Consider the following 112415-nt stretch of genomic DNA (forward strand, 5'->3'; position numbering starts at 1 on the left):
ACCCTCGCGACGCTCGCCGTGGTCGCGGCGATCACGATGCTGCTCGGCGCCCTGGCCGCCTGCGCGCAGGACGACATCAAGCGGGTACTGGCCTGGTCGACGGTCAGCCAGATCGGGTACATGACCGCGGCGCTTTCGGTCGGCGCGCCCCCCGCCGCGCTGTTCCACCTGCTCACCCATGCCGCGTTCAAGGCGCTGCTGTTCCTCGCCGCCGGTGCGGTCATCCACGCGGTCGGCACCAACGCGATGGCCGCCCTGGGCGGCCTGCGCCGCCGCCTGCCGGTCACGTTCTGGAGCATGACGATCGGCCTCGCGGCCCTGGTCGGCGTGCCGCCCTTCGCCGGCTTCTGGAGCAAGGACGAGATCATCGCGGTCACCTGGGCCGGGCACTCCGGCGGCCCGGCCCCGGCCTGGGCCGCCTGGCTGGTGTGGGCCTCCGCCGTGCTCACCGTCGGCGTCACCGGCTGGTACGCGACGCGGCTGTGGCTGCGTACCTTCTTCGGCGCGCCGCGCGGACCGGCGGCCGAGCATCCGCACGAGCCGCCGGCGGCGATGTCCCTACCGGTGCTCGTGCTGGCGGTGCCGAGCGCGCTCCTCGGTTTCGTGGGGCTGGTACCGGGCTTCGTGCACCGGCTCGGCTTCGACCGTCCGGTCCAGCTGACCGTCGCCATGCTCGTTCCGCTGCTGTTCGCCGCGGCCGGGGTGGTGACCGCGTGGCTGCTGTGGCGGCGCGATCCGAGCGCCGACCCGGTCGCCGCCCTCGGCCCGGTCCGGCCGGTGCTCGCCGCGGCGTTCTACGTCGACGCCGTGCAGGACGCGCTGGTCGTACGCCCGGCGATCGCGTTGAGCCGGGCCGTGCGTCGCACCGACGAGACCGTCGTGGACGGCGCCGTCGAGGCCACCGGACGGGGCGCCGAGGACCTCGGCGCGCTGCTGGGCCGCGCGCACCGCGCCGCGCTGCCCCGGGCGGCCACCGCCGTACTCGTCGCCGCCGTCCTGTTCGGACTGGCCGCCGCGATGATCTTCGGAGGTGCCCGGTGACCGTCGCAGCCGTCGTGGCCGGAGGTGCCCGGTGACCCTCGGACAGGCGGCGCTCGTCGCCACCCTCGCCCTCCCCGCCTTCGGCGTCGTGGCCGCGGTCGCCGCGCCGGCCCGGCTGGACCGGGCGGGCCGCCTCGCGGGCACCGTCGCCGCCGCGTTGACGTTCGTCGCGACCCTGGTACTGCTCGCCGGCCGGCAGCCGCACGGCCCGCGTACCGCTCCGATCCGGCCCTGGCACTCGGTCGACCTGCCCTGGGTGCCGGATCTCGACCTGCGCTTCCACCTGGGCGTCGACGGCGTGTCGTACCCGCTGGTGGTGCTCACCGCACTGCTGACGCTGCTGTGCTGCGGGTACACGCTCTGGCGGGTGCCGGAACCGGGCCGGGGCCGGCTGCTCGTCGCGCTGCTGCTCGCGATCGAAGTGGGCATCCTCGGCGTCTTCGAGTCGCTCGACCTCGTGCTCTTCTTCGTCTTCTTCGAGGTCGTGCTGCTGCCCATGTACGCGGTGATCGCGATCTGGGGCGGCGAACGCCGGCGACCCGCGGCGCGCAAGTTCGTGCTGTACACGCTGTTCGGCTCGGTCCTGCTGCTGGTCGGGGTCTTCGTGGTGGTGGCGAAGGCCGGCACCGCCGATCTGATCCACCTGACCGGTGGCGGCGGCCTCCCCCGGGGCACCCAGCTGGTCGCGTTCACCCTGCTCGCGCTCGCGTTCGCGGTGAAGAGCCCGCTGTGGCCGCTGCACACCTGGCTGCCCGACGCGCACACCGAGGCGCCGACCGTCGGGTCGGTGATCCTGGCCGGGGTGCTGCTGAAGATGGGCACGTACGGGCTGCTGCGCATCGGCGTGGGGGTCGCGCCGGCCGGCGCCCGCTGGGCCGCGCCGGTCCTCGGGGTGCTCGCCGTGGCGGCGATCGTCATCGGGTCGCTGGTCTGCCTGGCGCAGGCGGAGCTGAAGCGGCTCATCGCGTACTCATCGGTCGGGCACATGGGCTTCGTGCTGCTGGGCATCGCGACGCTGACGGCGACCGGCATCCAGGCCGCGCTCATCGGCAACGTCGCGCACGGCATCATCACCGGCCTGCTGTTCTTCCTCGCCGGTGCGATCAAGGACCGGGCGCACACCGGCCGGCTCGACGAGCTCGGCGGGCTGCGCGAGACCGCGCCGACGCTGGCCGGGCTGCTCGGGTACGCGTCGATCGCGTCGCTGGGACTGCCCGGGCTGGCCGGCTTCTGGGGCGAGGCGTTCGCCGTCGTCGCGACACTGCGCCGCGGCTGGCCGGTGCTCGCCGTGGTCGCGGCGCTCGGCGCGGCGCTCGCCGCGGCGTACTTCCTGCGGCTGCTGCGCCAGGTCACGCACGGCCCGGCCGTCGGCGAGGTGGCCCGGCCCCGCCTGGCCGGCGCCGAACTGCTGTCGTGGGGGCCGCTCGTCGTGCTCGCCCTCGCGCTCGGCCTGGTGCCGGCGGCCGTGTTGAGCCTGTCGGCCGACGCGGCGCGGGCGCTGGCGGAGGTGGTGACCCGGTGAGCGAGCGAACGAGATGGCTCAGTGCGATTGAGGCTAGTGGCGTCGGCGAGCGGAGCGAGGCGGCGACATGAGCATCGATCAGATTGCGTTGCTGCCCGTGTACGCGGTCGCGCTCACGGCGGTGGCGGCGCTGGTGACCGACCTGCTCGTACCGGGCCGGCGCGGCCCGGTGCTCGCCGTCACCGCGCTGGGCGCCGCCGCGACCGCGGCCGCCGCGTGGGTCGTCGGCGCGGCCGGGCCGGCGCGGCGGACCTTCTGCGCGCCGGCCGGCTGCTCGTACGTGTTCGACCACACGGCCGCCCTGGCCGCGGTCGTGTTCGCGCTCCTCACCCTCGGCGTGCTCGCGTTCTCGGTCCCGGCGCTGCGCGGCGACACCCCGCCGGGGGAGTACTGCTTCCTCCTCGCCTGTTCGCTGACCGGCGGTGTGGTGCTGGGCGCCGCCCGCGACCTGATCACGCTGATCATCGCGGTCGAGACGCTGACCCTGCCGCTGTTCGCGCTGGTCGGGCTGCGCCGGCGGGTCGTCGCATCGGCCGAGGCCGCGGTCACGTTCTTCGTCGTGAGCGTCGTGTCGACGGCGGTGACGCTGCTCGGTGCGGCCCTGTTGTACGCGTCGACCGGCGCGGTCCACTTCACGGCGCTGGCCGCCGCGCTCGCGCACCGGGACGCGCTGGTCTCGGTGCCGCTGGTGACCGTCGGGGTCGTCCTGGTGCTCGTCGGGCTCGGGTTCAAGGTCGCCGCCGTGCCGCTGCACGCGTGGGCGCCGGCCACGTATGACGGCGCGCCGCTGCCGGTGGCCGCCTACCTGTCGACGGTCTCCAAGCTCGGCGGCGTGGTGGCGATCCTGTTGGTCAGCGCCCAGGCGCTGCGTCCGTGGCTGGATGTCACCGGTCCGGCGCTCGCCGCCCTGGCGACCCTGACGATGACTGTGGGTAACCTTGTCGCCCTGCGGCAGCGCCGGATGGTCCGGCTGTTGGCGTGGTCCTCGGTGGCCCAGGCGGGCTACATCCTCGCGCCGCTGGGGGCGTTCGCGCTCGCGTCCGGGCGCTCCGACACCGCCCTCCGCGTCGTGGTCGCCGCGTCCATCGCGTACGCGATCTTCTTCGTCCTACTGGAGCTGGCGGCGTTCGGTGCGGTGATCGCGCTACGCGGTGACCGGGACGGCGGCGAGATCGCGGACTACCGTGGCGTCGGCCGGCGTACCCCCTGGGTGGCGGGTGCGTTGACGCTCGCGTTCGCCGGCCTCGCCGGCCTGCCGCCCGGCCTCGCGGGGCTGTTCGCGAAGGTCGCCGTCGTGCGCGCGCTGCTGGCCGGGGGCGCCGCCTGGCTCGCCGTGGTCGTCGCGCTCAACGCGGTGATCGGCCTGGCGTACTACGTGCGGGTCGTGACGACCCTGTTCGTCATCGCCCCGCTGGACACCATCACGCCGTCGGACATCATCCGGCCGTCGTCGGACATTTTCGCGCCAGGGTCGGACATCCGCGCGGTGCCGCGCGCCCCGCTGCCAGCGGTCCCGTGGCCGGTGGCGGTCGGACTCGTCGCGCTCACGGTGGCCGGTCTGGTGGCCGGGTTCGCGCCACAGCTCGTCCTGCACGCCGCCGGCCTCGCCGCCGGTCGCTGACCCCGCCATCGTCGGACATCCTCGGACGGTTTCGGACGGTTGCGGTTGTCGTCGGAGGCGGCTGCCAGCGGATTTGCAGGTGATTTGTAGCCGGCGCGGGGAATTGAACGATGTAATCCGGGCGTTGAATCGGTTGCATTCCTTACCGAAGGAGTCACCGTGCACCGGCATTACAACGGCTTGAAGACGGCGGCCCTGCTCGGGTTGCTCACCGCGCTGATCCTGCTCATCGGGTCCTGGCTGGGCGGCCGGAGCGGGTTCGTGATCGCGCTCATCCTCTCGCTGGTCATGAACGCCGTGTCGTACTTCTACTCGGACAAGCTGGCGCTGCGGGCGATGCGTGCCCGGCCGGTATCCGAGCGGGAGGCGCCCGAGCTGTACGCAATCGTCCGGGACCTGGCCGCGAGCGCCGGGCAGCCGATGCCCCGGCTGTACATGAGCCCCACCGCCCAGCCCAACGCCTTCGCCACGGGCCGCAGCCCGGAGCACGCGGCCGTCGCCGTGACCGAGGGCATCCTCGGCATGCTTACTCCGCGTGAGCTTCGCGGCGTCATCGGGCACGAGTTGTCGCACGTGTACAACCGCGACATTCTGATCTCCAGCGTCGCCGGGGCGCTCGCCGGGATCATCACCATGCTCGCCAACCTGGCCTGGTTCATCCCGCTCGGCCGGTCCGACGACGACGAGGGGCCGGGCATCCTCGGGTACCTCGCCATGTTGATCCTCGGCCCGCTCGCGGCGTCGATCATCCAGCTCGCGATCAGCCGTAGCCGCGAGTACCAGGCCGACGAGTCGGGGGCCCGGCTCACCGGCGATCCGCTCGCCCTGGCCAGCGCCCTCCGCAAGATTCACCGCGGCACGCAGGCGCTGCCGCTGCCGCCCGAGGGTCAGCTGACCAGCACCGCCCACCTGATGATCGACAACCCGTTCCGGGCTCAGGGCATCGCGAACCTGTTCTCCACCCACCCGCCGATGGAGAAGCGGGTGGCGCGGCTGGAGGCGATGGCCGGCTCGACCGGGCCGATCCAGTACATGCGCTGACCCCTTGCGGGTATCAGCGATTTATATCTGCTGGTTCGGGCTCCACGGTGAGTGGCGTGAGCGCCGTGGAGTCCACCTGCTCGACCCGTGCCCGGCACCGCCGGTCCGTCGGGCTGCGCCAGGCGCCGACGTACGTGCGGCTCGGTACGCTCTACGCCGCCTTCTCGGTGGTCCTGATCGCCGGTTACCCGGCGCTGCCCACGCTCGGGCGGACACCGACGGCCGTCCGCCTTTCATGATCGTGGAGAGTTTTCCGTGTTCCAACACGGAAAACTCTCCACGATCATGGTGGGTGGCGGTGAGGAATCGCAGTGCCGCCTTGCGCCGTGCTCACGCCTCGGGCCCGACCACCTGGTTGCGGCCGGAGCGCTTCGCCCGGTACATCAGCTCGTCGGCACGTCGGAGCAGGGTCGCCTGCGTGTCGCCGTGGACCAGCGAGGCGACGCCGATGCTGGCGGTCACCGCGAGGCCGTCGTTGATCGGGGACCACTGGTGGTTCTCGATAGCCAGGCGCGTGTGCTCGCTCAGTGCCACCGCGGCAGCGGCGGCCGTCCCGGGCAGCACGAGCAGGAACTCCTCCCCGCCGAGCCGGGCCGCGAAGCCGTCCCCGTCCATCGTCTGATCGAGCAGCCGGGCGATGGCGTGCAGGACGGCGTCGCCTACGTCGTGGGAGTACCGGTCGTTGATCCGCTTGAAGTGATCGACGTCGATGAGCGCAACGCTCAGCGCGGCGGGGGACCCGGCGGGCCCGGACGCGTGCGCCTCGTCGATGAGCTGGGGCAGGTGCTGGTCGAGGCGGCGGCGGTTCCACAGGCCGGTCAGGGAGTCACGTTCCGCCAGTTCCTGGTACTGGCGGCTCTGCTGCTGCGCCCGTTCGATGTCGAACAGCGTGTGCAGCGTCCAGGCGGCGACGTCGCTCTGCTCGGAGCGAAGCTGCTGCCAGGCCTCGTAGCATGCCGCCATGGCCTCGTAGGCCGCCCGGTACTCACCGCGCTCCGCGTGGATCTTGGCCGTCTCGTGCAGCGCCCTTGCCCGTGCGTCTGCCGGGCCCGCGGCCTCGGCGTGCTGGCGGCAGAGCGTGAGGATCCGCAGCGCCTCGGCGTCGTCTCCGGTGCGCCGCTTGATCTCGGCGAGGGTGAGCAGGCAGAACGCGAACCCATGCCCGTTCGTGTCCTGTACCCGGCCGGCGAAGACCGGCGCGAGCGCCGCCTCAGCCTCGGCCAGCTCACCACCCTCCATCAGCACCCGGCCGACCGTGTCGACCGCGGTGGCGCTCAGCTCGGCTCCGGACTCCTCGGCGAAGAGCCTGAGCCGGTCCACCGTGTGGCGGGCGCCGAACAGGTCGCCGGCCTCGTACTGGACCCAGGCCATATTGTTGAGGTTCACCAGGACCAGGCCCGGATCGCCGAGCTCCCGGGCGAGTTCGTCGGCCTGCCACAAGGCCGTCAGCGAACCTCCCGGGCGGAGGATGCTGGTTACCTCGGCGAAGACCACCGCGTGGTCGGCCCGCAGGTGCAGCGGTGCGGACCCGTCAAGCAGCTGCACCGCGCGGCCCGCGTGTGTCAGCGACTCCACCCGCTCGCCCATGCTGGCCAGGGCCCGCGCGAGGATCGCATGCGCCCGGGCCGCGACGATCCGATCGTCCGCCTCGGTCGCCCACTCGAGGACCTGTCGCGCGAGCCGAAGAGCCTGCGGAATCTTTCCGGTCCGTTTCAACACGTCGGCGCGCGCCAGCCGGCCGAGGGCAGCGATCCCTGCCAGGCCTTGCCCGGCGGCGGCCCTGACCAGGCGTTCCGAGCGGGCCATCAGTCCGTCGAGACCCGAGTACGGGGCCAGGACCAGGGCGAGGGCCTCCGCCTCGAGGTCCTCGGCGCCGCGCGCGCGGACGAGCAGTACCGACTGGTCCGGCTCGCGCACCCGGTGCTGCCGTCCGCAAGACGCGATCTCCTGAAACTCGGTCATGGCGTGGGTCCTGTTCTTCGGCTCCGTTTCCCGCGTGGGTGCGCCGGTGGGCCGCGGCACAGCCTCGCGCCGGGACCATCGGAAGTCCACCCCCCATCGGCAGCCGGGGGACCGACCTGAGGCGTCCCGAACCCCCGCGTCCGGGCGGGTAGCGTCCCGTTGGTGTGTGGGGCCTTCTCCGGGTCCCGCCACGCCTCATTGAGGATGGCTAGGGCTTCCTCGGCGCTCGGCGCTCGGCGCTCGGCGCTCGGCGCTCGGCGCTCGGCGCTCGGTACTCGGCGGTCCGGTCCGGCCCGGTCGGGTTGGGCGACGGCGCACCCGCCAGCGCCGCCTTGTTGACGGCGCCAGCTCGCGTCGCCGCCCGCGCCGTCGGCGGAGGTGAACTGGGGTGTCGCACACCGTCGAGTTGCGGCTGCATCGCTGCTGGCGCCTCCTGGTGACCCGGCGTACCGGTCACCGCGGCGACTACCTCGCGTCAGCAGCGATCGCGAAATGTCGTCCCGCCTCGGCGCCTTCATGGGCGATCCAACCGTGGTCGACATCCGGTGCCGGCGTTTCTCCGGCGTTTCTATGGACACGACCCATCGACGACCAGAGTCCACGCCGTTTCCCCAGGTCAGAGGTAACGGCCGGCCCCAGGACCAGGGCCGGCCAGACCGCGTTATCGGTAGTTGGTGAACTGCAGGGCGACCCCGAAGTCCGCCTGCTTGAGCATGGCGATGACGGCCTGCAGGTCGTCCTTCTTCTTGCCCGTCACCCGAAGCTGGTCGCCCTGGATCTGGGCCTGTACGCCCTTGGGTCCCTCCTCGCGGATCTTCTTGCTGATGGCCTTGGCCTTCTCCGAGTCGATACCTTGGATGATCTTGCACTCGATCCGGTAGGCCTTGCCGGACTGCTTCGGCTCGCCAGCGTCCAGCGACTTCAGCGAGATGTTGCGCTTGACCAGCTTCTCTTTGAAAACTTCCAGAGCCGCTCGGGCGCGCTCCTCGGTTTCGGCCTGCAACGTGACCGCGTTCTCGCCGGCCCATTTGATCTCGGCGCCGGTGCCCCGGAAGTCGAACCGGGTGCCAAGCTCCTTCTCGGCCTGGTTGAGCGCATTGTCGACCTCCTGGTGGTCGACCTTGCTGACAATGTCGAACGAGGGTGCCGCAGCCATTGGTGCTCCTGTTCGGGTGCCTTCGATGATGTTGCCGTACCCATTCTGGTCCTGCTCTCAGCCTGCCGGATCAGGCGGGCGGGCGGGGGGTCGGGGAGTCGTCGGGGACGACTTCCGCCCGCCGGGTGGTACCCGTTTGCAGAGACCCCGGGGGGTACCGCTATCCTTACCAGCGCTGCTCCGCACAGCGGACGTAGCACCCTGAGGCGGGTTGCCCGAGCGGCCAATGGGAGCGGACTGTAAATCCGTCGCGAAAGCTACCCAGGTTCGAATCCTGGACCCGCCACAGCAGGGAGCGAAGGTCCCCGACCAGCGGAAACATTGGTCGGGGGCCTTCGTCGTCGGTCCCGCTCGGTCTCACCGGCCCGCTCGGTCTCACCGGCCCGCTCGGGACAGCTCGTCACGGCAAATGGACGGCAACGTTTCCACCATGATTGCCTAGCTTGGTCGCTATCGCTTAGGCGAGCTGTTTAGCTCCTGCCCGGCTGTTTGGGTCCTGACCGGGTTCGTGGGGTTCCTTAGCCGAGGGCGCGCGAGGTCGTCGACCAGTCTTTCCACGCGGGCGCGGATCTCGTCGCGCACACTACGAACTACGTCAATGGGTTGGCCGGCGGGATCGGTTAGCCGCCAGTCTTCGTAGCGTTTTCCGGGAAAGACGGGGCAGGTGTCGCCGCAGCCCATCGTGATGATGACGTCGCTCGCCTGCGCGCTGGCGTAGTCAAGCTTCTTTGGCTGCTCGGCGGTGATGTCGATGCCGACCTCTCGCATCGCCTGGACAGCGACGGGGTTGATCTGGTCGGCGGGTTCAGAGCCGGCGGATCGGACCTCGATCGTGTCCCCGGCGAGGTGGCGCAGCCAGCCGGCGGCCATCTGGGACCGGCCGGCGTTGTGGACGCACACGAACAGGACACTGGGGCGGGTCATCGGGTGACCTCTTCTCCGTGAGGAACAACGACGGTATCGGCGGCACCGGCCGCATCGGGGTACCAGACGGCGAGCGCGGCAACGGCGACCAGGCCGCCAACGAGCTGCGCGACAACGAAGCCAGGCACTGAAGCTGGTGCGATGCCCGCGAAGGTGTCGGTGAACGCCCGGCCGATTGTGACCGCCGGGTTTGCGAACGAGGTGGACGAGGTGAACCAGTACGCGGCGCCGATGTAGGCGCCGACCGCCGCAGGGGCGACGCTGGCTCGGCCGCTGCGGGCGAGGGCGAAGACCAGGACGACCAAGCCGGCGGTGGCCACACCCTCGGCCAGCCACAGGTTCGGACCGGTCCGGCTGGTGTGTGACCAGGCTAGGGCCCGCAGCCCGAACATCAGATCGGCCAGAACTGCTCCGGCGATCGCGCCGCTGACCTGAGCGACGACGTAGCCGCCGAGATCGCGCACCGCCAGGCCAGCCCCGGAACGTCGACCGAGCCACCAGTCCACCGCAGAGACGACCGGGTTGAAGTGCGCGCCGGACACCGGTCCGAAGGTCAAGATCAGTGCGCCCAGCGCCAGCGCGGTGGCGATGGCGTTCTCCAGCAGTTGGAGCCCGACGTCGTCCGGGGACAGTCGGGCGGCGGCGATTCCGGACCCGACCACGGCGGTCACCAGCAGCGCGGTGCCGGTGAACTCGGCGGATGCGCGCCGTGCCAGGCCGAGGCTCACGCGCTGATCCCGGTGGTGGGCGTGGCGGCGGCCGACACGTCGAGCAGTTGGGAGAGCGCCGCGAGCTTGGCCGGCACGATCCAGTAGTAGACCCAGGTGCCGCGCCGCTGGCAGCCGATCAGGCCGGCCTCACGCAGCACCTTCAGGTGGTGGGAGATGGTCGGGCCGGACACGGTGAACGCGTCGGTCAGATCGCATACGCATACTTCGTCACCCGCGCGGGAGGCGATCAGGGACAGCAGGCGCAGCCGTACCGGGTCGCCCAGCGCCTTGAATCCACGGGCCAGGTCGGCGGCGGACTCCTCGGTCAACGCCTCGGTCACGAGCGGGGTACAGCACGCGTCGGCCGCGAGCACCGGAAGCTGGTTAGGCACCCGTCTAGTTTGACAATTATCTAAACAGCGTGCAACTGTCTGATTAGACAACCACCTAAACAAGGAGGTGCGGGATGTCCCGCGTCCAGCTCGCCCTACGCGTGTCCGACCTGGAAGGATCGATCGCGTTCTACTCCAAGCTGTTCGGCGTCGAGCCGGCCAAGCGTCGCCCCGGCTACGCAAACTTCGCCATCGAAGAGCCGCCGCTCAAGCTCGTCCTGCTCGAAGGGCAGTCCGACCAGCCCACCGTGATGGACCACCTCGGCGTGGAGGTATTCAGCGGCGACGAGGTCCAGGCCGCCACCACGCGCCTGACCGACGCCGGACTGATCGCATTGACCGAGAACGACACCTCCTGCTGCTACGCCCTCCAGGACAAGGTGTGGGTACGCGGCCCTGGCAACGAACCCTGGGAGGTCTACGTCGTCAAGGGCGACGCCGAGACCCTCACCAAGGAATCCGACGGCGAATGCCGCTGCGGCGAGACCACCGAAGCGGCCGAGCCGGCTACCGCCTTATCTGACCGTGCCGGTTGCTGCTGACCGCGGTCGACGGCAAGCCCGCGGCAATGCACCGTGCCCGGTCCGCATTCTGGCTGGTCGGCCGGCGCGTGCGCGGCGGGACGGAAGTCCAGAGCGCGCCGCGCCGGCACGGTCGCGACGCGCTCACGGGGCGATTCATCACGGGGCGATCGGCGGTGGGTATCAACTACCGGTGGTCGTCTGGAGGGCGAGGATGGCGACGTCGTCATTCGTGGTCTGGTCGCCGATGAGAGCGGACATGATGGTGGCGCACACCCGCTCGGCCGGTCCGGGGGTCAGTGCGGAAACGAGAAGCTCGAAACCCTGGTCGATGGGCCGGGTGCGCCGTTCGATGAGCCCGTCGGTATAGAAGAACATGAGGCTGTCGCGGGTCAGCGGCACCTCTACCGCGTGGCGGCGGGTGTCGGGATAGGCGCCGAGAGGTAGATCCGCTGGCACGTCGAGCAGCCGGGCGGGTCGGCCGGGTTCGGCGAGGGCGGGCGGGAGGTGCCCGGCGCTGGACAGGGTGGCCTGTTTGCGGGCCGGGTCGAGCACGGCATAGATGACGGTGGCCATGGCGTCGGGTTCGAAAAGTTGGATCTTGCGGTCGAGACGGGTCAGGACATCGGCCGGGTCGCTGGATTCCAGCGCGTACGCGCGCAGCGCGCTGCGCATACGTCCCATGATCACTGCGGCGTTCAGGCCGTTGCCGGCCACATCGCCGATAACGGCTCCGATATGGCCGGACGGTAGAGCAAACAGGTCATACCAGTCACCGCCGACTCCGACCTCGGCGCCGGGAACATACCGAGCGGCTGCGTCGATGCCCTCGATCGCGCCCAATCGACCGGGCAGCAGGCTACGTTGCAGGGCCACGGTGGTGGCCCGGTCGATGCTGGCCAACCGGGCCTGGGTGGCCAGGCTGATTCGGCCGGCAACCCGTTGCAGCAGGTCCGTGTCGTCATCGGAAAACCGGCGAGGGGCCAGCGTGCCGACGTGCAGAACACCGATGACACGTCCGGCGACGATCATCGGTACGCCGAGCATCGATGCGATGCCCTTGTCGAGCAGGATCGGGTTGATCACATTGGTGGGGTCGACGTGCTCGATGCGCACGGGTTGCCCGCCGGCCGCTACTCGGCCGGCGAAACCGCTGCCGACCGGTATCCGGACCCCCTGTCGGACCTCTTCTTCGAGGCCGCGGGCTGCCGTGGCGACGAGTTGCTGACCGGAAGGGTCCAGGAGAAGAACCGTAGCGGTGTCGACATCCAGAATTTCCCGCACCCGGTCCAGGAGTTCGACGAGTAGATCCTCGACGTCCAGGTGTGACAGGGCCGCGTCAGTCACCGCTTGTAAGCGGCGCAGCTTCTCACTGCTGTCTGAAGCGTTCTGCCCAGTGCTCACCGCCGAATCGTAGCGTTGCAGGGTTTGGGCAGGACCGACCGCCGGAGATGGCGCAGCGGCAGCCGCACCGAGAGGGTCGCGCAAAGGTCGCCGCGGGACGGGCCGCGCGGGGTCAGCGCTCGCCGGTGCCCTGGTAGGCGAGGTGTTCCCGCACACCCGAGATGTCCAGAATCCGGCCTGCCCCGCCGCGAGGCGCGTCGACCAGGTAGCTCTTGGCCTTTTCCTCGGCTGACCGGCGCCCCTTCAACAGGACCCTGATGCCGGACGAGTCGAGGAAGGTCACCTCGGTCAGGTCGACGACAATGCCTGGAACGTCCTGTGCATCCAGGCCGGAGACGATCTCTCGTTGCAGGACGCCCGCCGTAGAAAGATCGACTTCACCGGTCACGATCAGGTAAAGAATCCCTCCGTCGCGACGCTCCGTCGAGACTGTCAAGTCCATTGGTCGCTCCTCAGGCAGATCCTTCGCGGTGTCGGCAGGCACACCCGGTCCCTGGATTATGCGGGCGCGACCGGCAACCGGTTAAACCCCACCGGCAGCAGGCAGGCGCTGTGGCGACGACCCGGGCTGCTCGTCGGGCGGTCAGCAGGCCGCGGCCACCACCTCGTACCCGTACGGTCAGGCCGGGTCGGCGTTGACCCGGTTGCGCCCGCTGCGCTTGGCCGCGTACAGGTTGCGGTCGGCCCGGCTGAGCAGCTCCGACGGCGTGACATCGCCCGCGGTGTTCGCCGCGACGCCGATACTCGCGGTCACCGGCAGGTCGCCGGTCACCGGCCGCCACGGGTGGCCCGCGATCGCGCGTCGGAGCCGTTCGCAGCGGCGTACCGCGTCCCCGCCGTCCGTGCCGGGGAAGACCAGCAGGAATTCCTCGCCACCGAGCCGGGCGGCGAACCCGCCGTCGGTGACAGCCGTGGCCAGCAGTGCGGCGATCTGTTGCAGCACGGTGTCACCGGTGGCGTGCGAGAGCGTGTCGTTGATCGCCTTGAAGTGGTCGATGTCGACCAGCGCCACCGACAGCGGCGCGCCACCCGCGGCGGGCGCCTCCAGCAGGGCGGCGAGGTGCTCGTCGACGTAGCGGCGGTTGTACAGGCCGGTCAGCGCGTCGCGCTGGGCCATCTCGCGGAACCGTACGCTCAGCCGGCGAGCCTCCTCGGTCTCGAACACCGCCTGCAGCGTGCGGGCCCGGGCGTCCTGCTGGGCCGACTGCAGCGCCTGCCACTCGGTGTGGAAACGCAGGTACTCCGCGTAGGCCTCCCGGTACCGGCCCGCCGTCGCGTACAGCTCTGCCTGCTGCTCGCGCACCCTGGCCCGAACGGACCCCAGGCCGCGCTCCGTGCACACCGTCACGGCCCGGTCCAGCGCGGCCTGCGCCGCCGCGAGGTCGCCGCGTAGTCGACGGATCTCGGCCACCGTGAGCAGGCACTCAGCCAGCGTGTCGCGCTCGTTGACGGGGTGCCCCGCCGAACCTTCCAGGACCGGGAGCAGCACCGCCTCGGCTTCGGCGTACCGGCCACGGGCCAGGTGGATGCGCGCGGTCGTGTCGAGGACGTACGTGTCCACCGTGCTGCCGTGGCGGGCGGCGACGGCGTGGAGCTGCGCGATCAGGCGCTCGGCCCGCTCGTGGTCACCGGCCTCGGACGCCGAGTACGCCAGATTGTTGAGGATCTGCACGATCAGCTCGTCGTCGTCGATCGCGATGGCGAGCTCGAGGGCCTCCTCGTGGCGGCGGCGGCCGTCGTCGGCCGAGCCGGCCTCGTGGGACGCCCATGCGAGGGACATCAGGTACTTCGCGCGCAGCCGCGCCGGTACGTCGTCGGTGGTGTGTGCCACGCACTGGACCGCATGCGCCAGGGCGTCGGAGATTTCGCCGAGGAAGTAGAAGAACAGGCAGAGCTGCCGGTGGCTGCGCGCCAGCAGGTAGGTGTCGCCGTGCTCGGCGGCCCATGCCCGCGCCTCCTCGGCGATCCGACCCGACTCGACCGCGTCCCCGTCGCGCAGCAACGCCTCGGCGCGGATCAGCCGGGCGCGCAGCCGCAGGTCCGGCAGATCCCACTCGGTCGCCAACCGCTCGGCGCGCGCGGCCGGCGCCACGACCGCCCGGTAGTCGGCGGACCGCGCCAGCTCCATCGCCCGCAGCGCCGCTACCAGCCGGTACACGGCGTGCGGTGTCCGGTACGAAACGTCGGCGAGGTCGTCAAGCGTTCCGCCGGGCACGGCGCCGGCCGGCGCCAGCGAGCCGGCTTCGGCCCCTGCCGTCTGTGCGCGAACTGCCGACCCCATGCCCACCCGTATCCGTCGACCACTGCTGAGCAGGGAGTGACGCTACGGCGGCCGGGTTGCGGCGGTCCCTGCCCAGCGGTTGCCGTGCGGGTGCGCGTCCGGGCCTCGCCGGTGCACGACCGCCTGCTTCACGCGCTGGCCGCCCGGTCGCGTTCGGGACTGGAAACGGTTGCGCGCGGGATTGGCTGGAAACGGTTGCGCGCGGGATTGGCTGGAAACCTTGGGCGTCATCCGACGGGGGCAGCCGACGCGAAGTGGTATTTGTCCGATATGCACCCCTCGACATAGAGTGTTCTAAGCATCGCGGTGTGGCGTACCCGCCGGTGCCATGGGTTGTGCGGTGGGTGTACGCGGCATGCCGTTTCCCGCCTGCGGCAGCAGGCTGCGGGCGGGCCCGCCGGAAGGCCGTGTCGAATGAGGGGGACACGCGATGTGGCCAGGATCGGTCGACCGTCAGGACGGTCTCGCCGACGGTAGGAACGTTGGTTCCTCGTTCCCGGCTGGCTCGAGGTGCTCGAGGTGATGGCCGGTCGACCCGAGGGCGAGGTGATGGCCGGTCGACCCGAGGGCGAGGTGATGGCCGGTCGACCCGAGGGCGAGGTGATGGCCGGTCGACCCGAGGGCGAGGTGATCGCCGGTCGATCCGAGGGCGCGACCGTCGATCGGGATGGCACCGCCGGCGTACTCGAGACCGACCATGTCGACCCGGACAGACACGAGCGGATCCCGGGCGAGTACGGGCAGCCGCTGAACCTGGTAGGCCGGCACCGCGCGCCGGAGGTTCCCGCCGTCGTCGCGCAGGCCGCTCCGGCCGCCACGCCACGGAGAGTACGGGTCCGTTGGGTCCTTCTCGGCGTCCTGCTCGTCGTCGGCGTTCTCGCCGCGATCGCCCGGCTGCCGTGGGAGTGGTCGTTCATCGACGACAGTGCCCTGCTGGACGTGGTCAACCCCCAGGTGCGGGCGCACGGGCCGGTCGGTGGGTTCGTGACGGCCGCCTACGAGATGTACCGCATCGACCTCACCTGGGGGCTGTTCCGGCCGGCGTACTGGCTCTACGTCGCCGGCTTCTACCAGCTGCCGGTCGGTGTGGCACACGCGATCCGCGTCGCGATGCTCGTCACGGTGTTCGTGGGCGCGGTGTCGGCGGTGGTCGACCGCGCGTCCGGCCAGCGTCGGGCGGTACTCACGGCGTGGACCCTCCTCGCGGTCGCTGCCAACGGCGCGCTGTTCATGGGCATCTGGTACCCGTCGCTGCAGGAACTGAGCGCCCTGTGCTTCGTGGGGCTGGGCCTTGTCGCGCGGCGCCGGCCCTGGCTGCTGTTCGCGTGCTGGCTGGTCGCGGCGTGGTTCAAGAGTCCGTTCGCGTGGCTCCTGCTGGCCCACGGGCTGTTGCTGTGCCGGCGCCGCTCCGAGCGGGTGGTCGGCGTGGTGATGACGGTCTCCGCCGTCGCCACGCTCGGCGGCGCGGCGGTGCTGGCCCGCACGGGCCAGTACACCACCGCGGGCACTCAACTCTCACTGAAGGTGATGCACGCGCACGCCGACACCGCGCTCGGCCTGCTCGGAGCGCCCGCGCTGGTGGTGCTCGCCGGGGCGCTCGTGTTCGGGTCCCGGTTGGACCGCGGACGTGACCCGCTCGCCTGGTCGCTGCTCGCCGGCGGCGCCGGGTACCTGGTCAACCTGCTCCCGTGGCGTACCGACGCCCACTACGCCTCCCCGTACCTGTTTCTGGTGACCGTCGGGGCGCTCGTGGCGCTGCGCGACGTCGACGGGCTCGCGCCGCGGCGGGCGCTCGCCGGTCTCGTCGTTCCGCTGTTGCTGTCCGGCGCGGTCGTCAGTGACACGGCGCTCAACGGTTGGTCCACGCTGACCAACGTGACCGGATTGCGCGACTGCGTCCGTGGACTGCCGGCGCGGTCGGTGGTCGGTTTCAACCGCGCCGAGGCGTGGGCCCGGCTGGACGCGATCGTCCGCGCGCATGACCCCGGTTGGACCGGCCGGGTCGTCCTCGTCCCCGACGGCCAGACGGCGGGGCAGGTGGGTGCCGAGCGGGTGGACCGGATCGACTACTACATCCATCAGGCGAGTTACGGCCCTGGGACGCCGGCGCTGATGGCGGGGGCCGTGGTGTGCCGCACCAGGCAGTCGACCGTGTACCGGGTGCGGTGACGTCTGCCGGATCCCTCGTCCTGACGGCGCGATGTACCGTCCTTCCCGGCATGTCGGCATCCTGCATAGGATGAACCGATCTTGACCGTTCGGGGAGGTGGCCATCGTGCAGCTCGCCTGCTCCGTGGAGCGGACGGACGGCGAGGTGACGATCGTCCTCGCCGGCGAGGCGGATCTCGCCACGATCGACCAGCTCCGCGACGTTCTTTTCGACGCGGTGCAGTCGCGCCCGGCCCGTGTCGTCGTGGATCTGCGGGGGCTGGTCTTCATCGACTCGATGAGCATCGGCACCCTGGTCGCCGCCCGTCGGGCGGCGCTCGAACACGGCGCGGAGTTCACGGTCACCCATCCGCGCGGGCAGGTCTTCAAGGTCCTGAAGACCGCCGGCGTGCTGGGCGTCCTCACGGCGGGCGATCTCGCGGCGGGCGATCTCGCGGCGGGCGGTTACGCGGCGGGCGATCTCGCGGCGGGCGGTTACGTGGCGGGCGCCGGCGCCTAGGACGCCCGTCCACGGTCATTCGTTCTCGCGGACCCGGCGTCGGCCGACCAGCCCGCCGCCGAGAACGACGACGAATCCCGTGACCAGCAGACCGAAGGCGACGAGATCCCGGTGAACGCGGGCGGCCTGCTGCACCACCGGCCAGAGATCCCGCCAGATGGGGGCGGTGACCAGGAGTACGGCTGCAGCGATCAACGCGGTGCCGACGAGCCTCGCCGGTCTGCTCGCCGGAGCGGTCCGCGACGCCGACTCGAAGCCCGCCCGGTGCACGTCCTGACGGGCCCGCTCCTGAACCCGGTCCATGACGCCCTGCAGCCTGGCCCGGTCCTTCTCCAGTTGCGCGCGTACGGACGCGGTTTCGTCGGCGCTGGTGTTGGCGGGGTCGTCGAGCCACCGCCACCGCTCGAGCGTGCGCCGGGTCTGCTCGAACGCCTGCCACCATTCCCTGGCTGACTCGCGCAGGCCGTCGCTGCCGTGCACCTGCATGAGCGCGTCGAGTCTGGCGAGCCGGTCGGGGGTGGCCAGGCTTTCGTTCCAGGGCCGGTCTTCCAGGATGACGTCGTCGATCTCGTCGCGGATCTCGGAGCAGAAGGTCAGGATCTCGTCGTACGCGTTGACGCGTTCCCGGTACGACGCCAGCCGCCGCTCGTGCGCCTGCTGGGCCCGCCGGGCGACCGTTGCGCGGTGCGCCTGCACTGCTCCGCCGGTGAACGTGAGCAGGCCACCCGCCACGACGCCGACGCCCCCCACGATGACCAGGTCCAAGGCGCTCGTCTCCACGTCGCACCATCCCCTCGCCAGGGCAGTGGCAGGTACTCGCGGCGCCGGGCGTCCAGGCCGTCGGCACGCCCGCCGGCGGTCACGGGAGCCGTTCGGTCTCTACCCGTCACAGGTGGGGCAAACGGACCCGGGACGGGCGCGGGGCGACGATTTGCCGGCCTGTACGACCGGTGGAAGAGTCGCACCATGCGTAAGTACGTCATCACCGGCGTACCGGGCAGCGGAAAGAGCACGCAGGCCACGATGCTGGCCCGCGACCTCGATCTGGTCCAGATCTCGGTGGGTGACATCTTCCGCTGGCATGTGCGGCAGCACACCAAGATCGGCGCGCACGTCCGGCGCACGATGGCCGCCGGCAAGCTGGTCGACGACGACCTGGTCGAGTCGATCGTGCGGGAGCGGCTGCAACTGCACGACTGGAACTACGGATTCATCATCGACGGCTTCCCGCGTAGCCGTGACCAGGCGGAGTTCTTCCTGGAGAGCTACGACATCGACGCGGTGATCGACCTGCGACTGCCCGAAGAGGAGGTCCGCCGGCGGGTGCTCGCACGCCGGATCTGCACCGGCTGCGGCCGCGACTACAACCTCGTCACCGAGCCGCCGGCCACGGAGAACAGCTGTGACGCGTGCGGTGGCGAGCTGGTCACCCGGGCGGATGACACCGAAGCGGCGCTGACGACACGGCTGCGCGAGTACCACGAGAAGACCGCCCCGGTACTGGAGATCTTCCGTCGCAAGACGCCCGTCGTCGCCATCGACACCCGGCCGGATGAGATCACCGTCCAGCAGGAGATCCGGGCGCGGCTTGGGCTGCCCGACTACCCCGACCGGGCCGGCTCGGTCAGACGCAACCGTGCGTGACCGCGAGCGCGCAGACGGCGGTCAGTCGGAGCTGGAACCAGTGGGCACGCGACCAGTCGGTGCGCGACGGTTCGGGTGGCTGCCAGCCCATGCGGGTGGCCGCGGCGACGACCGAGGATCCGTACCCGGCGAGCGGGACGGCGGCCAGCGCGAGGTCCTCGGCGGCGAGGCTCTCCCGTACCGCTGCGGCGTGCTGGTCGACGGCGGCCATCACGCCGGGTATCCGCTGCGCGGCGTCGAGCCCTTCGGCGCCGACCTGATTCAGGATCGAATTTAGTACGGCACCGGGGGCGGCGGCCGCCGCGAGCAGGAGCGTCGCCGAGAGTTCGCGCGTCATGCGCCCAATGTAGGCAGCGGTGTGGCAGTAGGACGGTGCGACAACCGACCCGCACCCCGATCGCACTGCCGGCTCCTCACCGCGCCCGGTGGCGGGCGGGCGGGAGCGCGGCGGCGTCATCGGTCACCTGTGGACCGCGACCCGGCGAACCGGTGCGAACCGCTCGCGTCCCGGCCGGGTGAACCGGTGACGACGAAGCTGGCCAGTCGTTCGAACGTATGTTCTAATTCCGCTATGGAGCGACGCAAGCACTGGTGGAACGGGCGGTTCGCCAACCCCGCCCGTCGGGACGTCTTTCTGTGGAGCGATGATGGTCGCTGGCGGGTGGAGGCGAGCCGCGGCAGCCTGACGAGGCGGTGTCGACAGTTCTCCTTCGACGATGAGTGGGCAGCTCTGCTTATGGTCGATGTGTTGACGGGGAGTCAGGGTGACGGCTGGCGCGAGGTATCGGTCTGAACTGTCCACCTGACACTGTCCTCACAATCGTCCGGTCGGCTGACTTACCACGCATCCGGCGCTGTTCGTACGATCGGAAATGACCGAAAGGACGAAACCCATGCCCTCTCGGTTCGTCTATTGCGGGCGTGGTTTCACGGCGTTGGCGGGTGTGGCAGCATCGGCCGTACCCCTACCGCCGATGGACTCGCATGTGAGGACAGGAGCACGATCAAATGAGTAAGAAGACTCTTGGTCGGTGGGCGGTTCGACTTACTTTGGCGCTCGCGGTCGGTCTCGGCGTGGCCGCCGGCGGTGCCGCGCTCGGCGCTGCGGGTCACACGCGCTCGGCCGCTGAGGTGCAATGGCAGATGGTGCCTTCACAGTGGGCGAGCGTGGACGCCGCCCGTTAGGGGAGTCTCGATGGCCCGTCCGCGGGCGGTACCACGGTCGCCACAACTCGCGTGGCTCATCACGGTGGCACTGTCCGCGATGGCCCTGTCCTTGTCTGTCGTAACCGTCGCAGCCGTCCCCCGACCCTTCGGTGAGTGGTCGCTCGCGCTGCTCTACCTGGTCCTGTACTGGGCCGCCGACGTCACCGTCCTCCGCATAGAGGTGCGGCGGCAGGTCTTTGCCGTGTCGTTGGCGGAAGTCCCGCTCCTGCTCGGCCTGTTCTTCCTGCCGCCGCTCACCGTCGTCCTCGTCCGGCTCGTGGCCGCCGCGCTGGGCCAGGCGTGGCAGCGGGTGTCGCCGGTCAAGGCCTGTTTCAACGTCGCCGCGTGCGCGGCCGGCACCGCGCTGGCCGGCCTCGTGGTCCGCGCCCAGGACCCGAACCCGGTCGCCGTCGAGCCGGCGTCGTGGCTGCTGCTCGCCGCCGCGGTCACGCTGAAGGAGCTCACCGTGCTGGCGGCGGTGATCGGGGTCGTCAACCTGGTGCAGGGGCGGATGTCCCGGGGTGACCTCATCCGGACCGTCGTCTCGTGCCTCCTGGTCGCCGAGATCAACGTCGTGATCGGACTGATCGTCGTCCTGGTGCTGCACGCGACGCCATGGGGACTCACGCTGCTGGCCGGCCTGGGCGTGGTCTTCGTCATGGCCTACCGGGCCTACGCGATGTTCCTCCGCCAGCACAAGAGCCTGAGCGAGCTGTACGACCTCACCCAGGCCGTCAGCGAGGGCGGTCGGGACGGCACCGTCATGGACGTGCTGCTGTCCCGCACGCGCAAGCTGCTCCGGGCCGAGTACGCCACCCTGTGGCTGCCCGCCTCCGGCCGGTACCCGGAGGTGCTGCTGTCGGCTCGCACCGATTACCGGGGACTGCTCGACGCGCCCGGCACCCCGGACCTGCTGCGGGCCAAGGCGATGGAGACCGGCCAGACGGTCGCGGTGGGCCCGAAGCTGCCCGACGAGCACCTGCTCCCGACGCTCCGCGAAAAGCGGACGAAGGGCGCCGTGGTGGTGCCGCTGCGCTCCGGCGACGTCATCATCGGAACCCTCGAGGTCGCCGGACGCCTGGGGGACCGCGCCCACTTCGGCCCGGACGACGTCCGGCTGCTGGAGACGGTGGCCGCCCACGCCAGTGTCGCCGTCGAGAACTCCCGTCTGGTCGACCGGCTGCGGTTCGACGCGCAGCACGACGCGCTCACCGGCCTGCCCAACCGGCGCCGCATCCTCAACGCCCTCGACGAGGCCATCAAGGTCCAGACCCCCGAGGACGTGGTCGCGGTACTGCTGTTCGACGTCGCCCGGCTGCGTCAGGTCAACGAGTCGCTCGGCCACGGGGCCGGTGACAAACTGCTCGCCGAGTTCGCCCGCCGGCTGCGCGAACTGGCCCCGCCCGCCGCGCTCGTCGGCCGGATCGGCGGCAACGAGTTCGCGGTCACCGTGCGTACCGCCGGCGCGGAGGAGGCGGTCGGACTGGCCGCGAAGATCCGCGAGTCGGTGCAGGGCCGGAAGGCCTTCGGCGCGCTGAGTATCGACGTCGACTGCGTGGTGGGGGTGGCCGTCCACCCCGACCATGGCGCCGACTCGGCGACCCTGCTGCAGCACGCCGACGTCGCCACGTACGCCGCGAAGATCCGGCACTCCTCGGTCCAACTGTTCTCCGCCACGCTGGAGTCCCGCTCCGCTCGCCGGGTCGGGCTCGCCGGCGACCTGCGGCGCGCTCTCGACGAGGGCCAGTTGCAGGTGTACTTCCAGCCCAAGGTCAATCTGCGCGACCGCCGGCTGGTCGGGGTGGAGTGCCTCTCCCGCTGGAACCACCCCGTACACGGACCGGTCGCTCCCCAGGATTTCGTCGCGGTCGCCGAGCACACGGGTCAGCTCGGCCGGCTGACCGAGGTGGTGCTGCGCGAGGGGTTGCGGCGGGCCCGTGAGTGGGAGGACGCGGGCCGGGAGTTCCCCGTGTCGGTCAACCTGTCGCCGCGCACGCTCGTCGACCCGGCGTTCCCGTCGCGGGTGGCGGCCGTGCTCGGTGAGTACGCGGTCGACCCGGGCCTGCTGACCCTCGAGATCACCGAGGGTGGTGTGGTCGGTGACCCGGATCGGGCGCTGGCCACCCTGCGCGCCCTGCGTGATCTCGGGGTGCGGCTGTCCGTAGACGACTTCGGCACCGGGTTCTCGTCGCTCGGATACCTGCGTCGGTTGCCGGTACAGGAAGTCAAGATCGACCGTACGTTCGTGGAGGGCATGGCCACCGACCCCGGTGATCTCGCCATCGTCCGGACGATCGTCGACATGTCGCGCCACTTCGGGCTCAGCGTCGTCGCCGAAGGCGTGGAGAGCGAACTCACGCTCGGGCTGCTGGAGGAGATCGGCTGCGACGTCGGTCAGGGATTCCTGTTCAGCCGGCCGTTGCCCTACGAGCGGTTGGACGCCTGGTACGCCGCGCAGATGCAGGCCGAGCCGACTCCGGCGGGCGAAGTGCGCTGGTTGCGCGCGGTTCCGTGACGCGCGGCGCGCCGATGTCGGTACTCGATTTCGTCGCTGCGCGGGTGGCGTGTACTCTTAGCCGGTGCGCGAGCGCGGTATGCGTGCGCGCTGGGTGAAAGCCCGCCCCCTTAGCTCAGTCGGCAGAGCGTCTCCATGGTAAGGAGAAGGTCTACGGTTCGATTCCGTAAGGGGGCTCCACGGGTTCAGCCGTAGGCAGAGCCCGACGCGGCGGTGTAGCTCAGTTGGCAGAGCAAGCGGCTCATAATCGCTGTGTCGCCGGTTCAAGTCCGGCCACCGCTACGGTGAACCCGAGGTTTGCGGAGCACCCGCTTTGCAGATCTCCCTAGGCGCGCGCTACTGTCGTACGCCGGTAGTTGACCCATTTTCGAGGAAGGCACTCCGCCGTGGCCAAGGCGACCGACGTACGTCCGAAGATCACTATGGCGTGTGTGGAGTGCAAGGAGCGCAACTACATCACGCGGAAGAACCGTCGTAACGACCCCGACCGCATCGAGCTGAAGAAGTTCTGCCCGCGCTGCGGCAAGCACACGGCGCACCGCGAGACGCGCTGACCTCACGCACACAGGCTCTGGTGGCGGCCCCCGGCTTCGGGTGTCGCCACTTCTGTTGTCCGGCCTCGTCCAGCCCTGATCGCCGGTCCGGCGCGTATCCCGGCCCGCCGGACGCTGCGAACCGGTAGGTTCAGCGCATGTCTTTGGACCCCTCCTTCGTCGGCCGTACGTACCCGCCGACGCCGAGCTACGAGGTCGGCCGCGAGAAGATCCGGGAGTTCGCGGCGGCCGTCGGCGCCGTTCATGCCGCGCACACCGATCCGGCGGCCGCCCGTGCGCTCGGCCATCCGGACCTCGTCGCGCCGCCGACGTTTCCGTTCGTGGTGACCATGAAGGCCAGCGAGCAGATCATCGCCGATCCGGCGCTGGGTATCGACTACAGCCGGGTGGTGCACGGCGACCAGCGCTTCCGCTACACCCGTCCGGTGTACGCGGGGGACCGGCTGACCTGCGTGTGCGCCGTCGAGGACATCACCTCCCGGGGTGGGCACGACTTCGTCACCACCCGTACCGAGGTGTCGACCGAGGACGGCGAGCCCGTCGTGACGGTCTGGTCCAAGCTCGTCGTCCGTGGGGAGGGCTGACATGGAGATCGGTGACAAGCTCACGCCGCACACCTTTCGGGTGACCCGGGCCGATCTCGTCCGGTACGCCGGTGCGTCGGGCGACTTCAACCCGATCCACTGGAGTGACCGGATCGCGACGAAGGTCGGCCTTCCCGGGGTGATCGCGCACGGGATGTACACGATGGCGCTGGCCGGCCAGGCGGTGCTCGCCTGGGCCGGGGATCCGGCGGCCGTCGTCGAGTACGGGGTGCGCTTCACCAAGCCCGTCGTCGTCCCCGACGACGACGAGGGCACCGAGGTGGTCGTCGGCGCCGTGGTCAAGGGCTTCACGGAGCAGGGGCACGCGCAGTTGGAGATCACCGCTACCTGCGGCGGTGAGAAGGTGCTGGGCCAGGCGCGAGCGGTTATCCGGGTCGGTTGACCGGGGCGGTTGGGAAAGCGGGGAAGTTACCCGTACACTGGTCGCCCGTGGGGTGTGTACCCCTGTCTCGGCGCGCGCCCGAGCCAGGGGAGCGGTCCCGCAGAGGGGTGTGGCGCAATTGGCAGCGCAGCGGTCTCCAAAACCGCAGGTTGCAGGTTCGAGTCCTGTCGCCCCTGCGCCGAAGGGCCTGGCAGCCGGCTGAGACCGACCGAGGTGCTCGGTGGTGGGCATTGCCACGCGGCGATGTCGCGACCGTGACGGCCAGTCGTCGGAGCAGACCCCGGCCTGAGTCGGGCCAAGACCGTAGACCTGGGAAGACCATCGCGACATCACGGAAGAGGGCGGAAGTGGCCGAGAGCAAGCGCCGCGGCGAGGACGCCGTGGACGAGCGCCTCGACGAGGGGCTCGACGGAGACGCCCTCCGCGACGACGATGTCGATGAGCGCCTCGACAAGCCGGCGTCCCGGTCCAAGCGGGCGACCGCGGTCGACAAGTCGACCCGGGCCCCGGCCAAGCGCAAGGCCGCCGCGCGGCCCGGTGTGTTCGCCCGGATCCGCAACTTCATCCGTGAGATCATCAGCGAGCTGAGCAAGGTCATCTGGCCGACCCGCAAGGAGCTGCTGACCTACACCGCCGTCGTGGTCGTGTTTGTCGCGGTCATCATGACGATCGTCGGACTGCTGGACTACGGCTTCGCACAGGCCGTTCTCCACGTGTTCGGCACCGGCAAGGGTAAGTGACGAGTCGGGCCGGACAACAGGCCGACACCCGTGCGGCGGTAGCCGCGAAAAGCAATGGAAGTGAGCAACGTGCCTGAGTACGACGAGGTCGAGGCCGCTGAGTTCGGCGACGACGCCACCGTCGCGACGGCGGCCCACGAGGTCGGCGGGGCCGCGGGCGCCGAGACCGCTCCGGCGGAGACCGACGCCACGCCCGCCGAGACCGAGGCCACGGCCGACGAGACCGCTCCTGCCGGCGCCGGGTCCGTCGAGCTGGCTCCCGCTGAGGGGATGCCCGGCGGGGACGCTGACGTCACCGACCCGGTCGCCGAGCTGCGCGCCGCGCTGCGGTTCGCGCCCGGTGACTGGTACGTGGTGCACTCGTACGCCGGCTACGAGAACAAGGTCAAGACCAACCTCGAGACCCGGATCACGAGCCTCGACATGGAGGACTTCATCTACCAGGTCGAGGTGCCGACCCGGGAAGAGGTCGAGGTCAAGAACGGCAAGCGGCTGCAGGTGCAGAACAAGGTCTTCCCGGGCTACATCCTGGTCCGCATGGAGCTGACCCCGGAGTCCTACTCCTGCGTGCGTAACACGCCGGGCGTGACCGGCTTCGTCGGCGCCACCGACCGGGCCGACCGGCCCGCGCCGCTGTCGCTCGACGAGGTCGTCAAGTGGCTGGCCCCGGCCGTCCAGCAGGAGGAGAAGAAGGCGGGCAAGCCCGAGATCAAGGTCCTCGACTTCGAGGTCGGCGACTCGGTCACCGTCACCGACGGTGCCTTCGCCTCGCTGCCCGCGACGATCAGCGAGATCAACGCCGACCAGCAGAAGCTGAAGGTGCTGGTTTCGATCTTCGGTCGGGAGACGCCGGTCGAGCTCAACTTCAACCAGGTGGCGAAGCTCTAGCCCGGCTGGGGTAACCTAGACCGTCCGGCCCGATCGCCGGCGCGTCAGCGTGCGCGCGTTCCGGCATCGAGTGTCAAGCAGACCCGTCTCGCCCGGCAGTGCGCCGGGCGAGCAACACGCCCAGGAAGACAGACATGCCTCCGAAGAAGAAGCTCGTCAAGACGTTCACGCTTCAGCTGCCGGCTGGCCAGGCCACCCCGGCGCCGCCGGTCGGCCCCGCGCTCGGCCAGCACGGTGTGAACATCATGGAGTTCGTCAAGGCGTACAACGCCGCCACTGAAGGCTCGCGTGGTGACATCGTCCCGGCGCAGATCAGCGTCTACGAGGACCGCTCCTTCACGTTCGTGCTGAAGACCCCGCCCGCCGCGCGCCTGCTGATCAAGGCCGCCGGTATCCAGAAGGGCTCGGGCGTCCCGCACAAGGAGAAGGTCGGCTCGATCAGCCGCGCCCAGCTGCGTGAGATCGCCGAGAAGAAGATGGCCGACCTCAACGCCAACGACGTCGAGCAGGCCGAGAAGATCATCGCCGGCACCGCCCGGTCGATGGGCATCACGGTCGCCGAGTAGACCTCAGACAACCACGTGGGAGGACCGCGAGCGGTCCGCCAACGACCACAGGAGCTAAGACTCATGCAGCACGGCAAGAACTACCGCAAGGCGGCCGAGCAGATCGACCGCGACGCGCTCTACAGCCCGGCGCAGGCCGTCAAGCTGGCCAAGCAGACCAGCCCGACGAAGTTCGACGCCACCGTCGAGGTGGCCATGCGGCTGGGCGTCGACCCGCGCAAGGCCGACCAGATGGTGCGCGGCGTCGTCAACCTGCCGCACGGCACCGGCAAGACCGCCCGTGTGATCGTTTTCGCCGCCGGCGAGAAGGCCGCCGAGGCGGAGGCGGCCGGCGCGGACGCGGTCGGCTCGGACGACCTCGTCGCCCGCATTCAGGAGGGCTGGCTCGACTTCGACGCGGCCATCGCCACTCCGGACCAGATGGCCAAGATCGGTCGGATCGCGCGGATCCTGGGCCCGCGCGGTCTCATGCCGAACCCGAAGACCGGCACCGTGACGATGGACGTCACCAAGGCGGTCTCCGACATCAAGGGCGGAAAGATCACCTTCCGCGTCGACAAGCACGCCAACCTCCACCTGATCATCGGGAAGGCGAGCTTCGACGAGACCAAGCTGATCGAGAACTACGCCGCCGTTCTCGACGAGGTGCTGCGCGCGAAGCCGTCCGCGGCCAAGGGCAAGTACCTCAAGAAGATCTCGATGAGCACCACCATGGGGCCGGGCATCCCGGTCGACCCCAACCGCACGCGCAACCTGACCGAGGAAGAGTCGGCCGAGTAAGGTCGCTGGACCCGGGGCCGCCGGGCGCACCCGCGTAGCGGGGCGCCCGGCGGCTTTTTGTTGGTTAGGCTCGCCCGGTGCGCATCGAGGATCTTTGGCTGCGGTACGGGCCCCGGGCGCCATGGGTGCTGCGTGAGGTGTCGCTGTCGCTGCCGGCCGGCGCCACCGCGGTCCTGCTGGGCCGCAACGGTGCGGGCAAGTCGACCCTTCTCCGCGCGATCGTGGGGACCCTCACCCCGGCGCGGGGGCGCATCACCGACCGGCCGGAACCGGTCGCGTGGGTGCCCGAACGATTCCCGCCGGACCAGCCGTTCACCGTCGCCGACTACCTCACCCACATGGGCGCGATCCGGGGCCGGCGGCCCGCGACGGCGCGGTCGGCCGCCCGGGACTGGGCGGAGCGGTTCCAGCTCACGCCGTACCTCGACGTGCGGCTGCCGGCGCTGTCCAAGGGCACCGTACAGAAGGTCGGTCTGATCCAGGCTCTCCTTGTCCCGCCCGGCCTGCTCGTGTTGGACGAGCCGACGGAGGGGCTGGACGGCGCCGTGCTCGCCGAACTGCCCCGGGTCATCGCCGAGGTGACCGCCACCGGTGGCTCCGTGATCGTCAGCGACCATTCGGGGGCGCTGGTCGACCTGCCCGGGGCGCGTACGTGGCAGGTCGACGGCGGGCACGTGACCGAGGTACTGCCGGCCGCCGGCGGTGGCCGCCGCGTCATCGAGGTGGCGGTGAGCGCCGACCGCGCCACCGACACCGTCGCGCAGTTGCGCGCCGCCGGGCACGAGGTCCTGCGGGTACGCGACGAGCCCGCCGCCCGGTGGAGCGCCCGGTGACCGCGCTGATCCGGATGCGCCTGGCCGGCTACGTGCGGACCGGCCGGTTCCTCGCGCCGCTCCTCACGTGCCTGCTCGTGCTCGGCGGGTTCTACGGGGGCGGCCAGGCCCCGGCCGGCGAGGCGTACGGGGTGTCGGCCCTGCTGCTGTTCCCGGTGTTCGCCTGGCAGACGAAGCTGCTGCTGGATGCCGAGCCCGACGTGCAGCGGCGGCTGGCTGTCGTGGCGCTCGGCTCGGCGCGCCGGGAGCGGGCGGCCGGTCTGCTCGCCGCGGTGGTGGCGGCGCTGCCGCTCGTGGTGCTCGCCCTCGTGCTGCCCTGGGTGCTCGCCGGCATCCAGGTGCACCCGCACCCGGGAGACCCGACGCTCGGGTCCGGGATCGCGGTGGGGTTGTGGGCCCATCTGGTCGTCGTCGCGCCGGCCGTCGCGCTGGGCGGGCTCGCGAGTCGCGCCGTCACCCGGGCGTTCGGCACCGGCGCCGTCGTCCTGGTGTGCGGCGTGGTCGTCACCCTCGTACTCGGCCTGCGCGGGTCACCGGTCTGGTGGCTGGCGCCGCCCGCGCTCCCGGTCACGCGGCTGGCCGTGCGCGGGTTCGTGCTCGCGGAGGTGGCGAAGCTCACCGCGCACGCCGCGGTGTGGACCGCCGCGGCGGTCGTCGGCTACTCCCGGGTCCGCCGGTGGCGGATCTGACCCGACCCGATTTGGCGACGGCCGGGCGTTCGCGTACCCTAGCCTGCGTAGTTCCACCCATAGACCGCTGGTCGCCGTGCTCGCACGGCAGAAGGTCCCGCATCCGCGGGCGACCCGCGCAGGGCGGATGTTCCGCTCGGCTGCAGACGCCGCCGGGTCGGAAGATTCGATGGACGGCAAGCGTGACGGTCCGTGTGACCGGTTCCCGCCCCGTGCGCCCTGCGCCGGGGCGTCTCTCGTTTTCCGGGCCGACCAGCCTGAAGTAACGAGAGAGGAGGGACATGGCGGACAAGCCGGTTCGGGCCGACAAGGCCACCGCGGTCGCTGAGCTGACCGAGCAGTTCCGTAGCTCGTCGGCGACGCTGCTCACCGAGTACCGCGGCCTCACGGTCGCGCAGCTCAAGGAGCTTCGGCGCGCGCTCGGTCGCGAAACCACGTACTCCGTGGCGAAGAACACGCTGGCGAAGCGCGCGGCGACCGACGCGGGCATCAGCGGCCTCGACGATTTGTTCACCGGTCCTACCGCGCTCGCCTTCGTCGGCGGTGACCCCGTCGAGGCGGCGAAGGGCCTGCGTGATTTCGCGAAGGCCCACCCGCTCCTCGTCGTCAAGGGCGGTGTCTTCGAGGGTCGTCCCATGTCTGCGGACGACGTCAAGAAGCTCGCCGACCTTGAGACCCGCGAGGTGCTGCTGGCCAAGCTGGCCGGCGCCATGAAGGCAAGCATGAGCAAGGCCGCCGCGACCTTCCAGGCTCCGCTTGCCCAGGCCGCGCGCCTGGCTGCGGCCCTGCAGGACAAGCGTTCCGCCGAAGGTGGCGCTGAAGCCGCTTCGGTCGAGGCCGAGGCCTCGACCGAAGCCTGATCTTGATTTTTCGTAGCTAGGAAAGGAAAGCCACCTCATGGCTAAGCTCAGCACCGACGAGCTGCTCGACGCGTTCAAGGAGATGACGCTGATCGAGCTGTCCGAGTTCGTCAAGCAGTTCGAGGAGACCTTCGACGTCAAGGCCGCCGCGCCGGTCGCCGTCGCCGCTGCCGGTGCCCCGGCCGCCGCCGGCGCTGCCGCCCCGGCTGAGGAGGAGAAGGACGAGTTCGACGTCATCCTCGAGGCTGACGGCGGCAAGAAGATCCAGGTCATCAAGGTCGTGCGTGAGCTGACCGGCCTGGGCCTCAAGGAGGCCAAGGACCTGGTCGAGGCCGCTCCGAAGCCGGTCCTGGAGAAGGCCAACAAGGAGGCCGCCGACAAGGCCAAGGCCAAGCTCGAGGCCGAAGGCGCCAAGGTCACCCTTAAGTGATCTTGCGGCGCCTCGTGCGCCGCGTGTCGCGACGGCGGCCGTCCGGGTACACCCCGGGCGGCCGCCTCGTATTTGGGGCCTCTCGCTGGCGTTTCAGCAGGCCAAGCCGGGGGGCGGGTCGGGCACGGTGGCACCGGCCCGCTGTCGCCGCGGCGGCCGTCCGATCCGACACGCGGCGCGCCGATGCGACAGCCCTTGACTCGACGACCACGATCCAGGCAGGCTGAAGCAGCACGACCTTCCGTGGACGCCGCGGCCAACTCGTCCGCCTCCGGCGGGCAGCTGGCAACCGGCGCGTCCGCCTGGGAAGCGGCCTGTCGGCCGAAGCCCGGGGAGTGGCCAGGTCGGTGCCGAGACGCCTCCGGTCTCTGGATTTCCAGAGGTCAGAGGGCATTTTTCCGGCACTCACCGATGGCGACTCGACAGCGGTTAGCCTTTCGGCTACACTGCTAGTTTGCGCTGTCTGCCGACTACCCCTCAGTTGTCAACGGCCCATCCGTGGGCGTTTTCGACGGGGGGCCCTCAGGCTGCGCGCGAAACGGCCGCCGCACCACCGGTCCTCGGAAGGACGCATCTTGGCAGCTTCCCGCCCTGCGAAGACCATTAACTCGTCGAGCGCATTTGCTCCCCGCCGGATCTCCTTCGGCAGGATCACCGAACACCTGGAGGTTCCCAACCTCCTCGCCCTCCAGACCGAGTCGTTTGACTGGCTGGTTGGCAATGAGGCTTGGCAGGCTCGGTCGGCTGGTGATCAGCACTCACGCTCCGGTCTCGCGGAGATTCTCGACGAGATCAGCCCTATTGAGGACTTCTCCGGCACCATGTCGCTGTCGTTCTCCGCGCCACGCTTCGACGAGGTCAAGGCCTCGATCGAGGAGTGCAAGGAGAAGGACCTGACCTACTGCGCACCGCTGTTCGTGACCGCGGAGTTCACCAACCACACCACCGGCGAGATCAAGAGCCAGACGGTGTTCATGGGTGACTTCCCGATGATGACGCCCAAGGGCACGTTCATCATCAACGGCACCGAGCGCGTCGTGGTGAGCCAGCTCGTCCGGTCTCCGGGCGTGTACTTCGACAAGCAGCCGGACAAGACCTCTGACCGTGATCTCTCCAGCGTGAAGGTCATCCCGAGCCGGGGTGCCTGGCTGGAGTTCGACATCGACAAGCGCGACACCGTGGGCGTGCGGATCGACCGCAAGCGCCGCCAGGCGGTGACCGTGCTCCTGAAGGCCATCGGCTGGTCCGCCGAGCGCATCCGTGAGCGCTTCGGCTGGTCCGAGCTCATGATGACCACGCTGGAAAAGGACCACATCGCCGGCCAGGACGAAGCGCTGTTGGACATCTACCGCAAGCTGCGGCCGGGCGAGCCGCCGACGCGGGAGAACGCGCAGACCCTGCTCGACAACCTCTTCTTCAACCCCAAGCGGTACGACGTCGCCAAAGTCGGCCGGTACAAGTTCAACAAGAAGCTCAACCTGGACATCCCGATCACCACGGGTGTCCTGTCCGAAGACGACATCGTGGCCACGGTCGAGTACCTCTGCAAGCTCCACACGGGCGAAGAGGGCTACGAGGCCGACGACATCGACCACTTCGGTAACCGCCGGCTGCGGACGGTGGGTGAGCTCATCCAGAACCAGGTCCGGGTCGGCCTGTCCCGCATGGAGCGGGTCGTCCGCGAGCGGATGACCACCCAGGACGTCGAGGCGATCACGCCGCAGACCCTGATCAACATCCGTCCCGTCGTGGCGGCGATCAAGGAGTTCTTCGGTACGTCGCAGCTGTCCCAGTTCATGGACCAGACCAACCCGCTCGCGGGTCTGACCCACCGCCGGCGCCTCTCCGCGCTCGGCCCGGGTGGTCTGTCCCGGGAGCGGGCCGGCTTCGAGGTCCGTGACGTGCACCCGTCCCACTACGGCCGGATGTGCCCGATCGAGACGCCCGAAGGCCCGAACATCGGTCTGATCGGCGCCCTGTCCACGTTCGCGCGGGTCAACCCGTTCGGCTTCATCGAGACGCCGTACCGGAAGGTCGTCGGCGGTCGGGTCACCGACCAGATCGACTACCTGACCGCCGACGAGGAGGACCGGCACGTCATCGCGCAGGCGAACGCGCCGCTGCAGTCCGACGGCAGGTTCGCCGAGGAACGGGTCCTGGTCCGACGCAAGGGCGGCGAGCTCGACAACGTCGCTCCCGAGTCCGTCGACTACATGGACGTCTCGCCGCGCCAGATGGTGTCGGTCGCGACGGCCATGATCCCGTTCCTCGAGCACGACGACGCCAACCGGGCCCTGATGGGTGCGAACATGCAGCGTCAGGCCGTGCCGCTGGTCAAGGCCGAGTCGCCGCTGGTCGGCACCGGCATGGAGTACCGCGCGGCCACGGACGCCGGTGACGTCGTGCTGGCCGAGGAGCCGGGTGTGGTCGAGGACATGTGTGCCGACTACATCACGATCCACCAGGACGACGGCCACCGCCGCACGTACCTGCTGCACAAGTTCCGCCGCTCCAACGCCGGCTCCTGCATCAACCAGAAGCCGACCGTCTTCGAGGGCGACCGCGTCGAGGCCGGCCAGGTCATCGCCGACGGTCCGTGCACCGACGAGGGCGAGATGGCGCTCGGGCGCAACCTGCTGGTGGCGTTCATGCCGTGGGAGGGCCACAACTACGAGGACGCGATCATCCTGTCGCAGCGCCTCGTGCAGGAGGACGTGCTCACCTCGATCCACATCGAGGAGCACGAGGTGGACGCCCGCGACACCAAGCTGGGTCCGGAGGAGATCACCCGCGACATCCCCAACGTCAGCGAGGAGATGCTCGCCGACCTGGACGAGCGCGGCATCATCCGCATCGGTGCCGAGGTCGTGCCGGGTGACATCCTGGTCGGCAAGGTCACGCCGAAGGGCGAGACCGAGCTGACGCCGGAGGAGCGCCTGCTCCGGGCGATCTTCGGCGAGAAGGCCCGTGAGGTCCGCGACACCAGCCTCAAGGTGCCGCACGGTGAGAACGGCACGGTCATCGGCGTGCGTACGTTCAGCCGCGAGGACGGCGACGAGCTGTCCCCGGGTGTGAACGAGCTGGTCCGGGTGTACGTCGCCCAGAAGCGCAAGATCCAGGACGGTGACAAGCTCGCGGGCCGGCACGGCAACAAGGGCGTCATCTCCAAGATCCTGCCGGTCGAGGACATGCCGTTCCTGGCTGACGGCACCCCGGTCGACATCGTTCTCAACCCGCTCGGTGTGCCGAGCCGGATGAACGTCGGCCAGGTGCTCGAGACACACCTCGGCTGGGTGGCCAAGACCGGTTGGAAGGTCGACGGCGACGACGCCGAGTGGAAGAAGGCGCTCCGGGCGATCAACGCCCACGAGTCCGAGCCGGACACCAACGTGGCGACGCCGGTCTTCGACGGCGCCCGGGAGGAGGAGATCACCGGCCTACTCGCGGCGACCCTGCCCAACCGGGACGGTCAGCAGTTGGTGGGTGCTTCCGGTAAGACGCAGCTGTTCGACGGCCGGTCCGGTGAACCGCTGCCCGATCCGATCGCGGTCGGCTACATCTACATCCTGAAGCTCAACCACCTGGTTGACGACAAGATCCACGCTCGGTCCACCGGTCCGTACTCCATGATCACGCAGCAGCCGCTGGGTGGTAAGGCGCAGTTCGGTGGACAGCGCTTCGGTGAGATGGAGTGCTGGGCGATGCAGGCCTACGGCGCGGCGTACGCGCTGCAGGAGCTGCTGACGATCAAGTCTGACGACGTTCTCGGCCGGGTCAAGGTCTACGAGGCCATTGTCAAGGGCGAGAACATCCCCGAGCCGGGCATCCCGGAGTCGTTCAAGGTGCTGCTCAAGGAGCTGCAGTCGCTGTGCCTCAACGTCGAGGTGCTCTCCAGTGACGGCGTGGCCCTCGAGATGCGCGAGACCGACGACGAGGTGTTCCGGGCCGCCGAGGAGCTGGGCATCGACCTGTCCCGGCGGGAGCCGAGCAGCGTCGAGGAAGTCTGATCTATCCGTGTGGGGGTCGCCACCCGGCGACCCCCGCCCGACCCCTGGCAACCACCCGAGCAACTGATTCGAGGGACATAGAAGAGTGCTCGACGTCAACTTCTTCGACGAGCTTCGCATCGGGCTGGCTACTGCCGACGACATCCGGCAGTGGTCGCACGGTGAGGTCAAGAAGCCTGAGACGATCAACTACCGCACCCTCAAGCCCGAAAAGGACGGACTCTTCTGCGAGAAGATCTTCGGTCCGACCCGGGACTGGGAGTGCTACTGCGGCAAGTACAAGCGGGTCCGGTTCAAGGGCATCATCTGTGAGCGCTGCGGCGTCGAGGTGACCCGGGCCAAGGTCCGCCGTGAGCGCATGGGCCACATCGAGCTTGCCGCTTCCGTCACCCACATCTGGTACTTCAAGGGTGTCCCCAGCCGTCTGGGCTACCTGCTGGACCTGGCGCCGAAGGATCTCGAGAAGATCATCTACTTCGCGTCGTACGTCGTCACCAGCGTGGACGCCGAGGCGCGTCACCGCGACATGTCGACGATCGAGAGCGAGATCGGCGCCGAGAAGCGGCAGGCCGAGAACGCCCGCGACGCGGAGATCGAGAAGCGCGCCGCCAAGCTCGAGCAGGACCTTGCCGAGCTGGAGGCCGAGGGTGCCAAGGCCGACGTGCGGCGCAAGGTCAAGGAGGCTGGCGAGCGCGAGATGCGCCAGATCCGCGACCGGGCGCAGCGCGAGATCGACCGCCTCGACGAGGTGCTCGACACCTTCCGCAAGCTGGAGCCGAAGCAGCTGGTGACCGACGAGCTGCTCTACCGCGAGCTGCGGGACCGGTTCGGTGAGTACTTCGCCGGCGGCATGGGTGCCGAGGCGATCAAGTCCCTGCTGCAGAACCTCGACCTCGACGCCGAGGCCGAGAACCTGCGCGAGACGATTCGCAGCGGCAAGGGCCAGCGCAAGATCCGTGCGCTCAAGCGGCTGAAGGTCGTCGCCGCCTTCCTCAACACCAGCAACTCGCCGCTGGGGATGGTGCTCGACTGCGTCCCGGTGATCCCGCCGGACCTGCGCCCGATGGTGCAGCTCGACGGTGGCCGGTTCGCGACCAGCGACCTCAACGACCTGTACCGCCGGGTCATCAACCGCAACAACCGCCTCAAGCGCCTGATCGACCTGGGTGCTCCCGAGATCATCGTCAACAACGAGAAGCGGATGCTCCAGGAGGCCGTCGACGCGCTGTTCGACAACGGCCGCCGGGGTCGCCCGGTCACCGGTCCCGGTAACCGGCCGCTGAAGTCGCTGTCGGACATGCTCAAGGGCAAGCAGGGTCGGTTCCGGCAGAACCTGCTGGGTAAGCGCGTCGACTACTCCGGCCGTTCGGTCATCGTGGTCGGCCCGCGGCTCAAGCTGCACCAGTGCGGCCTGCCCAAGCAGATGGCGCTGGAGCTGTTCAAGCCGTTCGTGATGAAGCGGCTGGTGGACCTCAACCACGCGCAGAACATCAAGTCCGCCAAGCGGATGGTCGAGCGGCAGCGGCCGGTCGTGTGGGACGTGCTGGAAGAGGTCATCACCGAGCACCCCGTGCTGCTCAACCGGGCACCCACCCTGCACCGGCTGGGTATCCAGGCGTTCGAGCCGCAGCTCGTCGAGGGCAAGGCCATCCAGATCCACCCGCTGGTCTGCACGGCGTTCAACGCCGACTTCGACGGTGACCAGATGGCGGTCCACGTGCCGCTGTCGGCGGAGGCGCAGGCCGAGGCCCGCATCCTCATGCTGTCGAGCAACAACATCCTCAAGCCCGCCGACGGCAAGCCGGTCACCATGCCGACCCAGGACATGGTCATCGGCCTGTACCACCTGACCCACAAGCGGGCGGGGATGCTGGGCGAGGGTCGGTCGTTCGCGTCCGACGCCGAGGCCCGCATGGCGTACGACAACGGCGAACTGCACCTGCAGGCGCCGGTGAAGATCCGGCTGCGGGACATCATCGGGATCGAGAACGGTGCCGGCGCGGCGCCGTGGGAGGCGCCCGAGGACTGGCAGCCGGGCGACCCGGTGATCGTCGAGACCACGCTCGGCCGGGTGCTGTTCAATGAGGCCCTGCCGCGCGGGTACCGCTTCGTCAACTACGAGATCCGCAAGAGCCAGCTCTCGGCGATCGTCAACGACCTCGCCGAGCGGTTCCCGAAGGTCACGCTGGCCGCGACGCTGGACGCGCTCAAGGAGGCCGGTTTCCACTGGGCCACCTGGTCGGGCGTGACGATCGGCATCGAGGACGTGGTCGCTCCTCCGCGCAAGTGGGAGATCCTGGAGCGCTACGAGAAGGAGGCCGAGCGGATCGACAAGCAGTACCAGCGTGGTCTGATGACCGCCGAGGAGCGTCGCGGCGAGCTCATCGAGATCTGGACCAAGGCGACCAACGAGGTCGCCAAGGAGATGGAGACCGCGCTGCCGCAGGAGAGCCCGCTGTGGAAGATGATCCACTCGGGTGCCCGCGGTAACCTGCTCCAGCTCCGCCAGATCTCGGCGATCCGTGGCCTGGTGGCCAACCCCAAGGGTGAGATCATCCCGCGGCCGATCAAGTCCTCGTTCCGCGAGGGCCTGACCGTGCTGGAGTACTTCATCTCCACGCACGGTGCCCGTAAGGGTCTGGCCGACACCGCGCTGCGTACCGCTGACTCGGGTTACCTGACCCGTCGTCTGGTGGACGTGTCGCAGGACGTCATCATCCGCGAGGAGGACTGCGGCACCGACCGCGCGATCCCGATGCAGATCGGACAGCGGGCCGACGGTCGGGTCGTCGCGCACGAGCACGTCGAGACCGGCGCGCACGCCCGGACCCTGGCCGACGACGTCCGTGACGCCGACGGCAACCTGGTCGCCGAGCGGGGCATGGACATCAACACGGTCCTGGTCGAGAAGCTCGTGGCCGCCGGGGTCGAGCAGGTGCGGGTCCGCAGCGTCCTCACCTGCGAGTCGAAGCTGGGCGTCTGCGGTGCGTGCTACGGCCGCTCGCTGCCGACCGGCAAGACGGTGGACGTCGGTGAGGCGGTCGGCATCATCGCCGCCCAGTCGATCGGTGAGCCCGGTACCCAGCTGACCATGCGTACGTTCCACACCGGTGGTGTCGCCGGTGAGGACATCACGCAGGGTCTGCCTCGTGTGCAGGAGATCTTCGAGGCCCGGGTGCCGAAGGGCAAGGCGCCGATCGCCGAGACCCCCGGCCGGGTGCGGATCGAGGACGGCGAGCGGATGCGGAAGATCGTCATCGTGCCGGACGACGGCAGCGACGAGATCGTCCACGACAAGTTGTCCAAGCGGGTTCGCCTGCGCGTGCAGGACGGTGGCCACGTCGAGGTCGGCGAGAAGCTGACCGAGGGCACCATCGACCCGCACGAGCTGCTGCGCATCCTTGGCCCCCGGGCGGTGCAGGTGCACCTCACCCAGGAGGTCCAGGAGGTCTACCGTTCGCAGGGCGTGCTCATCCACGACAAGCACATCGAGATCATCATCCGCCAGATGCTCAAGCGGGTCATGATCATCGACTCCGGCTCGACCGAGTTCCTGCCGGGCGTGCTCGTGGACCGGGCGCAGTTCGAGGCGGAAAACCGCCGGATCGTCGCCGAGGGTGGCGAGCCGGCCGCCGGTCGACCGGTGTTGATGGGTATCACCAAGGCGTCGCTGGCAACGGACTCGTGGCTGTCCGCGGCTTCGTTCCAGGAGACGACCCGGGTGCTCACCGACGCCGCGATCCACGCCCGCAGCGACTCGCTGATCGGCCTCAAGGAGAACGTCATCATCGGTAAGCTCATCCCGGCCGGTACGGGCATCGCCAAGTACCGCAACATCCGGGTGGAGCCGACCGACGAGGCGAAGGCCAAGGTGTACTCGATGACCGGGTACCCGGAGTCCGACTACGGGTTCGGTCCGGCCAGCGGCCAGGCCGTTCCGCTGGACGACTTCGACCTGGGCTCGTTCCGGTAGGTCCGAAAGCTCTCGCAACGACAGTGGGCCCCGAGGCATCGCCTCGGGGCCCACTGTCATGTCAGGGGTGCCGGAACCCAGCGGGCCGGATACAAAGCCGGATACAAAAAGGCCAGGCCTGCTACCACGGGGGAAGCAGCAGGCCTGGTGCTGACAACGGTACAACCTCGGAGCGCGTCGTGGGGACCGGACTGTTGCTTCAACAGGTTTTTCTCGGCTCTGGTACGGGACGGATCGATGCGAATCGTCATGGAACACGCACCCTCCGTCAGGCACCGTCGACCGGACCGGTCGGTCCGGCGAGTCGCCGCGGAGCCGGCGCGGGACCCCGCCCGCGGCTGTGGTCTGCTTGGACTATGAGCAGCGTCGCGCCGACGGCGGGGCAGCCCAGCCGGCACCCGCTCGACCCCGAACCCGTGTCGTCCACCAAAGCGGGCGCCGTTCTGGCGCTCGGCATCGTGGCGGCTTTCACCGGTGTACTGATCGGTGGTCTCGTACCGGCAACGATCGCTCTCGTTCTGGCCAGGCAGGCGCGGGTCGATATGCGAGGGGCGGCCGGGTTCCTGGTGGGCCAGCGGCGGGTGCGTACGGGCGTGGCGCTGGCCTGGGTAGGAATCGTCCTCGCGGCCGCGACGCTCGTCGTGGCGAGCATCGCCGGCCTACTGCACCTGGCTGGGGCCGGCCGGGACTACGGACCCACGGTGAACTGAGCAACTGTCCGGCGGGTACGTGCGGCCGGGTCGGGTGCGGCAAGATTCGCGGGGACGGCAGGGGACGGAGCAAGGAGCAGCGGTGGGAAAGCGGGCAGCATCGACCGGACTGACCGGCCAGGCGGCGGGTTGCCCCGGTGAGCGGGGAGCGTGGTGAGCGAGGAGCCGTCGGCCGGAGCGGAGGGTCCGCGGGAGCCGGCCCAGGCACCTCAGCCGCCGTCGACCCCTGAGCCGCCGTCGGGCCCGGAGTCGCCGTCGACCCCTCAGCCGCCGTCACCGCCTCAGCCGCCGTCGGCGACTGAGCCTTGGGCGCAGGCGCCGGCACACGGCTGGGCCCCGCCGGACCGGCCGGCGCCACAGCCGCAGAGCCGCCCTGGTCAGCCGTTCTCCGGCCCGCCGGCCGGTCCGGTACCCGGGTCACCGCCGTACCCGCCGGCCGGTCCGGCCTCCGGGTCACCGCCGTACCCGCCGCCGGGGCAGCCGTGGCACCGACCCGCCCCGCCGCCGATGCCTGCACCCGCATCGCCAGCCACCCGCACACCGCCCCACATCGAGCCGGTGCCGGGTACCGGTTTCGGCCTGGCCTACTTCAGCGTTCCCCCGGTCGTGTCGGGACAGGCCGTGGGCGGCATGGTTGCCGGAATCCTCGCCATCCTGGTGTCCCTGGTCGTCGGCTGTTTCGGCCTGGCCGGGGCGCAGCAGGGCTGGGGACCGATCGTCGGAGGGGCGTTCGCCGTGCTGAGCGCGGCGCTGGCCATGGGTGCGATCGGCCTGGGCTGGTTCAGTGTGCGGCAGATCACGCGGTCCGTCGGCCGGTTGGCCGGGCGCGGCATGGCGATCTCCGGCATCGCTTGCGGTGGTGTCGGCCTCGTTCTGACCGTCATCGCTCTGGTGCTTGCACTATTGATCTGAATCCGACGGGACGATGGGGGAATCAGCGGGTACCCTTAACTGACTGAGTCACTCGCCACCGCATACGGGACCCCGTTTTGACCTGCGTGCACCGGGTGGGTACTCTTTCCCCTCGTGCCCGGTCTCCGCCGGGCAACTCGTGCGTGCCCACGCCGGCTTCAACCGCTGTGGTGGCGCGCCACCGGTAAATCCGGCTTGAAGCTTGAGCCGGAGCCCGTGTGCGGACGACACGCCCGACCGCGGGGGCCGGCAGGGGCCCGAAAGGGCCTGATGCCGGCGCACCGACCGGGCGAGGGCCGCGACGAAGACGACAGCACCAATAAGGCACGGCCAGGAGGCCGAAGGGAGACAGGAACCCGGTGCCCACAATCCAGCAGCTGGTCCGTAAGGGCCGCCAGGCGAAGACGACTAAGACGAAGACGCCGGCGCTGAAGGGAAGCCCTCAGCGGCGCGGCGTGTGCACGCGCGTGTACACGACCACGCCCAAGAAGCCGAACTCCGCGCTGCGCAAGGTGGCGCGTGTCCGGCTGACCAGCCAGATCGAGGTCACCGCGTACATCCCCGGCGTCGGTCACAACCTGCAGGAGCACTCGATCGTGCTCGTGCGTGGCGGCCGTGTGAAGGACCTTCCGGGCGTCCGCTACAAGATCATCCGTGGTTCGTTGGACACCCAGGGCGTCCGCAACCGCAAGCAGGCCCGCAGCCGCTACGGCGCGAAGAAGGAGAAGAGCTGACATGCCGCGTAAGGGCCCTGCGCCGCGCAAGCCGCTTGTCGCTGATCCGGTGTACAACTCGCCGTTGGTCACCCAGCTCATCAGCAAGATCCTGATGGATGGCAAGCGCCAGCTGTCCGAGCGCATCGTGTACGAGGCTCTCGAGGGCTGCCGCGAGAAGACCGGCACCGACCCGGTTGTGACGCTCAAGCGGGCGATGGACAACGTGAAGCCGGCCATCGAGGTGAAGAGCCGCCGTGTCGGTGGCGCCACCTACCAGGTGCCGGTCGAGGTGCGTCCTCAGCGCGCCACCACCCTGGGGCTGCGCTGGCTGGTCACGTACTCGCGGGCCCGCCGCGAGAAGACGATGGTCGAGCGCCTTACCAATGAGCTGCTCGACGCCAGCAACGGCCTCGGTGCCGCCGTGAAGCGGCGCGAGGACACGCACAAGATGGCGGAGTCCAACAAGGCCTTCGCGCACTACCGCTGGTAACACAGACCTTCGAGACGAAGTAGGGATCATCGTGGCTGCCGCAGACGCCGCCCTCGCCAAGCTCCGCAATATCGGCATCATGGCTCACATCGATGCCGGTAAGACCACCACCACCGAGCGCATCCTCTTCTACACCGGTATCACCTACAAGATCGGTGAGGTCCACGAGGGCGCTGCCGTCATGGACTGGATGGAGCAGGAGCAGGAGCGCGGCATCACCATCACCTCCGCCGCCACCAAGTGCGAGTGGAAGGGCCACACGATCCAGATCATCGACACGCCCGGCCACGTCGACTTCACGGTCGAGGTGGAGCGCTCGCTGCGGGTGCTCGACGGCGCGGTCGCGGTCTACGACGGTGTGGCCGGTGTCGAGCCGCAGACCGAGAACGTCTGGCGCCAGGCCGACAAGTACCACGTGCCGCGGATGTGCTTCGTCAACAAGCTCGACCGTACGGGCGCGGACTTCTTCCGCTGCGTGCAGATGATGGTCGACCGGCTCAACGCCACCCCGCTGGTGCTCCAGATCCCGATCGGGCTCGAGGGTGACCACATCGGCGTCGTCGACCTGGTCGGCATGCGCGCGCTGACCTGGCGTGGCGAGACCCAGAAGGGCGAGGACTACGCGGTCGAGGAGATCCCGGCCGACCTCGTTGACCAGGCCAACGAATACCGGGAGAAGCTCCTGGAGACGCTCGCCGAGGTCGACGACGACATCATGGTCAAGTACCTCGAGGGCGAGGAGCTGTCGGTCGAGGAGATCAAGGCCGGCATCCGTCGCGCCACGATCGCCAGCAAGGCCAACCCGGTGCTGTGCGGCTCGGCGTTCAAGAACAAGGGCGTGCAGCCCATGCTCGACGCTGTGGTCGACTTCCTGCCGTCGCCGCTGGACATTCCGGCGATCGAGGGCACCGCGACCGACGGCGAGACGCCGATGCAGCGTAAGGCCTCGGTGGAGGAGCCGTTCTCGGCGCTGGCGTTCAAGATTCAGACCGACAAGCACCTGGGCAAGCTCACCTACGTCCGCATCTACTCCGGCAAGCTGGAGTCGGGTTCGCAGATCGTGAACTCGACGAAGGACCGCAAGGAGCGGATCGGCAAGATCTACCAGATGCACGCCAACAAGCGTGAGGAGCGGTCGTCCGCTCTTGCGGGCGACATCATCGCCGTGCAGGGTCTCAAGCAGACCACCACCGGCGACACGCTCTGCGACCCGGCCAACCCGGTCATCCTCGAGTCGATGACCTTCCCGGAGCCGGTCATCGACGTGGCGATCGAGCCGAAGAGCAAGGCCGACCAGGAGAAGCTGAGCACCGCGATCCAGCGCCTCGCCGAGGAGGACCCGACCTTCCGGGTCAAGAACGACGAGGAGACCGGCCAGACGGTCATCTCCGGCATGGGTGAGCTTCACCTGGACATCCTGGTCGACCGGATGCGGCGGGAGTTCAACGTCGAGGCCAACGTCGGCAAGCCGCAGGTGGCCTACCGCGAGACGATCCGCAGCACGGTCGACAAGGCCGAGTACGTCCACAAGAAGCAGACCGGCGGCTCCGGCCAGTACGCGAAGGTCATTGTCAAGCTCGAGCCCATCCCGATGGAGGCCGACGCTCCGACGTACGAGTTCGTCAACGCGGTCACCGGTGGTCGTATCCCGAAGGAGTTCATCCCCTCGGTCGACGCCGGTGCCCAGGACGCGATGCAGTACGGCGTGCTCGCCGGCTACCCGCTGGTCGGTGTCAAGCTGACCCTGCTCGACGGCCAGTACCACGAGGTCGACTCGTCGGAAATGGCGTTCAAGATTGCCGGCTCGATGGTGCTCAAGGAGGCGGCCCGCAAGGCCAACCCCACGATCCTCGAGCCGATGATGTCCGTCGAGGTCACCACCCCTGAAGAGAACATGGGTGATGTCATCGGCGACCTCAACTCCCGGCGTGGCATCATCCAGGCCATGGAGGAGCGCGGCGGCGCCCGCGTCGTCCGTGCGCTGGTGCCGCTCTCGGAGATGTTCGGCTACGTCGGCGACCTGCGGTCGAAGACCCAGGGCCGGGCGAGCTACTCGATGCAGTTTGACTCCTACAACGAGGTTCCTGCGAGCGTCGCCAAGGAGATCATCGCGAAGGCAACCGGGGAGTGAGTCGGTCCCACCCCGGTCACGCGGGGTGGGGGAGACTAGTGCTCGTCGGGGTCGGAGCGGCCTGCATCACCGGGCCTGAGGCTTCCGGCCGCAAGACCCAAGTCGACAAGTCCGTCGGGGCCACAAGTGCCGCGCGGAACGAACCAAGAAGTCCACAGGAGGACACCAGTGGCGAAGGCGAAGTTCGAGCGGACTAAGCCGCACGTCAACATCGGCACCATTGGTCACATCGACCACGGGAAGACGACGCTGACCGCGGCGATCACGAAGGTCCTGCACGACCGGTACCCGGACGTCAACCCCTACACGCCGTTCGACGAGATCGACAAGGCGCCGGAGGAGAAGGCCCGCGGTATCACGATCTCGATCGCTCACGTCGAGTACCAGACCGAGGCCCGGCACTACGCCCACGTTGACTGCCCCGGTCACGCCGACTACATCAAGAACATGATCACCGGTGCCGCCCAGATGGACGGCGCGATCCTGGTGGTCGCGGCGACCGACGGCCCGATGCCGCAGACCCGCGAGCACGTTCTGCTGGCCCGCCAGGTCGGCGTCCCCTACATCGTCGTGGCGCTCAACAAGAGCGACATGGTCGATGACGAGGAGCTGCTTGAGCTGGTCGAGCTCGAGGTGCGCGAGCTGCTGTCGAGCCAGGAGTACCCGGGTGACGACCTGCCGGTCGTCCGCGTCTCGGCGCTCAAGGCGCTCGAGGGCGACCCGAAGTGGACCGACGCTCTCATGGAGCTGATGAACGCGGTCGACACCGCGATCCCGCAGCCCGAGCGTGAGGTCGACAAGCCGTTCCTCATGCCGATCGAGGACGTCTTCACGATCACCGGTCGCGGTACGGTCGTCACCGGCCGCTGCGAGCGTGGCGTGCTGAAGCCGAACGAGGAAGTCGAGATCGTCGGCATCAAGCCGAAGTCGATGAAGACCGTCGTCACCGGCATCGAGATGTTCCGCAAGATCCTCGACGAGGCGCGTGCCGGCGAGAACGTCGGTCTGCTTCTTCGTGGTATCAAGCGCGAGGACGTCGAGCGCGGCATGGTCGTGGTCAAGCCCGGCTCGACCACCCCGCACACGGAGTTCGAGGCGACCGTCTACATCCTCTCGAAGGAAGAGGGTGGCCGGCACACCCCGTTCTTCCAGAACTACCGGCCGCAGTTCTACTTCCGTACCACCGACGTCACCGGCGTGGTCACGCTGCCTGAGGGCACCGAGATGGTCATGCCCGGCGACAACACCGCCATGACGGTTCAGCTGATCCAGCCGATCGCCATGGAGGAGGGCCTCAAGTTCGCCATCCGTGAGGGTGGTCGGACCGTCGGCGCCGGTCGCGTTACCAAGATCATCAAGTAATAACCGGTAGGGGCCACTTAGTGGTCACCACCACCCGATTTCACATTGCCGTGCACTGTGCGGCATACTGAATAGGTTGCGTTGCGGGCGGTCGAGACTGCTCTGCCAGGGGTCCGGCTCAATTCCTGAGTTTCGACTCTGATAGAGTGTCTCGGCCGCTTCGCGCGACGCCCGGCGGGAGAAATTCCTGCAAGGCGTCTCGCTTCCGCAGCCGGGCGTGCGGCGCCCAAGGGCCATCCGAAGCCTCTCTCGGGAGATCTGGTAGGGGCGGAGCCTGGCCCTAGGCCGCGACACGCCCGACCGCGGGGGTCGGAAGGGCAGGTCCGGAGCGCGTGTGAACGTCCGCGTGGGACGGATCTGCCGAGGACCGGTCAGGCTCGCTGGTGAAGCCGTGCGGGACGGACCGGCCACACAAGAGGTCGGTGCGCTGGCGACCAGGCCGGCGAGGATCGCGAAGAGAAGGAACAGAAGCCACTATGGCGGGACAGAAGATCCGCATCCGGCTCAAGGCCTATGACCACGAGGTCGTTGACTCCTCGGCTCGGAAGATCGTCGAGACGGTGACCCGTACCGGAGCGCAGGTCGCGGGCCCCGTGCCGCTGCCGACCGAGATCAACCGCTACTGCGTGATCCGCTCGCCCCACAAGTACAAGGACTCGCGCGAGCACTTCGAAATGCGCACGCACAAGCGTCTGATCGACATCATCGACCCGACACCCAAGACGGTCGACTCGCTCATGCGCCTCGACCTGCCGGCTGGCGTCGACATCGAGATCAAGCTGTAGGGACCGGACTAATGGACAGGCAAGTCAAGGGGATTCTGGGCGCCAAGCTCGGCATGACCCAGGTCTGGGACAACAACCGCGTTGTCCCGGTGACCGTGGTTCAGGCCGACCCGAACGTCGTGACCCAGGTGCGCACCGCGGACAAGGACGGCTACTCCGCCGTTCAGCTCGCGTACGGCGCGATCGACCCGCGGAAGGTGAACAAGCCGAAGGCCGGTCACTACGCCAAGTCCGGCGTGGCGCCGCGCCGACACATCGTCGAGCTGCGGACCATGGACGCGAGCGAGTACGGCCTCGGCCAGGAGATCACCGTCGAGACCTTCGAGGCCGGCCAGCTGGTTGACGTGACCGGCCGTACGCGGGGCAAGGGCTTCGCGGGTGTCATGAAGCGTCACGGCTTCGGCGGTCTGCGCGCGAGCCACGGTGTCGAGCGCAAGCACCGCTCGCCCGGCTCGATCGGCGCCTGCGCCACGCCGGGTCGCGTCTTCAAGGGCCTGCGGATGGCCGGTCGCATGGGTGGCGTGCGCTACACCGTGCAGAACCTGACCGTGCAGGCGGTCGACCCGGAGAACAACGTGATCCTGATCCGCGGCGCGGTGCCGGGCCCCGCGGGCGCCCTCGTGCTGCTGCGTACCGCGGCGAAGGCCCCGGTCAAGAAGGGCGGTGCGAAGTGACGACCGTTGACGTGATCGGAGTCGACGGCAACGCCACCGGCTCGGTCGAGCTGCCCGCGTCGATCTTCGACGCGCAGGCCAGCATTCCGCTGATGCACCAGGTCGTGGTCGCGCAGCTGGCGGCCGCCCGTCAGGGCACGCACAAGACGAAGACCCGCGGCGAGGTCTCCGGCGGTGGCAAGAAGCCGTACAAGCAGAAGGGCACCGGCCGTGCCCGTCAGGGCTCGATCCGGGCGCCGCAGTTCACCGGCGGTGGTGTCGTGCACGGTCCCGTGCCGCGCGACTACAGCCAGCGGACCCCGAAGAAGATGAAGGCGGCCGCGCTGCGCGGCGCGCTGTCGGACCGGGCGCGCGAAGGCCTGGTGTCGGTCGTCTCGACCTTCGTCGAGGGCGACGCCCCGAAGACCAGGGACGCGCTGAAGGTGCTCAACTCGATCGCCGCGAGCGGTCGGGTGCTGGTCGTCCTCGGCCGTGCCGACGAGACCAACTGGCTGAGCCTGCGCAACGAGCCGCGGGTGCACCTGCTCGCCGCCGACCAGCTCAACACGTACGACGTGCTGGTTGCCGATCGGGTCGTCTTCACCACGGCCGCGCTGGACGAGTTCCTCGCCGTGGCAGGCAAGAAGGAGGCCGAGCAGTGAGCACTGTCGCTGACCCGCGGGACGTCATCATCGCGCCCGTGGTCTCGGAGAAGAGCTACGGCGAGCTCAACCGGAACTGGTACACGTTCCTGGTCCACCCGGACGCGAACAAGACCGAAATCAAGATCGCGATTCAGCAGATCTTCAACGTTCGCGTGCTGTCGGTGAACACGCTCAACCGTGAGGGCAAGCGCAAGCGGACCCGCACCGGCTGGGGCAAGCGCAAGGACACGAAGCGGGCGATGGTCAAGCTCGCCGACGGTGACCGGATCGAGGCCTTCGGCGGCCCGGTCAGCTGAGGGGTTAAAGACAATGGCTATCCGCAAGTACAAGCCCACGACCCCCGGTCGTCGCGGCTCCAGCGTCTCCGACTTCGCCGAGATCACTCGGGACACGCCGGAGAAGTCGCTGCTGCGTCCGCTGCCGAACAAGGGCGGTCGCAACGCCCACGGCAAGGTCACCGCCCGGCACCAGGGTGGCGGCCACAAGCGGCAGTACCGGCTGATCGACTTCCGGCGCAACGACAAGGACGGCGTGCCGGCGAAGGTCGCTCACATCGAGTACGACCCGAACCGCACCGCCCGGATCGCGCTGCTGCACTACGTCGACGGCGAGAAGCGCTACATCATCGCGCCGCAGGGCCTGCGACAGGGCGACCGGATCGAGTCCGGCCCAGGCGCCGACATCCGCCCCGGTAACAACCTGCCGCTGCGCAACATCCCGGTGGGTACCACGATCCACGCGGTGGAGCTGCGCCCCGGCGGCGGTGCCAAGCTGGCCCGCTCGGCCGGCGTCGGCATCCAGCTGCTGGGCCGCGAGGCCGACTACGCGACGCTGCGTATGCCGTCGGGTGAGATCCGCCGCGTCTCGGTGTTCTGCCGGGCGACGGTGGGTGAGATCGGCAACGCCGACCAGTCGAACATCAACTGGGGCAAGGCCGGCCGCATGCGGTGGAAGGGCAAGCGCCCGACCGTCCGTGGTGTGGCCATGAACCCGGTCGACCACCCGCACGGCGGTGGTGAGGGTAAGACCTCCGGTGGTCGCCACCCGGTGAACCCGCAGGGTAAGCCCGAGGGCCGGACCCGTCGCAAGGGCCAGCCGAGCGACCGCCTCATCGTCCGTCGGCGCTACGCCACCCGGAAGCGCGGCTAAGGAGTAATAGAAGATGCCTCGCAGCCTCAAGAAAGGGCCGTTCGTCGACGACCACCTGGTCAAGAAGGTGGAAGCGCAGAACGCCAAGAACTCCAAGAACGTGATCAAGACGTGGTCGCGGCGCTCGACGATCATTCCCGACATGCTCGGGCACACGATCGCCGTGCACGACGGGCGCAAGCACGTCCCGGTGTTCATCACCGAAGCGATGGTCGGGCACAAGCTCGGCGAGTTCGCCCTGACGCGCACGTTCAAGGGCCACGAAAAGGAAGACCGGAAGAGCCGCCGCCGCTAGGCGGGTCGTAGGAACGACAGGAGACAACAGCGATGCCAACGAAGGCAGCTCCGGCGCTTCCGGGCGCTCGAGCCGTTGCGCGGTACGTACGCGTATCGCCGATGAAGGCGCGCCGTGTGGTCGACCTCGTTCGCGGCCTGCCCGCGAAGGAGGCGCTCACGGTGCTGCAGTTTGCGCCGCAGGCGGCCAGCGAGCCGGTGTACAAGGTGCTGGCGAGCGCGATCGCCAACGCCGAGAACAACGAGCGGCTCGACCCCGATTCGCTGCTCGTCAGCGAGGCGTACGTCGACGAGGGCCCGACGCTCAAGCGGTTCCGGCCGCGGGCGCAGGGCCGGGCGTACCGGATCCGCAAGCGGACGTGCCACATCACGATCGCGGTCGAGAGCGTGCCGCCGGCGCAGCGGCGCGGCCCGGCCAAGGCGACCAAGGCGGCCGCGAAGAAGGCGGCGCCGGCCAAGGCGACCAAGAAGGCTGAGCCGGCGACGACGGCGGCCGAGGAGGAGACCGAGTAATGGGTCAGAAGGTCCACCCGCACGGGTTCCGGCTCGGCATCAGCACCGACTGGAAGTCCCGCTGGTACGCGGACAAGCTCTACAAGGACTACATCGCGGAGGACGTCAAGATCCGCCGGATGATGTCGAAGGGCCTGGAGCGCGCCGGTATCGCGAAGGTCGACATCGAGCGCACCCGGGACCGGGTCCGTGTGGACATCCACACCGCCCGTCCGGGCATCGTGATCGGCCGCAAGGGCGCCGAGGCCGACCGCATCCGCGGCGAGCTCGAGAAGCTCACCGGCAAGCAGGTGCAGCTGAACATCATCGAGGTGAAGAGCCCCGAGTCGGACGCTCAGCTGGTGGCGCAGGGTGTCGCCGAGCAGCTGTCCAGCCGGGTGAGCTTCCGGCGGGCGATGCGCAAGGCCATGCAGTCGGCCATGAAGAACCCGCTGGTGCGCGGTATCCGGGTACAGGTGTCGGGTCGCCTCGGCGGCGCCGAGATGAGCCGGACCGAGTTCTACCGCGAGGGTCGCGTTCCGCTGCACACGCTGCGGGCCAACATCGAGTACGGCTTCTTCGAGGCGCGTACGACCTTCGGCCGGATCGGCGTGAAGGTCTGGATCTACAAGGGTGACGCCGTGCCGGGCCGCGAGGCCCCGGCCGAGCAGGCGCCGACCCGTGGTCGCCGGGAGCGGCCGGAGCGCCCGCGTCGGACGCGCTCGGGCTCCTCGGGCACGACCGCGGGCGGCACCGAGGCGGGTCGTGCGGCTGCGGCCGGGCTCGCCGGCCCGGAGGCCACCCAGAGCAACGCCACCGCGGTCGAATCTGCGCCCGCGCCGGCAGAAACGCAGCAGGAGGGCTGATCAATGCTGATGCCGCGTAAGCCCCCGAAGGGCTTCCGCAAGCCGCACCACCCGGACCGGAGTGGTGCGGCCAAGGGTGGCACCCGGGTGAGCTTCGGCGAGTTCGGCATCCAGGCTCTTGAGCCGGCGTACGTGACCAACCGTCAGATCGAGTCGGCTCGTATCGCCATGACGCGGCACATCCGCCGTGGTGGCAAGGTCTGGATCACCGTCTTCCCCGACCAGGCGATCACCAAGAAGCCGGCCGAAACCCGTATGGGCTCCGGTAAGGGCTCACCCGAGTGGTGGGTCGCGAACGTGAAGCCGGGAAGAATTCTCTTCGAGATGTCGTTCCCGAACGAGGCGGTTGCGCGAGAGGCGATGCGTCGCGCGATCCACAAGCTTCCGATGAAGTGCCGCATCGTCACACGCGAAGGGGCTGAGGGCTGATGGCAGCGGGCACCAAGGCTGCTGAGCTGCGTGAACTCTCCGACGAGGAGCTGGTCACGCGGCTGCGGGAGGCCAAGGCCGAGCTGTTCAACCTGCGGGTGCAGGCGGCTACCGGCCAGCTTGAGAACCACGGCCGACTGCAGGTTATCCGGCGCGAGATCGCGCGGGTTTACACGATCATGCGGGAGCGCGAGCTGGGTCTCTCGGCCGCGCCGGTTGAGGTGGCGTCATGAGTGAGAGCGTGGAAGAGCGCGGCCGGCGCAAGGTCCGTGAGGGCCTGGTCGTCAGCGACAAGATGGACAAGACCGTGGTCGTTGCCGTGGAGGACCGGGTCAAGCACCCGCTGTACGGCAAGGTCATGCGGCGTACCAGCAAGCTGAAGGCGCACGACGAGCAGAACTCGTGCGGCATCGGCGACCGGGTGCTGCTGATGGAGACCCGACCGCAGTCCGCCACCAAGCGCTGGCGGGTCGTGGAGATCCTCGAAAAGGCCAAGTAAGCGCCCAACGGCGTTGAGTTCCGCCAGGCTTCGGGGCAGGTCTCCGAAGAACCGGCAGACATACAGGAGTTGACGTGATCCAGCAGGAGTCGCGACTGCGCGTCGCCGACAACACGGGTGCCCGGGAGATTCTGTGCATCCGTGTGCTCGGCGGCTCGGGTCGGCGCTACGCAGGCATCGGCGACGTCATCGTCGCCACCGTGAAGGACGCGATCCCGGGCGCCGGCGTGAAGAAGGGCGACGTGGTCAAGGCCGTCGTCGTCCGCACCGCCAAGGAGAAGCGGCGGCCGGACGGCTCGTACATCCGCTTTGACGAGAACGCCGCCGTAATCATCAAGGACGGCGGTGACCCGCGCGGTACCCGTATCTTCGGCCCCGTCGGGCGTGAACTGCGTGACAAGCGGTTCATGAAGATCATCTCTCTCGCCCCGGAGGTGTTGTAGACCGTGAAGGTAAAGAAGGGCGACACGGTTCTCGTCATCGCCGGCAAGGACAAGGGAGCCAAGGGGCGGGTCATCGCGGCCTACCCGAAGCTCGACAAGGTCCTGGTCGAGGGCGTGAACCGGGTCAAGAAGCACACGCGCGTGAGTACCACCCAGCGTGGCGCGAAGACCGGCGGCATCGTCACCCAGGAAGCGCCCATCCACGTGTCGAACGTGATGGTGCTCGACTCGGACGGCAAGCCCACCCGCGTCGGATACCGGCTGGACGAGAACGGCCAGAAGATCCGCGTCGCGCGCAGCAACGGTAAGGACCTGTGATGACGACGACCACTGCTGAGAAGGTCACGCCGCGCCTGAAGGAGCGGTACCGCGCGGAGATCGCGGGCAAGCTGCGCGAGCAGTTCGGCTACGGCAACCCCATGCAGGTGCCCGGTCTGGTGAAGATCGTGGTCAACATGGGTGTCGGCGAGGCGGCCCGCGACGCGAAGCTGATCGACGGCGCTGTCCGCGACCTGGCCACGATCACCGGTCAGAAGCCGCAGGTCCGCCGGGCCAAGAAGTCGATCGCGCAGTTCAAGCTGCGCGAGGGTATGCCGATCGGCGCCAAGGTGACGCTGCGCGGCGACCGGATGTGGGAGTTCCTGGACCGCCTGCTGTCGATCGCGCTGCCGCGTATCCGCGACTTCCGCGGTCTCGACGGGCGCAAGCTCGACGGCAACGGCAACTACACGTTCGGGCTCACCGAGCAGTCGGTGTTCCACGAGATCGACCAGGACCGGATCGATCGGCCGCGGGGCATGGACATCACCATCGTGACCACCGCTAAGACGGACGACGAGGGCCGGGCGCTGCTCAAGCTGCTGGGCTTCCCGTTCAAGGAGAGCTGATCCATGGCCAAGAAGGCGCTGATCCTCAAGGCGGCGCGCAAGCCGAAGTTCTCGGTGCGTGCCTACACCCGCTGCCAGCGCTGCGGGCGGCCGAAGGCGGTCTACCGCAAGTTCGGTCTGTGCCGGGTGTGCATCCGCGAGATGGCGCACCGCGGCGAACTGCCCGGCGTGTCCAAGGCTTCCTGGTAACTAGAGCGACGACTGGCCTGGGTGGTGGCGTGGCATCAGACACGCCGAACCAGACCGGTCGCCAAGGCTTCCCGCTTCGCCGAAGGCCCGCGGATGACTCGCGCGGGAACCGCGGTGAGAAAGGCTGACGAATACCCATGACGATGACCGACCCGATCGCAGACATGTTGACCCGTCTGCGCAACGCCAACCAGGCGTACCACGACCGGGTGACCATGCCCTACTCGAAGATCAAGGCAAACATCGCCGAGGTCCTCAAGGCAGAGGGCTACGTCGCCTCCTGGACCGTTCAGGAGCCGGAGGGCGACGCCGTTGGCAAGACCCTGATCGTGGAGCTCAAGTACGGCCCCAACCGCGAGCGCAGCCTGGCCGGTATCCGGCGCGTCTCGAAGCCCGGCCTGCGGGTGTACGCCAAGGCGCCGGAGCTGCCGCGCGTGCTCGGCGGTCTCGGCGTGGCCGTCATCTCGACGTCCCAGGGACTGCTCACCGACCGGCAGGCCCGCAAGCGAGGGGTGGGCGGGGAAGTCCTCGCCTACGTCTGGTGAGGAAGATCTGCAATGTCGCGAATCGGACGTAAGCCAATTACGGTGCCCACCGGCGTCGATGTCACCATCGATGGCCAGACCGTCTCGGTCAAGGGGCCGAAGGGGCAGCTCTCGCACACTCTCGCCGAGCCGATCACGGCCGAGCGGGGCGAGGACGGCCAGCTGTACGTGAACCGGCCCAATGACGAGCGCCGGGCCAAGGAGCTGCACGGCCTGTCCCGCACGCTGATCGCCAACATGGTCGTCGGCGTTACCGAGGGTTACCGTAAAAGCTTGGAAATCGCCGGCACCGGTTACCGCGTGCAGGCCAAGGGCTCGGACCTGGAGTTCGCCCTCGGCTTCTCGCACCCGGTGACGGTCACGGCGCCCGCCGGTATCACCTTCACCGTCGAGCGGCCGACGCTGTTCCACGTCGCCGGCATCGACAAGCAGCTGGTGGGCGAGGTAGCCGCGAACATCCGTAAGATCCGGCCGCCGGAGCCCTACAAGGGCAAGGGCGTCAAGTACCAGGGCGAGGTCATCCGCCGCAAGGCTGGAAAGGCAGGTAAGAAGTGACGGCCACGCTGCTTCAGCGCCGCAACTCCGGCGGCACCGCCGCGGCGCGCCGCGTCGGGCGCGCACGCCGGCACTTCCGCATCCGCAAGAACCTCAGCGGTACGCCGGCGCGCCCGCGCCTGGTGGTCACCCGCACGCTGCGGCACATCACCGCGCAGGTGGTGGACGACACCAAGGGCCACACGCTGGTTTCGGCCTCGACGCTGGACGCCTCCATCCGCGGTACCGAGGGCGACAAGAGCGCTCTCGCCCGCAAGGTGGGCGCTCTGCTGGCCGAGCGGGCGAAGGCCGCGGGCATCAGCAAGGTCGTCTTCGACCGCGGCGGCAACCAGTACGCCGGGCGGATCGCCGCGCTGGCGGACGCCGCGCGCGAAGCCGGACTCGAGTTCTAGGAAGGAACCCCTAATGCCAGGTCAACAGCGCAGGGGCGGCGGGTCCGGTAGCACCGAAGGTGGCGGCCGTCGCGATAACCGCCGTGAGGGCGGCGGCCGGGGCGGCGCGCCGGCCGAGAAGACTCCCCACCTTGAGCGGGTAGTCGCGATCAACCGGGTGGCCAAGGTCGTCAAGGGTGGTCGTCGGTTCAGCTTCACCGCGCTCGTCGTGGTGGGCGACGGCGACGGCACCGTCGGCGTCGGCTACGGCAAGGCCAAGGAGGTGCCCGCGGCGATCGCCAAGGGCGTCGAGGAGGCCAAGAAGCACTTCTTCAAGGTGCCGCGGATCGCCGCGTCGATCCCGCACCCGGTGCAGGGCGAGGACGCCGCCGGCGTCGTGCTCCTCAAGCCGGCCAGCGCCGGTACCGGCGTCATCGCCGGTGGCCCGGTGCGCGCCGTGCTGGAGTGCGCCGGCATCCACGACGTGCTGTCGAAGAGCCTCGGCTCGTCGAACGCGATCAACATCGTGCACGCGACCGTGAACGCCCTGCGGAAGCTCGAGTCGCCGGAGGCCGTCGCGGCGCGTCGTGGCCTCCCGGTCGAGGACGTGGCGCCGGCTGCCATGCTGGCGGCCCGGGCCGGGGTGGGGGCGTGATGGCACGGCTCAAGGTGACCCAGGTACGTTCGGAGATCGGGTCGAAGCAGAACCAGCGGGACACGCTGCGTTCGCTCGGCCTGAAGCGGATCCGTGACGTGGTCGTCAAGGAAGACCGTCCCGAGATCCGAGGCATGATCCAGACGGTGACGCACCTCGTCCGGGTCGAGGAGGTCGAGTAGTCCGATGACGATCAAGATTCACGACCTGCGGCCGGCCCCCGGCGCCAAGACCGCGAAGACCCGGGTGGGTCGCGGTGAGGGCTCCAAGGGCAAGACCGCCGGTCGGGGCACCAAGGGTTCGAAGGCCCGCAAGAACATCTCGGCGGCGTTCGAGGGTGGGCAGATGCCCCTCCACATGCGCCTGCCGAAGTTGAAGGGCTTCAAGAACCCGTTCAAGGTCACGTTCCAGGTCGTCAACCTGGACAAGCTGGCCGAGCTGTTCCCCCAGGGCGGCGAGGTCGGCCCGGCCGAGCTCGCGGCGGCCGGTGCGGTCCGTAAGGGCCACCCGGTGAAGGTGCTCGGCACCGGTGACCTGGGCGGCGTTGAGCTGCAGCTCACCGCGCACGCGTTCAGTGCCTCGGCCCGCGAGAAGATCGCGGCCGCCGGTGGCTCGACGCGGGTGGTCGGCGAGGAGTCCTGACGGACCGTCCTTTGGCCATGTCGTTCATCGACTGTCCGGCGCGATCTCCGATCGCGGTGCTACCGCATCGCGGTCGGAGATCGTCGCATGGCGGTGGGTGTACTCGGCGCGGGCGTGTTGCTACGCGCGCGTGCTGTTAGAGTCCGTTGCAAACCATCACTCGTACGCATCCGACCGAACTCTCGCGGCGTGGCCGTGGGAGAACCCTGAACCGCCCGGATGGCGGAAGCTAGGCGCAGGAGGAAGCCGTGTCATCCCCCTTCATCAGTGCGTTCAAGACGCCTGACCTGCGCAAAAAGCTGATCTTCACGGTCGCGATGATCGCTGTCTATCGGCTGGGCGCCACCCTGCCGAGCCCCGGCGTGTCGTACACGAACGTCCAGAAGTGCCTGAACGTCGTCAACAACGGCGCACAGTCGGGCGTGTTCAGCCTGCTGAACCTGTTCTCCGGCGGCGCGCTGCTGCAGCTGTCGGTGTTCGCGCTGGGCATCATGCCCTACATCACCGCCAGCATCATCCTCCAGCTGCTCACCGTGGTCATTCCGCGGCTGGAGCAGCTCCGCAAGGAGGGTCAGGCGGGCCAGGCCAAGATCACACAGTACACCCGATACCTGACCCTCGGTCTGGCGATCCTGCAGTCCTCTGCGTTCGTGGCGCTGGCCCGTTCCGGGCAGCTGTTCCAGAACATGTGCGACCAGTACCCGATCGTGCCGAGCACCAAGCTGCCGATGTGGCTCACGGTCGGGGTTCTCGTCATCACGATGACGGCCGGCACCGGGGTCATCATGTGGCTCGGCGAGCTGGTCACCGACCGCGGCATCGGCAACGGCATGTCCGTGCTGATCTTCACGTCGATCGCGGCCCGGCTGCCCGCCGAGGGACAGTCGATCTGGCAGAAGAGCCCGTACAGGTTCGTCGCGGTGCTGGCCGTCGGCGTCCTCGTCATCGGGTTCGTGGTCTTCCTCGAGCAGGCGCAGCGTCGGGTTCCGGTCCAGTACGCGAAGCGGATGATCGGCCGCCGGATGTACGGCGGGACGTCGACCTACATCCCGCTCAAGGTCAACCAGGCCGGCGTCATCCCGGTCATCTTCGCCTCGTCGCTGCTCTACCTGCCGCAGCTGGTCATCCAGCTCATGGGGCAGAAGGCGACGAACAACAGCGTGCTGCTCTGGATCGACCGGCACTTCGTCCAGCAGAGCGCGCTCAGCGGGCCGTACTACATCGGGGCCTACTTCCTGCTGATCATCTTCTTCACCTACTTCTACGTGTCGATCACCTTCAACCCGACCGAGGTGGCCGACAACATGAAGAAGTACGGCGGGTTCGTGCCGGGTATCCGTCCCGGCAAGCCGACGGCGGAGTACCTGGACTTCATCCTGAGCCGCATCACCCTCCCGGGCGCGCTCTACCTCGCCGTCATCGCGGTGCTGCCTTACCTGTTCATGAACTTCGTCGGCGGTAACAAGCAGAACTTCCCGTTCGGTGGCACCGCCGTACTGATCATCGTCGGCGTCGGGCTGGAGACGGTCAAACAGATCGAGAGCCAGCTGATGCAGCGCAACTACGAAGGGTTCCTCAGGTGACCGGGCCGGGGACCGCGAGCGAGTCGGGGGCATGCGCGTGAGGTTGGTGCTGGTCGGTCCTCCTGGGGCGGGCAAGGGGACCCAGGCCGAGTTCATCGCCGCGCATCTCGCCGTGCCGAAGATCTCCACCGGGGACATCTTCCGGGCCAACGTGTCGCAGGGCACCCCGCTCGGGGTGGAGGCGAAGCGCTACATGGACGCCGGCCAGCTCGTCCCCGACGAGGTGACCATCAACATGGTCCGGGACCGCCTGGCCGAGCCGGACGCCGCCGACGGCTTCCTGCTCGACGGGTTCCCGCGTACCGTCCCGCAGGCGGCCGCGCTCGACAAGCTGCTGGCCGACATGGGTTCGGCGCTCGACCTGGTGCTCGAACTCGTCGTCGACGACGACGAGGTGATCCGCCGCCTGTCCGGCCGGCGCACGTGCCGGGGCTGCGGCAAGATCTGGCACGTCGAGTTCGACCCCACCTCGCGGGAAGGCATCTGCGACCGGTGCGGCGCGGAACTGTTCCAGCGTGACGACGACAAGGCCGAGACGATCGCCAACCGGCTCGTCGAGTACGCCAGCAAGACCGCGCCGCTGGTCGACTACTACGGTGCCCAGGGCAAGCTGGTCGGCATCGACGCCACCGGCCCGGTGGAAGACGTGACCGTCCGGGCGATCGACGCCCTGCGCTCCTACGGCGGGTAACTGGTGATGGCCGACCGACACTGGGACATCGAGTACAAGACGCCGGAGCAGATCCGCAAGATGCGCGTGGCCGGTCTGCTCGTGGCCGCCACCCTCGACCGGCTGCGGGCAGCGGTGGCGCCCGGAGTCTCCACCGCTGACCTCGACGCAATCGCCGAAGAGTCGATCCGCTCCGGTGGTGGGATCCCGTCGTTCCTCGGTTACCACGGCTACCCGGCCTCCATCTGCACCTCGGTCAACGACCAGATCGTGCACGCCATCCCCGACCCGAAGGCCGTGCTGCGCGAGGGCGACGTCATCTCGATCGACTGCGGCGCGATCGTCGACGGATGGCACGGCGACTCGGCGATCACCGTTCCCGTCGGGGAGGCGCCCCGGGACGTGCTGCGGATGGCCCGGGTCGCCGAAGACGCCATGTGGGCGGGTATCGCCGCCGCGGCGCGCGGGGTCCGATCGGGCCGTGGACGGCTGACCGACATCTCGCACGCGGTCCAGTCCAGCGTCCGCAAGGCCGGCCGGTACGGGATCGTGGAGGGCTACGGCGGGCACGGCATCGGCAGCCAGATGCACCAGGACCCGTTCGTTCTCAACTACGGCAGGCCCGGCAAGGGGCCGCTGCTCCAGGCGGGGCTGTGCGTCGCGATAGAGCCGATGCTGACCCTGGGCCGGCCGCGGACCGTCGAGTTGGAGGACGGCTGGACGGTCGTGACGGCCGACGGCTCACCCGCCGTGCACGTGGAGCACACGGTCGCCATCTGCGAGGACGGTGTGTGGGTGCTCACGGCTCCCGATGGTGGCCGCGAGCGTCTGGGCGACCTGGCCTCCGAGACGGCGCGGACGGAATCCACCACGCAGGCATGACTGTGCCCGGTTGGGCATGGCATGCTGCGCTAGCAACAGTTCGCTGCGGGGGAGACGGGCGTGGTGGATCGGCGGGAGGATCTCCGGGCGGCCGATGTCGATCGGCAGTTCGTGGCTGAGCGGCTGAAGGCTGCCCTGGACGAGGGGCGGCTGTCGCTGCACGAGTACGACGACCGGCTGCGGGAGGCGTACGCCGCGCGTACGTACGGCGACCTGGACCGGCTCCTGGTCGACCTGCCGCCGGTACAGCCGGCGCAGCGCTCGCAGGTCGTGCCGGCGTCACCGGCGCAAGGCGCCGCGAACCCGACCGCCGCGCAGGAGCCGGAGCGCCCCGAACGGCGCGGCTTCCCCAAGTGGATCTTCGCGGCGTGGAGCGGGTGGCTGACCGTGTCCATCATCGTGAACGTGATCTGGCTGCTCACCGGCGCCGAGGGCGACTACTGGCCCAAGTGGGTCATGGGGCCGTGGGGGGCCGTCCTGCTGGCCGGCACGATCAACGGCCTGGTCTGGGGTGGGCAGCACAAAGACGACAGCAAGGCGGCGCGGCGCCGGGCGCGGCAGGAACGGCGACAGGCTCGCCGGGGTTACTGACGCTGCCGGGAGCAGCGCGGATTACCTGACGCTGCCGGGAGTAGCGCGGGTTACCTGACGTTGCCGAGGGGTACCGGGAGTCGCCTGACGCCGCCGGCGACGACCGCCATCTGAGAGCCTGTGACACGCCCGACCGCGGGTGCGCGGGGACCCGGTTTGCCGTTGGCCGTATCCCGCGCGTAGACTGGTCCACCGGCGCACAGCGTCCCATCTGGCATGCCCGCCCTGCGCTTCGGCGGTTGTCAGATTCCGCGGCTGGCGTGAGCGACGATACGTCGCTCACGAAGGACGATGTGAGCTAGCCAACCAGTCCCGACGTCAGGTAGCGGAGGACATGCCGAAGAAGGACGGGGCCATCGAGATCGAGGGCCGAGTGATCGAGCCACTCCCGAATGCGATGTTCCGGGTGGAGCTCGCCAATGGCCACAAGGTCTTGGCCCACATCAGCGGCAAGATGCGTCAGCACTATATTCGCATCCTGCCCGAGGACCGGGTCGTCGTCGAGCTTTCGCCGTACGACCTGACCCGCGGGCGCATCGTCTATCGCTACAAGTGAGCTGACGGTCGGGCCGACCGTTGTTCAGGGCCCTCGAGGTCCGGTGACGACGTGGCGGAGACAGAGCTCGAATAATGGTCGGTTCCCTGCTCAGGGCCGGGCACGTTTCGGTGTGCCCGGGCATGGTGGGGACGGGAAGTAAGGCACACACCGTGAAGGTCAAGCCGAGCGTTAAGAAGATCTGCAACAAGTGCCGCGTGATCCGTCGGCACGGCCGGGTCATGGTCATCTGCGCCGACCCGCGCCACAAGCAGCGCCAGGGCTAATGACCAGCTCTGGGCCGCAACGCGTAGCGCGCGGGCCAGAGTGGTCAAGGGCAGCGTCGGGTCGTCGCGCATAGCGGGCGGGCCGGCGTCGTCGCCGTCTCTGGCACCAGCCAGCTGAATACAGGCTCGTCCCAGCCGCGAGCATCGTGTCGCCGACAGCGGTCGGCACTTCGTGGCTCACCCCCGGTCGGAGGCCGGGGCCCGATCGGGCAACGACCGTTCCAGGTCGTGGTGCGGCATCGCACCGAACCGGAACGATCGGGTCGGGGCGGGACGGGCACAGACCTCCGAACGAACCACGAGGAGCACGCCCGCACATGGCACGTCTAGCCGGCGTCGATCTTCCCCGCGACAAGCGGATGGAGATCGCGCTCACCTACATCTTCGGCATTGGCCGTACCCGCGCCATCGAGGCGCTCACCGCCACGGGCATCAGCCCGGACAAGCGCGCCAAGGACCTGACCGACGAAGAGGTCGTCCTGCTGCGCGACTACATCGACGCGAACTTCCGCGTCGAGGGCGACCTGCGCCGCGAGGTCGCCGCCGACATCCGGCGCAAGGTGGAGATCGGCTGCTACGCCGGTATCCGGCACCGCCGGGGCCTGCCGGTGCGCGGACAGCGCACCCGCACGAACGCGCGTACCCGCAAGGGTCCCAAGCGCACGGTCGCCGGTAAGAAGAAGCCGGGCAAGAAGTAAGAAGACTTAGGAGCGCATACACAGATGCCACCCAAGGCACGCGCCGGCTCGGCCGCCGTCAAGAAGGTCCGGCGCAAGGAACGCAAGAACGTCGCGCACGGCCAGGCGCACATCAAGAGCACGTTCAACAACACGATCGTCTCCATCACCGACCCGACCGGTGCGGTGATCTCCTGGGCCTCCGCCGGACAGGTGGGCTTCAAGGGCTCGCGTAAGTCGACGCCGTTCGCCGCGCAGCTGGCCGCCGAGGCGGCCGCTCGCCGCGCGATGGAGCACGGCATGCGCAAGGTCGACGTCTTCGTGAAGGGCCCGGGCTCGGGCCGGGAGACCGCCATCCGTTCGCTGCAGGCCGTCGGCCTCGAGGTCGGTCAGATCTCGGACGTGACGCCGCAGCCGCACAACGGGTGCCGTCCGCCGAAGCGTCGCCGGGTCTGAGGTCTTGAGGAGATAGATAGATGGCACGTTACACAGGAGCCGACTGCCGTCGGTGCCGCCGCGAGAAGATGAAGCTGTTCCTCAAGGGCAGCAAGTGCGAGGGGCCGAAGTGCCCGTTCGAGTCGCGTCCCTTCCCGCCCGGTCAGCACGGCCGCGGTCGGCCGAAGGACACCGAGTACCTGCTGCAGCTGCGTGAGAAGCAGAAGGCCCGCCGCATCTACGGCGTGCTGGAGAAGCAGTTCCGCAGCTACTACGAGGAGGCGGTGCGCAAGCCGGGCAAGACCGGTGAGGTGCTGCTGCAGATCCTCGAGTCGCGGCTGGACAACGTGGTGTACCGGGCCGGGTACGCCCACTCCCGGGACATGGCCCGTCAGCTCATCACGCACGGCCACATCGTGGTCAACGGCAAGAAGGTCAACATCCCGTCGTACCGGGTTCGCGAGCACGACATCGTCTCGGTCCGCGAGAAGTCGCGTGAGCTGACGCCGTTCGTCGTCGCGGCCGCGCAGGCCGGATCCCGGCCCGTGCCGGCCTGGCTCGAGGCGATCCCGACCGACATGAAGATCCTGGTCCACTCGCTGCCGGCGCGTCAGGTCATCGACACGCAGGTGCAGGAACAGCTGATCGTCGAGCTCTACTCGAAGTAGTGCGTGTGGGGGGCATCCGCCCCCCACAAAAACGTTGGCGTCATATGGCGGGCGCCCGACGTACTGGAGGAAAAGCAAGTGCTCATCTCTCAGCGGCCGAGCCTCTCGGAAGAGCAGCTCAGCGAAACCCGTTCGCGGTTCACCATCGAGCCGCTCGAGCCCGGCTTCGGGTACACCCTCGGCAACTCGCTGCGGCGTACCCTGCTGTCGTCCATCCCGGGCGCGGCTGTCACCTCGATCAAGATCGACGGTGTCCTGCACGAGTTCACCACGATCCCCGGGGTCAAGGAGGACGTGGTCGAGCTGGTCATGAACGTCAAGGAGCTGGTCGTCAGCTCCGAGCACGACGAGCCGGTCTCGATGTACCTGCGCAAGCAGGGCCCCGGCGACGTGACGGCGGGCGACATCCAGCCCCCGGCCGGCGTCTCGGTGCACAACCCGGACCTGAAGCTGGCGACGCTCAACTCCAAGGGCCGTCTGGACATGGAGCTGACCGTCGAGCGGGGCCGCGGCTACGTCACGGCGGCGCAGAACAAGCAGGCCGGCCAGGAGATCGGGCGCATTCCGATCGACTCGATCTACTCGCCGGTCCTGAAGGTCACCTACCGCGTCGAGGCCACCCGTGTCGAGCAGCGCACCGACTTCGACCGTCTGATCATCGACGTCGAGACGAAGCCGGCGATCAGCCCGCGTACGGCGCTGGCCTCGGCCGGTTCGACGCTGGTCGAGCTCTTCGGCCTGTGCCGTGAGCTGGACGAGACCGCTGAGGGTATCGACATCGGCCCGTCGCCGCAGGACGCCCAGCTGGCCGCCGACCTCGCGCTGCCGATTGAGGAGCTGGACCTGACGGTCCGGTCGTACAACTGCCTCAAGCGGGAAGGCATCAACACGGTCGGTGAGCTGATCGGGCGCACCGAGGCCGACCTGCTCGACATTCGCAACTTCGGGCAGAAGTCGATCGACGAGGTCAAGATGAAGCTCGCCGGTATGGGTCTGGGTCTGAAGGACTCGGCCCCGACGTTCGACCCGTCGCATGTCGTGGACTCCTTCGCCGAGGTGGACTACGACGCCGAGGACTACCGCGAGACCGAGCAGCTGTAACTCGCTGCACCGTCGCGGCCGGCCGGCCGCGCTGTATGACGGGGGCCGGTTCGTCGGCCGCTCGACAGTGGCCGGCCGACTGCTGCGGAACTATCGCGGCCGGGCGGCCGCGCCGGATTGTTACTGAGGAGCCCGAAAGATGCCCACGCCCACCAAGGGTCCCCGCCTCGGCGGCAGCCCCGCGCACGAGCGGCTGATGCTGGCGAACCTCGCCACGTCGCTGTTCAAGCACGGCCGTATCCAGACCACCGAGACCAAGGCCAAGCGGCTGCGCCCGCTGGCCGAGCAGCTGATCACCCGCGCGAAGAAGGGTGACCTGCACTCGCGCCGTCAGGTCCTCACCGTGGTGCAGGACAAGGACGTGGTGTACACGCTGTTCGACGAGATCGCGCCCCGGTTCGCCAACCGCAACGGCGGTTACACCCGGATCGTGAAGACCGGTCCGCGTAAGGGTGACGCCGCGCCGATGGCGATCATCGAGCTGGTCGAAGAGCTGGTCCCGGCTGCGCCGGCCAAGCCGGCCAAGGCCGCCGCCCGCAAGGCCGCCAAGACCGAGGCCGTCGCGGCGCTCGCCGGCGCTGACGAGGAGGTGCTGCCGGAGTCGACTCCGGCGGTGACCGAGGCGGTGGCCGAGGCGACGGAGTCGGAGACGGCCGAGGCTGAGAAGCCGGCGGACGAGGCCGACAAGTCCTGACATCGTGCTGGTAGCAGGCCCGGTCCCCGATACGGGGGCCGGGCCTGCTGCGTTGACCTGAACTGCCTGGCGGCGTGGGAGCGGAACGTGACTGACGACACCAGCCTGCGGCTACGCCTCGACGTGGCCTACGACGGCACCGACTTCTCCGGCTGGGCGGTGCAGCCCGGGCGGCGCACCGTCGCGGGGGTCCTGACCGAGGCGCTCGATCGGCTGTTCGGCGGCGTCACCGGCCTGACCGTCGCCGGGCGTACCGATGCCGGCGTGCACGCCACCGGCCAGGTGTGCCACGTGGACGTGGCCGCGGGGCGCTGGGCGGACCTGTCCGCGACGGTGCCGCGGCGGCTCGCCGGGCTGCTGCCGCCCGATGTGCGGGTACGGGCCGTACGCCCCGTGCCGGCGACGTTCGACGCGCGCTTCTCGGCGCTGTCCCGCCGGTACGTGTACCGCGTGACCGACGCGCCCTACGGCGCTGATCCGCTGCGCCGCCACGACACGCTCGCCTGGCCGCGCCCCCTCGACCTCGACGCGCTGAACGCGGCGGCGGCCGGGCTGCGCGGGGAGCACGACTTCGCGGCCTTCTGCCGTCGCAAGGAGAACGCCACGACCGTACGGGCGGTCAGCCTCCTGGAGTGGAGGAGGGAGCCGGACGGTGTCCTGGCCGCCACGGTCGAGGCGGACGCGTTCTGCCAGTCGATGGTCCGCAGCCTGGTCGGCGGGATGCTGGCGGTCGGCGAGGGGCGGCGGCCGCCGTCGTGGCCGGCCGGTCTGCTCAGCAGGCGGGAGCGCGCCAGCGAGGTGACGGTGGCGCCGGCGCACGGGCTGACCCTGGTGGCCGTGGCGTACCCGCAGGACCCGGCGGACTACGCCGAGCGCGCGCAGGTGACCCGACGCCGCCGTGACGCCCCGCCGGTGCCGGCCGAACCGACGGCGCCGGCTGAACCGACGGTGCCGGCCGACCCGACGACGCTGTTCGACCCGCCGGCGCCGGCCGGTACGCAGGAACCGGTGGGAACGGCGGGCGGCTGACGCCACCCGGTCACTTCGGAGTGCTGATCGGCGTCGTCGCGCGGGCACCGAGCACGCTGTCGCGCAGGTAGCCTTCGACGACATCGGAGATGACCTGCTTCGAATCGGGGTCGTCCGCGGTGATCGCCTTGCCGTCGGCGCGCGCCACCACGCAGTACGCGAGAAAGTGTCCGCGCGGGTGCCAGCCGAGCGTCGTGGGCGCGCGCACGATCGCGTCGGTGCCGTCGCCGGCCGCCAGCCCCGTGAACCGGCCCTTCTGTGCGTCCAGCGTCGGTTTGATCGTCTCGTACGCCTGGTTGGCGCTCGCCGCGTCCTTGAGGTTGACGATTCCGGCGGTGATCAGGAACTGCGAGTCGGGAGACTTGAGCGTGCCGCGTACGACCTGTGAGCAGCCCAGGCCGGCGAGGAGCGTGGCGAGGTCGTCGGTCGCGGCGGTCGCGCAGTCGGTCGCCTGTGTCTTGAGCACCTGGTAGGTCGCCCCGCCGATCGCGACCTGCTGGCCGGGGAACAGTTCCTTCTCGGAGAGCGGAGCCTGGTCGACGTCGCGGCTGGAGATGTCCCGGGCTTTCACCACCGGCCCGGCGGTCGACCGCGTCGCCGCGGAGTTCGCCCGGCCATCGTTGATCAGCAGGTATCCGCCGTAGGCGACGGCGGCGAGCACCAGGACGGACACGAGACCCAGCAGTCTTGACGACCAGGCGGTGGGCTGCGTCGAGGGCCGTTGCGCGGCCCTGGGCGGGTAACCGCCCCGCGTGCGCCCGGCGGGCCCGTCCGGCCGCTGTCGGGGACGGATGGGGGCGCTGTCACCGGCGGCGCGGCGACCGGAGCCCGTCCAGGAATCGTCGACGGGCAGGCCGGCGGCGGGGGACGGTACTCTCGCCGACCCCGGCGGGCTCACCCGGCCGGTCACCGACGCCCGGCCGCGGGGCCTGACGACCCGGTCGGGCCCGTCCACAAGGGGTGCGCCCCGGACCGGAACCGATGCGGACGCGGCGGCCCTGGCGGATCTCCCCTGCCGCGACACCGGGACGCTGTTGCCGGCCGGCGGGTCCGGCTCGACGGCCCGCCGCCGACCACGGACGGGGCGCTCGTCGGCGGCCGGGGACCACTGCTCGCTGCTCGGCGGCAAGGACGCTTCCGCTTCCCGGCCGAAGCGGGACGGCTCCCGCTCCCCGGGCTCGGCGTGGCGACCGGACGTGTCCCGGTCCGCGGGGCGGTACCGCGCGGCCGCACTGGGCAGGTCGCGCGTAGCAGCGGGCGGGTCCGCCAGCGCAGCGGGACGCCGGTCGGCCGGCTCGTCGTCGCGGTCGGGACGAATGCCGGCGAGCCAGTCTTCGTCGTCGCGGTCGGGCCGGATACCGGCGAGCCAGTCCTCGTCGTCGTCGGAGTTCGCATGGCGAGCGGCGCCGGCGCGGCGGGAGGAGGCGGTCGACCACCGTCGCCGAGGCGCGCTCCCGAACGTCATGTGGCACAGAGTATCCGAACGGATGACGCCGGGATCACCGCTTCTGACGGGCGACCTGGAAGCGGACAGCGGGGCCCGCGCCGCGTGGGGGAGGAGAACACGGGGGAGAACACGGGGAGGGAGAATGCGGTGGTGAGCGGAGAGCACTACTTCACGGCCGAGCCGACCGCGCCGCAGCGGCAGCGGCACATCGAGTTCGACGTGAACGACCGGACCTACCGGCTGGCCTCGTCGGCCGGTGTCTTCTCGGCCGACCGCCTCGACCCCGGCACCGCGGTCCTGCTGCACAAGGCGCCCCTTCCCGATCCCGGTGCCAAGGGGGCCCTGCTGGACCTCGGCTGCGGGTACGGGCCCATCGCCGTCGTCCTGGCCACGAGCGCACCGGAGGCCCCGGTGTACGCAGTGGACGTCAACACCCGGGCCCTCGACCTCGTACGCGAGAACGCGTCGACGCTCGGCCTCGACATCGACGCGAGGACACCCGACCAGGTGCCCGATGACGTCAGGTTCGCCGAGATCTGGTCGAACCCGCCGATCCGCGTGGGCAAGTCGGAGCTGCACGACCTGCTGAGCCGGTGGCTTCCCAGGCTCGCCGACGACGGGGTGGCGTGGCTGGTCGTGGCGCGCAACCTCGGCGCGGATTCGCTGCAGCGGTGGCTGGTCGAGCGCGGCTGGTCAGCGGAGCGCCACGCCAGCCAGAAGGGGTACCGGGTCCTGCGGGTGACCAGAAGCGTCAGCTGACCGGTAACCGGTAGCCGCGCTTGACCACGGTCTGCACGTACCCGGCGCCGCCGAGGCCGTTGCGCAGCCGCGCCACCGCCATCTCCACGGCGTGCTCGTCCGCGCTGCGGGGGAGCACGCGTCGCAGGGCGGCCCGCGACAGTACCTTTCCCGGGCGGTCGGCCAGCGCCCGCAGCACCGCCATCGGGCCGGGGGCGAGCGGGCGCAGCACGCCGCCCACGATGGCGGCGTGCCCGCGCAACGTCACCGGGGTTCCGGCCACGCACAGCGTGCGGGCGCGCCGTGGGAGTTCGGTGGCGAGCAGGTCCACGAACGTCTCGAGCCGGGCCCGGGACGGCACGGCGACGGGCACGGGTACCGGCAGTTCGCGCAGCGGCGCGGCCGCGCACCGCCCCGGACAGGCGGCGAGCACGTCGGTGCGCAGGGCGTCCAGCACTCTGCCCGCGTCGGTGCCGGCGGCGTGCAACAGCGCGCCCACCGCGGGCGCCGAGGTGAACACGGCCGCGTCGACCAGCCGGTCCGCGATCAGGTCGACCAGCCTGCGCAGCGGCGCGGGGTCGGCCGGGGCGGCCCACCGGTACGCCGGCACCTCGACGACGTCGGCGCCGGCCGCGCGCAGGGCGGCGCCGAACGCGTGCTCCGGGTCGGCGTCGCGGTACAGCGCGACGCGCCGGCCCGCGACGCCGAGGTCGAGGAGGTGGTCGAGCACCTCGTCGTCGCTGCCGTACGCCGGTGACCAGGCGCTGACGAGCCCGACGGAGCGCGCCGCCCGCGCCGGGGCGACGAGGTGGCCGGCGGCCAGCCGCGAGCGGAGGGCGTCGGCCTGGCCCCACCCGTCGGCCGCGCACAGCCAGCTTCGCAGCGCGCCGTCGGTCGTCGCCACGACGGCGTCCAGCGAGCCGGCCACGCAGTCCAGCGTCGCGCGGCGCAGCGGCGCGTCGTCGGGCAGCGGCGCGACGCGCACGACCTGGGTGGTCACGACGCGGGCGCCGCGCCGCCGCAGCAGCGCGGTCAGCGCGTCGCGGCGAGGGTCCGCCGTGACGGAGACGGTGAACCCGGCCAGTGGCCGGATGCCGCCCGTGGTTGCCGTGGACGTGCGCGCCGGGCCGCACAGGTCGACGGGTACCTCCATGCCGCACCAGCGTGCCGGCCGGCCATTTCAGTACGGCGTCCCGGGTGTTTCGCGCCTGCTAACCGCTGCCGTTGCCGGCTGCCGTTCGGCGATCGGGGGCGGTGGGTATCACCCTCGTGTATGTCACACACGGAGGTGTAATGATGCGGATCGCCAGAACCGCCTTCGTCGCGGCCGGGCTCGCCCTGGGGCTGGCCGGCTGTGCCTCGAACGGGTCGCTCACGGCCGAGCCGGGCGTCTCCGGCTCCGCCGGCGCGTCGGGTGGCGCGTCGACGGGCCCGCAGGGGAGCCCGTCGGCCGGGGCCTCGGCCGCCGGCGTCGCCAACCGGTGCGTGGTCGGTACCTGGAAGTCGACCGAGTTCACCTCGACGATCGACGCGGGTGGCGCGCACGGAACGGTGAGTGGGGGCAGCGGGGTCACCGTGACGATCGCTCCGAGCGGCTCGGCCGACATCGGCTTCGACGGGATGCAGCCGGTCACGTTCGACTCGACGGTGGGCACCGCCAAGGTCAGCGGCCAGTTCGTGTACGGGGGGAAGGTCGACGGGGCGGTTCAGGTGCCGGAGAGCGCGACGTCCACCGGCGTGTGGAAGCCGGTCGGCACGGCCGACTGGAGGACGCTGACCGTGACCGTCGACATGACCAGCCCGGTGCGGGCGCGTCCGTTCGACCATGTCAAGATCGGTGACTTCGCGAGCGCCGGCAACGGCCAGACCGGTGGCAGCGTCGACCTGCAGCCGATCCTGCGCGAGGGTACGTACGAGTGCAGCGGCAGCACGCTCAAGCTGGGCCCGCCGCCGGGGCAGTCCGGCGGTACCTGGGTGCTCCAGCGGCAGTGATCGGCGGGGGAGCGGGGTGGCCGGCCCCACTTTGACCCACAGCGGTGACTGCGGGTATCGTGGTCGGCTGTTGTGCTATGGCTGAGGCGTCCCTTCAATCGGGTACGCTTGCCAGGTGTGCGCCCGCACCGGCGAGGCGCTCCCGGCGTTGGCCGGGCCGACACCCCGCAAACGACGAGACGAAGGTAGACCTGTGCGTACGTACAGCCCGAAGCCGGGTGAAATTGAGCGTCAGTGGCACGTCATCGACGCTTCTGACGTCGTGCTGGGCCGGCTCGCGACCCACGCCGCGACACTTCTGCGTGGCAAGCACAAGCCCACGTTCGCGCCGCACGTGGACACCGGCGACTTTGTGATCGTCATCAACGCGGGCAAGATCGCGCTGACCGGTAACAAGCGCCAGACTAAGGTCGCTTACCGCCACTCCGGCTACCCGGGCGGTCTGAAGCGCGTCGGCTACGAGGAGCTGCTGACCAAGCGGCCCGAGCGGGCGATCGAGCTGGCCGTCAAGGGCATGCTGCCGCACAACAAGCTCGGCAACCGCCTGATCAGGAAGCTCAAGGTGTACGCCGGCCCCGAGCACCCGCACGGCGCGCAGCAGCCCGTGCCGTACGAGATCAAGCAGATCGCGCAGTGAGCGCGGGCGAAGGAACTGACGTGAGCGAGACCACCATCCCCTCGCCGGCCGACGCCGCGCCGGCGACCACCGAGACGCCGAGCACCACGCCGGCCGCTACCGCTACCGCTACCGCCACCGCCACCCGGCCCCGTCGGGCCGAGCGCCCCATTCAGACGGTGGGCCGCCGCAAGGAGGCCATCGTCCGGGTGCGCCTGGTGCCGGGCACCGGCCAGTTCACCCTCAACGGCCGCTCGCTGGAGAACTACTTCCCGAGCAAGGTGCACCAGCAGCTGGTGCGCGAGCCGCTCGTGATGACGGAGAAGGCCGAGAGCCTCGACGTGCACGCCAACCTGCGTGGTGGCGGCATCACCGGCCAGGCCGGTGCGCTGCGCCTCGCGATCGCGCGCGCCCTGGTCGAGTTCGAGAGCGACGACCGTCCCGCCCTGAAGAAGGCTGGCTTCCTCACCCGTGACGCGCGGGCGACCGAGCGCAAGAAGTACGGTCTGAAGAAGGCCCGCAAGGCGCCGCAGTACTCGAAGCGCTGACGCCTTCCTTCTTTCGGTCGGATATTTGACAGCGACCGGGCGCACCCCTTCGGGAGCGCCCGGTCGTTGCTTCTTTGTGGAGGTGTTCCATGGGTCGTCTCTTCGGGACCGACGGGGTGCGCGGTCTCGCCAACGCGGATCTGAGCCCCCAGCTCGCGCTGTCGATCGCGGAGGCGGCCGCGCACGTGCTCGCCGAGCGGGACCGGACGCACCCCCCACGGGCGATCGTCGGGCGTGATCCGCGGGCCAGCGGTGAGATGCTGGAGGCGGCTGTGGTGGCCGGGCTGGCCAGCGCGGGCGCTGACGTCCTGCGGGTGGACGTGCTGCCTACGCCCGGCGTGGCGTACCTCGTCGCGGAGACCCGGGCCGACCTCGGTGTGATGCTCTCCGCGTCGCACAACCCGATGCCCGACAACGGCATCAAGCTCTTCGCCGCCGGGGGCCACAAGCTCCCCGACGAGGTCGAGGACCAGATCGAGGCGCTGGTCAGCGGCGCCGGCGGGTCCTGGCAGCGGCCGACCGGGGCGGCGATCGGACGGGTGCACGACCTGATCGACGGGCCGGAGGCCTACGTCAGCCACCTGGTCGCGGCAACCCCGCACCGCCTCGACGGGCTGCGCGTCGTCGTCGACTGCGCCAACGGCGCCGCCTCCCTGATCGCGCCGGAGGCGTACGAGCAGGCCGGCGCGGAGGTCGTGGCGATCTCGGCCGAGCCGGACGGGCTCAACATCAACGACAACTGCGGCTCGACCCACATGGACGCCCTGCGCGCCGCGGTCGTCGAGCACGGCGCGCACCTGGGCATCGCGCACGACGGCGACGCCGACCGGTGCCTCGCCGTCACCGCCGAGGGCGACGTGGTCGACGGTGACCAGATCATGGGCATTCTCGCCATCGCGATGCGGGACGCGGGCACTCTGACCGACAACACGCTCGTGGCGACCGTCATGAGCAATCTCGGGCTGAAGCTGGCGATGGCCGACGCCGGGATCAACTTCGTCGAGACGAAGGTCGGCGACCGGTACGTGCTGGAGGAGCTGCGCGGCCGCGGACTCGCCCTGGGCGGCGAGCAGAGCGGGCACATCGTGCTTCCGGCGTACGCGACCACGGGCGACGGCATCCTCACCGCCCTCCAGCTCATGAGCCGGATCGCGGAGACGGGCAAGCCGCTGTCACAGCTGGCGTCGGTGGTGCGGCGGCTGCCGCAGGTGCTCATCAACGTGCGGGTCGGCGACCGGGCCGCCGCGGCCGACGCCCCGTCCGTGCGGGACGCGGCGAAGGCCGTCGAGGCCGAGCTGGGCGGCACGGGCCGCGTGCTCCTTCGCCCGTCGGGGACCGAGCCGCTGGTACGGGTGATGGTCGAGGCGTCGACGGAAGCGATCGCCCAGGAGTCGGCCGAACGCATCGCGGACGCCGTACGGGCGGCGAGCCCGGCGCTGTAGCACCGCCGGGAGACGCACGTTACTGGCGAGTAGTAACGTCTCCGCGTGACCCGCACGTGGAGAAGGAGGCGCCATGCCTGAACAGTCCGCCCGTACCGCGATCGTGACCGGAGCATCCCGGGGAATCGGCAAGGCCACGGCTGAAAAGCTGGCCGCCGAGGGGTGCAACGTCGTGCTGACCTCACGTAAGCAGGAGACGCTCGACGAGGTGGCGGCGGAGCTGACGGAGGCGTACCCGAACGTCGGTGTGCTGGCGCACGCCGCGCACGCGGCCGAGCCGGACGAGGCCGCCGCCTGTGTCGACGCCGCGATGGCCCGGTTCGGGCAGATCGACGTGTTGGTCAACAACGCCGGCACCAACCCGTACTTCGGCCCGCTGGTCGACCTCGACCCGGATCGGGCCGAGAAGACCGTCCGGCTCAACCAGTTCGGCGTGGTGCTGTGGACGCAGCTGGTGTGGAAGGCGTCCATGGCCGAGCGTGGCGGATCGATCGTCAACGTGGCGTCGGTCGGTGGCCTGCTGACCGAGCCGGGGATCGGTTACTACAACGCGACGAAGGCGGCCGTCATCCACCTCACCCGGCAGTTCGCCCAGGAGCTCGCCCCGAAGGTGCGGGTGAACGCGGTGGCGCCGGGCATCGTGCGGACGCACCTGGCCCGCGCGCTGTGGGAGAACTACGAGGAGCAGCTCAAGGAGCACCTGCCGCTGGGGCGGATCGGCGAGCCCGACGACATCGCCGACGTGATCGCCTTCCTGGTCGGTGACAAGTCCCGCTGGATGACCGGGCAGACCCTGGTCATCGATGGTGGTGCGATGGTTCGCTCGTCGGTGGGGTGACCCTCGCGCCGTCGCCGGCCACCCACTATCGCGCAAACCGTGTGATTGAAAGTCTGTGTTTCGCTCATGGCTTTTGCGCAAAAGCCTGCTAGGGTTCTTGACCATGTGCGGCATCGTGGGTTACGTCGGCAACCGACCGGCGCTGGGAATCGTGCTCGACGGCCTGCGCCGTCTGGAGTACCGCGGCTACGACTCGGCCGGAGTGGCCATTGTCGACCGTGCTCTGTTGACCGAGAAGCGGGCCGGCAAGCTCGCCAACCTCGAGAAGGCGGTGGCCGACGGCGGCGGAGCCGGCCTCGGCGACGGCACCACCGGCATCGGACACACCCGCTGGGCCACCCACGGCGGCCCGACCGACCGCAACGCGCACCCCCACCGCTCGCAGGACGGTCGGGTCGCCGTCATCCACAACGGAATCATCGAGAACTTCGGCCGGCTGCGCGCCGAGCTCGAGTCGCGGGGCGTCGAGTTCACCAGCGACACCGACTCCGAGTGCGCGGCCCACCTGCTGGCCGAGGAGCTGGCCGCCCTGGGTGACGCGCAGGCGCCGCAAGAGCGCCTGGCCGAGGCGATGCGGCGGGTGTGCCGGCGGCTCGACGGCGCCTTCACGCTGCTCGCCGTCGACGTGCAGGCGCCCGGCGCGGTCGTGGGCGCCCGCCGCAACTCCCCGCTGGTCGTGGGCCGTGGTCGCGGCGAAAACTACCTGGCGAGCGACGTCAGCGCCTTCATCGAGCACACCCGCGAGGCGGTGGAGCTGGGCCAGGACCAGGTCGTCCTGATCACGGCCGATGCCATCGAGATCACCGATTTCGACGGCAACCCCGCACAGGGCCACGACTACCACATCGACTGGGACTCCCGGGCCGCTGAGAAGGGCGGCTACGACTACTTCATGCTCAAGGAGATCGCCGAGCAGCCGCAGGCGATCGCGGACACCCTGCGCGGCCGGCTGTCCGAGACCGGCGAGATCACCCTCGACGAGGTGCGCCTGTCCGACCAGGACCTGCGCGACGTCGACAAGGTGTTCATCGTCGCCTGTGGCACGGCGTACCACGCCGGCATGGTCGCCAAGTACGCCATCGAGCACTGGACGCGGATCCCGTGTGAGGTGGAGCTGGCCAGCGAGTTCCGCTACCGCGACCCGGTGCTCGACCGGTCGACGCTCGTCGTGGCGATCTCGCAGTCGGGCGAGACGATGGACACCCTGATGGCCCTGCGCCACGCCAAGGAGCAGAAGGCGCGGGTACTGGCCATCTGCAACACCAACGGCTCCACGATCCCGCGTGAGTCCGACGCGGTGCTCTACACCCACGGCGGTCCCGAGATCGCGGTCGCCTCGACCAAGGCGTTCCTCACCCAGCTCGTCGCCTGCTACCTGGTCGGGCTGCACCTGGCGCAGGTGCGCGGCGTCATGTACGCCGACGAGGTGGCCGCCGTCGTCGAGCAGCTGCGCGGCACGCCGTCCAAGGTGAACAAGGTGCTGGAGCAGATGGAGCCGGTCCGCGAGCTCTCCCGGGACCTGGCCAGCTCGCGGTCGGTGCTGTTCATCGGCCGGCACGTCGGATACCCGGTCGCTCTCGAGGGCGCGCTCAAGCTCAAGGAGCTGGCGTACATGCACGCCGAAGGGTTCGCGGCCGGCGAGCTCAAGCACGGCCCGATCGCGCTGATCGAGCAGGGCACCCCGGTGGTGTGCGTGGTCCCGTCGGCGCGCGGGCGCGGCGTCCTGCGGGACAAGGTCGTCTCCAACATCCAGGAGGTACGCGCGCGCGGCGCCCGTACCGTGGTCATCGCGGAGGAGGGCGACGACGCGGTGGCCGCGTACGCCGACCACCTGATCCTGGTGCCGCCGACCCCGACGCTGCTCGCCCCGCTGGTGACGACCGTTCCGCTGCAGGTCCTCGCGTGCGAGATCGCCGCCGCGCGCGGCCACGACGTGGACCAGCCCCGCAACCTCGCGAAGTCCGTCACCGTCGAATAACCCCCTATCGCGGATCTTGGACACTTGTGGGACCTATAGGCCCCACAAGTGTCCAAGATCTGGGGTACATGTCAGGGTGTACGTGTGATCGTGGCTGTCGGCATCGACGTCGTACTCGTGGAGCGGTTCGCACAGGCGCTGGCACGTACGCCGCTGCTCGCGGATCGCCTGTTCACCCAGGCGGAACTGACCACGCCGTCGGGCAACCCCCGCTCACCGGAGTCCCTGGCGGCCCGGTTCGCCGCCAAGGAGGCGGTCGCCAAGGCGCTGGGCGCGCCGGCCGGGCTGCACTGGCACGACTGCGAGGTGGTCACCGACCCGGACGGCCGGCCCTGGCTGACCGTCTCGGGCACGGTGGCGGCCGAGGCCAAGAGCCGGGGCGTGTCCCGCTGGCACCTGTCGCTGTCGCACGACGGGGGCATCGCCTCGGCCATGGTCGTGGCGGAGCAGCTACCCGAGCCGGGAAGCGCGGAATGAGGCCGGCCTGGCGGGTGGCGAGCATCCGGGCCGCCGAAGAGGCGTACATGGCGACCCTGCCGGCCGGCACGCTGATGCAACGGGCCGCCACGGCGCTCGCCCGTCGCTGCGCGGAACTGCTGGCCGACCGCTACGGCGGTGCGTACGGCCGCCGGGTGCTCCTGCTGGTGGGGGCGGGCAACAACGGCGGCGACGCGCTGTTCGCCGGCGCGGCGCTGGCCCGGCGTGGCGTACAGGTGGCGGCCGTGCTGCTGAACCCGGAGCGCACCCACGCGGCGGGCCTGTCGGCGCTCACCGCGGCGGGCGGGCGGACCCTCGCCGCCCCGCCGGACCCGGTCGACCTCGTCGTCGACGGGATCCTCGGCATCGGCGGCCGGGGTGGCCTGCGCGCGGACGCCGTCGATCTGGTGGCGCGGGCGACCGGTACGCGTGGAGCCGACGGCGCGCGCCCGACGGTCGTCGCCGTCGACCTGCCGTCGGGCATCGACCCCGACACCGGCGCGGTATCGGGCGAGGCGGTACGCGCCGACGTGACCGTGACCTTCGGCGCGCTCAAGGCCGGCCTGCTGATCGGGGCCGGTGCCGTACACAGTGGACTTGTCGAGCTGGTCGACATCGGGCTCGGGCCGTGGCTACGTGACGATCCGGCCGTCGAGGTGCCCGAGCTCGACGACGTGGCGGGCTGGTGGCCGCGGCCCGGGCCGGGTGACGACAAGTACACGCGGGGTGTCGTCGGCATCGCCACCGGATCGGCGGTCTACCCCGGTGCGGCCCTGCTGTCGACCGGCGGGGCCCTCGCAGGGCCGGCCGGCATGGTCCGCTACGCCGGCGCCGCGTTGGAGTCGGTCCGCGACCACTACCCGACTGTCATCCCCACCGGACGCGTCGCCGACGCCGGCCGGGTGCAGGCCTGGACGTGCGGCTGCGGCCTGGGCACCGACGAGCGGGCCAAGGCCGAGCTACGCGCCGTCCTGGCCGCGCCGGTGCCGGCGTGCCTGGACGCGGACGGACTCACCCTGCTAGCCGAGGACTCCGTTGTGGACACGTTGCGCGGGCGGCCGGCACCGACCGTTCTGACGCCGCACGACCGGGAGTTCGCGCGGCTTTCCGGCGGTGGTGAGCCGGGTGACGACCGGGTGGCCGCCACGCTCGGGCTCGCCGCGCGTACGGGCGCCGTTGTCCTGCTCAAGGGTGACCGCACGATCGTCGGCACGCCGGACGGCCGCGCCTACGTCAACCCGACCGGTACGCCGGCGCTGGCCACCGCCGGTACCGGCGACGTCCTGGCCGGCCTGCTCGGGGCGCTGCTCGCCGGTGGGCTGCCCCCGGAGCGGGCGGCGGTGGCCGCGGCGTACGTGCACGGCCTGGCGGGGCGCTACGCCGCGGAGTCGGGGCCGGTGACCGCGGCGGACGTCATCGCCGCGCTGCGGCCGGTGCTCGCGCGGGCGGGCATCTGGGGCGTCCGTTCGGCTACCTGACGGAGGTGACCGGCTGGTCGCTGCCGCAGTACTTGCACTTGGTGGCGGCCGGCTTGAGATCGTCGGACAGGCACGCCGGGCAGGTCTTGGTCGGCGCCGGATCGCCGAAGACCGTGATCCCGCGGCGGGCCTGGACGTGCTTGTACGGCACGACGATCAGGAAGTACACGACCGCCATGAAGATCAAGAAGTAGATGACCGCCGAGATGAACGAGCCGATGTCGAGGAACGTCTTGGCGTTCCCGGGCCGACCCAGCTGTACACCCAGTCCGATCGCGGTGCCGCCCTGCGCGCGGGCGATCAGCGGATTGATGATGAAGTTGGTGAAGGCGCTGATCAGTGTGCTGAACGCCAGCGCAACGACCAGGCCGACGGCGACGACGATGACGTCGCGACGCATGATGAAGTTCTTGAAGCCTCTGAGCATCGTCCCCTCCTGACGTGCGAGCCAGGGTGACGCGTGCGTTACAGGTGCCATGCTAGGTCGGGCCGGGCACCGTGGCCGTCACTCGGAGCTTGGTGCACAGATCTGCTCGGGTGGTGCGAAATGGGATAAATGCCGCCGGTGCGGACGGCGGTGGTCGCCGATCGGTGCTCCGTCCGGCGGGGTTTGTCCGGGGCGGTCGTTACTCTGGTCGGCATGTGGCCGGCGGAGGTACGCGTTGATCTCGACGCGATACGACAGAACGTGACGCTGCTCCGAGGCAGAACAGCCGCCGGTGTGATGGCCGTGGTCAAGGGCGACGGATACGGGCACGGCATGGTGCCGGTCGCCCGCGCCGCCCTGGAGGCCGGCGCGACCTGGCTGGGCGCGTGCACCCTGGCCGAGGCCCTCGAACTGCGGGCCGCCGGGATCAGCGCGCCGGTCCTCGCCTGGCTGCTCACCCCCGGCCTGCCGCTGCACGAGGGCGTCGAGGCCGACGTCGACCTGTCTGTCGCGTCACTGGCCGGCCTGGCCGAGGTGGTCGCCGCCGCCCACCGGGTCGGCCGGCCGGCCCGGGTGCACCTCAAGATCGATACCGGGCTCAACCGCGGCGGGGCCCTGGCCGCCGACTGGCCGCCGCTGGTCGAGGCGGCGGCCAAGGCGCAGGCGGACGGGTTGATCGAGGCCGTCGGGGTGTGGAGCCACTTCGCCTGCGCCGACGAGCCCGGCCATCCCTCGATCGACGCCCAACTCGAACAGTTCGCGGTCGCCCTTGCCGTCGCAGGGCGCTTTGGAATCAACCCCAAGGTGCGGCACATCGCCAACTCGGCGGCCGCCCTCACCCGCCCGGACGCGCACTTCGACCTGGTCCGCACCGGCATCGCGATGTACGGGCTGTCCCCGATCCCGTCGCGCGACTTCGGCCTGCGCCCGGCCATGACCGCCCGGGCCCGGGTGCTGATCGCCAAGCGCGTCCCCGCCGGCCAGGGCGTTTCCTACGGCCACACCTACGTCACGCCGAAGGAGACGACGCTCGCGGTCGTCCCGCTCGGTTACGCCGACGGCGTGCCCCGCGCGGCCAGCGGCGCGGGGCCGGTCGCCATCGGTGGCCGGGTGCACCGGATCGCGGGCCGGGTCTGCATGGACCAGATCGTTCTCGACTGCGGCGACACCCCGGTGGCCGCCGGTGACCTGGCGGTACTGTTCGGGCCCGGCGACGACGGCGAACCGACCGCCGACGACTGGGCGCGCGTGTGCGGCACCATCAACTACGAGATCGTGACGCGGTTCGGCAGCGCGCGGGTGCCGCGACGGTACGACGGAGAGCGGAGCACGGTTGGTTAGCACGACAAGGGCCCGGCGCGCCGGGATTTTCGGAGCGATCCTGGGCGTGGCAGCTGCGGGCGTCGCGGCCGGCATCACCGCCGAGCGGATGCTGGTCCGGCGCTCCCAGCGCCAGGACGACCCCTTCGCGGACGAGCCCTTCGGCCAGCTGCCTCACGACGACGAGCTGACCGTCACCACAGCGGACGGCGTCGACCTGCACGTCGAGGTCCTGAAGTCCGAGACCGGTCCGGACGACCTGACGGTCATCTTCGTGCACGGCTTCTGCCTGGACATGGGGACGTTCCACTTCCAGCGGCGTGCCTTCCAGGGCAGGTACCGGATGGTCTTCTACGACCAGCCGGGCCACGGCCGGTCCGGGCGGCTGCCCGCGGGGGAGTACACGCTCGACGCTCTCGGCAAGGGGCTCGCGTCGGTGATCGACGCCACAGCGCCGACCGGCCGGATCGTCCTCGTGGGCCACTCCATGGGCGGCATGACGATCATGGCGCTCGCCGAGCAGAACCCGCAGCTGTTCGTCGACCGCGTCGCGGGCGTCGTCCTGATCTCCACCTCGGCCGGCAACCTCGACCAGGTGACCTTCGGCCTGCCGGAGGTGGTCGCCCGGTTCCGGCACCCGCTCATGCCGCTCGTCCGTAACGCCGGCAAGATCACTGTGGCGATGGTGGACCGGGCCCGCCGGGCGGCGACCGACCTCGCCTGGCTGTTGACCCGGCGGTACGGGTTCGGCACCGAGCGTCCCAGCCCGGCCCTGGTCTCGTACGTGGAGCAGATGAACTCGGCGACCTCGGCCGAGGTGATCGCGCGCTACCTGCGTACGCTCTACACGCACGCCCGACTGCTCGCGCTGGCGGCGCTGCGGACGGTGCCGGTGCTCGTCGTCTGCGGCGACGTCGATGTGCTCACGCCACTGGCGCACTCACAGGAGATCTGCGAGGCGCTGCCGGACGCGGAGATGGTCGTCGTCGAAAACGGCGGGCACGTGGCGCTGCTCGAGCACGCCGACGAGGTCAACGCGGCGATCGGGTCGTTCCTGCAGAGGATTTCGTGAGTCGAGGGACGGGAGAGCGGCGATGACAGCGGTGCTGGCCACGGTCGACGACACGCGGGCCTTCGGCGAGCGGCTCGCGCGGGTGCTGCGCGCCGGTGATCTGGTGCTGCTGATCGGCCCGCTGGGCGCCGGCAAGACCGCGCTGGCGCAGGGGATCGGCGCCGGCCTCGGGGTCCGGGGCGAGGTGACGTCGCCGACCTTCGTCATCGCCCGGGTCCACCGGCCCGACCCGGCCCGCGGCGGACGGGTGCCGCTCGTGCACGTCGACGCGTACCGGCTGGGCGCCGTGCCCGATCCGCGCGCCGAGGTCGACGACCTCGACCTCGACGCCACGGTCGACGAGTCGGTCACGGTCGTCGAGTGGGGCGAGGGGCTGGTCGAGCAGATGGTCGACGCGTACCTGGAGGTTCGCATCGACCGCCGGGACGACGATTCCCGCACCGTCGACCTGGTGGGTCACGGCGGGGACTGGGACAGCCGGCTGGCCGGGCTGCCCGAGGCGGTTTCCCGGTAACTCGGCGGTGCGGACTAGGGTGGCTGCGTGCTGGTAGTGGTGGTTGACTCCGCGACCCCCGCGGTGACGGCGGCGGTGGCCGCGCTGCGCCCCGACGGGGTCGAGATCGTCGCGCAGCAGGTGAGCGTCGACGCGCGCGCCCACGGCGAGCTGCTCGCACCGGGGATCCAGAGCGTCCTGGCCGCTGCGGGTGTCAAACCCGGTGAGCTCGCCGCGATCGTCGCCGGGCTCGGACCGGGGCCGTTCACCGGCCTGCGGGTCGGTCTGGTCACGGCCGCGGCGTTCGGTCAGAGCCTGGACATCCCGACCTACGGTGTGTGCTCGCTCGACGCGCTCGGCTGGGGACAGCCGGGCACGGTCCTCGCCGCCACCGACGCCCGACGCAAGGAGCTGTACTGGGCGCTCTACGCCGACGGTGAGCGCATCGCCGGGCCGTCGGTGGACCGCCCCGACGAGGTCGCCGCCCGGGCCACCGCAGCGGGCGCGCAGCGGGCCGCGGGCGAGGGGGCGGAGAAGTACCCGCTGGGGCTGCCGGCCGCCGGCCCGCGCTACCCGGAGCCGGCGGCATTGGCCGCGCTCGCCGCCGAGCGCGTGCGCGGGCGGGCGCCGAGCGAGCCGCTCACCCCGCTGTACCTGCGGCGGCCGGACGCGACGCTGCCCGGGCAGCAGCGGAAGTCCGTCCTGCAGTGAAGATCGAGCGGCTGCGGTGGTGGCACATCGACGAGCTGCTGCCGATCGAGGCCGACCTGTTCGGTGAGGAGCGGTGGACGGCGGCGATGTTCTGGAACGAGCTGGCCGCGGGACACCACTACCTCGTCGCGACGTCGGACGACACGGTCGTCGGATACGCGGGGCTCGCGGTCAACCCGCCTGACGAGGGCTGGGTGCAGAACATCGCGGTCCGCCGTGACGCCCAGCGTCATGGCCTCGGACGCGCCCTGCTGGAGGCGCTGCTCGCCGAGGCGAAGACGCGCGGGGTACGCCGGACGCTGCTCGAGGTCGCCGTCGACAACGCCCCGGCGCAGAAGCTGTACGCCGGCTACGGGTTCGAGCCCGTCGGCCTGCGCCGTGGCTACTACCAACCGAGTAACACCGACGCACTGGTGATGTTGCGCGAGGAGTCGCAGTGAAAACCGAACCGCTGGTACTCGGCATCGAGACCTCGTGTGACGAGACGGGCGTGGGCATCGTGCGTGGCCACACCCTGCTCGCGGACGCGGTGGCGTCGAGCGTGGACGAGCACGCCCGTTTCGGCGGGGTCGTACCCGAGGTCGCGAGCCGCGCCCACCTCGAGGCGATGGTGCCCACCGTGCAGCGGGCCCTCGACACGGCCGGGGTGACCCTGGCCGACGTCGACGCGATCGCGGTCACCGCCGGGCCCGGTCTGGCCGGCGCGCTGCTGGTCGGTGTGGCGGCGGCCAAGGCGTACGCGCTCGCCGCGGACAAGCCGCTCTACGGCGTCAACCATCTCGCCGCGCACGTCGCCGTCGACACGCTCGAACACGGCCCGCTTCCGGAGCCGGCGATCGCGCTGCTGGTCTCCGGTGGCCACTCCAGCCTGCTGCGGGTCGACGATCTGGCCGGCGAGGTCGAGCCGCTCGGCTCGACCATCGACGACGCGGCCGGGGAGGCGTTCGACAAGGTCGCCCGCCTGCTCGGCCTGCCGTTTCCGGGCGGGCCGCCGATCGACCGGGAGGCGCGGGCGGGTGACCCGGCCGCCATCAGCTTCCCTCGTGGCCTCACCGGCCCCCGGGATCTGGAGCGCCACCGGTTCGACTTCTCGTTCTCCGGGTTGAAGACCGCCGTCGCCCGGTGGGTGGAGGCCCGGCAGCGCGCCGGTGAGCCGGTACCCGTGGCCGACGTGGCCGCGAGCTTCCAGGAGGCGGTCTGTGACGTGCTGGCGGCGAAGGCGGTCGACGCCTGCCGTACGCACGGGGTGGAGACGCTCGTGATCGGTGGCGGGGTCGCGGCCAACTCGCGGCTGCGGGCCGTGGCCGAGGAGCGCGCCGCGAAGTACGGGATCACCGTTCGGGTGCCGAGGCCGAAGCTGTGCACCGACAACGGCGCGATGGTCGCGGCGCTCGGGTCACACCTGGTCGCCGCGGACGCCCGCCCGAGCGCGCTGGATCTGCCGGCCGATTCGGCGATGCCGTTGACGGTGGTGACGGTCTAAGGGGTCTGTCGTGATCGCACGTATGTGGGAGGTACGCGCTCAGCCGGAGCGCTTCGGCGACCTGCTGGCGTGGGTGTGCGACACCGCGCTGCCCCGCGTGGAGGTCAGCCCGATGCACGTCAGCAGCGAGGTGTTCTCCTCCACCGATCACCGGATCGTGGTGATCTCCAAGTGGCGGGGCGAGCCCGAGTCGCTGCCCGAGCCGCCCGAGCATCTCGTCGCACGAGCGCCCCACTCCTGGGATTTCTCGCCGGTCGACCGCTGAGGGGGCGCCGGCGGCAGGTTCGTCAGGCGGTCCGGGTCTGCCCGGTGAGCCGCTTGACGGCGGCGGCGATGAGAGAGATCAGCAGGGCGCTGAGGACCTCCACCGCGATCGCGGAAACTACCTGGGACATTCCGGTTCTCCTTGGTGAGCCCTGTTGGCAGGTGAAACGTAGGGCTCCCGGGTTAACGCCAGGTGACTGCCACCGAAGATGGTGGTGACGCTCCGTAAACAAGGAGTGTGACGGTTCTTTCCGGTCCGTACGGGTGCGAGCGGTGCTCACCATGGCGAGAGAGCAGCGCTCACTGATTAGTGGCAACCGCATCGAACGCTGGAAAACGACAGGCGCGTCCGCGCGGGGTGGCCGTAAGGTCGGTCACACTATGAAGGCGTTACCTGTCAGCGACCCGGGCACGCCGGACCACCGCTCGGCGACCCGGTACCTGCTGTGGCTCGCCCGTACCCAGGCGGCCACGCTCGCCGGCGGCATCGCGTTCGGGATCATCTGGATGGCCGCGCCGGCGCTGGCCCCCGCGACCATCGGTCGCGCCGTCGACGCTCTCGCCGCCCACGACCGGCACGGGCTGGCCCGCTGGTCGGTCGTCCTGCTCGGGCTCGGCGTGGTCCAGACGGTCGCCGGCATGCTGCGGCACCGGTTCGCCGTCACCAACTGGCTCAGCGCCGCGTACCGGACGGTGCAGGTGACCACCAGGCAGGCCACCCGCCTCGGCGCGACCCTACCCAAGCGGGTCGCGGCCGGCGAGGTCGTCAGCATCGGCACCGCCGACATCAGCCACCTCGGCCACGGCCTGGACGTCCTCGCCCGGGGCTCCGGCGCGGTCGTCGCGGTCGTCGTCGTCACGGTCATCCTGCTGTCCGCCTCGCCGCGGCTGGGTCTGGTCGTCCTCGTCGGCGTGCCGCTGCTCATGGCCACCGTGGGACTGCTGCTACGCCCGATCCACCGGCGCCAGCACGCGTACCGGGAGCTGACCGGAGCGCTCACCGGCCGGGCCGCCGACATCGTGGCGGGCCTGCGGGTCCTGCGCGGCGTCGGCGGGGAGGCCGCCTTCGCGGCGCGCTACCGCGCACAGTCGCAGGAGCTTCGCGCCGCCGGGGTACGCGTGGCGCGGGTCGAATCGTTCCTCGAAGCCGCGCAGGTGCTGCTGCCCGGCGTCTTCGTGGCGCTGGTCACCTGGATCGGCGCCCGGTTCGCGCTGGCCGGCGAGATCACACCCGGCGACCTGGTCACCTTCTACGGGTACGCGGTGTTCCTGAGCTTTCCGATCCGCACCCTGGTCGAGGCGGCCCAGAAGCTGACCCGGGCGCACGTCGCCGCCCGGCGCGTCGTACGGGTGCTCGCGCTGCGGCCCGAGGTCGCCGACCCACCCACGCCGGCCACGCCGCCCGCCGCGACCGGCGACCTCGTCGAGCCGGTCTCCGGACTGGTCGTCCGGTCGGGGGAGTTCACCGCCCTCGCCGCCGCCGACCCGGCCGACGCGCTGGCCATCGCCGACCGGCTCGGCCGCTACGATCCCGCGTCCGCCGCCCGGCTCGACGGCGTGCCGCTGCGCGACCTGGCCGTCGCGGCCGTGCGGGAGCGGATCCTGGTCGCCGACAACGACGCCCGGCTCTTCCGCGGCCGGCTGTGCGACGAGCTGGCCACCGGCGCCGCCGTGGACCCCGCGGACCTCGAGGCGGCGCTGCACACCGCGGCCGCGCACGACATCGTCGAGGCGCTGCCCGACGGCCTGGACACCGAGCTCACCCAGGGCGGCCGGGAGTTCTCCGGCGGCCAGCAGCAGCGGCTGCGCCTGGCCCGGGCGCTGCTGGCCGACCCGCCGGTCCTGGTGTTCGTCGAGCCGACCAGCGCGGTCGACGCCCACACCGAGGCCCGCATCGGCGACCGGCTGGTGACCGCCCGGGCCGGCCGTACCACCCTCGCGTGCACCACGAGCCCGCTACTACTCGACCGGGCCGACCGGGTCGTCTTCGTCGCCGACGGCCGGGTCGTCGCCGAGGGGACGCACGCCGAACTGCGGCGCACGCAGCCGCGCTACGCGGCGACGGTCACCCGAGGGGAGAGCTGAGTGATCCTGCCCGTCGCCGACGGCGCACAGGTACGCGCGTACGCCCGTCAGCTGATCCGGCGCCACCCCCGCGGGCTCGCGGCCGTGCTCGGGCTGCACGCCCTGGCCGCCGTGAGCGGGCTGGCGGCGCCCCGGCTGCTCGGCCAGCTGGTGGAGTCGGTACAGCACGGCACGACGCGGCTGACCGTGGACCGGCTGGCGGGCGCGATCGCCGCCTTCGTGGTCGTACAGTCGGTGCTGGTCCGGTTCGCGACGTACGCGGCGGCGCGCCTGGGTGAACAGGTCCTGGCCGAGCTGCGCGAGGAGTTCGTCGAGCGGCTGCTGGCGATCCCGCTGTCCACCGTGGAGCGCGCCGGCGCCGGCGATCTCGTCAACCGGGTCACCCGCGACGTCAGCGGGCTGTCCGTCACGGTCCGGCAGGCGGTACCGGAGACGATCATCGCGGCCGTCACGGCCTGCTTCACCATCGGCGGGCTGCTCCTGGTCGGTCCGCTGCTCGCGCTGCCGTCCCTGCTGGCCGTCCCGCTGCTCGTGTTCAGCACCCGCTGGTACCTGCGCCGCGCGCCGGCCGGGTACCTGCGGGAGAACGCCGCGTACGCCGGCATGACCGACGCGCTGGCCGAGACGGTCGAGGGCGCCCGTACGGTGGAGGCCCTGCGGCTGGCCCGGCGCCGGCACGAGCGCATCGACCACGAGATCGGCGTCTCGTACGCCGCCGAGCGGTACACGCTGAGGCTGCGGACCGTCTGGTTCCCCTTCTGCGAGATCTCGTACGTCGTGCCGGTCGTGGCGACGCTGCTCATCGGCGGCTGGTTCTACCTGTCCGGGTGGGTGACGCTCGGCGCGGTCACCGCGGCGGTCCTGTACGTGCAGCAGCTCATCGACCCGCTGGACCGGCTGCTCAACTGGCTCGACCAGCTACAGCAGGGCGGCGCGTCCCTGGCCCGCCTGCTCGGGGTCGCCAACGTTCGCGACGACCTGTCCGGGCCGCAGAGCGTAGCCGCGTGGGCCGGACAGGTCGCAGACCGGCTGGCGCTTCCGGCCATCCCGGATAGTGAGCGGATCGAGGCGCGGGACGTGCGGTTCTCCTATGTGGACTCGCGAGACGTGCTGCACGGCATCGACCTGCGGATCGAACCGGGCGAGCGGCTGGCGATGGTAGGTCCGTCGGGGGCCGGCAAGTCCACCCTGGGCCGGCTGCTGGCCGGCGTGCACGCGCCCCGGACCGGCGAGGTGACCGTCGGTGGCGCGCCGCTGGCGGCGCTGCCGCTCGACGAGCTGCGCGGGCACGTCGCGCTGGTCACCCAGGAGCACCACGTCTTCATCGGTACGCTGCGCGAGAACGTGGCGCTGGCCAGGCCGGGGGCCGCCGACGAAGACGTACGCGGGGCGCTCGCCGCCGTCGACGCGCTCGACTGGGCGCTCGCCATCGGCCTGGACACCGAGGTCGGCGCGGGCGGGGCGACGCTGTCGCCGGCTCAGGCGCAGCAGCTCGCGCTGGCCCGGCTCGTCCTCGCCGACCCGCACACCCTCGTCCTGGACGAGGCGACGTCGCTGCTGGATCCGCGGGCGGCCCGGCACCTGGAGCGGTCGCTCGCCGCCGTCCTGGAGGGCCGCACCGTCATCGCGATCGCACACCGGCTGTTCTCGGCGCACGACGCCGACCGGGTGGCCGTCGTCGAGGACGGGCGCATCACCGAGCTGGGCAGCCACCGCGAGCTGATCGAGGCGGACGGCGCGTACGCGGCGCTGTGGCGGTCGTGGCACGGCTCCGCCGCCGTCCCCTCCTAGATCTTGGACACTTGTGCCACCCATGGGTCGCACAAGTGTCCAAGATCGCTAGGAAGCAGCGATCGGAGCCACCGCCGCGGCGGTCAGCCGTACCAGGTCGGCCGGGTCCAGCTCGATCTCCAGCCCGCGCCGGCCGGCGGACACGTACACCGTGTCGTGCGTCAGCGCGGAGGCGTCCACGACGGTGGGTAGGCGCTTGCGCTGGCCGAGCGGGCTGATCCCGCCGCGCACGTACCCCGTCGTGCGCTCGGCCTGGCCGGGATCGGCCATGGCGGCGCGCTTGCCGCCCGCCGCGCCGGCGAGCGCCTTGAGGTCCAGCGAACCCGACACCGGCACGACGGCCACGGTCAGCGCGCCGTCGACGGTCGCCACGAGCGTCTTGTAACAGCGGGCCGGATCGACCCCCAGCGCTGCCGCCGCCTCCGCACCGTACGACTCCGTACGCGGATCGTGTTGATATTCGTGCACGCGGTGCACGACCTTCTGCCTGTTGAGCAACACGGTTGCCGGGGTGCCCTGCCCTGCCACGACGCGTACGCTACCGCTTCAGACGTGGCCTTCGGGCCGGGGTTGCGGCCGTGTGATCTCCTGGTGATGTAGCCCGATGACGAAAGGTATGACGCGATGAAGGGGAGCCGCCGACTCTACGTGGTCGCGCTCTCCTGCCTTCTCGTCGTGGGGGCGGTGGTCGCGCTGGGAGCGCGCGCGTGGGCGACGGCGACGGTGCACCGCACCGAGGCGCGCTGCGGCCGGCCGGTGGCGGGCGCAGGACCGGCCGCGCCGGGGAGCGCAGGACCGGCCACGTCGGGGAGCGCGGGACCGGCCGCGCCGGCGGGGCCGACCCCCCAGGGACGCGTGGCCGGGCGGACCGGTCCGAACGCCGCACCGAGATCGGGCTCCGGCTCGTGGCGGGTGCACGCCCTGCGGATGGCGGGCTGCAGCGCCTGGCGTGAGGTCCACGGTCGCATGCGGCACCGGCACCACGGCGCCCACCTGCCGGCCCCCGGGGCCTCGCCGATCACGCCGGAACGCACAGCAGGGCGGTCTGCGCTCCAGCGACGCGCGTGAGCACCACGGTCAGCTCGGCGTCCCCGGTCAGCCGGAGGTCGCGGCGCAGCCGCTCCACATCCACCGCGGAGCCGCGCTTGGTGATGGTGATCCGGCCCACGCCACGGGCGTGCAACGCCGAGCGTAGCCGTTTCACCGAGAACGGCAGGGTGTCGATGATCTCCAGACAGCGCGCGTACGGCGTGGCCGTCGCGGCGTCGGCGTACACGTAGGCGATCGTCGGGTCGGCGAGCGTGCCGCCGACCGTGGCGGCGAACTCGGCGACCAGATGGGCCCGCACGACGGCGCCGTCCGGGTCGTACACGTACCGCCGCACCGGCCCGACCGGTGCGCTCTCCTGGCCGCTGCCGGTCAGCTCGTGCGCTTCCCCGTCGCGCAGCAGGGTCGCCCGGCGGGGCACGGCGGCCAGTGGTCCACACCAGAACGCGGCCTCCACGACCTCGCCACGTACCGAGACCCACTCCGCTTCGGCGCCGGGCGGCACGAGGTCGTGGTCGATGCCGGGGGCGAGCTTGAGCACGGTACGGGGTACCCGCCCGGCGAGCCCGACGACGAAGTCCCAGGGCGGGGAGTACGCGTTCGGGTCGAACACCCGCCGGCCGGCGGCGGTACGCCGGGCCGGGTCGCAGAACACCGCGTCGACGTCGTCGAGCGCCACGTCCCGGGCGTCGGCCGCGGCCACGCTGACCCGATCGGCCAGGCCCAGCGCGGTCACGTTCGCCGCGGCGACGGCGGCGGTGACCGGATCCGCGTCGACGGCCCGTACGCGCAGGCCGGCCCGGGCGAACGCGATCGCGTCGGCGCCGACGCCGCAGCCGAGGTCGGCGACGGTGCGCGCACCGGACGCGGCCAGCCGGGCGGCGCGGCGGGTGGCCACCTCGGCGCGGGTCGCCTGCTCCAGCCCGGCGCGGGTGAAGAACATGGCCCGGGCGTCGGCGCCGAACTTCGCCTCGGCCTTGCGCCGTAGCACGGCCTGGGTCAGGGCGGAGGCGGCCAGTTCAGGCGGGATCGATCGCGCGCGCAGCGCCGACGCCGCGCTGAGCGGGTCGTCGGTCGCGACGTCGGCGGCGGCGGTGAGCGCTTCCGCGCCTTCCGGGGTCAGCAGGGCGGCCAGCCGGTCGAGGTCCACCCCGCCATTCTCGCCGGAGGGCGTACGCCCGCCGCGGGCGTACGGACACCGGGCTACCCGAGGTCATCGGGTAGCCCGGTGTCACAGTGGAGCATGGTTCACGCGTTCTCGTTGACGCGGGTTTCGACCACGCAGTCCGGACCGGGGTAGATGAGGCTCTCGTGCCCGTCCGGGAAGCGCACCAGGTACGGCGGGGCGCCGTTCTGGCCGCGCACTTCGATGATCTCGCCGAACCGGTCGCTGTCGCCGACGGTACGTCCGTGGACGTGCAGCCGATCGCCAACGGTTGCCCGCATTCAGATCGCCTCCTTGGCAGGATGTGTACGGCTCCTCTTTTGACGATTGCGCGCCCGTGGGCGCGGCGGAAGCTCTGCTCTACCCCGGGTCCGGGGTTCTTGCACCGCAGGGAAATACATTGCCCGCCGGTACGCACAGTAACGGTTAAGTAACAGAAATCGGGGGACTCTGGGGGAACGCGCGGCCTCGTTGGCACTCTCCTTGACGGAGTGCTAGCCCGGGGAATAACCTCCGGTTAGCACTCTCAGCGTGAGGGTGCCAGACACAGGTGCCTAGCCCGGAGTTTCCGGCACCCGCGACGACGGAAGCGCCAGGCGGCATGAGAGACACGAACTCAATACCCCAGGAGGGTATGCCCGTGACTACCGCGACAAAGGTTGCGATCAAGCCGCTCGAGGACCGCATCCTGGTCCAGGCGAACGAAGCCGAGACCACGACGGCGTCCGGCATCGTCATCCCCGACACCGCGAAGGAGAAGCCGCAGGAGGGCACCGTCCTCGCTGTGGGTCCCGGTCGCGTCGACGACAAGGGCAACCGGATTCCGATCGACGTGAAGGTCGGCGACACGGTGATCTACTCCAAGTACGGAGGCACCGAGGTCAAGTACGGCGGCGAGGAGTACCTGGTGCTGTCCGCCCGGGACGTCCTCGCGGTCATCGAGAAGTGACCAACTGACACCCGTGGACGCCGCCCCGCAGCCGGTACGCACTTCGCATCGGCTTCGGGGCGGTGCTCTTCGTGAAGGGAACTCCACATGGCCAAGATCCTGAGCTTCTCGGACGACGCCCGGCACCTGTTGGAGCACGGCGTCAACGCGCTGGCCGACACCGTCAAGGTCACGCTCGGCCCGCGGGGGCGCAACGTCGTCCTCGAGCAGAAGTTCGGCTCACCCACCATCACCAACGACGGCGTGACGATCGCCAAGGAGATCGAGCTCGCCAACCCGTACCAGAACCTCGGCGCGCAGCTGGTCAAGGAGGTCGCCTCCAAGACCAACGACGTGGCCGGTGACGGCACCACCACGGCGACCGTGCTCGCCCAGGCGATGGTCCGTGAGGGTCTGCGTACGGTCGCCTCCGGTGCCAACCCCACCGGTCTCAAGCGGGGCGTCGACGCGGCGACCGCCGCCATCGCCGAGGCGCTGCGCGGCAAGGCCGCCGAGGTCGCCAGCCGTGACGAGATCGCCCAGGTCGCCACGGTCTCCGCGCAGGACCCGGCGATCGGCGACCTGATCGCCGAGGCCATGGAGAAGGTCGGCCGCACCGGGGTCATCACGGTGGAAGAGGGCTCGACGCTCGCAACCGAGCTCGAGGTCACCGAGGGTATGCAGTTCGACAAGGGCTACATCTCGCCGTACTTCCAGACCGACCCGGAGGCCGGCGAGGCGGTCCTCGAGGACCCGTACATCCTCGTCACCACCCAGAAGATCAGCGCGATCGAGGAGCTGCTGCCGCTGCTGGAGAAGGTCCTCCAGACCAGCAAGCCGCTGCTGATCATCGCTGAGGACGTCGAGGGCCAGGCCCTGTCGACGCTGGTGGTCAACTCCATCCGTAAGACCCTGAAGGTGGTCGCGGTCAAGGCGCCGGCGTTCGGCGACCGCCGCAAGGCCATCCTCCAGGACATCGCGATCCTCACCGGCGGTGAGCTGGTCGCGCCGGAGCTCGGCTCCAAGCTCGACGCCGTCGGGGTCGAGCAGCTCGGCCGCGCCCGCCGTGTCGTCGTGACCAACAACAACACGACGATCGTCGACGGCGCCGGCAGCGAGGCCGACATCAACGCCCGGGTCGAGCAGCTCCGCAAGGAGATCGAGGCGAGCGACTCCGACTGGGACAAGGAGAAGCTCAACGAGCGCCTCGCGAAGCTCGCCGGCGGCGTCGCCGTCATCAAGGTCGGCGCGGCCACCGAGGTCGAGATGAAGGAGCGCAAGCACCGCATCGAGGACGCCATCTCGGCGACCCGGGCGGCCGTCGAGGAGGGCATCGTCCCCGGTGGTGGCGCCGCGCTGGTCCAGATCCTGAGCGCGCTCGACGGCGACCTGGGCCGTACCGGCGACGAGGCGGTCGGCGTCCAGATCGTGCGCCGCGCGCTGGTCGAGCCCCTGCGGTGGATCGCCCAGAACGCCGGGTACGACGGGTACGTCGTGGTCGAGCGGGTCCGGGAAGCGGCCTGGGGCACCGGCTTCAACGCCGCCACCGGTGAGTACGTCGACCTGGTCAAGGCCGGCATCGTCGACCCGGTCAAGGTCACCCGCAGCGCGGTCGCCAACGCCGCCTCGATCGCGGGCCTGCTGCTCACGACCGAGAGCCTCATCGTGGAAAAGCCGCAGGCGCCCGAGCCGGCTGCCGCCGGCGGCCACGGGCACGGCCACGGCCACCAGCACGGCCCCGGATTCTGACCGGTCCGCGGCTCACGCTTCACCACGCCGAACGGCCGGCTCGCCTTCTGACGGGCGAGCCGGCCGTTCGGTGTTGCGGCGCTGAAACAGCGTTGCGACCCCGGGAGTCGGGCGCTGACGGGTTCACCGCGCTACGGCGGATCGGGGTGCGAGCCCCGGCGGCCCGCCGGGCAGTACCCCGCGCGGGGCGAGGACCTGACCGGCGCGCTCGGGCGGGGCGGACGCAGCGGCCGGGCGCTGCGCGGGTGGTGTCTGTGCGGGCTGGCGTGCGACCGGTACGCGCCCTTGCCGCGGCACCGGGGAACGCCCCGGCACCTGGTCATGTCCCGGCGTCTGACCACGTCCCGGCGGCTGTCCCCGCCCCGGGACCTGCTCACGCGCCGACCCGTGACCGCGGCTGTTGGTCGATCGCCGGGCCGGCGGTGGGACCGGCGTGACCGAGCGCGGCGGCGGTGGCCGAAGCCCCAGGCGGGCCTCGAGCCGACCGACGTCGACCCGGGATTGTTGCCGATCGGCCGCGTCCTCCCACCCCGTGGCGAGCAGCCGGAGCCGTTCCGCCTCGGTGAAGCCACCCCAAACGCCGTACGGCTCGCGGGTCGCCAGAGCGTGCGCAGCACACTCGGCGCGTACCGGGCAGCTGCGGCACAGCTGCTTCGCGGCGGCCTCCCGGCGCCCCCGGGACGCACCCCTCTCACCGTCGGGGTGGAAGAACTGGGCGCTGTCCCGGCCCCGGCACAGTCCCAACCGCTGCCAATCCCATATGTCGGCGATGGGACCGGGCAGCCGAGCGACGTTCGTCATGCGCACCCTCCTTCCGTACGTGCGGTTGAGATGACTTGCCAAAAACGCTGGTTGCAAACCACCCGTTGCGTTCTGCTCTCTGATCGCGTTGTACGGGCGAGGGGCCGTTCCGAGAACAGCTGAAGTGTTTTGTCTGGTTCTGTAGTCCCCTCAGAGGAGAGGGGAGATGCGTTGCGTACGGTCCTGGTCTGTGTGAAGACACCGCTTGCCGCCCAGGCGATCGCGGCGTCGGCGTCTCGGCTCGGGGTCGGCTCGGCAGTGCGTACCGCGCTGACCGCGTCCGACGCCGTGTCGCAGCTCGCCACGGAGCCCGCTGAGCTGGTGCTGGCCGATACGGCGGTGGCTCGCCCGGACAGTGCCGACTTCACGCGGCGGGCGCTGGCGGCGTCGCCGGGGGCCACGATCGTGTTCTTCGGCATCGAGGAGCCACGCAACGCGGCCGCGGCCATCGCGGCCGGCGCCCGCGGCGTGATCCGGGCCGACCACACCGACGCGGTGACGCTGGTCACGAAGGCGGTCCTGCTGCTGCTGACGCAGCCGGCCGTCAGCCAGCGGCCGGCCGCGGTCAACGGTGCCGTGGTCGGAAGCCGGCCCGCCGGGCCGAACGGTGGGCCGGGCTGCAGTCCCGTACCGGGCCGGAGCATGGCCGGCGCCGGGCCGAACTGGCCGACGGTGCCGCTACGGGCCACCGCGACGGCGTTGCCGTCCCCGCGCGCGGACGTCCTGACCGAGCCGCCCCGGCGGCGGGTCGAGCTGACCGAGCGTGAGCTGCAGGTGCTGCGGGGAATGGCGGACGGTAAGAGCAACGCGGAGATCGGCCGCGATCTGTTCGTTTCCGAGGACACGGTCAAGACCCATGCTCGGCGGCTGTTCCGCAAGCTCGGTGCCCGTGATCGGGCACACGCGGTCGCCTCCGCGTTCCGCGCGGGCCTGGTGAACTGACCGGTCCTGACATGGGGGGTCGGTACCCCGTGATCAACGACGTTAAACGGCGCGAGGCGGGGGCGGGACCGCCCTGGCCGAGGTGGAGCTACCGGTCGCCGTCGTCGGTGGCGTCGGCCAGCGCGTCGTGTACGCCGTCGGCGTATCCGCGCGCGTACTCCCAGGTGACGTAGTGGTCGGGGTCAGGGTCGTACGCGGGCTCGTGCACGCGGGGCCGGCCTGACGTCAGCAGGTGGCGCAGGTTGGCGCGCAGCAGGTCCCAGTCGAAGTAGTGCGGCTCGTGGCAGTCCTCGCACTCGATGACGAGGCCCCGGATCCCGATGGGGGTCAGCAACGCCTGATAGATCTCGAGGTCGGCGAGATCTTCCAACACGTCCTGCCGCTCGGCGTCGGTCAACGGCTCGCCGGCGGCGTCGTCGGTCGCGTCGAGATCGGCGCTCGGGTCGCCTGGGTCACCGGCGAACGGGTCGATGGGCTCGTCCTGCACCCTTTCACCGTAGCCCCGAACAGGCCGCTGTGCCGGCCCGACACCTGTTCGCGGTACGCCCGTCGCCCGCCTCGACCCGGACGGGCCATGCGCCGGCCGGCCGCCCGCCGCCGCGTGGGTACGATGAATGCACCCGCCCGCCGACCGAGAGCTGGGAAATCACTTCATGGATCTAGACAGCCGTTCGTTGCCGCTCGGGTTGACCTTCGATGACGTCCTCCTGCTCCCCGCCGAGTCCGATGTCGTACCCAGTGCGGTCGACACCTCGACGCAGCTGACGCGCAATGTCCGGCTGCACATGCCGCTCGTCTCGAGCGCGATGGACACGGTGACCGAGGCCCGCATGGCGATCGCCATGGCGCGTCACGGCGGGATCGGCGTCCTCCACCGCAACCTTTCCATCGACGACCAGGCGCAGCAGGTCGATCTCGTCAAGCGCTCCGAGGCCGGGATGGTCACCAACCCGGTCACCTGCTCGCCGGACGACACCATCGGCGAGGTCGACGCCCTGTGCGGCCGCTACCGGATCTCCGGCGTGCCGGTGACCGACGCCGAGGGCGCCCTGGTCGGCATCGTCACCAACCGCGACATGCGCTTCGTCACCGACAAGACCGCCCGCGTGCGCGACGTCATGACGAAGATGCCGCTGGTCACCGCCCCGGTCGGGGTCGACAAGGAGACCGCGCTCGGGCTGCTGCGCCAGCACAAGGTCGAGAAGCTGCCGATCGTCGACGACGCCGGCAAGCTGCGCGGCCTGATCACGGTCAAGGACTTCGCCAAGAGCGAGCAGTTCCCCAACGCGACCAAGGACGACGCGGGCCGGCTGCGGGTCGCCGCCGCGGTCGGCGTCGGCGAGGACTCGTACAAGCGCGCCCGCGCCCTGATCGACGCCGGGGTCGACGTGCTGATGGTCGACACCGCGCACGGTCACAACCGCCAGGTGCTGGAGATGGTGGCCCGGCTCAAGCGCGAGGTGCCCGGTGTCGACGTCGTCGGCGGCAACGTCGCCACGTACGCCGGGGCGAAGGCCCTCGCCGAGGCGGGCGCCGACGGGGTCAAGGTCGGGGTCGGGCCGGGCTCGATCTGCACCACCCGCGTGATCGCCGGTGTGGGCGTGCCCCAGATCACCGCGATCATGGAGGCGACGCGGGCCTGCCGGCCGCTCGGGGTACCGGTCATCGGTGACGGTGGGATGCAGTACTCCGGCGACATCGCCAAGGCGGTCGTCGCGGGTGCCAGCACCGTGATGCTGGGCAGCCTGCTGGCCGGGTGCGAGGAGAGCCCCGGCGACCTGATCTTCATCAACGGCAAGCAGTACAAGTCCTACCGGGGGATGGGCTCGCTCGGCGCGATGCAGTCACGCGGGCAGGGCCGGTCCTACTCGAAGGACCGCTACTTCCAGGACGACGTGCTCTCCGACGACAAGCTCGTACCCGAGGGCATCGAGGGCCAGGTGCCCTACCGCGGCCAGCTGTCGGCCGTCGCGCAGCAGCTCATCGGCGGTCTGCGCGCCGCCATGGGGTACGTGGGCGCCGCCACCATCGACCAGATGCACGAGCGCGGCCAGCTCATCCGGATCACCGCGGCGGGCTTGAAGGAGAGCCACCCGCACGACATCCAGATGACCGTCGAGGCTCCCAACTACCATTCCCGCTGAAGCATTTGCGTCTAATTGGAGTTCACAGTGCGTGACTCGGTCGAGATCGGTCTGGGCAAGACCGCACAGCGGGGGTACCACCTCGACGACATTGCCCTGGTGCCCACCCGGCGTACCCGCGACGTCGACGACGTCTCCACGACGTGGCAGCTCGACGCGTACCAGTTCAAGATCCCGTGCGTGGCGCATCCGTCGGACGCGACGATGAGCCCCGCCACGACGGTCGCGCTGGGCCGCCTGGGTGGCTTGGGCGTGCTCAACGTGGAGGGCCTGTGGTGCCGCTATGAGGACCCCACGCCCGTCCTCGAGGAGTTGGCCGGCCTCGACGAGGGCATCGAGTCGACGCGGCGCCTCCAGGAGGTGTACTCGGAGCCGATCAAGCCGGAACTGATCGTCGAGCGGGTCAAGCAGATCCGCGACGGCGGCGTGACCGTGGCGGTCCGGGTATCGCCGCAGCACACGCTCGCGCTGGCTCCGGTGATCCTCGACGCCGGTGTCGACATCCTGGTCATCCAGGGCACTCTGGTGTCGGCCGAGCACGTGTCGACCGTCGACGAGCCGCTCAACCTCAAGGAGTTCATCGCCGACCTCGACCTGCCGGTCGTCGTCGGCGGCTGCACCAACTACCAGACCGCGCTGCACCTGATGCGGACGGGCGCCGCGGGCGTCATCGTCGGCATCGGCGCGGACGGGTGGGCGACCACCGACCGGGTGCTCGGCATCCGGGTACCGATGGCGACCGCGATCGCGGACGCGGCCGCCGCGCGCCGCGACTACCTCGACGAGACCGGCGGGCGGTACGTGCACCTCATCGCCGACGGCGACATCCAGACCTCCGGCGACATCGCGAAGGCTCTCGGCTGCGGTGCGGACGCCGTGATGCTCGGCGAGCCGCTGAGCCGCTCCGAGGACGCGCCGGCCGGCGGCGCGTGGTGGGTGTCCGCGGCCAGCCACCCGAAGCTGCCGCGCGGCTCGTTCGGCACGGCCGAGGAGCCGGTGGGGACGCTCGAGCGGGTGCTGTTCGGGCCGTCCGACGACCCGGACGGCGCGCTCAACCTGTTCGGCGGGCTGCGCCGGGCGATGGCCAAGTGCGGCTACCGCGACCTCAAGGAGTTCCAGCGGGTCGGCCTGGTCCTCGACCGCTGAGCCTCTCCTCGTCGATCTTGGACAGTTGTGCGACCCATAGGTGGCACAACTGTCCAAGATCGCGGCGTTTACAAAACTAAACTCGTGAGTAACTATGGGCCATGCGCTACGACGTAGTGATCATCGGCTCCGGCTTCGGGGGCAGCGTCTCCGCGCTGCGCCTGGTGGAAAAGGGTTACACGGTAGCGGTTCTGGAGGCGGGACGGCGCTTCGCCGACGAGGACTTCCCGAAGACGTCGTGGCGCTCCCGTAGGTTCCTGTGGGCTCCGGCGCTCGGCTGCTACGGCATCCAGCGCATCAACCTGCTGCGCGACGTGCTGGTGCTGTCCGGCGCCGGAGTCGGCGGCGGCTCGCTGGTCTACGCCAACACGCTGTACCGGCCGCTCGCGCCGTTCTACGCCGACCCGCAGTGGGCGGGCATCACCGACTGGGAGCGCGAACTCGCCCCCCACTACGACCAGGCGGAGCGGATGCTCGGCGTGGTGACGTACAACCGCATGACGCGGGCCGACGAGGCGATGAAGCGGGTCGCCGAGCGGATGGGCGTGGCGGACTCGTTCCACCCCACCCCGGTCGGGGTCTACCTCGGACAGTCGGGTGTGGACCCGTACTTCGGGGGTGTCGGGCCGGCCCGTGACGCCTGTACGCACTGCGGCGCGTGCATGACCGGCTGCCGGACCAACGCCAAGAACACCCTCGTCAAGAACTACCTGTACCTGGCGGAGCGGGCCGGTGCCGAGGTGCACCCGCTCACCACCGTCGACGTGGTGCGGCCGGCCGCCGGCGGCGGGTACGTGGTCGAGACGCACCGCACCGGGCGGACGTGGAAGCGCCGCACCTTCGAGGCCGACCAGGTGATCTTCGCCGCGGGCGCGCTGGGCACCCAGCGTGTGCTGCACCGGTCGAAGACGGCCGGCGCGCTGCCCAACCTGTCCCCGCGGCTGGGCGCGCTGACGCGTACCAACTCCGAGGCGATCCTCGGCGCGCGCACGTTCAACAAGGACGCCGACTACACCGACGGGGTCGCGATCACCAGCTCGTTCCACCCCGACGCCGCCACCCACATCGAGCCCGTCCGGTACGGCAAGAGCTCCAACGCCATGGGCCTGCTGCAGACCGTGCTCACCGACGGCGGCCCGCACCGGATGCTGCGCTGGTGGGGCGTGTTCTTCGCGCAGCCGTGGAAGCACCTGCGGGTGCTGTCGGTGCGCAAGTGGTCCGAGCGTACGGTCATCGCCCTGATCATGCAGTCGCTGGACAACTCGCTACAGACCCACTACAAGCGGGGCTGGCTGGGGCGCCGGCGACTGACGACGACCCAGGGTCACGGCGCGCCCAACCCGACCTGGATCCCGGCCGGCAACGAGGCGGTGCGCCTGCTCGCCGAGGAGATCGACGGCGTGCCCGGCGGCTCGTGGGGCGAGGTGTTCAACATCCCGATGACCGCCCACATCCTGGGCGGAGCGCCGATCGGCGCGGACGCTTCGCGGGGGGTCATCGACGCGTACCACCGCGTCTACGGCCATCCGGGGCTGCACGTGGTCGACGGCGCGGCGGTCAGCGCCAACCTCGGGGTCAACCCGTCGTTGACGATCACCGCGCAGGCTGAGCGGGCCATGTCGATGTGGCCCAACAAGGGGGAGGCCGATCCGCGCCCGCCGCTGGGATCGGCGTACGAGCCGGTCGAGCCGGTCGCGCCGCGCAATCCGGTCGTACCGGCGACCGCACCGGCCGCCCTGCGCCTCCGTACATAGGCGATCTTGGACACCTGGCGGTGCCATGGGCCCGCTACGTGTCCAAGATCTGTAACGGGGACGAAATCCCCCCGAAACCCCCAGAAGTAAGGCTGCAAGGGAGTCCACCCTGGGGGGAGCGGTGGATCCTTATCCCGGTTGGCTGAACCCCGGCGACAACGCCTGGCAACTGGTCGCCGCCACGCTCGTCGGCCTCATGAGCATCCCCGGCCTCGCGCTCCTGTACGGGGGACTGGCGCAGCGCAAGTGGGTGGTCAACACCATGCTGATGGCGTTCGCCGGCTTCGCGCTCGTCCTCGTCGCGTGGGTGCTCTACGAGTTCAACCTGGCGTTCGGCAAGCCGCTGCACCTCGGCCCCGGCATCCTGAGCAGCTTCATCGGCACGCCACACCCGATCCTCGGCCCCGGTTCGCTGCAAGGGAGGGCCCGGATCCCGCTGGTCGACGGCTCGATGCCCGCGTTCCGGTACCCGCGGTCCACGCTCGCCTACTTCCACTTCGCCTTCGCGGCCATCACCCCGTTGCTGTTCCTGGGCTCGGTACTCGGCCGGATGAGCTTCAAGGCGTGGCTGCTCTTCGTACCGCTGTGGTCCGGCCTCGTGTACTCGGTGAACGCGTTCCTGCTGTGGGGCGGTGGCTGGTGGGCGCACGCGGGCGCGCTGGACTACAGCGGCGGGTACGTGATCCACCTGGCCGCCGGTACGACCGGCTTCACCGCGGCCGCCGTCATCGGCCCGCGGCTGGCCCGCGACCGGGCCCGGCCGCTGCCCAACAACCTGCCGATGGTGGCCGCCGGCGCCGGGATCCTCTGGCTGGGGTGGAACGGGTTCAACGGCGGCGACATGTACTTCGGCGGCGCGAACGCCGCCGCCGCCGTGCTCAACACCAACCTCGCCACCGCCGTGGCGCTGCTGACCTGGCTGCTGCTGGACATGTCGGCCGGTCCGCAGCGCAAGCCCACCTTCCTGGGCGCGGTCAACGGCATGATCACCGGCCTCGTCGCGATCACGCCGGCCGCCGGCTTCGTCAGCGGCTGGGGCGCGCTGCTGGTCGGCCTCGTCGCGTCGAGCGTGGTCTGGCTGTCCTGGAACAAGCTCTCGAGGCTCGCGCTGTTCCGCAGGGTGGACGACACCCTCGGGGTGTTCCACACCCACGGCGTCGCGGGCCTCACCGGCGGCCTGCTCGTGGGCCTGCTCGCCGATCCGGCGATGGCGGTGTACCTGAAGCCGGGTGGCGGCGTCGCGTACAGCGCCAGCGGCCTGTTCTACGGCCATCCCCGGCAGCTCGCGCTGCAGGCGGGCGCCGCGGTGACGGTCATCGTGTGGGACGCGGCGCTGACGTTCGCGATCCTCCGGGTGATCGGGTTGTTCGTGCGGCTGAGGCTGCCCGACCAGGTCCTCGAGACGGGGGATCTGGGCGTGCACGACGAAGAGGCTTACCCGGGCGAACCGGTCGAGGTCATCCCGTCGCCCCGTTCCTCGCCGGAGACGATGCCGCTGCCGGCCCCGCCCGGGTCCGCGTCCACCGCCCCACCTGCTGCCCCGCCCGGGTCCGCGTCCACCGCCCCACCCGGCTCCGCGCCCGCCGCCCCGCCTGGGGGAAAGCGCGCCGGCGGCGGATAGGCTCGGTGTCATGACAACGCCGCCGCCGGTCCTCGTCGTCGATTTCGGAGCCCAGTACGCGCAGTTGATCGCCCGTCGCGTGCGGGAGGCCAACGTCTACTCCGAGCTGGTGCCGCACTCGACCCCGGTGGAGAAGATGCTCGCCCGCAAGCCGGCCGCGATCATCCTTTCCGGCGGCCCGTCCAGCGTCTACGCCGACGGCGCGCCGCAGGTCGACCCGGCGCTGTTCGACGCCGGGGTGCCGGTCTTCGGTATCTGCTACGGCTTCCAGGCGATGGCCCGGGCGCTCGGCGGCGAGGTCGCCCACACCGGTCTGCGCGAGTTCGGCGGCACCCCGCTGAACATCGCCGACGAGCCCGGCGTCCTCCTGCGGGACCTGCCGGCCGACCAGTCGGTATGGATGAGCCACGGCGACAGCGTCTCGACCGCGCCGCCCGGCTTCACCGTCACGGCCGCGTCCCCCGGGGCCAGGGTGGCGGCGTTCGAGAACACCGAGAAGCGGCTCGCCGGTGTCCAGTTCCACCCCGAGGTGGCGCACACCCCGTACGGTCAGGAGATCCTGCGCCGCTTTCTGACCGGCATCGCGGGTGTCGAGCCGACCTGGACCAACGAAGAGATCATCGAAGAGCAGGTCCGGGCGATCCGCGAGCAGGTCGGCGACAAGCAGGTCATCTGCGGTCTGTCCGGCGGGGTCGACTCGGCGGTGGCCGCCGCGCTGGTCCACAAGGCGGTCGGCGACCAGCTCACCTGCGTCTTCGTCGACCACGGCCTGCTGCGGGCCGGCGAGGCCGAGCAGGTCGAGAAGGACTACGTGGCCGCCACCGGCATCAAGCTGAAGGTGGTCGACGCGGCCGACCGGTTCCTCGACGCGCTCGCCGGCGTCACCGACCCCGAGCAGAAGCGCAAGATCGTGGGCCGCGAGTTCATCCGGGTCTTCGAGCAGGCGGCCCGGGAGGTGGCGGCCGAAAACGACGTCGAGTTCCTGGTGCAGGGCACGCTGTACCCCGACGTCGTGGAGTCCGGCGGCGGATCCGGCACCGCAAACATCAAGTCGCACCACAACGTCGGCGGCCTGCCGGAAGATCTCACGTTCAAGCTGGTCGAGCCGCTGCGCACGCTGTTCAAGGACGAGGTACGCGCGATCGGCGCCGCCCTCGGCCTGCCCGACGAGATCGTGTGGCGGCACCCGTTCCCGGGTCCCGGCCTGTCGATCCGGATCATCGGCGAGGTGACCCGCGACCGCCTGGAGGTGCTGCGCGTAGCCGACAAGATCGCCCGTGAGGAGCTCACGGCGTCGGGGCTCGACCGGCGGATCTGGCAGTTCCCGGTCGTCCTGCTGGCGGACGTGCGCAGCGTGGGCGTGCAGGGTGACGGGCGCACGTACGGGCACCCCGTCGTGTTGCGGCCGGTGGAGAGCGACGACGCGATGACCGCCGACTGGTCCCGGCTGCCATTCGACCTCCTCGCCCGCATTTCCACCCGGATCACCAACGAGGTGCCCGAGGTCAACCGGGTCGTCCTCGACGTCACCAGCAAGCCTCCGGGAACCATCGAGTGGGAGTGAGCCCCTACCGCGGGGCTCCCGGCGTCGGCGGGGTCCAGGCGGCTGCGGGCTGAAGCGGCGCCTCCGGCACGATCATCCAGAGGATCGGGTACGCCAGCAGCGCACCGCCGCCGGTGAAGAACGCGAGGACGACGAACAGTACCCGGACGATCGTCGGGTCCATGTTCGAGTACTCCGCGATGCCGCCGCAGACGCCGGCGACCATGCGGTTGGTACGGGAGCGGTAGAGCTTGCGGTACGAGGTCTCAGTCATGTCCTCAACGATGCGGCCTGAGGTGCCTGATCCGCCTCGGGTGACGCCCTGATCTTCGACCCTGGCCCGGCCCGGAGATCGACCCCGAGGCCGCCGTGCGCGACAAGTGTCAGCAATCCGACAGTGGCTCTGCTTGTTCACCTAATCCGGACAGAATTTCGCCGTGACGCCCGCTCTCGAGCCTCTCCGCAAGATCGCGGCCTACGCGCTCTGTTTCGACGCCGCCGGTCGGGTTCTTCTCGTGCGCGCGTCTTCGCAGTCCGGCACCCCCGGCGTGTGGTCGCTACCCGGCGGCGCGGTCGACCACGGGGAGCATCCGCTCGACACCGTCGTCCGGGAGACGGCGGCCGAGACGGGGCTGTCGGTGACCGTCACCCGGCTCGATGACGTCCGCACCGACATGCGCGCCTTGCCCAGCCGGGGCGTCGTGCTGCACACCGACCGGCTGCTCTACGAGGTGACGATCCGGGGCGGCGCGCTGCGCGACCGGGTGGGCCAGCCCACCGACCTGGCCCGCTGGTTCACGCTCGAGGAGGCCGCGGCGCTGCCCCTGCGCCCGTTCACCGCGATGGCGCTGGACCTCCCGCCGGCCCCGGTCGACCTGCGCCCCGACGAGCCGCCCGAGGTCCCCTCGTTCTACGCGGTGCCCGGCCCGGACGGCCTGCACCGGGCGCAGCGCTTCGCCGCGTACGCGGTCGCGACCGACCCGCAAGGCCGGGTGCTGCTGACGCGGGTCGCCCCGGGCTATCCGGGGGCCGGCAACTGGCATCTGCCCGGCGGCGGCACCGACTACGGCGAGGCGCCGGGCGTGGCGCTGCTGCGCGAGTTGGCGGAGGAGACCGGGCAGCGGGGCCGCCTGGTCGAGCTGATGGGGGTGGCGAGCCACCGCGACGCCGCCTCGCTGGGCCCCGAGGGGTACCCGATCGACTGGCACGGGGTGCGCGCCTTCTACCGGGTGGAGGTCCCGGTGCCGACGCCACCGAAGGTTCTCGACGTCGGCGGCTCGACCGACACGGCGCGGTGGTTCACCGCCGCGGAGCTGGCCGGGCTGCCCCTCACCGAAGTGACGGTCGAGGCGCTGCACCGCGCCGGGCTGACCGCGGGCCAGGCCACGCCGGCCTGACCAGCGCGGGCCCGGTCCGCGCCGCGGGTACCGTCGGGCGCGTGGAGACGACGACACGGCGGCGTCGGATCGGCGCGTACGGGTTCTGCTACGACGACGACCGCATGCTGGCCTGCTTGACGGAGGACCGGCGGCTGCGGGTGCCCGGCGACGCGGTGCGGCAGGGCGAGCATCCGGTCGACACGGTGGTCCGCGCGTTCGCTCAGGCAACCGGCCTGACCGTCGAGGTGACCCGGCTGCGCGACGCCGACACCGAGGTCGTGTGCACGCCCGCGGAGCAGACCCATCAGGACCGGCTGCTCTTCGACGTCCGGATCGTCGGGGGTGAGCTGCCCGGACACGTCGCGTGGGTGCCTGCCGTGGACGCGGGCGGCGTACCTCTACTGGAGATCGCAAACGATCGGCGCCGGCACCGTGAGGTGCAGCGCTTCGGCGCGTACGGGCTGGTCACCGATCCGCAGGGGCGGGTGCTGCTGACCCGGATCGCGTCGGGGTACCCGGGGGCGGGGGAGTGGCACCTGCCGGGCGGGGGTACGGACTTCGGCGAGTCGCCGACCGAGGGCCTGCTGCGCGAGCTGGCCGAGGAGGCTGGCCAGCAGGGCCGGGTCAGCGAGCTGCTGGGGCTGTCGAGCGGCCACAGTCCGGCGGCGGTCGGGCCGGAGGGGTATCCGATCGACTGGCACGTGGTCCGCGTGCACTACCGGGTCGTCGTGGACGAGCCGGTCGAGCCGCTCGTCACGGAGGGTGCAGGTGGTTCCACGGCCGCGGCTGCCTGGTTCGACCCTGCCGACCTCGGCCAGCTCCGGTTGACGCGCGCTGCGCGTACGGTGATCGATGGCCATCTCGCGCGGTGACGGTCGGCCCGGTCACAATCTGTCGATGACAACGATGTCCGTCGCTACTATGGACGACGGGTACCACGGGTCGCTACGTTCCGTGGCGGAAGTTTGTACTTATTGCCCCCTTCGTGGCGATTCAAGAAGAAAAGATCTAGCGCCGAGCGTCGCCATTTCCCGCTTTCATGTGCGATGGTGTAGGCCGCAAACCGCGCGGGTGGGAACCCGTCCTGTAGTGGAGGATTTAGGTGCCGAGAGCCCCTTGGCGTCGGCGTCGTACGACGGACAGCCCGCGTCCCGCGGGTCGTGGCTGGGCCGGCCGACTGCGCCGCAGTGGCTCGCTTGCCCGGCAGATGCTGCTCGTCGGCCGGCCCGGCCGGCGGCGCATCGAATCTGCGTCGGGTACGACGACGATCATCTTGCCTGAGCGGCGCGATCTCGAAAGCCGACGATCCGGCCAGGTCCGGCGGCGCGGTCACACGCGAACCGTGACGGCCGCCCCTGCCGCAATCGCGCCCACCACCCCGACCGCGCCGGCCGCCGACCCGGCGCCGGCCTCCGGCGGGCTGTCGATTCCACTTCTGCCCGGACCCCGGACGCCGGCCCGACGGATCCGCTTCGTCGTAGCCAACGCCTGCACCGTCGGCAGCCTGCTGCTCGGTATGTCGGCCATCTTCCTGGCGCTCAACGGCGTCAGCGTCCGGTGGGCCGCGCTGTGCCTGATCGCCTGTGTCGTGTTCGACGGCCTCGACGGCGCGCTGGCGCGCAAGCTCGGCGTCGCGAGCCCGTTCGGGGCGCAGATGGACTCCCTGGCCGACATGTGCTCGTTCGGTGTGGCGGCGCCCGTCGTCGTGTACGCCTGGCTCGCCGGTTCGGCGCCGGTCTGGCTGGCCATGCCCGCCTGCGCGCTGGTCGCCGTCTGCGCCGCGATCCGGCTGGCCCGGTTCAACGTCTCGCCCAAGGACGGCAGGTTCTTCTGCGGGGTACCGACGACCATGGTCGCCGCGGTGCTCGGCCTGAGCACGCTCATCCAGCCGGCGATACCGGCCTCGGCGCGGGCCGGTGCGGTCGCGGTTCTCGCGCTCGCGATGGTCTCCAGCTTCCCGTACGCGAAACTGCCCCGCCTGCTCCGGCTGCCTCCGTGGCTGCTGGTCCTGCCGGTGGTGGGCGCGCTACTCGACTACCGGCTGACGTTCGCCGGGGTCGTGGTGGCCTACCTCGTCAGCGGCCCGCTGGTGTGGCTGCGGCAGCGGAACACCTAAAGATCTTGGACACCTGGCGGGGTGATAGGCCCGCCAGGTGTCCAAGATCTGTGCGGCTCAGCTCCAGCGGGCGATCACTGTGACGCCACCCACCACCCGGTCACCCGGGGCGACCTCCGGAGTGGCCCGGTCGGCCGGCAGGTAGACGTCGGTGCGGGAGCCGAAGCGGATCAGACCGAAGCGCTCACCGCGCGCCAGCACCGAGCCGATCGGGGCCCGTTGCACGATGCGCCGGGCGATCAGGCCGGTCCGCTGCGCCACCACGACCCGGCCGTACGCGGTGTCGAGCACCGTGTACGCCGCGACGTTGTGCTCGGCGGCGGCCTTCATCGCCGCCGCGTACCCGCCGTCCTCGACGAAGTGCTCGACCACCCGCCCGGCCACAGGGGAGCGGTTGACGTGCACGTCGAGCACGGACAGGAAGACCGCGATGCGCAGGAACTCGCCGTCGCCGAAGCGCTCGTCGCGTAGCCGCTCCACCGCGAGGACCTTGCCGTCGCTGGCGGCCACGACCGCCTTCGGGTCGTCCGGGCTGTCGCGCTGCGGGTCCCGGAAGAACGCGGCGACCGGCGCCGCGGCCAGCGCGGGCACGATCCACAGCTTGGACTTGGGCCGGGCGGCCTTGGTCAGAGCCGCCAAGCCGAGCGCGATGCCGGCCGCCGCGACGCCGTTGGAGTCGATGTTCATGCCGCGCGTGACCGCCACGCTGGACGACCGGTGCGCCGGGAGCATCCGCTCGACCACCGCCTGGTCGGCCGCCGTGTAGCGCAGCCGGTGGACGCGAACCGGGGGCACGTTGCGCAGTACCAGGTCGCTGCCGACGCCGTACAGCGCAGCCTGCCGTTCGATCTCGTCGGCCGCACCGCTCGGCAGCGTCGTCGCCGGCACGACCAGCGACAGCACCCCGCCCGTGTTCATCAGCTTGACGAGCTCGTCGAGGCGGGCGCGGGTCTCCTCGGCCGTACCGGACAGCGGCTCGGCCAGGATCACCACATCGGCCGGTTCCACATCGCCGAGGGACCCGGCCACCAGCACCCGGTCGGCGACCCACCGACCCTGACCGGCCAGGTGGGTGCCGAGCGCGGCGGCTGCGGTCTCGTCGGTCGCCACCACGGTGAGCTTGTCGTCCGGCAACAGCGCCTCGATCGCGGCCGCGAGCACCGCAGAGCCGGCGTCGACGCCGACCAGCAGCCCCGTCTTGGGACCGCCGTGGCGAGCCAGTTCGGCGGCGAGCACCCGGGCCGCGCGGGGCCCGAGCTGGATCGGGCGCCGCGACCCGCCGGACACGGGACGTGCTGGGAACTGCGTCAAGATCGGCTCCTGAAGTGTTACCGCCCGATCCGCGTCCGGCTGGCGGACGCGGATCGGTGAGTGGATTCGCCGGCCAGCATATTCGGCCGAACGGTGGACCGCCGGGTAGCGGACGGTCAGCTCACAGGTCGGACGCGTCCTCGTCGCCAGTGTGGTCGCCGTTCACCCCCGCGCGCCGGCCGGTGTCGGAGCGCAGTGCGCTCACCAGTCCGATCACCCCAAACACGATCAACGCGCCGGCGAGGAACCAGCCCAGCCGGGGCAGAGCCAGATCGACGGTACGGCCGAAGAACCACCAGCCGACCGCCAGCAGGAAGATCAGGCCGAAGATGAGCGAGAGCAGGTCGGTGCGGTGCGCCTTCATCGCCGGACCTCCAGCTTGCCGAGATTGACCGTGGTGTTGAGCTGCAGGGTGCCGCCGCCCGGACCGTCCCGGCCGTTGTCGTGCGTCTGGTGGGTGTCCTTGCCGAAGCCGCCCCAGTGCTGGCCCAGGATGTCGGCGCTGCCGCCGTCGACCGTCGCCGTCACGTCCACGTCGACGTCGGGCGGCAGGATGACGACCAGGTTGCCGACGTCCACGTGGGCGTCCAACGACACCGTGTGGTCGCGGAAGTCGACGTGGCTGAGGTCGAGCGTGCCATTGCCCACCCCGATCGTGTAGTTGCTGTCCAGCTCGTTCACGTTCATGGGCTGCCACATCCTGTCGTGGTCCGTCGCGGCGCGGGTGAAGTGCCAGGGCGCGCCGTGCCACGGCGCGACCCGCGCGGCGGCCGAGACGGTCGTGAGGGCGGCCAGCAGCACCAGCCCCGGAAAGATCAGCCAGCGGGCGCGGCCCACCCAGGCGCCCACCACGAGGCCGAACCCGATGACACCGAGCGTGGCGGCCAGGTACGCGGAAGCGGGGACCACGTGACCGGCCACGTCGTAGACCGCCAGCGCACCGAGCACGAGACACATCAGCGACAGCACCAGCCGGCCCAGCCGGGACCGCTCGCGCGGGGGCTTCGGCACCGGTGGCCGTGCCGGGGCCAGCCCCGGGTACATCGGAGGAGGCGGCGGCGCGTACCCCAACGACTGCGCGTACGGGCTGAAGCTCGCGTACGGGCCGTGCGGCGCGAACGGCTCGCCGGTCGTCGGCGGGTGCGGCGGCGCCGGGGCGTTAGGCGGCGTCGGAGCGTCCGGCTGCGTCGGCCGGTCTGATCCCGCCGGCGTGCTCCACGGGGGTGACCAACCCGCCGCGGGCGGCGGGGGCGCGTCCGAGGGCCGGCTGGCGGGAAGGCGGCCGCGCGACACGAGCGCCGCGGCGCCGAGGATGACCGCCGCGCCGAGCAGGGCGCTGCGGAGGCTGCCCGAGAGCGCCACGCCGGCCATGACCACGGTCAGGGCCGCCAGGAGGAGAGCGACCGGCGTGGAGGTGCTGGACCGGCCGCGCCCGATCAGCGCCTCCGCCGGGGAGCCGGTGTCGCCCTCGGCCGGGATGAGCAGCCAGCCGAGGAGGTAGACCAGCAGACCGACGCCGCCGAAGAGAGTCAGTACGCCGAACAGGACCCGCCACAGCACCGGGTCGGTGTTCGTCGCGCGGCCGATCGCGGCCGCCACCCCGGCGAACCACCGGCCGTGCTGCGGGCGGATCAGCCCGTACCGCGCGGCGAACGCGCCACCCGTAGGCTGCGACGGCCCGAAGGCGCCGCCGGGCGGTGGCGGCGGGAAACCGCCCGGAGGAGGCGGTGGGAAACCGCCCGGAGGCGGCGGTGGGAAGCCGCCGGGCGGCGGGGGCGGCGGTGGCGTGCCCGGGCCGGCCCCGTGCCCGGCCCCGGCGTCTTCGGCCGTGTGCCCGGCCCCGGCGTCTTCGGCGTCCGGGTCCAGCCGCTTGGTGTCGTCGAGCAGCGGCCTCGTCCGCTCCGGGGACGCCTCCGGCTGCGCGTGTGGGGGCTGCGTCTCAGCGTCCTGCGGCTGCGTCTCGGCGTCCTGCGGCTGCGTCTCAGCGTCCTGCGGCTGCGTCTCGGCGTCCTGCGGCGGCGTCTCGGCGTCCCGCGGTTGCGTCTCCTCCCGGGTGGGGTCGACGGGCCCGTTCTCGGCAGGCTTCTCGGTCATGTCACGATCGTGCCGCCGCAGATCGCTGAGATACCTCAGGAATCGACCCTGAGGCAACCCTGAGTTCCTGGCTACGGGGCGGATCCGGTGGTCGGTGCCGGCTCCGGCATGTGACGATCGATGCCACAACCTGCTGTTCCTTCGAGTGAGGATGCCCCGATGACCGCGCCAACGCCGGCCCGCCGTCTGTACCGGGTGACCGACGCCCGGGTCGCGGCCGGGGTCGCCGCCGGGATCGCCGCGCACCTCAACGCGTCCGTGACCCTGGTCCGCATCGCGTTCGTCGTCCTCGCCAGCTTCAACGGCCTCGGCGCGGTGCTGTACGCCGCGTTCTGGGCGGTGCTGCCGGTCGCACCCGGTCAACGGCGCAAGGCCGGGCGCAACCGCCGCCAACTGGTGCCGTTCCTCGCGCTCGGGCTCGGCATCCTGCTCGTACAGGTGCTGTCCGGCACGGGTGCGAAATCGGTGATCGGCTGGCTGGTCGCGGTCGTGGCCGTCGGCGTCGGCATCATCTGGCGCCAGTCCGACCCCAAGCGCCGGGAGCGGTGGACTGCCACCGTTCCGCAGGCGCCCTGGCTGGGGGTCGTCCTCGAAGAAGGCGACCGGCGCGCGTTCATCCTGCGCCTGGTCGGCGGCGGTGCGCTGGTGGTCGTCGGCATCGTCGGTACGGTGGCCGTGGTCTCCGGCTCCGACCTCGCCGCGCTGGTGAACGGCCTGCTGTTCGCCGGGCTGGCCCTCGCGGGCGTGGGTCTCGCGCTGGCGCCGCTGCTGTGGCGGGTCTTCGGCCAGCTGCGGACCGAACGGGAGGCCCGCATCCGCGAGCAGGAGCGCGCCGAGGTCGCGGCGATGATCCACGATCAGGTGCTGCACACGCTCGCCCTGATCCAGCGCCGGGCCGAGGACCCCAAGAGCGTGCTGCGGCTCGCCCGGGCTCAGGAGCGCACCCTGCGCGGCTGGCTGTACAAGTCGACCGCGTCGCCGGCCGAGCGCTTCAGCGCCGCGCTGGAGGAGGCCGCTGCCGAGGTCGAGGACACCTACGCCATCGCCGTCGAGGTGGTGGTCGTCGGCGACCGCGACGTCGACGACCGGGTACGCGCGCTGGTGGCCGCGGCGCGCGAGGCGCTCGTCAACGCCGGCAAACACGCCAAGGTGTCGACGGTGTCGTTGTACGCCGAGGTGGAGCCCGATCAGTGCAGCGCGTTCGTGCGGGACCGCGGGGTGGGCTTCGACCTTGAGGCCGTCGACGACGACCGGCACGGCGTACGGGGGTCGATCCTCGGCCGGATGAAGCGGCACGGTGGCCGGGCCGAGATCCGCAGCGAGCCGGGGAGCGGCACCGAGGTACGCCTGTTCATGCCCACTCCGGGGTGGAGCCCGGCGGAGGAGAAGGAAAAAGTAAGTGAGTGAAATCGAAGCCGGTCGGCTCAAGGTCTTCCTGGTCGACGACCACGCCATGTTCCGCGCCGGGGTCCGCGCTGAGCTGGGTGCCCACGTCGACGTGGTGGGGGAGGCCGGGTCGGTCAACGAGGCCGTCAGCGGCATCGCGCGTACCGGGCCGGACGTGGTCCTGCTCGACGTGCACATGCCCGACGGGGGTGGCCGGGCGGTCCTGGAGGCGATGCGGCAGACCCATCCGCAGGTGCGCTTCCTCGCGCTGTCGGTCTCCGATGCGGCCGAGGACGTCATCGGACTCATCCGGGCGGGCGCCCGCGGGTACGTGACGAAGACGATCTCCCCGGAGGAGCTCGCCGGGGCGGTACGCCGGGTGGCCGACGGCGATGCCGTGTTCAGCCCGCGCCTGGCGGGTTTCGTCCTCGACGCGTTCGCCGCCCGCCCCGACGCCCAGCTGGCCGATCCCGAGCTGGACCAGCTCACCAACCGCGAGCGGGAGGTGCTGCGGCTGCTGGCGCGCGGGTACGCGTACAAGGAGATCGCCAAGGAGCTGTACATCTCGATCAAGACGGTCGAGACGCACGTGTCGAACGTGCTGCGAAAGCTCCAGATGTCGAACCGGTACGAGCTGTCGCGCTGGGCGGCCGACCGCCGGCTGGTGTAGGGCCGCTTGAGCCCACGTGTCATCGTCGGAGCGTGCTCACCGTAGAGGGAATGACGCGCAGCTTCGGGGAGCTGGTCGTGCTCGACGGCATCAGCTTCTCCGTCGCGCCGGGGCAGGTCGCGGTCGTGCTCGGCCCCAACGGCTCGGGCAAGACGACCCTGCTGCGCTGCGTCGTCGGCGCCGATCGGGCCGACGGTGGCGAGGTGCTGCTGGAGGGGCGTCGACTGGACGAGGCCGACCCCTGGACGCGGTCGGTCCTGGCGGCGGCGCTCGACGACATCGACTTCTTCCCCGACCTGTCCGTCGTCGAACACCTGGAACTGCTGGCCGTCGCCCACGGTGGCACGGGCGAGCCGGTCGAGGAGGTCCTGGCCGAGCTCGGGCTCGCCCCGGCGCGCGACCAACTGCCCCCCACGCTCTCCAGCGGCCAGCGCCGTCGGCTCGCGCTCGCGTCGTGTTTCGTGCGGCCGCGCCGTCTGCTGGTACTCGACGAGCCGGAGCAGCGGCTCGACGTGCGCGGGCGGGCCTGGCTGGCCGACCGGCTGCGCAGGGAGAAGGCGGCCGGCACCGCGGTACTGATGGCTTCGCACGACCCCGAACTGATCGACGCGGTCGCCGACGTGCGGATCGGGATCGGCGGGTGACCGCCCAGCCTGATCGGCGGGTGACCGCCGCGACTGATCGCGGCGCGGCCGCCGTACTGCCGGCCGTACTGCCGGCCGGCCTGCCCAGCGCCCGGCAGCTGCGGCTGCGGTTGCGCCGGGCACGGCGTGGGCATCACAGCCGCTCGTACGGTGACGTCCTCACCGACGCGTACATCCTGGTGTGGTTCGTGCTCATGTACGGCTGGGTGCTCGTCACCGCCGGCCGCGCCTACCTGCACGCCCCGGCCGCCGGGCGGGCCGATCCGGGCGAGCGGTACTGGATCTGTGTCGGCGCGGTCCTGGCCGGCGCCGGCCTGGCCTGGCAGGGGCTGCGGGCGTTGGGGCCGCTGCTGGTGACCCCGGCGGCCCAGACCTGGGTGGTCAGCGCCCCGATCGACCGGCGGGCCTGGCTGCTCCCGCGATTCGCGGTGCTGCTCGCGGTGGCGGCGGTCGGACTCGCGGCTCTCGGCGTGGGGTCCGGGGCGATGGGTACGCCCCATTCCGGAGCGGACCTGGGCTGGGCGGCGCTCGCCGGGGCGACCTGGGGAGCGTCGGGCGTCGCGCTGAGCGTGGCCGCTCAGGGGGCTCGCCGGGGAGGTCGTTGGCCGCGCCTGGTGGCGGTGACGCTCACCGTGGCCGGCGCGGTCACGGCGATCGCGGTGATCGGGCTCCACTTCACCGGCGGCCGTCCCGGCCGCCCGACCGTCCCGCTCACCGCTCCGCTCGCACTCGCTGGCCTGCCGCTGGTCGTGACCGCCGTGATCTTCGCGGTGCGCGCCCTTCCCCGCGTGGAGCGGGCGACCCTCACGGCTGGTGCGCAGTTCGCCACCGCGGCCGCCACGGCCGTCATCTGGCTGGATCCCTCACTGCTCGCCGGCATCCTCGAAAACCGCAGGTGGCGCGGGATAGGTCGGGTGCGCAGCCGGCGGTTTCGGGCGCGGGGCCGAGGGTTGGTGCTGCTCCAGGCCGAGGTGCGCCGGCTGCGCCGGCATCCGCGCGCGATCGTGCTGTGGGCCGCGCTGGCGCTGGCGCAGTACGCCCTGGCCGTCGCGCTGCCGCCCGCGGCCGGGGCGGCCCACGTCGTCGGCGCGTACCTGGCCGCCGGCCGGTTGACCGGGGGCCTGCGGGCGGTCAGCCGCGCTCCCGGGCTGCGCCGCGCGCTCGGTGGCGGTGACACCGGGCTGCGCCTGGTCCATCTCGTCATACCCACGCTCGGTGTGGCCCTGTGGTGGCTCGTCACCATGCCGGTCGCCGGGGTGCACCCCGGGCTGTCGGGGATCCTGATGGTCGCCGGAGTCGTCGCCGCTGTCTACCGGGCCGCCACCCGCCCGCCCATGGCGTACGGCGGAGTGGTCGTGGAAACACCGTTCGGGCTGATCCCGGTCGACCTGCTGCGTCAGCTCACCCGCGGGCTGGACGTGCTCGCCGTACTGGTGATCGCGCAGTCGCTGTTCGGCTAAGTACGGATCTTGGACAGTTGGCGGGGTGATAGGCCCGCCAGGCGTCCAAGATCGCCGGTTATTCGCCGGTTATTCGGTGCGGATGATCGTGAATGACTCGGCCAGCCGGCCGTCCGGCAGGCCGTGCCCGCGCGCCTGGGTGGCGTGCCGTTCGCGCAGCATCGCCTCGAACCCCTCGATGTGGCTCACCTGCGAGGCGTGCGCGCGCAGCGCCGCCAGCTTCCGGTCGAAGGTGTCGGTGATGTCGACGACGTGGTCCGGTGCCGGACCTGCCGCGTACCAGACCTCGCGCACCGTCCAGGCCTGCAGACCGTGGTCGCGCAGCAGCTCCGGGAACGCGAACGGGTTGCGCGAGTCCGGGTAGACCGCGCACGTGGTCGCCTCGCCCACCGCCAGGTGGTCCGGGTGGCTCGGGCCCGCGATGCGCTCCCAGCGACGCAGTGGCGAGTTGGTGAGGACCCGGTCGGGCCGGAACCGCCGGATCGCCGCCGTGATGTCGCGGCGCAGCTCCAGGGACGGGGTGAGGGTGCCGTCGGCGTACCCGTCGAGGAACTCGACCTGCTTGACCCCGACCGCGGCGGCCGCCGCGCGCTGCTCGGCCTCGCGGATGATCGGCATCTGCTCGCGTGGAGTGTCGTCGAAGCCGCCCGCGTCACCGCGGGTGACCAGCAGGTACGCCACCTCGATGCCCTCGTCGACCCAGCGGGCCACCGTGCCGGCGGAACCGAAGTCGACGTCATCGGGGTGGGCGAGGACGCACAGCACCCGCTGGACGTCGGGCAGCGGCTCGGCTGAAGGCGGGAAGGTCACGAAAACTGATCTTACGTCGCCCGACCGGAGTGCAGCCCGCATGCGGCGGGGGCGCCGGGGGCCGCGCCTACAGCGGGCCGCGGCCGGCGCGGAGGAGGAGCAGCGCGAGCTGTACGCCGTCGTCGCCGAGAACCGCGCGGAACTTCTCGAGGATCTGGCGCTCGCGGGCGAGCACGAGGCGGGTGCCGCCGGAGGCGACGCGGGTCCTGCCGACCTCCTGGGACAGGGCGGCCCGCTCCTGCCACAGGCGGATGATCGTCTCGTCGATCTCATCGATGCGGGTACGTAGCGACGCGATGTGCGCGTCCGGGGAGCCGGCCCCGGCTGAGTTGTCGTTCATGGCGTCCACGGTGGTCGCAGTCATCTCTTCAGTCCCATTCTCGCGGTATGGGCCTCGTGCTCGTCCCGGAACGCAAACGCCCCGGGCTCTGGAGCCCGGGGCGTCGATAGGTCTTTGTTCAGGCGCGACCTACGGCTGCCGGACTCCCGGAGCCGTAAAAAAAGTAGTAGAAGCGCGCCTGCATAGCCACGTCACCGAGTATGCCACGGCCAAGCCCGGCTTTGGCAACCCCGCCCACTTCCTGAGATCCCCATGATCCTGAAGGGTTCTCCGTGTCCGAGCACGGGAAATCCTTCAGGATCATGGGAGGGGGAGGATCTGCCGGATCCGCCGGGCCTGTCGCCGCCGGGCTTGTCGTACCGGCGGCATAGACTCGCCCTGCGATGCATGCTCTCTTCGAGTACCCCCAGAATCCGACCCCGTCCGCCGCGCCCGCGCGTCCGGTTGGCCCCGACGCACCCGCGCGCCCGAACGGGGGTCCGACCCGCGATCCGCAGCGCCTGCTGGACGGGCTGAACGACCCGCAGCGCGCCGCGGTGACCCACCGGGGCGCGCCGCTGCTCATCGTCGCCGGCGCGGGGTCGGGCAAGACGCGGGTGCTCACCAACCGGATCGCCTACCTGCTGGCGGCCGGTGACGTGCACCCCGGCGAGATCCT

General features: G+C 70.6%; 120 protein-coding genes, 4 tRNA genes and 2 pseudogenes (2 of these 126 running past the window's edge). 100 read left to right on the top strand and 26 right to left on the bottom strand.

Annotated features, from left to right (window positions below; all coding sequences use genetic code 11):
* The 5 genes from nuoL to HC031_RS10290 all read left to right on the top strand — a co-directional run.
* Positions 1 to 1041, top strand: the 3' portion of a protein-coding gene (gene nuoL, locus HC031_RS10270; RefSeq protein WP_167924996.1) for an NADH-quinone oxidoreductase subunit L. Its footprint begins 825 nt before the window's first position; the window shows 1041 of its 1866 coding nt (coding positions 826-1866); the start codon falls outside the window, past its left edge; it ends in the stop codon at positions 1039 to 1041.
* Positions 1042 to 1072: 31 nt separating this feature from the next.
* Entirely contained in the window at positions 1073 to 2563 is a 1491-nt protein-coding gene (locus HC031_RS10275; protein ID WP_167924997.1) for an NADH-quinone oxidoreductase subunit M, read from the top strand.
* A 67-nt stretch (positions 2564 to 2630) separates the two neighbouring features.
* On the top strand, positions 2631 to 4184 hold the full coding sequence (locus tag HC031_RS10280) for an NADH-quinone oxidoreductase subunit N (protein ID WP_167924998.1): 1554 nt from the start codon (positions 2631 to 2633) through the stop codon (positions 4182 to 4184).
* Between the two features lie 159 nt (positions 4185 to 4343).
* Entirely contained in the window at positions 4344 to 5225 is an 882-nt protein-coding gene (gene htpX, locus HC031_RS10285; RefSeq protein ID WP_338090580.1) for a zinc metalloprotease HtpX, read from the top strand.
* A 56-nt stretch (positions 5226 to 5281) separates the two neighbouring features.
* Entirely contained in the window at positions 5282 to 5464 is a 183-nt protein-coding gene (locus tag HC031_RS10290; RefSeq protein ID WP_167924999.1) for a hypothetical protein, read from the top strand.
* 91 nt (positions 5465 to 5555) lie between these two features.
* On the opposite strand, the gene HC031_RS10295 is transcribed toward HC031_RS10290, so the two are convergent.
* A complete protein-coding gene (locus HC031_RS10295; protein WP_167925000.1) occupies positions 5556 to 7187 on the bottom strand; it encodes a GGDEF domain-containing protein in 1632 nt (543 codons plus the stop codon).
* A 661-nt stretch (positions 7188 to 7848) separates the two neighbouring features.
* Complete coding sequence (locus HC031_RS10300) at positions 7849 to 8343, bottom strand: YajQ family cyclic di-GMP-binding protein (protein WP_167925001.1); 495 nt, start codon at positions 8341 to 8343, stop codon at positions 7849 to 7851.
* 205 nt (positions 8344 to 8548) lie between these two features.
* Between HC031_RS10300 and HC031_RS10305 the strand changes: the two genes are divergently transcribed.
* Positions 8549 to 8629 (top strand) — tRNA-Tyr (locus tag HC031_RS10305).
* 164 nt (positions 8630 to 8793) lie between these two features.
* Here the strand turns inward: HC031_RS10305 and HC031_RS10310 are convergent.
* Genes HC031_RS10310 through HC031_RS10320 form a run of 3 tightly spaced genes read right to left on the bottom strand, consistent with a single transcriptional unit; the run spans position 8794 to position 10369 of the window.
* The gene (locus HC031_RS10310; protein WP_167925002.1) at positions 8794 to 9267 is read right to left on the bottom strand and encodes an arsenate reductase ArsC; all 474 of its coding nucleotides are present in this window, start codon (positions 9265 to 9267) and stop codon (positions 8794 to 8796) included.
* Positions 9264 to 9995, bottom strand: coding sequence for an aquaporin (locus tag HC031_RS10315; protein WP_167925003.1), 732 nt, complete (start codon positions 9993 to 9995; stop codon positions 9264 to 9266). The genes HC031_RS10310 and HC031_RS10315 overlap by 4 nt, the downstream gene beginning before the upstream one ends.
* Positions 9992 to 10369 (bottom strand): metalloregulator ArsR/SmtB family transcription factor, encoded by a 378-nt coding sequence (locus HC031_RS10320; protein ID WP_167925004.1) that lies wholly within the window; start codon positions 10367 to 10369, stop codon positions 9992 to 9994. The genes HC031_RS10315 and HC031_RS10320 overlap by 4 nt, the downstream gene beginning before the upstream one ends.
* A 74-nt stretch (positions 10370 to 10443) precedes the next feature.
* Between HC031_RS10320 and HC031_RS10325 the strand changes: the two genes are divergently transcribed.
* Positions 10444 to 10911, top strand: a complete 468-nt coding sequence (locus HC031_RS10325; RefSeq protein ID WP_167925005.1) for an ArsI/CadI family heavy metal resistance metalloenzyme — start codon at positions 10444 to 10446, stop codon at positions 10909 to 10911.
* Positions 10912 to 11073: 162 nt separating this feature from the next.
* Here HC031_RS10325 and HC031_RS10330 read toward each other — a convergent pair whose 3' ends face one another.
* The 3 genes from HC031_RS10330 to HC031_RS10340 form a co-directional block, all read right to left on the bottom strand.
* A complete protein-coding gene (locus tag HC031_RS10330; protein WP_167925006.1) occupies positions 11074 to 12294 on the bottom strand; it encodes a SpoIIE family protein phosphatase in 1221 nt (406 codons plus the stop codon).
* A 112-nt stretch (positions 12295 to 12406) separates the two neighbouring features.
* A complete protein-coding gene (locus HC031_RS10335) occupies positions 12407 to 12778 on the bottom strand; it encodes an anti-sigma factor antagonist (RefSeq protein ID WP_167925007.1) in 372 nt (123 codons plus the stop codon).
* Between the two features lie 135 nt (positions 12779 to 12913).
* Positions 12914 to 14575, bottom strand: a complete 1662-nt coding sequence (locus HC031_RS10340; RefSeq protein WP_167925008.1) for a tetratricopeptide repeat-containing diguanylate cyclase — start codon at positions 14573 to 14575, stop codon at positions 12914 to 12916.
* A gap of 522 nt (positions 14576 to 15097) precedes the next feature.
* Here HC031_RS10340 and HC031_RS10345 point away from each other — a divergent pair.
* Positions 15098 to 16744, top strand: coding sequence for a hypothetical protein (locus tag HC031_RS10345; protein WP_167925009.1), 1647 nt, complete (start codon positions 15098 to 15100; stop codon positions 16742 to 16744).
* Between the two features lie 97 nt (positions 16745 to 16841).
* Positions 16842 to 17243 carry an anti-sigma factor antagonist gene (locus HC031_RS10350; RefSeq protein WP_167925010.1) on the top strand — a complete coding sequence of 134 codons (402 nt, stop codon included), beginning with the start codon at positions 16842 to 16844 and terminating at the stop codon, positions 17241 to 17243.
* Positions 17244 to 17258: 15 nt separating this feature from the next.
* On the opposite strand, the gene HC031_RS10355 is transcribed toward HC031_RS10350, so the two are convergent.
* Complete coding sequence (locus tag HC031_RS10355) at positions 17259 to 18023, bottom strand: hypothetical protein (protein ID WP_167925011.1); 765 nt, start codon at positions 18021 to 18023, stop codon at positions 17259 to 17261.
* 186 nt (positions 18024 to 18209) lie between these two features.
* Here HC031_RS10355 and HC031_RS10360 point away from each other — a divergent pair, with 186 nt between their 5' ends.
* Complete coding sequence (locus tag HC031_RS10360) at positions 18210 to 18887, top strand: adenylate kinase family protein (protein WP_167925012.1); 678 nt, start codon at positions 18210 to 18212, stop codon at positions 18885 to 18887.
* On the opposite strand, the gene HC031_RS10365 is transcribed toward HC031_RS10360, so the two are convergent.
* On the bottom strand, positions 18868 to 19224 hold the full coding sequence (locus HC031_RS10365) for a DUF6401 family natural product biosynthesis protein (RefSeq protein ID WP_240942340.1): 357 nt from the start codon (positions 19222 to 19224) through the stop codon (positions 18868 to 18870). The genes HC031_RS10360 and HC031_RS10365 overlap by 20 nt on opposite strands.
* Positions 19225 to 20082: 858 nt before the next feature.
* Between HC031_RS10365 and HC031_RS10370 the strand changes: the two genes are divergently transcribed.
* From HC031_RS10370 to HC031_RS10455, 18 genes are all read left to right on the top strand, one after another.
* Positions 20083 to 22608, top strand: a complete 2526-nt coding sequence (locus tag HC031_RS10370) for a putative bifunctional diguanylate cyclase/phosphodiesterase (protein ID WP_167925013.1) — start codon at positions 20083 to 20085, stop codon at positions 22606 to 22608.
* A 104-nt stretch (positions 22609 to 22712) separates the two neighbouring features.
* Positions 22713 to 22788: transfer RNA gene (locus HC031_RS10375), tRNA-Thr, on the top strand.
* 29 nt (positions 22789 to 22817) lie between these two features.
* Positions 22818 to 22890: transfer RNA gene (locus HC031_RS10380), tRNA-Met, on the top strand.
* 104 nt (positions 22891 to 22994) lie between these two features.
* Positions 22995 to 23162 carry a 50S ribosomal protein L33 gene (gene rpmG, locus HC031_RS10385; RefSeq protein WP_167925014.1) on the top strand — a complete coding sequence of 56 codons (168 nt, stop codon included), beginning with the start codon at positions 22995 to 22997 and terminating at the stop codon, positions 23160 to 23162.
* A 137-nt stretch (positions 23163 to 23299) separates the two neighbouring features.
* Positions 23300 to 23746, top strand: a complete 447-nt coding sequence (locus HC031_RS10390; RefSeq protein WP_167925015.1) for a MaoC family dehydratase N-terminal domain-containing protein — start codon at positions 23300 to 23302, stop codon at positions 23744 to 23746.
* Position 23747: 1 nt separating this feature from the next.
* Entirely contained in the window at positions 23748 to 24149 is a 402-nt protein-coding gene (locus tag HC031_RS10395; protein ID WP_167925016.1) for a MaoC family dehydratase, read from the top strand.
* A 103-nt stretch (positions 24150 to 24252) separates the two neighbouring features.
* Positions 24253 to 24325, top strand: a tRNA-Trp gene (locus tag HC031_RS10400).
* Positions 24326 to 24496: 171 nt separating this feature from the next.
* A complete protein-coding gene (gene secE / locus HC031_RS10405) occupies positions 24497 to 24889 on the top strand; it encodes a preprotein translocase subunit SecE (RefSeq protein ID WP_167925017.1) in 393 nt (130 codons plus the stop codon).
* A 69-nt stretch (positions 24890 to 24958) separates the two neighbouring features.
* The gene (gene nusG, locus HC031_RS10410; protein ID WP_167925166.1) at positions 24959 to 25777 is read left to right on the top strand and encodes a transcription termination/antitermination protein NusG; all 819 of its coding nucleotides are present in this window, start codon (positions 24959 to 24961) and stop codon (positions 25775 to 25777) included.
* A 134-nt stretch (positions 25778 to 25911) separates the two neighbouring features.
* On the top strand, positions 25912 to 26343 hold the full coding sequence (gene rplK / locus HC031_RS10415) for a 50S ribosomal protein L11 (protein ID WP_167925018.1): 432 nt from the start codon (positions 25912 to 25914) through the stop codon (positions 26341 to 26343).
* Positions 26344 to 26406: 63 nt separating this feature from the next.
* Positions 26407 to 27123 carry a 50S ribosomal protein L1 gene (gene rplA, locus HC031_RS10420; RefSeq protein WP_167925019.1) on the top strand — a complete coding sequence of 239 codons (717 nt, stop codon included), beginning with the start codon at positions 26407 to 26409 and terminating at the stop codon, positions 27121 to 27123.
* 77 nt (positions 27124 to 27200) lie between these two features.
* Positions 27201 to 27956, top strand: coding sequence for an ATP-binding cassette domain-containing protein (locus HC031_RS10425; protein ID WP_167925020.1), 756 nt, complete (start codon positions 27201 to 27203; stop codon positions 27954 to 27956).
* Complete coding sequence (locus HC031_RS10430; protein ID WP_167925021.1) at positions 27953 to 28645, top strand: hypothetical protein; 693 nt, start codon at positions 27953 to 27955, stop codon at positions 28643 to 28645. The genes HC031_RS10425 and HC031_RS10430 overlap by 4 nt, the downstream gene beginning before the upstream one ends.
* 281 nt (positions 28646 to 28926) lie before the next feature.
* Complete coding sequence (gene rplJ / locus HC031_RS10435; protein WP_167925022.1) at positions 28927 to 29505, top strand: 50S ribosomal protein L10; 579 nt, start codon at positions 28927 to 28929, stop codon at positions 29503 to 29505.
* Positions 29506 to 29542: 37 nt separating this feature from the next.
* Positions 29543 to 29935, top strand: coding sequence for a 50S ribosomal protein L7/L12 (rplL, locus tag HC031_RS10440; RefSeq protein WP_167925023.1), 393 nt, complete (start codon positions 29543 to 29545; stop codon positions 29933 to 29935).
* Positions 29936 to 30510: 575 nt separating this feature from the next.
* Complete coding sequence (gene rpoB / locus HC031_RS10445; RefSeq protein ID WP_167925024.1) at positions 30511 to 33942, top strand: DNA-directed RNA polymerase subunit beta; 3432 nt, start codon at positions 30511 to 30513, stop codon at positions 33940 to 33942.
* A gap of 85 nt (positions 33943 to 34027) precedes the next feature.
* A complete protein-coding gene (locus tag HC031_RS10450) occupies positions 34028 to 37915 on the top strand; it encodes a DNA-directed RNA polymerase subunit beta' (RefSeq protein WP_167925025.1) in 3888 nt (1295 codons plus the stop codon).
* A gap of 356 nt (positions 37916 to 38271) precedes the next feature.
* Complete coding sequence (locus HC031_RS10455; RefSeq protein WP_167925026.1) at positions 38272 to 38625, top strand: hypothetical protein; 354 nt, start codon at positions 38272 to 38274, stop codon at positions 38623 to 38625.
* Between the two features lie 377 nt (positions 38626 to 39002).
* Here the strand turns inward: HC031_RS10455 and HC031_RS10460 are convergent, their stop codons facing one another.
* A complete protein-coding gene (locus tag HC031_RS10460) occupies positions 39003 to 39158 on the bottom strand; it encodes a hypothetical protein (protein ID WP_167924905.1) in 156 nt (51 codons plus the stop codon).
* A gap of 25 nt (positions 39159 to 39183) precedes the next feature.
* On the opposite strand from HC031_RS10460, the gene HC031_RS10465 reads away from it, so the two are divergent.
* The 38 genes and pseudogenes from HC031_RS10465 to truA all read left to right on the top strand — a co-directional run.
* Positions 39184 to 39537, top strand: coding sequence for a hypothetical protein (locus tag HC031_RS10465; protein WP_338090581.1), 354 nt, complete (start codon positions 39184 to 39186; stop codon positions 39535 to 39537).
* A 359-nt stretch (positions 39538 to 39896) separates the two neighbouring features.
* Complete coding sequence (gene rpsL / locus HC031_RS10470; RefSeq protein ID WP_167925028.1) at positions 39897 to 40271, top strand: 30S ribosomal protein S12; 375 nt, start codon at positions 39897 to 39899, stop codon at positions 40269 to 40271.
* Position 40272: 1 nt separating this feature from the next.
* The gene (gene rpsG, locus HC031_RS10475; protein WP_167925029.1) at positions 40273 to 40743 is read left to right on the top strand and encodes a 30S ribosomal protein S7; all 471 of its coding nucleotides are present in this window, start codon (positions 40273 to 40275) and stop codon (positions 40741 to 40743) included.
* A 31-nt stretch (positions 40744 to 40774) separates the two neighbouring features.
* Positions 40775 to 42874: an elongation factor G gene (gene fusA / locus HC031_RS10480; RefSeq protein WP_167925030.1), complete on the top strand. Its 2100-nt coding sequence runs from the start codon at positions 40775 to 40777 to the stop codon at positions 42872 to 42874.
* A gap of 168 nt (positions 42875 to 43042) precedes the next feature.
* Positions 43043 to 44236 (top strand): elongation factor Tu, encoded by a 1194-nt coding sequence (gene tuf, locus HC031_RS10485; protein WP_167925031.1) that lies wholly within the window; start codon positions 43043 to 43045, stop codon positions 44234 to 44236.
* A gap of 476 nt (positions 44237 to 44712) precedes the next feature.
* A complete protein-coding gene (gene rpsJ / locus HC031_RS10490) occupies positions 44713 to 45021 on the top strand; it encodes a 30S ribosomal protein S10 (RefSeq protein ID WP_018347762.1) in 309 nt (102 codons plus the stop codon).
* Positions 45022 to 45032: 11 nt separating this feature from the next.
* Entirely contained in the window at positions 45033 to 45695 is a 663-nt protein-coding gene (rplC, locus tag HC031_RS10495) for a 50S ribosomal protein L3 (protein WP_167925032.1), read from the top strand.
* Positions 45692 to 46336: a 50S ribosomal protein L4 gene (gene rplD, locus HC031_RS10500; RefSeq protein WP_167925033.1), complete on the top strand. Its 645-nt coding sequence runs from the start codon at positions 45692 to 45694 to the stop codon at positions 46334 to 46336. The genes rplC and rplD overlap by 4 nt, the downstream gene beginning before the upstream one ends.
* On the top strand, positions 46333 to 46635 hold the full coding sequence (rplW, locus tag HC031_RS10505; RefSeq protein WP_167925034.1) for a 50S ribosomal protein L23: 303 nt from the start codon (positions 46333 to 46335) through the stop codon (positions 46633 to 46635). Before rplD ends, rplW begins: the two co-directional genes overlap by 4 nt.
* A gap of 13 nt (positions 46636 to 46648) precedes the next feature.
* Positions 46649 to 47488, top strand: coding sequence for a 50S ribosomal protein L2 (rplB, locus tag HC031_RS10510; protein ID WP_167925035.1), 840 nt, complete (start codon positions 46649 to 46651; stop codon positions 47486 to 47488).
* A gap of 13 nt (positions 47489 to 47501) precedes the next feature.
* A complete protein-coding gene (gene rpsS / locus HC031_RS10515) occupies positions 47502 to 47783 on the top strand; it encodes a 30S ribosomal protein S19 (protein ID WP_167925036.1) in 282 nt (93 codons plus the stop codon).
* A 32-nt stretch (positions 47784 to 47815) separates the two neighbouring features.
* The gene (gene rplV / locus HC031_RS10520; protein WP_167925037.1) at positions 47816 to 48295 is read left to right on the top strand and encodes a 50S ribosomal protein L22; all 480 of its coding nucleotides are present in this window, start codon (positions 47816 to 47818) and stop codon (positions 48293 to 48295) included.
* Positions 48295 to 49140, top strand: coding sequence for a 30S ribosomal protein S3 (gene rpsC, locus HC031_RS10525; protein ID WP_167925038.1), 846 nt, complete (start codon positions 48295 to 48297; stop codon positions 49138 to 49140). The genes rplV and rpsC overlap by 1 nt, the downstream gene beginning before the upstream one ends.
* A 3-nt stretch (positions 49141 to 49143) precedes the next feature.
* A complete protein-coding gene (rplP, locus tag HC031_RS10530; protein WP_167925039.1) occupies positions 49144 to 49569 on the top strand; it encodes a 50S ribosomal protein L16 in 426 nt (141 codons plus the stop codon).
* On the top strand, positions 49569 to 49802 hold the full coding sequence (gene rpmC, locus HC031_RS10535) for a 50S ribosomal protein L29 (protein ID WP_167925040.1): 234 nt from the start codon (positions 49569 to 49571) through the stop codon (positions 49800 to 49802). The genes rplP and rpmC overlap by 1 nt, the downstream gene beginning before the upstream one ends.
* Positions 49799 to 50068, top strand: coding sequence for a 30S ribosomal protein S17 (rpsQ, locus tag HC031_RS10540; RefSeq protein ID WP_167925041.1), 270 nt, complete (start codon positions 49799 to 49801; stop codon positions 50066 to 50068). The genes rpmC and rpsQ overlap by 4 nt, the downstream gene beginning before the upstream one ends.
* A gap of 74 nt (positions 50069 to 50142) precedes the next feature.
* Positions 50143 to 50511 (top strand): 50S ribosomal protein L14, encoded by a 369-nt coding sequence (rplN, locus tag HC031_RS10545; RefSeq protein WP_089244879.1) that lies wholly within the window; start codon positions 50143 to 50145, stop codon positions 50509 to 50511.
* Positions 50512 to 50514: 3 nt separating this feature from the next.
* On the top strand, positions 50515 to 50829 hold the full coding sequence (gene rplX / locus HC031_RS10550) for a 50S ribosomal protein L24 (protein ID WP_167925042.1): 315 nt from the start codon (positions 50515 to 50517) through the stop codon (positions 50827 to 50829).
* A complete protein-coding gene (rplE, locus tag HC031_RS10555) occupies positions 50829 to 51398 on the top strand; it encodes a 50S ribosomal protein L5 (RefSeq protein ID WP_167925043.1) in 570 nt (189 codons plus the stop codon). The genes rplX and rplE overlap by 1 nt, the downstream gene beginning before the upstream one ends.
* Before the next feature lie 3 nt (positions 51399 to 51401).
* Entirely contained in the window at positions 51402 to 51587 is a 186-nt protein-coding gene (locus tag HC031_RS10560) for a type Z 30S ribosomal protein S14 (RefSeq protein WP_167925044.1), read from the top strand.
* Positions 51588 to 51724: 137 nt separating this feature from the next.
* Positions 51725 to 52132, top strand: a complete 408-nt coding sequence (gene rpsH / locus HC031_RS10565; RefSeq protein ID WP_167925045.1) for a 30S ribosomal protein S8 — start codon at positions 51725 to 51727, stop codon at positions 52130 to 52132.
* A 12-nt stretch (positions 52133 to 52144) separates the two neighbouring features.
* Entirely contained in the window at positions 52145 to 52687 is a 543-nt protein-coding gene (rplF, locus tag HC031_RS10570; protein ID WP_167925046.1) for a 50S ribosomal protein L6, read from the top strand.
* On the top strand, positions 52684 to 53079 hold the full coding sequence (rplR, locus tag HC031_RS10575) for a 50S ribosomal protein L18 (protein ID WP_167925047.1): 396 nt from the start codon (positions 52684 to 52686) through the stop codon (positions 53077 to 53079). Before rplF ends, rplR begins: the two co-directional genes overlap by 4 nt.
* 13 nt (positions 53080 to 53092) lie before the next feature.
* Positions 53093 to 53713: a 30S ribosomal protein S5 gene (gene rpsE / locus HC031_RS10580; protein ID WP_167925048.1), complete on the top strand. Its 621-nt coding sequence runs from the start codon at positions 53093 to 53095 to the stop codon at positions 53711 to 53713.
* Positions 53713 to 53895 carry a 50S ribosomal protein L30 gene (gene rpmD / locus HC031_RS10585; RefSeq protein ID WP_167925049.1) on the top strand — a complete coding sequence of 61 codons (183 nt, stop codon included), beginning with the start codon at positions 53713 to 53715 and terminating at the stop codon, positions 53893 to 53895. Before rpsE ends, rpmD begins: the two co-directional genes overlap by 1 nt.
* A gap of 4 nt (positions 53896 to 53899) precedes the next feature.
* Positions 53900 to 54355, top strand: a complete 456-nt coding sequence (gene rplO / locus HC031_RS10590) for a 50S ribosomal protein L15 (RefSeq protein ID WP_167925050.1) — start codon at positions 53900 to 53902, stop codon at positions 54353 to 54355.
* Positions 54356 to 54603: 248 nt separating this feature from the next.
* Entirely contained in the window at positions 54604 to 55938 is a 1335-nt protein-coding gene (secY, locus tag HC031_RS10595) for a preprotein translocase subunit SecY (protein WP_167925051.1), read from the top strand.
* A 37-nt stretch (positions 55939 to 55975) separates the two neighbouring features.
* Complete coding sequence (locus HC031_RS10600) at positions 55976 to 56629, top strand: adenylate kinase (RefSeq protein WP_167925167.1); 654 nt, start codon at positions 55976 to 55978, stop codon at positions 56627 to 56629.
* A 6-nt stretch (positions 56630 to 56635) separates the two neighbouring features.
* Positions 56636 to 57490, top strand: a complete 855-nt coding sequence (gene map / locus HC031_RS10605; protein WP_167925052.1) for a type I methionyl aminopeptidase — start codon at positions 56636 to 56638, stop codon at positions 57488 to 57490.
* 60 nt (positions 57491 to 57550) lie between these two features.
* A complete protein-coding gene (locus HC031_RS10610) occupies positions 57551 to 58081 on the top strand; it encodes a DUF1707 SHOCT-like domain-containing protein (RefSeq protein ID WP_338090582.1) in 531 nt (176 codons plus the stop codon).
* 334 nt (positions 58082 to 58415) lie between these two features.
* Positions 58416 to 58637 carry a translation initiation factor IF-1 gene (gene infA, locus HC031_RS10615; protein WP_007073013.1) on the top strand — a complete coding sequence of 74 codons (222 nt, stop codon included), beginning with the start codon at positions 58416 to 58418 and terminating at the stop codon, positions 58635 to 58637.
* A 152-nt stretch (positions 58638 to 58789) separates the two neighbouring features.
* Positions 58790 to 58903, top strand: coding sequence for a 50S ribosomal protein L36 (rpmJ, locus tag HC031_RS10620; protein WP_167925053.1), 114 nt, complete (start codon positions 58790 to 58792; stop codon positions 58901 to 58903).
* A 317-nt stretch (positions 58904 to 59220) separates the two neighbouring features.
* Positions 59221 to 59601, top strand: coding sequence for a 30S ribosomal protein S13 (gene rpsM, locus HC031_RS10625; RefSeq protein WP_167925054.1), 381 nt, complete (start codon positions 59221 to 59223; stop codon positions 59599 to 59601).
* 24 nt (positions 59602 to 59625) lie between these two features.
* The gene (gene rpsK / locus HC031_RS10630; protein ID WP_167925055.1) at positions 59626 to 60036 is read left to right on the top strand and encodes a 30S ribosomal protein S11; all 411 of its coding nucleotides are present in this window, start codon (positions 59626 to 59628) and stop codon (positions 60034 to 60036) included.
* A 20-nt stretch (positions 60037 to 60056) separates the two neighbouring features.
* The gene (gene rpsD, locus HC031_RS10635) at positions 60057 to 60683 is read left to right on the top strand and encodes a 30S ribosomal protein S4 (RefSeq protein ID WP_167925056.1); all 627 of its coding nucleotides are present in this window, start codon (positions 60057 to 60059) and stop codon (positions 60681 to 60683) included.
* Between the two features lie 78 nt (positions 60684 to 60761).
* The gene (locus HC031_RS10640) at positions 60762 to 61784 is read left to right on the top strand and encodes a DNA-directed RNA polymerase subunit alpha (RefSeq protein ID WP_167925057.1); all 1023 of its coding nucleotides are present in this window, start codon (positions 60762 to 60764) and stop codon (positions 61782 to 61784) included.
* Positions 61785 to 61923: 139 nt separating this feature from the next.
* Entirely contained in the window at positions 61924 to 62478 is a 555-nt protein-coding gene (gene rplQ, locus HC031_RS10645) for a 50S ribosomal protein L17 (protein ID WP_167925058.1), read from the top strand.
* An 87-nt stretch (positions 62479 to 62565) separates the two neighbouring features.
* Positions 62566 to 63387, top strand: a pseudogene (truA, locus tag HC031_RS10650) (tRNA pseudouridine(38-40) synthase TruA); the annotation flags it as partial.
* 130 nt (positions 63388 to 63517) lie between these two features.
* Here truA and HC031_RS10655 read toward each other — a convergent pair.
* Positions 63518 to 64972 carry a hypothetical protein gene (locus HC031_RS10655; RefSeq protein WP_167925060.1) on the bottom strand — a complete coding sequence of 485 codons (1455 nt, stop codon included), beginning with the start codon at positions 64970 to 64972 and terminating at the stop codon, positions 63518 to 63520.
* 132 nt (positions 64973 to 65104) lie between these two features.
* On the opposite strand from HC031_RS10655, the gene HC031_RS10660 reads away from it, so the two are divergent.
* On the top strand, positions 65105 to 65713 hold the full coding sequence (locus HC031_RS10660) for a methyltransferase (protein WP_167925169.1): 609 nt from the start codon (positions 65105 to 65107) through the stop codon (positions 65711 to 65713).
* On the opposite strand, the gene HC031_RS10665 is transcribed toward HC031_RS10660, so the two are convergent.
* On the bottom strand, positions 65706 to 66845 hold the full coding sequence (locus HC031_RS10665; protein ID WP_205862549.1) for a uroporphyrinogen-III synthase: 1140 nt from the start codon (positions 66843 to 66845) through the stop codon (positions 65706 to 65708). The genes HC031_RS10660 and HC031_RS10665 overlap by 8 nt on opposite strands.
* A gap of 143 nt (positions 66846 to 66988) precedes the next feature.
* Here HC031_RS10665 and HC031_RS10670 point away from each other — a divergent pair, with 143 nt between their 5' ends.
* The 8 genes from HC031_RS10670 (at position 66989) to HC031_RS10705 (ending at position 75061) form a co-directional block, all read left to right on the top strand.
* The gene (locus tag HC031_RS10670; protein ID WP_167925061.1) at positions 66989 to 67684 is read left to right on the top strand and encodes a hypothetical protein; all 696 of its coding nucleotides are present in this window, start codon (positions 66989 to 66991) and stop codon (positions 67682 to 67684) included.
* A gap of 193 nt (positions 67685 to 67877) precedes the next feature.
* Positions 67878 to 68321: a 50S ribosomal protein L13 gene (rplM, locus tag HC031_RS10675; RefSeq protein ID WP_167925062.1), complete on the top strand. Its 444-nt coding sequence runs from the start codon at positions 67878 to 67880 to the stop codon at positions 68319 to 68321.
* Positions 68322 to 68356: 35 nt separating this feature from the next.
* Positions 68357 to 68848 (top strand): 30S ribosomal protein S9, encoded by a 492-nt coding sequence (rpsI, locus tag HC031_RS10680; RefSeq protein ID WP_167925171.1) that lies wholly within the window; start codon positions 68357 to 68359, stop codon positions 68846 to 68848.
* Positions 68849 to 68937: 89 nt separating this feature from the next.
* Positions 68938 to 70290: a phosphoglucosamine mutase gene (gene glmM, locus HC031_RS10685; RefSeq protein WP_167925063.1), complete on the top strand. Its 1353-nt coding sequence runs from the start codon at positions 68938 to 68940 to the stop codon at positions 70288 to 70290.
* A 73-nt stretch (positions 70291 to 70363) separates the two neighbouring features.
* A complete protein-coding gene (locus HC031_RS10690) occupies positions 70364 to 71128 on the top strand; it encodes an SDR family oxidoreductase (RefSeq protein ID WP_167925064.1) in 765 nt (254 codons plus the stop codon).
* A gap of 103 nt (positions 71129 to 71231) precedes the next feature.
* Entirely contained in the window at positions 71232 to 73106 is a 1875-nt protein-coding gene (gene glmS, locus HC031_RS10695; protein ID WP_167925065.1) for a glutamine--fructose-6-phosphate transaminase (isomerizing), read from the top strand.
* A gap of 84 nt (positions 73107 to 73190) precedes the next feature.
* Complete coding sequence (locus HC031_RS10700) at positions 73191 to 73583, top strand: holo-ACP synthase (protein ID WP_167925066.1); 393 nt, start codon at positions 73191 to 73193, stop codon at positions 73581 to 73583.
* Complete coding sequence (locus HC031_RS10705) at positions 73580 to 75061, top strand: NAD(P)H-hydrate dehydratase (protein ID WP_167925067.1); 1482 nt, start codon at positions 73580 to 73582, stop codon at positions 75059 to 75061. Before HC031_RS10700 ends, HC031_RS10705 begins: the two co-directional genes overlap by 4 nt.
* Here the strand turns inward: HC031_RS10705 and HC031_RS10710 are convergent.
* On the bottom strand, positions 75054 to 75488 hold the full coding sequence (locus HC031_RS10710; RefSeq protein WP_167925068.1) for a large conductance mechanosensitive channel protein MscL: 435 nt from the start codon (positions 75486 to 75488) through the stop codon (positions 75054 to 75056). The genes HC031_RS10705 and HC031_RS10710 overlap by 8 nt on opposite strands.
* A 213-nt stretch (positions 75489 to 75701) precedes the next feature.
* Here HC031_RS10710 and alr point away from each other — a divergent pair, with 213 nt between their 5' ends.
* From alr to HC031_RS10755, 9 genes are all read left to right on the top strand, one after another.
* Positions 75702 to 76829, top strand: coding sequence for an alanine racemase (alr, locus tag HC031_RS10715; RefSeq protein ID WP_167925069.1), 1128 nt, complete (start codon positions 75702 to 75704; stop codon positions 76827 to 76829).
* A gap of 46 nt (positions 76830 to 76875) precedes the next feature.
* Positions 76876 to 77880: an alpha/beta fold hydrolase gene (locus HC031_RS10720; protein ID WP_420813625.1), complete on the top strand. Its 1005-nt coding sequence runs from the start codon at positions 76876 to 76878 to the stop codon at positions 77878 to 77880.
* A gap of 22 nt (positions 77881 to 77902) precedes the next feature.
* A complete protein-coding gene (tsaE, locus tag HC031_RS10725; RefSeq protein ID WP_167925070.1) occupies positions 77903 to 78394 on the top strand; it encodes a tRNA (adenosine(37)-N6)-threonylcarbamoyltransferase complex ATPase subunit type 1 TsaE in 492 nt (163 codons plus the stop codon).
* Positions 78395 to 78421: 27 nt separating this feature from the next.
* Positions 78422 to 79084 (top strand): tRNA (adenosine(37)-N6)-threonylcarbamoyltransferase complex dimerization subunit type 1 TsaB, encoded by a 663-nt coding sequence (gene tsaB, locus HC031_RS10730; RefSeq protein ID WP_167925071.1) that lies wholly within the window; start codon positions 78422 to 78424, stop codon positions 79082 to 79084.
* Positions 79081 to 79524: a ribosomal protein S18-alanine N-acetyltransferase gene (gene rimI / locus HC031_RS10735; protein WP_167925072.1), complete on the top strand. Its 444-nt coding sequence runs from the start codon at positions 79081 to 79083 to the stop codon at positions 79522 to 79524. The genes tsaB and rimI overlap by 4 nt, the downstream gene beginning before the upstream one ends.
* Entirely contained in the window at positions 79521 to 80567 is a 1047-nt protein-coding gene (gene tsaD, locus HC031_RS10740) for a tRNA (adenosine(37)-N6)-threonylcarbamoyltransferase complex transferase subunit TsaD (RefSeq protein WP_167925073.1), read from the top strand. The genes rimI and tsaD overlap by 4 nt, the downstream gene beginning before the upstream one ends.
* Before the next feature lie 10 nt (positions 80568 to 80577).
* On the top strand, positions 80578 to 80832 hold the full coding sequence (locus HC031_RS10745) for a hypothetical protein (RefSeq protein WP_167925074.1): 255 nt from the start codon (positions 80578 to 80580) through the stop codon (positions 80830 to 80832).
* A gap of 380 nt (positions 80833 to 81212) precedes the next feature.
* A complete protein-coding gene (locus HC031_RS10750) occupies positions 81213 to 82916 on the top strand; it encodes an ABC transporter transmembrane domain-containing protein (RefSeq protein WP_167925075.1) in 1704 nt (567 codons plus the stop codon).
* Positions 82917 to 84707, top strand: a complete 1791-nt coding sequence (locus HC031_RS10755) for an ABC transporter transmembrane domain-containing protein (protein WP_167925076.1) — start codon at positions 82917 to 82919, stop codon at positions 84705 to 84707.
* A gap of 48 nt (positions 84708 to 84755) precedes the next feature.
* Here HC031_RS10755 and ybaK read toward each other — a convergent pair whose 3' ends face one another.
* The 4 genes from ybaK to HC031_RS10775 all read right to left on the bottom strand — a co-directional run bounded on the left by ybaK (position 84756) and on the right by HC031_RS10775 (position 87200).
* On the bottom strand, positions 84756 to 85235 hold the full coding sequence (ybaK, locus tag HC031_RS10760; RefSeq protein WP_167925077.1) for a Cys-tRNA(Pro) deacylase: 480 nt from the start codon (positions 85233 to 85235) through the stop codon (positions 84756 to 84758).
* Positions 85236 to 85351: 116 nt separating this feature from the next.
* Entirely contained in the window at positions 85352 to 85675 is a 324-nt protein-coding gene (locus HC031_RS10765) for a hypothetical protein (protein WP_167925078.1), read from the bottom strand.
* Positions 85676 to 85725: 50 nt separating this feature from the next.
* Positions 85726 to 86904, bottom strand: a complete 1179-nt coding sequence (locus HC031_RS10770) for a THUMP-like domain-containing protein (RefSeq protein ID WP_167925079.1) — start codon at positions 86902 to 86904, stop codon at positions 85726 to 85728.
* Between the two features lie 98 nt (positions 86905 to 87002).
* Positions 87003 to 87200, bottom strand: coding sequence for a DUF1918 domain-containing protein (locus tag HC031_RS10775; protein WP_167925080.1), 198 nt, complete (start codon positions 87198 to 87200; stop codon positions 87003 to 87005).
* A gap of 353 nt (positions 87201 to 87553) precedes the next feature.
* Here HC031_RS10775 and groES point away from each other — a divergent pair, with 353 nt between their 5' ends.
* On the top strand, positions 87554 to 87868 hold the full coding sequence (groES, locus tag HC031_RS10780; protein WP_167925081.1) for a co-chaperone GroES: 315 nt from the start codon (positions 87554 to 87556) through the stop codon (positions 87866 to 87868).
* Between the two features lie 87 nt (positions 87869 to 87955).
* Complete coding sequence (gene groL / locus HC031_RS10785; protein ID WP_167925082.1) at positions 87956 to 89596, top strand: chaperonin GroEL; 1641 nt, start codon at positions 87956 to 87958, stop codon at positions 89594 to 89596.
* A 429-nt stretch (positions 89597 to 90025) separates the two neighbouring features.
* Here the strand turns inward: groL and HC031_RS10790 are convergent.
* A pseudogene (locus tag HC031_RS10790) lies at positions 90026 to 90397 on the bottom strand (WhiB family transcriptional regulator); the annotation flags it as partial.
* Between the two features lie 171 nt (positions 90398 to 90568).
* Between HC031_RS10790 and HC031_RS10795 the strand changes: the two are divergent.
* The gene (locus HC031_RS10795; RefSeq protein ID WP_167925083.1) at positions 90569 to 91339 is read left to right on the top strand and encodes a helix-turn-helix transcriptional regulator; all 771 of its coding nucleotides are present in this window, start codon (positions 90569 to 90571) and stop codon (positions 91337 to 91339) included.
* 88 nt (positions 91340 to 91427) lie between these two features.
* On the opposite strand, the gene HC031_RS10800 is transcribed toward HC031_RS10795, so the two are convergent.
* Positions 91428 to 91826: a DUF5319 family protein gene (locus HC031_RS10800; protein WP_167925084.1), complete on the bottom strand. Its 399-nt coding sequence runs from the start codon at positions 91824 to 91826 to the stop codon at positions 91428 to 91430.
* Between the two features lie 166 nt (positions 91827 to 91992).
* Here HC031_RS10800 and guaB point away from each other — a divergent pair, with 166 nt between their 5' ends.
* The 5 genes from guaB (at position 91993) to guaA (ending at position 99568) form a co-directional block, all read left to right on the top strand.
* On the top strand, positions 91993 to 93483 hold the full coding sequence (gene guaB / locus HC031_RS10805; protein WP_167925085.1) for an IMP dehydrogenase: 1491 nt from the start codon (positions 91993 to 91995) through the stop codon (positions 93481 to 93483).
* A 27-nt stretch (positions 93484 to 93510) separates the two neighbouring features.
* Positions 93511 to 94629, top strand: a complete 1119-nt coding sequence (locus HC031_RS10810; RefSeq protein WP_167925086.1) for a GuaB3 family IMP dehydrogenase-related protein — start codon at positions 93511 to 93513, stop codon at positions 94627 to 94629.
* A 101-nt stretch (positions 94630 to 94730) separates the two neighbouring features.
* Positions 94731 to 96383 (top strand): FAD-dependent oxidoreductase, encoded by a 1653-nt coding sequence (locus tag HC031_RS10815; protein ID WP_167925087.1) that lies wholly within the window; start codon positions 94731 to 94733, stop codon positions 96381 to 96383.
* 121 nt (positions 96384 to 96504) lie between these two features.
* Positions 96505 to 98004, top strand: a complete 1500-nt coding sequence (locus HC031_RS10820) for an ammonium transporter (RefSeq protein ID WP_167925088.1) — start codon at positions 96505 to 96507, stop codon at positions 98002 to 98004.
* Between the two features lie 10 nt (positions 98005 to 98014).
* Positions 98015 to 99568 carry a glutamine-hydrolyzing GMP synthase gene (gene guaA, locus HC031_RS10825; protein WP_167925089.1) on the top strand — a complete coding sequence of 518 codons (1554 nt, stop codon included), beginning with the start codon at positions 98015 to 98017 and terminating at the stop codon, positions 99566 to 99568.
* Between the two features lie 4 nt (positions 99569 to 99572).
* Here guaA and HC031_RS10830 read toward each other — a convergent pair whose 3' ends face one another.
* Entirely contained in the window at positions 99573 to 99821 is a 249-nt protein-coding gene (locus tag HC031_RS10830) for a PspC domain-containing protein (protein WP_167925090.1), read from the bottom strand.
* Between the two features lie 163 nt (positions 99822 to 99984).
* Between HC031_RS10830 and HC031_RS10835 the strand changes: the two genes are divergently transcribed.
* From HC031_RS10835 to HC031_RS10845, 3 genes are all read left to right on the top strand, one after another.
* Positions 99985 to 100944, top strand: a complete 960-nt coding sequence (locus HC031_RS10835) for an NUDIX domain-containing protein (protein ID WP_167925091.1) — start codon at positions 99985 to 99987, stop codon at positions 100942 to 100944.
* A 104-nt stretch (positions 100945 to 101048) separates the two neighbouring features.
* Positions 101049 to 101798, top strand: coding sequence for an NUDIX hydrolase (locus HC031_RS10840; RefSeq protein WP_167925173.1), 750 nt, complete (start codon positions 101049 to 101051; stop codon positions 101796 to 101798).
* Positions 101799 to 102103: 305 nt separating this feature from the next.
* Complete coding sequence (locus tag HC031_RS10845) at positions 102104 to 103042, top strand: CDP-alcohol phosphatidyltransferase family protein (RefSeq protein ID WP_167925174.1); 939 nt, start codon at positions 102104 to 102106, stop codon at positions 103040 to 103042.
* A gap of 57 nt (positions 103043 to 103099) precedes the next feature.
* On the opposite strand, the gene HC031_RS10850 is transcribed toward HC031_RS10845, so the two are convergent.
* The 3 genes from HC031_RS10850 to HC031_RS10860 all read right to left on the bottom strand — a co-directional run bounded on the left by HC031_RS10850 (position 103100) and on the right by HC031_RS10860 (position 106447).
* The gene (locus HC031_RS10850; RefSeq protein WP_167925092.1) at positions 103100 to 104353 is read right to left on the bottom strand and encodes a phosphatidylserine decarboxylase; all 1254 of its coding nucleotides are present in this window, start codon (positions 104351 to 104353) and stop codon (positions 103100 to 103102) included.
* A gap of 121 nt (positions 104354 to 104474) precedes the next feature.
* Positions 104475 to 104717, bottom strand: coding sequence for a hypothetical protein (locus HC031_RS10855; protein WP_167925093.1), 243 nt, complete (start codon positions 104715 to 104717; stop codon positions 104475 to 104477).
* Positions 104714 to 106447, bottom strand: coding sequence for a PspC domain-containing protein (locus HC031_RS10860; RefSeq protein ID WP_205862551.1), 1734 nt, complete (start codon positions 106445 to 106447; stop codon positions 104714 to 104716). The genes HC031_RS10855 and HC031_RS10860 overlap by 4 nt, the downstream gene beginning before the upstream one ends.
* A 159-nt stretch (positions 106448 to 106606) precedes the next feature.
* Here HC031_RS10860 and HC031_RS10865 point away from each other — a divergent pair, with 159 nt between their 5' ends.
* From HC031_RS10865 to HC031_RS10880, 4 genes are read left to right on the top strand one after another with little or no spacing between them, the layout of a single operon-like run.
* Entirely contained in the window at positions 106607 to 107854 is a 1248-nt protein-coding gene (locus HC031_RS10865; protein ID WP_167925094.1) for an ATP-binding protein, read from the top strand.
* A complete protein-coding gene (locus tag HC031_RS10870) occupies positions 107847 to 108503 on the top strand; it encodes a response regulator (protein ID WP_167925095.1) in 657 nt (218 codons plus the stop codon). The genes HC031_RS10865 and HC031_RS10870 overlap by 8 nt, the downstream gene beginning before the upstream one ends.
* A 50-nt stretch (positions 108504 to 108553) precedes the next feature.
* Positions 108554 to 109147, top strand: coding sequence for an ABC transporter ATP-binding protein (locus HC031_RS10875; RefSeq protein WP_167925096.1), 594 nt, complete (start codon positions 108554 to 108556; stop codon positions 109145 to 109147).
* Positions 109144 to 110607: a DUF6297 family protein gene (locus tag HC031_RS10880; protein ID WP_167925097.1), complete on the top strand. Its 1464-nt coding sequence runs from the start codon at positions 109144 to 109146 to the stop codon at positions 110605 to 110607. The genes HC031_RS10875 and HC031_RS10880 overlap by 4 nt, the downstream gene beginning before the upstream one ends.
* 69 nt (positions 110608 to 110676) lie before the next feature.
* Here the strand turns inward: HC031_RS10880 and HC031_RS10885 are convergent, their stop codons facing one another.
* Complete coding sequence (locus HC031_RS10885; RefSeq protein ID WP_338090585.1) at positions 110677 to 111417, bottom strand: PIG-L deacetylase family protein; 741 nt, start codon at positions 111415 to 111417, stop codon at positions 110677 to 110679.
* Positions 111418 to 111484: 67 nt separating this feature from the next.
* Positions 111485 to 111781 carry a chorismate mutase gene (locus tag HC031_RS10890; protein ID WP_167925099.1) on the bottom strand — a complete coding sequence of 99 codons (297 nt, stop codon included), beginning with the start codon at positions 111779 to 111781 and terminating at the stop codon, positions 111485 to 111487.
* A 359-nt stretch (positions 111782 to 112140) separates the two neighbouring features.
* Here HC031_RS10890 and pcrA point away from each other — a divergent pair, with 359 nt between their 5' ends.
* A protein-coding gene (gene pcrA, locus HC031_RS10895; RefSeq protein ID WP_167925100.1) for a DNA helicase PcrA crosses the window boundary here: on the top strand, positions 112141 to 112415 show its 5' end (the start). It continues 2245 nt past the right edge of the window; the window shows 275 of its 2520 coding nt (coding positions 1-275); it begins with the start codon at positions 112141 to 112143; its stop codon lies beyond the right edge, outside the window.

This window comes from Planosporangium thailandense, from assembly GCF_011947195.1.
GTDB lineage: Bacteria > Actinomycetota > Actinomycetes > Mycobacteriales > Micromonosporaceae > Planosporangium > Planosporangium thailandense.

Excerpts from the sequence above, each read along its gene's own strand:
- rplK (WP_167925018.1), top strand. The coding sequence starts at position 25,912 with ATGCCTCCGAAGAAGAAGCTCGTCAAGACGTTCACGCTTCAGCTGCCG.
- rpsM (WP_167925054.1), top strand. The coding sequence starts at position 59,221 with ATGGCACGTCTAGCCGGCGTCGATCTTCCCCGCGACAAGCGGATGGAG.
- HC031_RS10345 (WP_167925009.1), top strand. The coding sequence starts at position 15,098 with ATGGCCGGTCGACCCGAGGGCGAGGTGATGGCCGGTCGACCCGAGGGC.
- HC031_RS10455 (WP_167925026.1), top strand. The coding sequence starts at position 38,272 with ATGAGCAGCGTCGCGCCGACGGCGGGGCAGCCCAGCCGGCACCCGCTC.
- HC031_RS10875 (WP_167925096.1), top strand. The coding sequence starts at position 108,554 with ATGACGCGCAGCTTCGGGGAGCTGGTCGTGCTCGACGGCATCAGCTTC.
- rpsD (WP_167925056.1), top strand. The coding sequence starts at position 60,057 with ATGGCACGTTACACAGGAGCCGACTGCCGTCGGTGCCGCCGCGAGAAG.
- HC031_RS10855 (WP_167925093.1), bottom strand. The coding sequence starts at position 104,717 with ATGAAGGCGCACCGCACCGACCTGCTCTCGCTCATCTTCGGCCTGATC.
- HC031_RS10890 (WP_167925099.1), bottom strand. The coding sequence starts at position 111,781 with ATGACTGCGACCACCGTGGACGCCATGAACGACAACTCAGCCGGGGCC.
- HC031_RS10325 (WP_167925005.1), top strand. The coding sequence starts at position 10,444 with ATGTCCCGCGTCCAGCTCGCCCTACGCGTGTCCGACCTGGAAGGATCG.
- rplF (WP_167925046.1), top strand. The coding sequence starts at position 52,145 with ATGTCGCGAATCGGACGTAAGCCAATTACGGTGCCCACCGGCGTCGAT.
- rpsS (WP_167925036.1), top strand. The coding sequence starts at position 47,502 with ATGCCTCGCAGCCTCAAGAAAGGGCCGTTCGTCGACGACCACCTGGTC.
- alr (WP_167925069.1), top strand. The coding sequence starts at position 75,702 with ATGTGGCCGGCGGAGGTACGCGTTGATCTCGACGCGATACGACAGAAC.
- tsaE (WP_167925070.1), top strand. The coding sequence starts at position 77,903 with ATGACAGCGGTGCTGGCCACGGTCGACGACACGCGGGCCTTCGGCGAG.
- HC031_RS10840 (WP_167925173.1), top strand. The coding sequence starts at position 101,049 with ATGCTGGCCTGCTTGACGGAGGACCGGCGGCTGCGGGTGCCCGGCGAC.
- HC031_RS10860 (WP_205862551.1), bottom strand. The coding sequence starts at position 106,447 with ATGACCGAGAAGCCTGCCGAGAACGGGCCCGTCGACCCCACCCGGGAG.
- HC031_RS10830 (WP_167925090.1), bottom strand. The coding sequence starts at position 99,821 with ATGACTGAGACCTCGTACCGCAAGCTCTACCGCTCCCGTACCAACCGC.
- rplP (WP_167925039.1), top strand. The coding sequence starts at position 49,144 with ATGCTGATGCCGCGTAAGCCCCCGAAGGGCTTCCGCAAGCCGCACCAC.
- rpsC (WP_167925038.1), top strand. The coding sequence starts at position 48,295 with ATGGGTCAGAAGGTCCACCCGCACGGGTTCCGGCTCGGCATCAGCACC.
- rpmD (WP_167925049.1), top strand. The coding sequence starts at position 53,713 with ATGGCACGGCTCAAGGTGACCCAGGTACGTTCGGAGATCGGGTCGAAG.
- rplQ (WP_167925058.1), top strand. The coding sequence starts at position 61,924 with ATGCCCACGCCCACCAAGGGTCCCCGCCTCGGCGGCAGCCCCGCGCAC.
- groES (WP_167925081.1), top strand. The coding sequence starts at position 87,554 with ATGCCCGTGACTACCGCGACAAAGGTTGCGATCAAGCCGCTCGAGGAC.
- HC031_RS10765 (WP_167925078.1), bottom strand. The coding sequence starts at position 85,675 with ATGCGACCGTGGACCTCACGCCAGGCGCTGCAGCCCGCCATCCGCAGG.
- map (WP_167925052.1), top strand. The coding sequence starts at position 56,636 with ATGGCCGACCGACACTGGGACATCGAGTACAAGACGCCGGAGCAGATC.
- HC031_RS10655 (WP_167925060.1), bottom strand. The coding sequence starts at position 64,972 with ATGACGTTCGGGAGCGCGCCTCGGCGACGGTGGTCGACCGCCTCCTCC.
- rplC (WP_167925032.1), top strand. The coding sequence starts at position 45,033 with ATGGACAGGCAAGTCAAGGGGATTCTGGGCGCCAAGCTCGGCATGACC.
- HC031_RS10300 (WP_167925001.1), bottom strand. The coding sequence starts at position 8,343 with ATGGCTGCGGCACCCTCGTTCGACATTGTCAGCAAGGTCGACCACCAG.
- rplJ (WP_167925022.1), top strand. The coding sequence starts at position 28,927 with ATGGCGGACAAGCCGGTTCGGGCCGACAAGGCCACCGCGGTCGCTGAG.
- HC031_RS10280 (WP_167924998.1), top strand. The coding sequence starts at position 2,631 with ATGAGCATCGATCAGATTGCGTTGCTGCCCGTGTACGCGGTCGCGCTC.
- HC031_RS10310 (WP_167925002.1), bottom strand. The coding sequence starts at position 9,267 with ATGACCCGCCCCAGTGTCCTGTTCGTGTGCGTCCACAACGCCGGCCGG.
- rpsH (WP_167925045.1), top strand. The coding sequence starts at position 51,725 with ATGACGATGACCGACCCGATCGCAGACATGTTGACCCGTCTGCGCAAC.
- rplO (WP_167925050.1), top strand. The coding sequence starts at position 53,900 with ATGACGATCAAGATTCACGACCTGCGGCCGGCCCCCGGCGCCAAGACC.
- rpsG (WP_167925029.1), top strand. The coding sequence starts at position 40,273 with ATGCCGCGTAAGGGCCCTGCGCCGCGCAAGCCGCTTGTCGCTGATCCG.
- infA (WP_007073013.1), top strand. The coding sequence starts at position 58,416 with ATGCCGAAGAAGGACGGGGCCATCGAGATCGAGGGCCGAGTGATCGAG.
- guaA (WP_167925089.1), top strand. The coding sequence starts at position 98,015 with ATGACAACGCCGCCGCCGGTCCTCGTCGTCGATTTCGGAGCCCAGTAC.
- groL (WP_167925082.1), top strand. The coding sequence starts at position 87,956 with ATGGCCAAGATCCTGAGCTTCTCGGACGACGCCCGGCACCTGTTGGAG.
- HC031_RS10395 (WP_167925016.1), top strand. The coding sequence starts at position 23,748 with ATGGAGATCGGTGACAAGCTCACGCCGCACACCTTTCGGGTGACCCGG.
- HC031_RS10390 (WP_167925015.1), top strand. The coding sequence starts at position 23,300 with ATGTCTTTGGACCCCTCCTTCGTCGGCCGTACGTACCCGCCGACGCCG.
- HC031_RS10560 (WP_167925044.1), top strand. The coding sequence starts at position 51,402 with ATGGCCAAGAAGGCGCTGATCCTCAAGGCGGCGCGCAAGCCGAAGTTC.
- rplB (WP_167925035.1), top strand. The coding sequence starts at position 46,649 with ATGGCTATCCGCAAGTACAAGCCCACGACCCCCGGTCGTCGCGGCTCC.
- HC031_RS10360 (WP_167925012.1), top strand. The coding sequence starts at position 18,210 with ATGCGTAAGTACGTCATCACCGGCGTACCGGGCAGCGGAAAGAGCACG.
- rplA (WP_167925019.1), top strand. The coding sequence starts at position 26,407 with ATGCAGCACGGCAAGAACTACCGCAAGGCGGCCGAGCAGATCGACCGC.
- rplV (WP_167925037.1), top strand. The coding sequence starts at position 47,816 with ATGCCAACGAAGGCAGCTCCGGCGCTTCCGGGCGCTCGAGCCGTTGCG.
- rpsE (WP_167925048.1), top strand. The coding sequence starts at position 53,093 with ATGCCAGGTCAACAGCGCAGGGGCGGCGGGTCCGGTAGCACCGAAGGT.
- rplE (WP_167925043.1), top strand. The coding sequence starts at position 50,829 with ATGACGACGACCACTGCTGAGAAGGTCACGCCGCGCCTGAAGGAGCGG.
- HC031_RS10370 (WP_167925013.1), top strand. The coding sequence starts at position 20,083 with ATGGCCCGTCCGCGGGCGGTACCACGGTCGCCACAACTCGCGTGGCTC.
- HC031_RS10365 (WP_240942340.1), bottom strand. The coding sequence starts at position 19,224 with ATGACGCGCGAACTCTCGGCGACGCTCCTGCTCGCGGCGGCCGCCGCC.
- glmM (WP_167925063.1), top strand. The coding sequence starts at position 68,938 with ATGGGTCGTCTCTTCGGGACCGACGGGGTGCGCGGTCTCGCCAACGCG.
- HC031_RS10340 (WP_167925008.1), bottom strand. The coding sequence starts at position 14,575 with ATGGGGTCGGCAGTTCGCGCACAGACGGCAGGGGCCGAAGCCGGCTCG.
- glmS (WP_167925065.1), top strand. The coding sequence starts at position 71,232 with ATGTGCGGCATCGTGGGTTACGTCGGCAACCGACCGGCGCTGGGAATC.
- HC031_RS10750 (WP_167925075.1), top strand. The coding sequence starts at position 81,213 with ATGAAGGCGTTACCTGTCAGCGACCCGGGCACGCCGGACCACCGCTCG.
- HC031_RS10775 (WP_167925080.1), bottom strand. The coding sequence starts at position 87,200 with ATGCGGGCAACCGTTGGCGATCGGCTGCACGTCCACGGACGTACCGTC.
- HC031_RS10295 (WP_167925000.1), bottom strand. The coding sequence starts at position 7,187 with ATGACCGAGTTTCAGGAGATCGCGTCTTGCGGACGGCAGCACCGGGTG.
- HC031_RS10865 (WP_167925094.1), top strand. The coding sequence starts at position 106,607 with ATGACCGCGCCAACGCCGGCCCGCCGTCTGTACCGGGTGACCGACGCC.
- rplL (WP_167925023.1), top strand. The coding sequence starts at position 29,543 with ATGGCTAAGCTCAGCACCGACGAGCTGCTCGACGCGTTCAAGGAGATG.
- rpsK (WP_167925055.1), top strand. The coding sequence starts at position 59,626 with ATGCCACCCAAGGCACGCGCCGGCTCGGCCGCCGTCAAGAAGGTCCGG.
- HC031_RS10705 (WP_167925067.1), top strand. The coding sequence starts at position 73,580 with ATGAGGCCGGCCTGGCGGGTGGCGAGCATCCGGGCCGCCGAAGAGGCG.
- HC031_RS10710 (WP_167925068.1), bottom strand. The coding sequence starts at position 75,488 with ATGCTCAGAGGCTTCAAGAACTTCATCATGCGTCGCGACGTCATCGTC.
- rpmC (WP_167925040.1), top strand. The coding sequence starts at position 49,569 with ATGGCAGCGGGCACCAAGGCTGCTGAGCTGCGTGAACTCTCCGACGAG.
- HC031_RS10665 (WP_205862549.1), bottom strand. The coding sequence starts at position 66,845 with ATGGAGGTACCCGTCGACCTGTGCGGCCCGGCGCGCACGTCCACGGCA.
- HC031_RS10815 (WP_167925087.1), top strand. The coding sequence starts at position 94,731 with ATGCGCTACGACGTAGTGATCATCGGCTCCGGCTTCGGGGGCAGCGTC.
- HC031_RS10670 (WP_167925061.1), top strand. The coding sequence starts at position 66,989 with ATGCGGATCGCCAGAACCGCCTTCGTCGCGGCCGGGCTCGCCCTGGGG.
- HC031_RS10690 (WP_167925064.1), top strand. The coding sequence starts at position 70,364 with ATGCCTGAACAGTCCGCCCGTACCGCGATCGTGACCGGAGCATCCCGG.
- guaB (WP_167925085.1), top strand. The coding sequence starts at position 91,993 with ATGGATCTAGACAGCCGTTCGTTGCCGCTCGGGTTGACCTTCGATGAC.
- rpsJ (WP_018347762.1), top strand. The coding sequence starts at position 44,713 with ATGGCGGGACAGAAGATCCGCATCCGGCTCAAGGCCTATGACCACGAG.
- rpsQ (WP_167925041.1), top strand. The coding sequence starts at position 49,799 with ATGAGTGAGAGCGTGGAAGAGCGCGGCCGGCGCAAGGTCCGTGAGGGC.